Annotated in this window: 78 protein-coding genes and 3 pseudogenes; 56 read left to right on the top strand and 25 right to left on the bottom strand. The window is 55.6% G+C overall.

Translation table 11 applies throughout. From position 1 onward, the window contains the following. The first annotated feature begins 314 nt into the window (after nucleotides 1–314). A complete protein-coding gene (cybB, locus tag CKK19_RS09355; RefSeq protein WP_063853658.1) occupies nucleotides 315–845 on the top strand; it encodes a cytochrome b561 in 531 nt (176 codons plus the stop codon). Between the two features lie 42 nt (nucleotides 846–887). Here the strand turns inward: cybB and CKK19_RS09350 are convergent, their stop codons facing one another. Together CKK19_RS09350 and CKK19_RS09345 are read right to left on the bottom strand one after the other, a co-directional pair. Beyond that, the gene (locus tag CKK19_RS09350) at nucleotides 888–1,955 is read right to left on the bottom strand and encodes an oxidoreductase (protein WP_063853657.1); all 1,068 of its coding nucleotides are present in this window, start codon (nucleotides 1,953–1,955) and stop codon (nucleotides 888–890) included. Nucleotides 1,956–1,968: 13 nt separating this feature from the next. Then, the gene (locus tag CKK19_RS09345) at nucleotides 1,969–2,712 is read right to left on the bottom strand and encodes a DeoR/GlpR family DNA-binding transcription regulator (RefSeq protein WP_032624296.1); all 744 of its coding nucleotides are present in this window, start codon (nucleotides 2,710–2,712) and stop codon (nucleotides 1,969–1,971) included. Nucleotides 2,713–3,468: 756 nt separating this feature from the next. On the opposite strand from CKK19_RS09345, the gene CKK19_RS09340 reads away from it, so the two are divergent. From CKK19_RS09340 to CKK19_RS09320, 5 genes and pseudogenes are all read left to right on the top strand, one after another. Then, nucleotides 3,469–4,782, top strand: a complete 1,314-nt coding sequence (locus CKK19_RS09340; RefSeq protein WP_223861947.1) for a TolC family outer membrane protein — start codon at nucleotides 3,469–3,471, stop codon at nucleotides 4,780–4,782. A gap of 120 nt (nucleotides 4,783–4,902) precedes the next feature. After that, a pseudogene (locus CKK19_RS25370) lies at nucleotides 4,903–18,073 on the top strand (Ig-like domain-containing protein); the annotation flags it as partial. Between the two features lie 186 nt (nucleotides 18,074–18,259). After that, nucleotides 18,260–20,992: a beta strand repeat-containing protein gene (locus CKK19_RS25405; protein WP_412523763.1), complete on the top strand. Its 2,733-nt coding sequence runs from the start codon at nucleotides 18,260–18,262 to the stop codon at nucleotides 20,990–20,992. Between the two features lie 176 nt (nucleotides 20,993–21,168). Next, complete coding sequence (locus CKK19_RS09325; protein ID WP_225455103.1) at nucleotides 21,169–23,334, top strand: type I secretion system permease/ATPase; 2,166 nt, start codon at nucleotides 21,169–21,171, stop codon at nucleotides 23,332–23,334. Beyond that, nucleotides 23,331–24,506, top strand: coding sequence for an HlyD family type I secretion periplasmic adaptor subunit (locus CKK19_RS09320; RefSeq protein ID WP_022648066.1), 1,176 nt, complete (start codon nucleotides 23,331–23,333; stop codon nucleotides 24,504–24,506). The genes CKK19_RS09325 and CKK19_RS09320 overlap by 4 nt, the downstream gene beginning before the upstream one ends. Nucleotides 24,507–24,539: 33 nt before the next feature. On the opposite strand, the gene CKK19_RS09315 is transcribed toward CKK19_RS09320, so the two are convergent. Beyond that, a complete protein-coding gene (locus CKK19_RS09315) occupies nucleotides 24,540–25,424 on the bottom strand; it encodes a hypothetical protein (RefSeq protein ID WP_063853655.1) in 885 nt (294 codons plus the stop codon). A 286-nt stretch (nucleotides 25,425–25,710) separates the two neighbouring features. Here CKK19_RS09315 and CKK19_RS09310 point away from each other — a divergent pair, with 286 nt between their 5' ends. Next, the gene (locus CKK19_RS09310; protein ID WP_063853654.1) at nucleotides 25,711–27,168 is read left to right on the top strand and encodes an EAL domain-containing protein; all 1,458 of its coding nucleotides are present in this window, start codon (nucleotides 25,711–25,713) and stop codon (nucleotides 27,166–27,168) included. Between the two features lie 85 nt (nucleotides 27,169–27,253). Here CKK19_RS09310 and CKK19_RS09305 read toward each other — a convergent pair whose 3' ends face one another. The 5 genes from CKK19_RS09305 to CKK19_RS09285 all read right to left on the bottom strand — a co-directional run bounded on the left by CKK19_RS09305 (nucleotide 27,254) and on the right by CKK19_RS09285 (nucleotide 29,463). After that, nucleotides 27,254–27,532, bottom strand: coding sequence for a biofilm development regulator YmgB/AriR family protein (locus tag CKK19_RS09305; RefSeq protein ID WP_075208094.1), 279 nt, complete (start codon nucleotides 27,530–27,532; stop codon nucleotides 27,254–27,256). Between the two features lie 23 nt (nucleotides 27,533–27,555). Beyond that, on the bottom strand, nucleotides 27,556–27,855 hold the full coding sequence (locus CKK19_RS09300) for a hypothetical protein (RefSeq protein ID WP_023306164.1): 300 nt from the start codon (nucleotides 27,853–27,855) through the stop codon (nucleotides 27,556–27,558). A gap of 112 nt (nucleotides 27,856–27,967) precedes the next feature. Then, a complete protein-coding gene (gene ycgZ, locus CKK19_RS09295) occupies nucleotides 27,968–28,207 on the bottom strand; it encodes a regulatory protein YcgZ (RefSeq protein ID WP_003857265.1) in 240 nt (79 codons plus the stop codon). Between the two features lie 191 nt (nucleotides 28,208–28,398). Further along, nucleotides 28,399–28,671, bottom strand: coding sequence for a DUF883 family protein (locus CKK19_RS09290; RefSeq protein WP_003857263.1), 273 nt, complete (start codon nucleotides 28,669–28,671; stop codon nucleotides 28,399–28,401). A gap of 186 nt (nucleotides 28,672–28,857) precedes the next feature. After that, nucleotides 28,858–29,463: a hypothetical protein gene (locus CKK19_RS09285; RefSeq protein WP_022648071.1), complete on the bottom strand. Its 606-nt coding sequence runs from the start codon at nucleotides 29,461–29,463 to the stop codon at nucleotides 28,858–28,860. A 243-nt stretch (nucleotides 29,464–29,706) separates the two neighbouring features. Between CKK19_RS09285 and CKK19_RS09280 the strand changes: the two genes are divergently transcribed. From CKK19_RS09280 to CKK19_RS09270, 3 genes are all read left to right on the top strand, one after another. Then, nucleotides 29,707–29,982, top strand: coding sequence for a metal/formaldehyde-sensitive transcriptional repressor (locus CKK19_RS09280; RefSeq protein WP_003857256.1), 276 nt, complete (start codon nucleotides 29,707–29,709; stop codon nucleotides 29,980–29,982). A gap of 32 nt (nucleotides 29,983–30,014) precedes the next feature. Continuing rightward, complete coding sequence (locus tag CKK19_RS09275) at nucleotides 30,015–31,133, top strand: S-(hydroxymethyl)glutathione dehydrogenase/class III alcohol dehydrogenase (protein WP_017693450.1); 1,119 nt, start codon at nucleotides 30,015–30,017, stop codon at nucleotides 31,131–31,133. 159 nt (nucleotides 31,134–31,292) lie between these two features. After that, the gene (locus tag CKK19_RS09270; protein ID WP_023300069.1) at nucleotides 31,293–32,981 is read left to right on the top strand and encodes a methyl-accepting chemotaxis protein; all 1,689 of its coding nucleotides are present in this window, start codon (nucleotides 31,293–31,295) and stop codon (nucleotides 32,979–32,981) included. 41 nt (nucleotides 32,982–33,022) lie between these two features. Here the strand turns inward: CKK19_RS09270 and CKK19_RS09265 are convergent, their stop codons facing one another. Then, a complete protein-coding gene (locus tag CKK19_RS09265) occupies nucleotides 33,023–33,946 on the bottom strand; it encodes a LysR substrate-binding domain-containing protein (protein WP_022648073.1) in 924 nt (307 codons plus the stop codon). Nucleotides 33,947–34,173: 227 nt separating this feature from the next. On the opposite strand from CKK19_RS09265, the gene CKK19_RS09260 reads away from it, so the two are divergent. Continuing rightward, nucleotides 34,174–35,517, top strand: coding sequence for a VOC family protein (locus tag CKK19_RS09260; protein ID WP_063853653.1), 1,344 nt, complete (start codon nucleotides 34,174–34,176; stop codon nucleotides 35,515–35,517). Nucleotides 35,518–35,559: 42 nt separating this feature from the next. After that, nucleotides 35,560–37,065 carry a carboxylesterase/lipase family protein gene (locus tag CKK19_RS09255; RefSeq protein ID WP_063853652.1) on the top strand — a complete coding sequence of 502 codons (1,506 nt, stop codon included), beginning with the start codon at nucleotides 35,560–35,562 and terminating at the stop codon, nucleotides 37,063–37,065. Here CKK19_RS09255 and CKK19_RS09250 read toward each other — a convergent pair. Continuing rightward, nucleotides 37,052–37,894, bottom strand: coding sequence for a LysR family transcriptional regulator (locus tag CKK19_RS09250; RefSeq protein ID WP_063853651.1), 843 nt, complete (start codon nucleotides 37,892–37,894; stop codon nucleotides 37,052–37,054). The genes CKK19_RS09255 and CKK19_RS09250 overlap by 14 nt on opposite strands. A gap of 113 nt (nucleotides 37,895–38,007) precedes the next feature. On the opposite strand from CKK19_RS09250, the gene CKK19_RS09245 reads away from it, so the two are divergent. The 4 genes from CKK19_RS09245 (at nucleotide 38,008) to rimL (ending at nucleotide 42,491) form a co-directional block, all read left to right on the top strand. Continuing rightward, nucleotides 38,008–39,177, top strand: coding sequence for a pyridoxal phosphate-dependent aminotransferase (locus CKK19_RS09245; RefSeq protein ID WP_063853650.1), 1,170 nt, complete (start codon nucleotides 38,008–38,010; stop codon nucleotides 39,175–39,177). Nucleotides 39,178–39,187: 10 nt separating this feature from the next. Next, complete coding sequence (locus CKK19_RS09240; RefSeq protein ID WP_063853649.1) at nucleotides 39,188–39,961, top strand: ABC transporter substrate-binding protein; 774 nt, start codon at nucleotides 39,188–39,190, stop codon at nucleotides 39,959–39,961. A gap of 230 nt (nucleotides 39,962–40,191) precedes the next feature. Continuing rightward, nucleotides 40,192–41,847 (top strand): glucan biosynthesis protein D, encoded by a 1,656-nt coding sequence (locus tag CKK19_RS09235; protein ID WP_032622222.1) that lies wholly within the window; start codon nucleotides 40,192–40,194, stop codon nucleotides 41,845–41,847. Between the two features lie 104 nt (nucleotides 41,848–41,951). Continuing rightward, entirely contained in the window at nucleotides 41,952–42,491 is a 540-nt protein-coding gene (gene rimL / locus CKK19_RS09230; RefSeq protein WP_022648080.1) for a 50S ribosomal protein L7/L12-serine acetyltransferase, read from the top strand. Here the strand turns inward: rimL and ydcK are convergent. Then, nucleotides 42,486–43,466 (bottom strand): YdcK family protein, encoded by a 981-nt coding sequence (gene ydcK, locus CKK19_RS09225; RefSeq protein WP_063853646.1) that lies wholly within the window; start codon nucleotides 43,464–43,466, stop codon nucleotides 42,486–42,488. The genes rimL and ydcK overlap by 6 nt on opposite strands. Nucleotides 43,467–43,587: 121 nt before the next feature. On the opposite strand from ydcK, the gene tehA reads away from it, so the two are divergent. Together tehA and tehB are read left to right on the top strand one after the other, a co-directional pair. Next, nucleotides 43,588–44,583, top strand: coding sequence for a dicarboxylate transporter/tellurite-resistance protein TehA (gene tehA, locus CKK19_RS09220; protein ID WP_058646658.1), 996 nt, complete (start codon nucleotides 43,588–43,590; stop codon nucleotides 44,581–44,583). Next, a complete protein-coding gene (tehB, locus tag CKK19_RS09215) occupies nucleotides 44,583–45,176 on the top strand; it encodes a tellurite resistance methyltransferase TehB (protein ID WP_063163071.1) in 594 nt (197 codons plus the stop codon). Before tehA ends, tehB begins: the two co-directional genes overlap by 1 nt. Here the strand turns inward: tehB and pepT are convergent. Then, complete coding sequence (gene pepT, locus CKK19_RS09210; RefSeq protein WP_023306176.1) at nucleotides 45,173–46,402, bottom strand: peptidase T; 1,230 nt, start codon at nucleotides 46,400–46,402, stop codon at nucleotides 45,173–45,175. The two genes, tehB and pepT, sit on opposite strands and share 4 nt — an antisense overlap. Nucleotides 46,403–46,513: 111 nt before the next feature. Here pepT and CKK19_RS09205 point away from each other — a divergent pair, with 111 nt between their 5' ends. Next, nucleotides 46,514–48,109: an ABC transporter substrate-binding protein gene (locus CKK19_RS09205; protein WP_063841471.1), complete on the top strand. Its 1,596-nt coding sequence runs from the start codon at nucleotides 46,514–46,516 to the stop codon at nucleotides 48,107–48,109. Between the two features lie 135 nt (nucleotides 48,110–48,244). Next, the gene (locus tag CKK19_RS09200) at nucleotides 48,245–48,919 is read left to right on the top strand and encodes a DUF3313 domain-containing protein (protein WP_022648086.1); all 675 of its coding nucleotides are present in this window, start codon (nucleotides 48,245–48,247) and stop codon (nucleotides 48,917–48,919) included. A gap of 33 nt (nucleotides 48,920–48,952) precedes the next feature. On the opposite strand, the gene CKK19_RS09195 is transcribed toward CKK19_RS09200, so the two are convergent. After that, nucleotides 48,953–49,849 (bottom strand): DMT family transporter, encoded by an 897-nt coding sequence (locus CKK19_RS09195; protein ID WP_063853645.1) that lies wholly within the window; start codon nucleotides 49,847–49,849, stop codon nucleotides 48,953–48,955. A 174-nt stretch (nucleotides 49,850–50,023) separates the two neighbouring features. On the opposite strand from CKK19_RS09195, the gene CKK19_RS09190 reads away from it, so the two are divergent. Beyond that, entirely contained in the window at nucleotides 50,024–50,896 is an 873-nt protein-coding gene (locus tag CKK19_RS09190) for a helix-turn-helix domain-containing protein (RefSeq protein ID WP_022648088.1), read from the top strand. On the opposite strand, the gene CKK19_RS09185 is transcribed toward CKK19_RS09190, so the two are convergent. Continuing rightward, nucleotides 50,876–52,042 carry a benzoate/H(+) symporter BenE family transporter gene (locus CKK19_RS09185; RefSeq protein ID WP_063853644.1) on the bottom strand — a complete coding sequence of 389 codons (1,167 nt, stop codon included), beginning with the start codon at nucleotides 52,040–52,042 and terminating at the stop codon, nucleotides 50,876–50,878. The two genes, CKK19_RS09190 and CKK19_RS09185, sit on opposite strands and share 21 nt — an antisense overlap. A 92-nt stretch (nucleotides 52,043–52,134) precedes the next feature. Here CKK19_RS09185 and CKK19_RS09180 point away from each other — a divergent pair, with 92 nt between their 5' ends. Next, nucleotides 52,135–52,662, top strand: a complete 528-nt coding sequence (locus tag CKK19_RS09180; RefSeq protein ID WP_032624275.1) for a helix-turn-helix domain-containing protein — start codon at nucleotides 52,135–52,137, stop codon at nucleotides 52,660–52,662. Between the two features lie 80 nt (nucleotides 52,663–52,742). Further along, complete coding sequence (locus tag CKK19_RS09175; protein WP_063853643.1) at nucleotides 52,743–54,707, top strand: peptidase U32 family protein; 1,965 nt, start codon at nucleotides 52,743–52,745, stop codon at nucleotides 54,705–54,707. Here CKK19_RS09175 and CKK19_RS09170 read toward each other — a convergent pair. Further along, complete coding sequence (locus CKK19_RS09170) at nucleotides 54,704–54,937, bottom strand: DUF2554 family protein (protein ID WP_063853642.1); 234 nt, start codon at nucleotides 54,935–54,937, stop codon at nucleotides 54,704–54,706. The two genes, CKK19_RS09175 and CKK19_RS09170, sit on opposite strands and share 4 nt — an antisense overlap. Before the next feature lie 242 nt (nucleotides 54,938–55,179). On the opposite strand from CKK19_RS09170, the gene CKK19_RS09165 reads away from it, so the two are divergent. Further along, nucleotides 55,180–55,542, top strand: a complete 363-nt coding sequence (locus tag CKK19_RS09165; protein ID WP_015570547.1) for a hypothetical protein — start codon at nucleotides 55,180–55,182, stop codon at nucleotides 55,540–55,542. 148 nt (nucleotides 55,543–55,690) lie between these two features. On the opposite strand, the gene ftrA is transcribed toward CKK19_RS09165, so the two are convergent. Continuing rightward, nucleotides 55,691–56,689 carry a transcriptional regulator FtrA gene (ftrA, locus tag CKK19_RS09160; RefSeq protein WP_063853641.1) on the bottom strand — a complete coding sequence of 333 codons (999 nt, stop codon included), beginning with the start codon at nucleotides 56,687–56,689 and terminating at the stop codon, nucleotides 55,691–55,693. 73 nt (nucleotides 56,690–56,762) lie between these two features. Between ftrA and CKK19_RS09155 the strand changes: the two genes are divergently transcribed. The 8 genes from CKK19_RS09155 to zinT all read left to right on the top strand — a co-directional run bounded on the left by CKK19_RS09155 (nucleotide 56,763) and on the right by zinT (nucleotide 64,770). Continuing rightward, nucleotides 56,763–57,173, top strand: a complete 411-nt coding sequence (locus CKK19_RS09155) for a rhodanese-like domain-containing protein (RefSeq protein WP_023300088.1) — start codon at nucleotides 56,763–56,765, stop codon at nucleotides 57,171–57,173. A gap of 156 nt (nucleotides 57,174–57,329) precedes the next feature. After that, nucleotides 57,330–58,433, top strand: a complete 1,104-nt coding sequence (locus tag CKK19_RS09150; RefSeq protein WP_023300089.1) for a cobalamin-independent methionine synthase II family protein — start codon at nucleotides 57,330–57,332, stop codon at nucleotides 58,431–58,433. 199 nt (nucleotides 58,434–58,632) lie between these two features. Then, on the top strand, nucleotides 58,633–59,904 hold the full coding sequence (gene urtA / locus CKK19_RS09145) for an urea ABC transporter substrate-binding protein (RefSeq protein ID WP_022648096.1): 1,272 nt from the start codon (nucleotides 58,633–58,635) through the stop codon (nucleotides 59,902–59,904). Nucleotides 59,905–59,926: 22 nt separating this feature from the next. Next, nucleotides 59,927–61,501, top strand: coding sequence for an urea ABC transporter permease subunit UrtB (gene urtB / locus CKK19_RS09140; protein WP_048966355.1), 1,575 nt, complete (start codon nucleotides 59,927–59,929; stop codon nucleotides 61,499–61,501). Further along, nucleotides 61,501–62,574 carry an urea ABC transporter permease subunit UrtC gene (gene urtC, locus CKK19_RS09135; RefSeq protein WP_023306186.1) on the top strand — a complete coding sequence of 358 codons (1,074 nt, stop codon included), beginning with the start codon at nucleotides 61,501–61,503 and terminating at the stop codon, nucleotides 62,572–62,574. Before urtB ends, urtC begins: the two co-directional genes overlap by 1 nt. Further along, on the top strand, nucleotides 62,574–63,371 hold the full coding sequence (gene urtD, locus CKK19_RS09130) for an urea ABC transporter ATP-binding protein UrtD (RefSeq protein WP_063853640.1): 798 nt from the start codon (nucleotides 62,574–62,576) through the stop codon (nucleotides 63,369–63,371). The genes urtC and urtD overlap by 1 nt, the downstream gene beginning before the upstream one ends. A gap of 9 nt (nucleotides 63,372–63,380) precedes the next feature. After that, complete coding sequence (gene urtE / locus CKK19_RS09125) at nucleotides 63,381–64,079, top strand: urea ABC transporter ATP-binding subunit UrtE (RefSeq protein WP_023300094.1); 699 nt, start codon at nucleotides 63,381–63,383, stop codon at nucleotides 64,077–64,079. A 52-nt stretch (nucleotides 64,080–64,131) separates the two neighbouring features. After that, nucleotides 64,132–64,770: a metal-binding protein ZinT gene (gene zinT, locus CKK19_RS09120; protein WP_023306187.1), complete on the top strand. Its 639-nt coding sequence runs from the start codon at nucleotides 64,132–64,134 to the stop codon at nucleotides 64,768–64,770. A gap of 46 nt (nucleotides 64,771–64,816) precedes the next feature. On the opposite strand, the gene ydeE is transcribed toward zinT, so the two are convergent. Further along, a complete protein-coding gene (gene ydeE / locus CKK19_RS09115) occupies nucleotides 64,817–66,034 on the bottom strand; it encodes an efflux MFS transporter YdeE (RefSeq protein WP_022648102.1) in 1,218 nt (405 codons plus the stop codon). A 193-nt stretch (nucleotides 66,035–66,227) separates the two neighbouring features. Between ydeE and eamA the strand changes: the two genes are divergently transcribed. Beyond that, a complete protein-coding gene (eamA, locus tag CKK19_RS09110) occupies nucleotides 66,228–67,127 on the top strand; it encodes an O-acetylserine/cysteine exporter (RefSeq protein ID WP_063853639.1) in 900 nt (299 codons plus the stop codon). A 38-nt stretch (nucleotides 67,128–67,165) separates the two neighbouring features. Here the strand turns inward: eamA and marB are convergent, their stop codons facing one another. From marB to marR, 3 genes are read right to left on the bottom strand one after another with little or no spacing between them, the layout of a single operon-like run. Continuing rightward, entirely contained in the window at nucleotides 67,166–67,381 is a 216-nt protein-coding gene (gene marB, locus CKK19_RS09105; protein ID WP_023300098.1) for a multiple antibiotic resistance protein MarB, read from the bottom strand. Between the two features lie 32 nt (nucleotides 67,382–67,413). Then, nucleotides 67,414–67,794 (bottom strand): MDR efflux pump AcrAB transcriptional activator MarA, encoded by a 381-nt coding sequence (gene marA / locus CKK19_RS09100; protein WP_001303241.1) that lies wholly within the window; start codon nucleotides 67,792–67,794, stop codon nucleotides 67,414–67,416. A 20-nt stretch (nucleotides 67,795–67,814) separates the two neighbouring features. After that, complete coding sequence (marR, locus tag CKK19_RS09095) at nucleotides 67,815–68,249, bottom strand: multiple antibiotic resistance transcriptional regulator MarR (protein WP_020884159.1); 435 nt, start codon at nucleotides 68,247–68,249, stop codon at nucleotides 67,815–67,817. 256 nt (nucleotides 68,250–68,505) lie between these two features. On the opposite strand from marR, the gene CKK19_RS09090 reads away from it, so the two are divergent. Then, nucleotides 68,506–69,171, top strand: a complete 666-nt coding sequence (locus tag CKK19_RS09090) for a MarC family NAAT transporter (RefSeq protein ID WP_022648105.1) — start codon at nucleotides 68,506–68,508, stop codon at nucleotides 69,169–69,171. Nucleotides 69,172–69,264: 93 nt separating this feature from the next. Here CKK19_RS09090 and CKK19_RS09085 read toward each other — a convergent pair whose 3' ends face one another. Further along, on the bottom strand, nucleotides 69,265–70,461 hold the full coding sequence (locus tag CKK19_RS09085) for a sugar transporter (RefSeq protein WP_063853637.1): 1,197 nt from the start codon (nucleotides 70,459–70,461) through the stop codon (nucleotides 69,265–69,267). A 176-nt stretch (nucleotides 70,462–70,637) separates the two neighbouring features. Between CKK19_RS09085 and CKK19_RS09080 the strand changes: the two genes are divergently transcribed. From CKK19_RS09080 to CKK19_RS09070, 3 genes are all read left to right on the top strand, one after another. Beyond that, the gene (locus CKK19_RS09080; protein WP_022648107.1) at nucleotides 70,638–71,426 is read left to right on the top strand and encodes a PhzF family phenazine biosynthesis protein; all 789 of its coding nucleotides are present in this window, start codon (nucleotides 70,638–70,640) and stop codon (nucleotides 71,424–71,426) included. A 22-nt stretch (nucleotides 71,427–71,448) separates the two neighbouring features. After that, a complete protein-coding gene (locus CKK19_RS09075; protein ID WP_045308107.1) occupies nucleotides 71,449–72,261 on the top strand; it encodes a PhzF family phenazine biosynthesis protein in 813 nt (270 codons plus the stop codon). Nucleotides 72,262–72,323: 62 nt separating this feature from the next. Beyond that, entirely contained in the window at nucleotides 72,324–72,806 is a 483-nt protein-coding gene (locus tag CKK19_RS09070) for a GNAT family N-acetyltransferase (RefSeq protein ID WP_032622224.1), read from the top strand. Here the strand turns inward: CKK19_RS09070 and ptrR are convergent. Then, a complete protein-coding gene (gene ptrR / locus CKK19_RS09065; protein ID WP_045622741.1) occupies nucleotides 72,760–73,638 on the bottom strand; it encodes a putrescine utilization regulator PtrR in 879 nt (292 codons plus the stop codon). The genes CKK19_RS09070 and ptrR overlap by 47 nt on opposite strands. A 99-nt stretch (nucleotides 73,639–73,737) precedes the next feature. Between ptrR and sad the strand changes: the two genes are divergently transcribed. The 8 genes from sad to CKK19_RS09025 all read left to right on the top strand — a co-directional run bounded on the left by sad (nucleotide 73,738) and on the right by CKK19_RS09025 (nucleotide 82,506). Continuing rightward, nucleotides 73,738–75,120: a succinate-semialdehyde dehydrogenase gene (gene sad / locus CKK19_RS09060; protein WP_063853636.1), complete on the top strand. Its 1,383-nt coding sequence runs from the start codon at nucleotides 73,738–73,740 to the stop codon at nucleotides 75,118–75,120. Between the two features lie 127 nt (nucleotides 75,121–75,247). Next, nucleotides 75,248–76,837 carry a methyl-accepting chemotaxis protein gene (locus CKK19_RS09055; protein ID WP_063853635.1) on the top strand — a complete coding sequence of 530 codons (1,590 nt, stop codon included), beginning with the start codon at nucleotides 75,248–75,250 and terminating at the stop codon, nucleotides 76,835–76,837. A gap of 62 nt (nucleotides 76,838–76,899) precedes the next feature. Then, complete coding sequence (glsB, locus tag CKK19_RS09050; RefSeq protein WP_003857165.1) at nucleotides 76,900–77,826, top strand: glutaminase B; 927 nt, start codon at nucleotides 76,900–76,902, stop codon at nucleotides 77,824–77,826. Then, entirely contained in the window at nucleotides 77,826–78,188 is a 363-nt protein-coding gene (locus CKK19_RS09045) for a DUF4186 domain-containing protein (protein ID WP_022648114.1), read from the top strand. The genes glsB and CKK19_RS09045 overlap by 1 nt, the downstream gene beginning before the upstream one ends. Nucleotides 78,189–78,246: 58 nt before the next feature. Beyond that, nucleotides 78,247–79,212 (top strand): sensor domain-containing diguanylate cyclase, encoded by a 966-nt coding sequence (locus tag CKK19_RS09040; protein ID WP_022648115.1) that lies wholly within the window; start codon nucleotides 78,247–78,249, stop codon nucleotides 79,210–79,212. Between the two features lie 82 nt (nucleotides 79,213–79,294). Continuing rightward, nucleotides 79,295–79,822 (top strand): GNAT family N-acetyltransferase, encoded by a 528-nt coding sequence (locus CKK19_RS09035; protein ID WP_045622736.1) that lies wholly within the window; start codon nucleotides 79,295–79,297, stop codon nucleotides 79,820–79,822. A 116-nt stretch (nucleotides 79,823–79,938) separates the two neighbouring features. Next, on the top strand, nucleotides 79,939–81,390 hold the full coding sequence (locus CKK19_RS09030; protein WP_063853634.1) for a tagaturonate reductase: 1,452 nt from the start codon (nucleotides 79,939–79,941) through the stop codon (nucleotides 81,388–81,390). 201 nt (nucleotides 81,391–81,591) lie between these two features. Then, nucleotides 81,592–82,506, top strand: coding sequence for a bestrophin family protein (locus tag CKK19_RS09025; protein ID WP_003857155.1), 915 nt, complete (start codon nucleotides 81,592–81,594; stop codon nucleotides 82,504–82,506). Here the strand turns inward: CKK19_RS09025 and CKK19_RS09020 are convergent. Next, the gene (locus CKK19_RS09020) at nucleotides 82,494–83,042 is read right to left on the bottom strand and encodes a GNAT family N-acetyltransferase (protein WP_023300104.1); all 549 of its coding nucleotides are present in this window, start codon (nucleotides 83,040–83,042) and stop codon (nucleotides 82,494–82,496) included. The two genes, CKK19_RS09025 and CKK19_RS09020, sit on opposite strands and share 13 nt — an antisense overlap. 443 nt (nucleotides 83,043–83,485) lie before the next feature. On the opposite strand from CKK19_RS09020, the gene CKK19_RS09015 reads away from it, so the two are divergent. The 9 genes and pseudogenes from CKK19_RS09015 (at nucleotide 83,486) to CKK19_RS08975 (ending at nucleotide 92,810) form a co-directional block, all read left to right on the top strand. After that, nucleotides 83,486–83,818, top strand: a complete 333-nt coding sequence (locus CKK19_RS09015) for a hypothetical protein (RefSeq protein ID WP_023300105.1) — start codon at nucleotides 83,486–83,488, stop codon at nucleotides 83,816–83,818. A 497-nt stretch (nucleotides 83,819–84,315) separates the two neighbouring features. Beyond that, nucleotides 84,316–84,960, top strand: coding sequence for a CPBP family intramembrane glutamic endopeptidase (locus tag CKK19_RS09010; RefSeq protein ID WP_074174395.1), 645 nt, complete (start codon nucleotides 84,316–84,318; stop codon nucleotides 84,958–84,960). An 8-nt stretch (nucleotides 84,961–84,968) separates the two neighbouring features. Then, nucleotides 84,969–85,832 (top strand): annotated as a pseudogene (locus tag CKK19_RS09005) (HlyD family secretion protein); the annotation flags it as partial. Next, nucleotides 85,832–88,038: pseudogene (locus CKK19_RS09000) on the top strand (peptidase domain-containing ABC transporter). The pseudogenes CKK19_RS09005 and CKK19_RS09000, both read left to right, overlap by 1 nt. A gap of 11 nt (nucleotides 88,039–88,049) precedes the next feature. Then, nucleotides 88,050–88,277, top strand: coding sequence for a GNAT family N-acetyltransferase (locus CKK19_RS08995; RefSeq protein WP_254909581.1), 228 nt, complete (start codon nucleotides 88,050–88,052; stop codon nucleotides 88,275–88,277). 134 nt (nucleotides 88,278–88,411) lie between these two features. Then, nucleotides 88,412–89,407 carry an alpha/beta fold hydrolase gene (locus CKK19_RS08990; protein ID WP_063853633.1) on the top strand — a complete coding sequence of 332 codons (996 nt, stop codon included), beginning with the start codon at nucleotides 88,412–88,414 and terminating at the stop codon, nucleotides 89,405–89,407. 44 nt (nucleotides 89,408–89,451) lie between these two features. After that, nucleotides 89,452–90,192, top strand: a complete 741-nt coding sequence (locus tag CKK19_RS08985) for a response regulator (protein WP_063853631.1) — start codon at nucleotides 89,452–89,454, stop codon at nucleotides 90,190–90,192. After that, nucleotides 90,189–91,484, top strand: a complete 1,296-nt coding sequence (locus tag CKK19_RS08980) for an ATP-binding protein (protein WP_063853630.1) — start codon at nucleotides 90,189–90,191, stop codon at nucleotides 91,482–91,484. Before CKK19_RS08985 ends, CKK19_RS08980 begins: the two co-directional genes overlap by 4 nt. 135 nt (nucleotides 91,485–91,619) lie before the next feature. Next, a complete protein-coding gene (locus CKK19_RS08975) occupies nucleotides 91,620–92,810 on the top strand; it encodes a cytochrome c biogenesis protein/redoxin (protein WP_063853629.1) in 1,191 nt (396 codons plus the stop codon). Nucleotides 92,811–92,816: 6 nt separating this feature from the next. Here the strand turns inward: CKK19_RS08975 and tam are convergent, their stop codons facing one another. Together tam and CKK19_RS08965 are read right to left on the bottom strand one after the other, a co-directional pair. Further along, nucleotides 92,817–93,575, bottom strand: coding sequence for a trans-aconitate 2-methyltransferase (tam, locus tag CKK19_RS08970; RefSeq protein WP_063853628.1), 759 nt, complete (start codon nucleotides 93,573–93,575; stop codon nucleotides 92,817–92,819). An 84-nt stretch (nucleotides 93,576–93,659) separates the two neighbouring features. Continuing rightward, complete coding sequence (locus tag CKK19_RS08965; protein ID WP_022648128.1) at nucleotides 93,660–94,244, bottom strand: NUDIX domain-containing protein; 585 nt, start codon at nucleotides 94,242–94,244, stop codon at nucleotides 93,660–93,662. 86 nt (nucleotides 94,245–94,330) lie between these two features. Here CKK19_RS08965 and CKK19_RS08960 point away from each other — a divergent pair, with 86 nt between their 5' ends. Continuing rightward, complete coding sequence (locus CKK19_RS08960; protein WP_063853627.1) at nucleotides 94,331–95,089, top strand: DeoR/GlpR family DNA-binding transcription regulator; 759 nt, start codon at nucleotides 94,331–94,333, stop codon at nucleotides 95,087–95,089. Nucleotides 95,090–95,193: 104 nt separating this feature from the next. Continuing rightward, nucleotides 95,194–96,486, top strand: coding sequence for a glycoside hydrolase family 28 protein (locus CKK19_RS08955; protein ID WP_063853626.1), 1,293 nt, complete (start codon nucleotides 95,194–95,196; stop codon nucleotides 96,484–96,486). The last annotated feature ends 105 nt before the right edge of the window (nucleotides 96,487–96,591 follow it).

Genomic DNA, 96,591 nt, shown 5'->3' with positions numbered 1-96,591 from the left:
TCCCGGCGGTAAATCGCCGCTTCGCGGTCCCTTCGGCTTATTCCTTCCGGCTTATCGGGGACGGGCGGAGGTAACATCCCTGTAAAGCCCGCCCTCTCGGCGCATCCCTGCGCCTCGCCCCGGCCGGAAGGCAAACGCCTCAGCGATTTACAGCCGGACCTGGGCATCGCTGTAATCCCTCCGTTATTCTGAAGGCACGTTAATGCTTCTGATTTCAAATAACTGGGAATACTCGGCCCTCCGTAAAAGGGGGTTCACATTTTCAGGAAAGGTGGTTATGTTGGCGCGATAACTGTTATTTATCGGGAAACAACATGCGCACAAAATATACGGGTCTGCAAATCAGCATTCACTGGCTGGTTTTTCTGTTAGTGATTATGGCCTATTGCGCCATGGAATTCAGAGGTTCGTTCCCGCGAACCGATCGTCCGCTTATTAATATGATCCACGTTTCCTGCGGGATCAGCATCCTGGTGCTGATGGTGGCGCGCCTGCTTATCCGCCTGAAATTCCCGGCTCCGCCCATTCAACCGAAACCAAAAGCGATGATCACCGGGCTGTCCCATCTGGGGCATCTGGTTATCTACCTGCTGTTTATTGCGCTGCCGCTGATCGGCATGGTGATGATGTATAACCGGGGAAATGACTGGTTTGCGTTTGGCCTGACGATGCCGCATGCGGCGGAGGGGAATTTTGACCTGGTGGATACGCTAAAAGCGTGGCACGTAACGCTGGCGAATCTGGGGTATTTTGTGATTGGTTTGCACGCCTTTGCCGCGCTGATGCATCACTATTTCTGGAAAGACAATACGCTGCTGCGCATGATGCCGAAAAAGCGTCAGTGACCGATAATGCCCTGCCAACCCGCAGGGCATTTTTTTTGCGGCTTATTGCAGTTGCGCGCGCTCCTGCGCCGTTAAATCCAGTTCCTGAGTTGTACCCGTTTCTGAAGACTTTACCGCCGCTTCCAGCACCGCCATCACCGCCAGGGCTTCCACCGGATGGACCGGATTGTCAATCTTGCCGTTCAGGGCATCGCGCACGTTTATATAGTACTGCCGCTGGTCGCCTTTTGGCGCAGGGATAGCGCTGGCTTCACCCTGGGCATTAAACAGCACCATAGCGTCGCTGTCCTCACCCCAGCTTTCGCTACCCGGAATGACGCCTGCCAGAAGCTGGGCTTCCTGCTGATCGATGCGCGCTTTCACCACGCTGGCCTTATCGCCGTGGACGGTAAAGCGGGCAACGCCGCCTGCCACCAGCATGCTGCAATGGAGGACCACTTTGTGTTCAGGATAGTTCAGCACCACGTGCGCCCAGTCGTTAATTTCCGCACCGTCACGCAGGGTGGCGATGTTGCCCTGTACCGACAGCGGCAGACCAAAAAGCTGTAGCGTCTGGTCAATCATGTGCGGGCCTAAGTCGAACCACAGGCCACTGCCGGGAACATTTTGCTCTCTCCAGCGCACGCGAACCTCCGGGCGGAAACGATCGATATGCGATTCAAAGTGTTTTACCTTGCCGATACTGCCTTGCTCAATCACCTGCTTAATGCCGAGAAAATCGCTGTCCCAGCGGCGGTTATGGAAGACAGAGAGCAGGCGTTGTTTTTCTTGCGCAAGCGCAATCAGATCTCGCGCTTCCTGCATATCCAGCGTAAATGGCTTATCCACCACTACGTGCTTGCCGGCGTTGAGCGCCAGGGTGGCCAGCGGCGCATGGGTCGCGTTAGGGGAGGCGATAACCACCAGGTCGATATCCGGGTGCTGAATAGCCTCTTCAGGGGTGGCAACAACGTGGACGTCCGGCAGATCGCGTTTGACCTTTTCTTCATCCCTGGATGAGACCACCGCCAGCTTCAGGCCGTCGACGGACTGGATCAGCGGGGCATGAAACGTCTTACCCACAAAACCATACCCGATCAGCGCAATATTCATTGTCTTCACTTTATTCATGACCTTCTCCACGTTAATGCGCGCAAACGGTAACCTGCACGGCGCTATGGTCCCCGAGCTCTGCCCAGGGACGATCTAAAAACAGTTGATGAATCTGGGATAACCCTGAAACCAGATAAGGTTCGCACTGGTTGAGTTTAAGATGATCGGCGACTACCCAGTGCGCCTGGCTTGCGGCCAGCATGGCACGCTTCACCTCGGCATCCGCCTCCTGACTGGCGCTCAATCCGAGCTCGGCATGAATGGCGCATGCGCCAAGGATGGCGATATCCGCCCGGTAGCGAGAGAGCAGCGAAAGGGTGGCGCTTCCGGCAAACAGGCGCTGTTTCTGATCCCACTTTCCACCAAGCAGGATCAGATCGATATCTTCCCGATCGCTAACCTGCTGGGCGATATCAAGAGAAGGGGTGATGATGGTCAGCGGTCCCTGCAGGAAAGAGGCAACGGCCAGAAGTGTGCTTCCGGCGTCCAGAAAAAGCGTCGAGCCCGCAGGTACGCACTGCGCAACCTGTTTACCCAGCCGCTGCTTGATTTCAGGCAGTAAGGTATTCCTGCTAACTCGGTTCATCGTCGAGAGATTCAGCGCGATGGCGCCGCCATGGTTTTTTTGCGCCAGTCCCTTTTTTTCCAGATCGGTCAGATCGCGACGGATGGTATCCGCCGAAACCTGCAACTTTTCTGCCAGCTCAGTGATGCTGGCCTGGCCTTGTTCAGTAATAATTTCAAGTACATATTTTTGTCTGGCGGTTTTATGCATGGGTGCAGCATCCTGCAAAATGTCGCAATACTATGCAGTTTACAGCATTTTACAGGAAAGGGAATCGTAACAGGAGGGGGATGTTGTCCAAAAACAGTTTAATAAGGTGAATATTGAATTAGCATTAATCAGTCATCAAAAACATGTATGTATCGTTTAGACCTGATGTTAACGCTATGTTTTACATGGAAATTTGGTTAAAGCTACCGAATAAGGAGTTCGAATAAGAATATAAAACCAGATTATAAATATAAATTGGTGCTTATATCTATTGGATATTCTTTTTAAAGTAAAATAATTTAATATTAATCAGCGAATGACTTAAATTGACAGTTCTTTGAAAATCTTTGTGTCTGATTCGAGATGAAATAAACGCAAAAATGTACATCAAGGTGTTTCAGAATTTTCCTTAAATTACAGAGGGTTTATATGATTCAGCGTAAACGCATCTAATAGCCATTTGTCCAGAAACCCCATCTTTTTTCTTATTTGTAACACCACATTAACATTACGGATGTGGTCGCTCATATCACATTTTGTTATGCTGCGAATCAATAAATATTTAAGTAAATTCTTAAAAGAAAAAAAGAGATTGTACGGCTCTCATCTCAATTGAAATGGGTGTGGGCGACTATTGGCGGAATTTATCAAACAGGAGTGGGGCAAATAGGGTGAATTATTTGTACCTCTTCCTGGTAATTATTTAGCCATCACCTGAAGTCCGGGGGTATTATAAAGATGAAATGCAATAACAGGATGCTCAGATTATCTGCTTCCCTGACCTTAATTTCACTGGTGGTGACTGCGGCTCATGCAACTAACGGTCTGGTAGGGATATCTCCCGTTGCGGCAATGACGATGAAAGAAAGTATTCTTTTCGCTCTTGACCGCGACCCGTCGGTGAGTCAGCAGGCTGCACAGCTGGGGATTGGCCAGGCACAAATAGACGAAGCGCGTAGTGGCTGGATGCCACAAATAGCCCTGAACGGGAGTACGGGTCACAGCCAGACCACCGATTCGAGCGGCTCGTTGCGAAATTCCGCAGCCTGGGGGCTGAGCCTGACGCAGCTTGTGTACGATTTTGGCAAGACCAATAACAGCATCAGCCAGTCTTCAGCTCAGCGTGACAGCTATCGCTACCAGCTGATGAGCACGATGTCTGCCGTCGCGGAAAAAACGGCCCTCAGCTATGTGGAAGTGAAACGCTACAGCGATCTGTTACAGGCGGCAACAGAGAACGTGCAGGCGCTTAAAAACGTTGAGCAGCTGGCAAAACTCCGCGCCGATGCAGGGGTAAGCTCCACCTCTGATGAGCTTCAGACCCGCACCCGTATTGCCGGAATGCAGGCGACGGTAGAGCAGTACAATGCGTCCCTGAACAGCGCCCGCGCGCGGCTGGCGGTATTAACTGGCATACAGGCTGAACGCTATTCACCGGTTCCGGGAGGTCTGGCCGTGGAGTCGGATTCTCTCAATCGAATTGATTATTCACTGATCCCAACGGTGATGGCCGCGCAGAACATGGAGCGTTCAGCCCAGTACGGCGTAGAAACCGCGAAGTCACAGCACTGGCCAACCTTAAGCCTGAAAGGGGGCCGCACCCGGTACGAGTCTGATAATCGCGCGTACTGGGATGATCAGATCCAGCTCAATATTGATGCACCGCTTTATCAGGGCGGCGCGGTCTCGGCGCGCGTCCGTCAGGCCGAGGGCGCAAGGGCAATGGCATCGTCTCAGGTCGATCAGGCCCGTTTTGATGTCCTGCAAAAAGCCTCCGTCGCACAGGCCGACTGGACCGGGGCGCAAGGACGTATGGAGGCCGGAAAACGTCAGCTGGAAAATGCGTTGCGCGCCCGCGACGTCTACAAAAATGAATATACCCTGAGCAAGCGCAGCATTAACGATCTGCTCAGCGTGGAGCAGGATGTCTGGTCTGCCACCTCAGCGAAAATAATGGCTGAATACGATGGCTGGAGCGCGGCGATTAATTACGCCTCCGCGGTGGATAATCTCATGCCGCTTATCGGAATAGAGAAAAACGCTGCCGCGAAATTACCTGATTTGAGTTAAAAAAGGCGCGCCTTTCTGCGCGAAATAAGTCAGACAATAATGGGTGGTTTTTCCCAGGGATAGTTACATCCCTCTGGTGGACATAACCACAGGAATACGCGCACCTGCAAGGAGAAGAATATGAGTAACGCAAAAGTTGTTGATGTTATCATTCGAAAAACGGCAGAAAAAACGAAATTAACCGGTGAAGGGAATCTCTCGGTCTCTATTTCATCGCCGAGCGTGATTGAAATTCAGGGTTCTGCTCAGGACGTGGTGCGTTATGTCCGCCAGGGGAATGACCTCCTCATTTATATGAAAGATGGCAGCGTGATCCGCTGCAATAATTATTTTGTCGAAGACACGGAAACCCATAATCATTCCGAACTGGTATTTAACGATAACCAGGCGTTGACGCATATTTCATTTGCCGATGCCGGGGAAGCATCAGGCGTTGCCGCCACCGAATTAACCGCCCAGGCTGCACCCATTAGCAGCATTGAACCTTTTCTGGAGCAGGGAAGCGTCTTAAGCGATGCGCCGTGGGGCTGGATTGCCGGAGCGGCGTTGGGAGGCGGTGCGATTGGCGCACTGCTGGCTCACGGCGGTGACGGCGAAACCAAAACAAAAGTTATTGATAATACGAAAGAAGTCGAAAGCGCCACGCCAACATTTTTGCTGACGGATAACGCGGGTGACAAGCAGGGGGTGCTGAGTGCAAAAGAGGTCACGGATGATAACACCCCAACCTTCAGCGGTACCGGGCAGCCGGGCGCGACCATTCAGGTTAAAGACAGCAGCGGCAGCACCATCGCCAGCACCATGGTCGCAAAGGACGGCACCTGGACGGTAACACTTCCGACCCAGGCGGAGGGGGAACATACCTGGTCCGTCGTCCAGATCGACGGCAGTAAAACGACCTCTGCGGGCAGTATTACCGTAACCGTTTCTACAGCGGATACCAGCGTGACGCTCGCCACCACGGCGGGCGATAACGTGATCAACGCCAGCGAGCAGGCCGCTGGCTTTACGCTGTCCGGCACCAGCAAAAATCTGGCGCAGGGAACGGCGCTTACCGTCACGCTGAACGGTAAAACCTATTCCGCAGAAGTAGGGGCAAACGGCGCATGGAGCGTGAAGGTGCCTGCTGCTGACGCGCAGGCGCTGGGCGATGGTACCTGGACGGTCAACGTCAGCGGCAAAGACGCGGCGGGCAACACCGTGACCGGCAGCCAGACGATTGGCGTCGATACCGCTGCGCCAGCAATTTCTGTCGACACGATCGCCCAGGACAACATCATCAACGCGGCTGAACATAATCAGCCGCTGACGCTGACCGGAAAAACCGATGCGGAAGCGGGCCAGATTGTGACGGTCACGCTGAACGGCAAAAATCACACGGCGACCGTGGGCAGCGACGGCACCTGGTCCGTTACGCTTTCGGCCAGTGAAGTACAGGCGATGGCTAACGGCGAGCACACCCTGACGGCAAACGTCAGCGACAAAGCGGGTAACGGGGCCTCCACCACCGCCGATTTCACGGTCGATACCGTAGCGCCAGTGGTCACTATCAACACTGTCGCGGGCGACGACATTCTGAACACCAGCGAGCAGGGGCAGGCTCAGATTATTTCCGGCCAGGCGAACGGCGCGGCGGCGGGCGACGTTGTCACCGTGACCGTTGGCGGCAAGACCTTTACCGGTGTCGTCCAGGCGGACGGCAGCTGGAGCGTCGGCGTGCCAGCCTCTGTCATTGGCGCGCTGGGTGAAGGTAGCCACAGCATTTCGGTCTCCGTTACCGATGCGGCGGGCAACACCAGCAGCGCGACGCACGGCATTACGCTCAGCGGCAACCCGCCGGAATTTACCCTTGACCCCATCAGCCAGGATAACGTCCTGAATGCGCAGGAGGCCATGCAGCCCCTGAGCCTGAGCGGGACCAGTAATCTGCCGAACGGCAGCGCTGTCACCGTGACGCTGAACAACGTTAACTATCAGGCCACCGTTGAGAACGGTAGCTGGTCCGTTCAGGTGCCGGTTTCCGACGTGCTGGATCTGGCGAATACCCTTTACACCGTGAGCGTCAGCGGCACCGACAGCGTGGGTAACAGCGGCTCCGCCGAGGCGAATCTGCTGGTCGATACCGCGCTGCCGCAGGTGATCCTCAACACCTTTGCCGCGGATAACCTGGTCAATAACGCCGAAGCGGCGGTTGACCAAACCCTCAGCGGACGCGTCACCGGCGCGGCGGCGGGCGATACCGTCTCTGTCACCGTGGGCGGCAAGAGCTACACCGCGACGGTTGGCAGCGACCTGAAATGGAGCGTGACCATCCCATCGGCCGACCTTCAGGCGTTTGGCGACGGCGAGTTAACCTTCAGCGCCTCTGTCACGAATGCGCACGGCAACACCGGCACCGGCGAACGTGATATCAACATCAACGCCGAACTGCCGGGCCTGCGCGTGAACACGATCTCTGGCGATGACGTGATTAACGCCATTGAACAGCAGCAGGATCTGGCCGTGACCGGCTCCAGCACTCATCTGGCCGAAGGCACACAGATCACCGTCACCATCAATAATGTTGAATACGTCACCACGGTTAACGCCAGCGGCAGCTGGCAGATTGGCGTGCCGTCAGCGGACCTGCAGGCATGGACGGCGGGAGGCATGACCGTCAGCGTCAGTGCGGAAGATGCCTGGGGCAACACCGTGGCGGCTGAACACCCGATCGAGCTTGACCTGAACGCGGTGGCCGTCACCATCGATACCGTAACCACTGACGATAGGCTCAACGCGGCGGAAAAAGGCGCGGATGTCACGCTTTCCGGTCAGACGCAGGGCGTAGAGGCCGGGCAAACCGTGGTGGTGAAATTCGCGGATCAAACCTTTACCGCACAGGTGCAGCAGGACGGCTCCTGGCGCCTGACCGTTCCGGCGAGCGCGATGGAAACGCTGATCGACGGGCGGGCGCAGGTGAGCGTCAGCGTGACTAACGTCAACGGCAACAGCGCGGACGCCTCACGCGTGGTGACCGTCGATACGCAGCCGCCAGCCATTACGCTTGATAACCTGACCGACGACAACATCATTAATGCGGCAGAAGCGCAGCAGGATCTGGTGCTCAGCGGCAGCACAACCGCTGAAGCGGGCCAGACGGTCACCGTGACGCTGAACGGTAAATCTTACCAGACCACGGTCCAGGCGGACGGTCGCTGGCAGTTGAACGTGCCTGCCGCCGACGTTGGCGCGCTGACCGATGGCAATGTCACCGTCACGGCCACCGTCAGTGACGTGGCGGGCAACAGCAGCAGCGCGGACCGCGTTGGGCTGGTGGATGCCACCGTGCCGCAGGTGACCATCAACGATTTCGTCACCGACACCAACACCGTTAACCAGTTGGCCCATTCACAGGCGCAGATCCTGAGCGGCTCCGTCACCGGCGCGGCGGCGGGTGATTTGGTCATTATCACCATCAATAACGTGGACTACACCACCGTGGTGGATGCGGCGGGCAACTGGAGCCTCGGCCTGCCTGCGTCCGTCGTTCAGGGGCTGACGGACGGCACCTGGACCATTAACGTCTCCGTGACCGATCGGTCCGGCAACACCGGCAGCAGTTCAGTGGATGTGGTGGTCAATACAGTCACGCCTGTAATCGGTATTAATACGCTGGCAGCGGATGACGTGATCAATGCGGCAGAGAAGGGCGAAGATCTGCTGCTTTCCGGTACCAGCAACCAGCCGGAAGGAACCACCATCACCGTTAATCTGAACGGTATCAACTATGCAGCCACCACCGACGCCAGCGGCAACTGGAGCGTTACCGTACCCGCCTCTGCGGTGAACGCGCTGGGTGAAGCCAATTACACCGTGACGGCGAGCGTCACCGATAATGTGGGCAACAGCGCCTCTGCCACGCACGATGTGCTGGTGGACAGCTCGCTGCCGGTTGTTACTCTCAACAACGTCGCGGGCGACAATATCGTTAACGCGGCGGAAGTGGCCGCAGGGCAAACCCTGACCGGGAAAGTATCGAACGCGGCATCGGGCGATACCGTCACCATTATCATCGGCGGGCAGACATACACGGCTACCGTACAGGACGATCTCACCTGGAGCCTGCCGTTAACCCAGAGTCAGTTAACCGCGCTCGGCAACGGCGACCTGACCGTATCGGCCAGCGTGACGAACGCGCACGGTAATACCGGATCGTCTTCCCTGGATGTCACCATTGACGCCCAGTTGCCCGGCCTGCGCATTGATACCGTCGCCGGTGACGACGTCATTAACGTTATTGAACACGCGCAGAACCTGGTTATCTCCGGCACCAGCACCGACCTGGCGGCGGGTAGCACCGTCACCGTGAGCATCAACGGCAAGAGTTATTCCGCCTCGGTACTGGCGGACGGCACCTGGCAGGCTGCGGTTCCGGCCGCGGACGTCTCCCGGTGGGCGGATGGAGCGCTCACCATCAGCGCCAGCGCGCAGGATACCTCCGGCAACCCGGTGAACATCGGTACCGTGGTGGATGTCGATCTCGCCCCGGTGGCGATAAGCATCAACAGCGTGACGGACGACAACGTGCTGAACGCGGCAGAAAAAGGCCAGGATCTGGTGCTGTCCGGCTCCTCCTCGAACGTTGAAGCGGGCCAGACCGTTACCATTATCTTTGCGGGTAAAACCTGGACCGCGATGGTCGATGCCAACGGCGACTGGACCTGCACCGTACCGGCTGCCGATCTGAGCGGCCTGAAGGACGGCGACGCCAGCGTACAGGTCAGCGTAACCAACGTGAACGGCAACGCGGCCTCTTCCTCGCAGGCATTCAGCGTTGATACCGCCGCGCCAGCGGTCACCATCAACACCATCAGCGGCGACAACATGCTAAATGCGGCAGAGGCGGCGCAGGACCTGACCCTGAGCGGGACGTCTACTGCCGAAGCAGGTCAGACGGTCACCGTGACCTTCAACGGCAATCAGTACACCGCCCAGGTGCAGGCAAACGGTAGCTGGACGCTGGATGTACCGGCGGCGGATCTGGCGGGGATCGCAGACGGTAGCGCGGCGGTCACGGCGACCGTGTCCGATAAAGCGGGCAACCCGGCCAGCGCGGGGGCGTCCGTGCTGGTCGACACTACCGTGCCGCAGATTACCTTCAACATTGTGGCGGGCGACGACATTGTTAATATTGCCGAGCACGGCCAGGCGCTGATTGTCACCGGCAAGGTGACGGGCGCGCAGGCGGGCGATGTGATTACCCTGACCCTGAACGGCAAAGACTACACCGCCATGCTGGACGGTGCCGGTAACTGGAGCGTGGGCGTTCCGGCGGCGGACGTGGGCGCGCTGGCTAACGGCGATCAAACGATCTCCGCCACGCTCACCGATAAAGCGGGCAACAGCACCAGCGCGACGCACGCGTTTGACGTCTCCCTGACCGCGCCGGTGATTGCCATCACTACCCTGGCGGTTGACGACGTGATCAACGCGACCGAGAAAGGTCAGGATCTGCTGGTCTCCGGCACCAGCAACCAGCCGGACGGGACCCGCATCACCGTAACCCTGAACGGTATCAGTTACGCCGCCACCACCGATGCCAGCGGTAACTGGAGCGTCACCGTTCCGGCGGCAAACGTCTCGGCACTGGGCGAAGCGAGCTACAGCGTGACGGCCAGCGTGACCGATACCGCGGGTAATAGCACGAACACCAGCCATAGCGTGCTGGTCGACAGCGCGCTGCCGCAGGTCACCATTAATGCAGTTGCCACCGACGACGTGATTAACGCAGCGGAAGTGGCTTCCGGACAAACCCTGAGCGGGAAAGTGAGCGGCGCGGCGAGCGGTGACACTGTCACGATCGGCATCGGGGGCAACACCTATACCGCGACGGTTCAGGACGATCTGAGCTGGTCGGTTAACGTGGCATCTGACGTCTTAACCGCTATCGGTAACGGCGATCTCACCGTAACAGCGAGCGTGACCAACGGCCACGGCAACACCGGCACCGGCGAGCGCGACATTACGATTGATGCCAGCCTGCCGGGCCTGCGCGTGGATACCGTGGCAGGCGACGATGTGATCAACAGCATCGAGCATACTCAAAACCTGATTATCACCGGCTCCAGCGACGGGCTGGCGAGCGGATCGGCGCTGACGGTCACCGTCAACGGCAAAACCTACGCAGCAACCGTGCTGGCGGACGGCACCTGGACGGCGGCTATTCCGGCGGCTGACGTCGGCGCGCTGAGCGCAGGTACAGTCACCGTGACCGTTGACGGCCAGAGCGCGGCGGGTAATCCGGTTTCCATCAGCCATGACGTGAAGGTGGATCTGGCGCCGGTCGCCATCAGCATCGACGCCATCGCTACCGACGACGTGATTAACGCAGCCGAGAAGGGTGCGGATCTGGTGCTGTCCGGCTCGACCACCAACGTGGAAGAAAACCAGACCGTTACCATCAGTTTCGGCGGTAAGACCTATAGCGCGACGGTGGATGCCAGCGGCCACTGGACGGCGACCGTACCGTCTGCCGATTTGGGCGGTCTGAAAGACGGCGACACCAGCGTGCAGGTCAGCGTCACCAACGTAAACGGCAACAGCGCCTCTGCGGGCCGCGAGTACAGCGTGGATGCCACCGCGCCGACGGTGTCGATTGAAATCGTCAGCGACAACAACATCATCAATGCTGCCGAAGCGCAGCAGGATCTGGTCATCAACGGCGTCTCTGACGCGGAAGCGGGCCAGACCGTGACCGTGACCCTGAACGGCGAGAATTACACCACCACCGTGCAGACGAATGGCAGCTGGAGCGTCACCGTACCGTCTGCGGATGTCGGCGCGATTTCCGACGGCGATTACACCATCACGGCAGCCGTCCTGGATAAAGCGGGTAACCCGGCCTCGGCGGATCGCGATGTGCTGGTGGATACCACGGTGCCACAGCTGACCATTAACACCGTTTCCGACGACGACGTGATCAACAGCGCCGAGCATGCGCAGGCGCTGATTGTCACCGGTTCCGTGACCGGTGCGGCGGCGGGTGACGTGGTGACCGTCACCATCAATAGCAAAGATTACACGGCGACCCTGGACGCTTCCGGCAAGTGGAACGTAGGCGTGCCTGCGGCGGACGTGAGTGCTCTGACCGCAGGGGATCACACCATCACCGCGGCGCTGACCGATAAAGCCGGAAACAGCAACAGCACAACGCACGAGGTTGAAGTCAACCTCACCGCGCCGGTGCTGACCATTGACACCGTGTCCGGTGACGATGTGATCAACAACACCGAGAAAACCCAGGATCTGACGATCTCCGGTACGGCTTCCGGCCTGGCGGCGGGCGCGGTGGTGACCGTGATGCTCAACGGCAAAGCGTACAGCGCCACGGTAGCTACCAATGGCCAATGGACTACAACCGTTCCGGCGAGCGAGGTGGGGCAACTGGGTGAAGCGCTTTACACCGTGTCGGCCTCCGCGACGGACAGCGTCGGCAACAGCACCAGCACCTCGCACACCGTGAACGTGGAATCCGTTCTGCCTGGCGTCATCATCAACACCGTGGCGGGCGACGACGTGATCAACACTGCGGAGCTGGCAACCGGCCAGACCATCAGCGGTAAGGTGGTGAATGCCGAAGCGGGTAACACCGTGACCGTGACCATTGGCGGCAACAGCTACACCGCAACGGTGCAGAGCGATCTCACCTGGTCCGTTAGCGTGCCGGAGTCTGTGCTGACCGCGCTGGGCAACGGCGATTTAACCGTGTCAGCCAGCGTCACCAACGGCGTGGGCAATAGTGGAACGGGCGAGCGCGAAATCGTGATAGACGCGAATCTGCCGGGCCTGCGCGTGGACACCGTGGCGGGCGATGACGTGATTAACAGCATCGAACACGGGCAGAATCTGATTATCACGGGTTCAAGCGACGGCCTGACAGCGGGTACGGCGCTGACCGTCACTGTAAACGGTAAAACCTATGCGGCTACCGTGCTGGCAGACGGCACCTGGAGTGCGGCGATCCCTTCTGCGGACGTGAGTGCCCTTGCCGCAGGCACGGTCACCGTGACCGTTGAAGGGCAGAGCAGCGCGGGCAATCCGGTGACTATCAACCATGATGTGACGGTGGATCTGGCAAACGTCGCCATCAGCATTGACGCCATCGCTTCCGATGACGTGATCAACGCCGCCGAGAAGGGCGCGGTTCTGGTGCTCTCCGGCACCACTGCGAACGTGGAGGAAAATCAAACCGTCACCATCGCCTTCGGCGGCAAGAACTACACCGCCACGGTGGACGCTGAGGGTAAATGGACCGCCACTGTGCCATCTTCGGATCTGACCGGTCTGAAAGAGGGTGATGCCAGCGTGCAGGTAAGCGTCACCAACGTGAACGGCAACAGCGCCTCGGCGGGCCACGAGTACAGCGTGGATGCTACCGCGCCGTCCGTGACCATCAACACGATTGCCACAGACGATATCCTCAACGCCACGGAAGTGCAGTCAGACCTGGCAATCTCCGGCACCAGCACCGCCGAAGCGGGCCAGACGCTGACCGTGTCGCTGAACGGCAAAGATTACACCACAACCGTGAGCGCGGACGGCAGCTGGACGCTGAACGTTCCGGCGGCGGATCTGGCAGGATTAACCGACGGCAGCGTGACGGTCACTGCCTCAGTCAGCGACAAGGCGGGTAACCCGGCATCGGTTGATCACACTCTGACGGTGGATGTGACCGTTCCTGGGGTGACCATCCACACCGTTGCAGGTGACGATGTGATTAACGTGGCTGAACACAATCAGGCGCAGATCGTCAGCGGCTCCGCCACCGGCGCGGCGGCGGGCGATAAGGTCACCGTCACGATCGGCGGCCAACACCGGCAGCGGCACGCATAATGTGACCGTCGATACCGGTCTGCCGTCGGTCAGCTTTAACGCCATCAGCGATGACAACGTACTGAACGCGGTAGAAAAAGGGCAGGACCTGAGCGTCAGCGGCACCAGCGCCAACCTGGCGGAAGGCACCGTGGTGACCGTCATTCTGAACGGTAAAAACTACACGGCGACAACTGCGGCAGACGGCACCTGGAGCCTGACCGTTCCGGCGGCGGATCTGGCGAGCCTGGGCGAAGCCAACTACACCCTGAGCGCGACCGCCACCAACGGCGTGGGCAACAGCGTGAGCAACACCGCGAACCTGCTTGTCGACACCGCGCTGCCAACCGTCACCATCAACACCGTGGCGGGCGACAACGTGATTAACGCGGCGGAAGTGGCTGCGGGGCAGACCCTCAGCGGCAAGGTAACGAACGCTGAGGCGGGCAACACCGTGACGGTGACCATCGGCGGCAACAGCTACACCGCGACGGTGCAGAGCGATCTGACCTGGTCCGTGAACGTGCCGGAATCCGTCCTGACGGCGCTGGGCAACGGCGATTTAACGGTGTCAGCGACCGTCACTAATGACCATGGCAATTCGGGAACGGGCGAGCGCGATATCACTATCGACGCCAGCCTGCCGGGGCTGCGCGTGGATACCGTGGCGGGCGATGACGTGATCAACAGCATTGAGCATGGTCAGAATCTTATCGTCACTGGCTCAAGCGATGGGCTGGCGGCGGGCACTACGCTCACCGTGACCCTGAATGGCAAGACCTATGCCGCGTCGGTACTGGCAGACGGCTCCTGGACCGCGGCGATCCCGGCGGCAGACGTGGGCGCTCTGGCCGCAGGCACGATGACCGTCACCGTAGCGGGCCAGAGCGCGGCGGGCAATCCGGTCTCCATCAGCCACGACGTCACCGTCGATCTGGCAGCCGTGGCAATCAGCATCGATGCCATCGCCACCGACGACGTGATTAATGCGGCGGAGAAAGGCGCGGATCTGGTGCTTTCCGGCAGCACATCCAATGTGGAAGAGAACCAGACCGTGACCATCACCTTTGGCGGCAAGTCTTACACCGCCAAAGTCGATGCCGACGGCAACTGGACGGCGAGCGTGCCTTCCTCGGATCTGGCGGGTCTGAAAGACGGCGACGCCAGCGTGCAGGTGAGCATCACCAACGCGCACGGCAACAGCGCTTCGGCGGGCCGCGAATACAGTGTAGATGCCACCGCGCCAACCGTGACGATTGACACGGTCGCAGGCGACAACGTGATCAACGGCAGCGAAGCGGCTGCGGGCGTGGCCATTTCCGGCACCACCACGGCGGAAGTCGGTCAGACGGTAACCGTAACCTTCGGCGGGAACAGCTACACCGCGCAGGTTCAGCAGGGCGGCGTCTGGAGCGTTAACGTGCCGGGCACAGACCTGTCCGCCCTGGCGGATAACGGCTACACCGTGCAGGTGAGCGTGAGTGACGCCGCGGGTAACCCGGGCAGCGCGGGTAAAGCGATTACGCTTGATACTAGACCGCCGACCGTCAGCTTTAACGTTGTGGCGGGCGATGACGTCATCAACAGCGTGGAGCACGGGCAGGCGCAGATCGTCAGCGGCACCGCAACCGGCGCCAGCGTCGGCGATAAGCTGATTATCACCATCGGTTCGAATCAGTACACCACCACCGTTGACGCCAGCGGTTACTGGATCGTGGGCGTTCCGGCCAGCGTGATTTCCGCACTGGCCGACGGCACCGTAACCCTCAGCGCGACTATCACCGACAGCGCAGGCAACAGCAGCACTCAGACCCATGACGTGGTGGTAAATACCGCATCGGTCGCGCTGACCGTCAACACCCTCAGTGGTGATGACGTGATCAATGCGGCAGAAGCGGGCGCGTCGCTGGTTATCAACGGTTCCAGTGCGCAGTTCGCCAGCGGTACGCAGGTCACTATCACCCTGAATGGTAAGAGCTATACGGCCACCATTCAGAGCGACGGCGCCTGGCAGACCACCGTTCCGGCCGCCGACGTGGGCGCTCTGGCCGACGGCGCGAGCTACCAGGTTTCTGCTTCGGCGCAGGACAGCGCCGGGAACAGCGCCTCGGCGACGCATACCATCAGCGTGGACACCACCGCGCCGGTGATTAGCGTGAACACGTTGTCGGGCGACGACGTGCTGAATGCGGCGGAAGCTCAGCAGCCGCTCACCGTACACGGCTCTTCCAGCGCGGAAGCAGGCCAGACGGTGACCGTCACGCTGGGCGGAAAAACCTACACTGCGCTTGTCGGCAGCGATGGCACCTGGACGCTGGACGTTCCGGCGGCAGACCTGGTCGCACTGAGCCAGGGTGCGCTGACGGTGACCGCCGTGGTCAACGATAAAGCCGGTAACAGCGGCCAGACGACCCATACCTTAACGGTCGATACCGTCGCACCAGCCGTCACCATCAGCACCGTGGCCGATGACGATATCGTCAACAACGCCGAGCAGCTGGCGGGGCAGACTATTAGCGGGACCACCACCGCGGAGCAGGGCCAGACGGTGACCGTCTCCTTCAACGGGCACAGCTATCAGGCGACCGTTGGATCAGACGGTTCGTGGTCGGTCTTCGTGCCGGGCCGCGACTTCCTCGGCCTGAGCGATGGGGATTACACCATTACGGCTACGGTGAGCGATAAGGCGGGTAACCCGGGCAGCGCAACACACGACGTGACGCTGAACGGCGACGTGCCGACCATCGTCATTAACACCTTTGCCCAGGACGATATCGTCAACGCCGCCGAGCACGGCACGCCGCTAATTGTCAGCGGCACCACCGACGCGCCTGCGGGCCAGACGGTGACCATTACGCTTAACGGTAAAACCTACACGGCTACCGTTCAAAATGACGGCACCTGGAGCTATACGGTCGGCAGCGCAGACGTGACCGCGCTGGCGGACGGCGGTTCGTACGTGATCAATGCGCAGGTGAGCAACGCCATCGGCAACAGCGCCAGCGATAACCACAGCGTCACCGTGGATCTCACCGCACCGTCAATGGGGATCAGCATTGATTCCCTGCAAAACGATACCGGCCTGAGCGCGAGTGACTTCATCACCAACGATAAGCAGGTGGTGGTGAACGGTTCGCTATCGGCGCAGCTCGGCAATAACGAGAAGGCGCAGATCAGCCTCGACGGTGGTTCAACCTGGATTGACCTGACCGTGACCGGCACCACCTGGCGCTACACCGATGGGCGTACCCTGACGGACGGGACGTACCCGTACCAGGTGCGCGTCATTGATAATGCGGGGAACGTTGGGGCAACGGACAGCCAGGACGTGGTAATCGATCTGACGAAGCCTGCGGCGACGAGCATTACCGTGGATTCCGTCTCGCAGGATACCGGCCTGTCCGACAGCGACTTCATTACCAGCGACAACCAGATTAGCCTGAAAGGGACGCTCGGCGCGGCCCTGGGCAGCGGCGACCACGCGCAGATCAGCCTGGACGGTGGCGCGACCTGGACTGACGTGAGCGTCAGCGGACTGAGCTGGACCTACGTTGATGGCCGCACGGTGGCCGACGGAGACTACAACTACCAGCTGCGGGTGATTGACGACGCGGGGAATATCAGCGCCACCACCAGCCAGGTGGTGACCATTGATACCGTCGCGCCGGACGCCAGCAAAACGATCGCTATCGACAGCATCAGCGACGATACCGGCCTGAGCAGCAGCGACTTTATCACCAATGATACCTCCCTGACGCTGCACGGCTCGCTCGGCGCAACGCTGGCCGACGGCGAATATGCCCAGATTAGCATCGACGGCGGAGTCAGCTGGCAGAACGTGATCGTCACCGGCAACAGCTGGTACTACGTGGACGGCCGCACGCTGATTAACGGCACCTATGACTACTATGTGCGGGTAATAGACATCGCGGGTAACATTGGTGGGTCGGCATATCAGAAGGTGACCGTGGACCTGGTGGCGCCTGATAGTGCGATTACCGTCAGCATTGACAGTATTTCAACCGATACGGGCTATAGCGACAGCGACTTCCTGACTAATGATACGTCACTGACTATCAATGGTTCGATTGGTGCGCCGCTTTCCAGCGGTGAATATGTGCAGATCAGCGTCGATAACGGTTTGACCTGGCAGTATGTCACGATGAATGGCAACCGCTGGAGCTTCATCGATATCCGCGATTTGCCTGAAGGGGAACATACCTATCAAGTTCGGGTTGTAGATTTAGCGGGGAATACAGGCGCAACGGCTGAGCAGGTGGTTACCGTCGATCTGACGCCGTCTAACACCGCAGCGACAATTATTAGCTATACGGATGAGGTAGGCTCATCACGCGGTGAGTTTAGTGCTGGCACGACAACAGACGATCGTTTGCCTGTGCTAAACGGCACGTTGTCTTCCTCGCTTTTGACCGGCGAGCTGGTGCGTGTGTATCGCGCCGACGGCACCTTGCTTGGCGAGGCTGACGTAAACGGTACTTCCTGGTCCTTCGCCTTGACGGATCCGCTGGTAGATGGAGAAAAAGGGGAATTTTATGCGGTCGTTGTCGATGCCGCTGGAAATGAAACCACACCTTCACCTGTGTTTGATTTCACCGTTGATTTGCAAATGTATGTAGAGGTGCAGGATACCCTGGATACCACGCCGATTATCACCGGCCGCGTTGACTTCGAGATCCTCGATGGTGAATACGTTGAAGTGACGGTCAACAATGTGGTTTACAGTTCTCGCAATGGCGTTGTCGTTGTTGATCCTAAGAACAGTACCTGGTACGTGCAGATCCCTGACGCAGACGCCCTGGCGCTAGGCACATATGATGTCAAGGCTGCACTTTACAAAGCTGACGGCACGCAGATCACGGCGGATGACTCCGCGAACGAGCTGACGGTATCACCGACGCCGGAAATAAGTTTTACCTCGACCGCAGCCTCTTCGCAGGATACGGGCACGGCACTGACCCTGGCTGAAGATGGCTCATGGAGGATCCTCAGCAATTCTACGGTCTTTACCCAGAACGCAACCAGTTCGACGACGTTAGGTTCATTCAGCTCCGTCGCAATCAGTGGTCCGGACAGACAGCAGCAATCAACATTTGTCGACTTTGACCGTGATGGCCTGATGGATATCCTCGGTGCAGATACCAGTTATGCAAATGGCCAGCAGTCTTTCAAATACAATGCGGACGGCACCTACACCACCTTCCAGGTGGGTTCTAATGGCGTTGCGGGACAGACAAATGATGTCAATGGCAACACATGGAGTTGGTACGGCGGCGTAATGGGCATTGATATTGATGGGGATGGATTTGTCGACATGGTATACGGCGATGGATCTCCAAACGATTCCAACGCACCGGGTGGCTATGATACGCAAATCGTAATGAACACGGACGGCACTATTATCGGCTTTGACAAAAGTGGTGCTTATGTTGAAACCGCTACAACCCAGGATGGGGTGGCATCGACCAACAATAACAATGCGCAAATGAGCCGCGATCTCTCTGGCGTGGATCTCAACAATGATGGCTATGTCGACATTGTGTATCACGGGACGGTAGGCACCAACTATACCTCAGGCGGAGGCTCCAGCAGTGCGAATACCCGACTGGTGGTCGCGACCAATGGCGTGGATGCAAACGGTAATTATACGCTGACTAATACCCAGATTGTGACGGGGGTTTTCTATGGAAATCAGGGGACGACGAGTAATTATTACACCACTATGACCTGGGCCGACCTTAACGGCGATGGCTATATGGATCTCTTTGTGGGGGGGCTAACCGGTCAGGGTAACGCCACCAGTGCCGTTTTCTACAACGATGGTGCCGGGAATTTAACCGCGGCGGCTAACGGTGTGGGAACCGGGTCGAATGTTCAGACCTTCGGCGACAGCGTAAACAGCATGACCTCGCTGGCGGTGGACTGGAACGGTGATGGCAAGATGGATCTGATCGAGATTGCGGGAGCAGCGGGCAGCACAGTTGCCACTAACGCCAACAATATCGGCATGCTCTGGCTCAACAATGGTGTGAACGCCGGTACAGGGCAGGTTAACTGGTCATCGCAAACGCTGTTAACGGGCGCAAATCAGGGCAGCACTAACGTCACCACGGGAGCACTAGCGCTCGACCTTGATTATGATGGCGATCGCGATTTAGTCGTGTTCCGCGCGGCGGGTGGCAAGACGGAGTACATCGAAAATACCAGTACCATCAACGATGGATCCAGCATCATTCTGCGTATTTCTGACGCCAACGGTATTAACGCCTTCTATGGTAATACGGTACTGCTGGTAGACGAGAGTACCGGTAAAGTTGTTAGTTCACAGGTCATTAACCCGCAGGGCGGCGTGAACATGAACGATTCGACAGGGCTGGTGTATTTCTACGGTCTTGATGCGAGCAAGTCTTACAGCGCTGTACTGCTTTCTAATGCTAATGACTTTGGCGGTGTTTCGTCCGTCAGTTTCGACTCTTCCGGGACAACGAATACCATCGAGAACGTCAACGCTTCCTGGGCGGGACTCAAAGCGGTAGAGAAGAACCATGCCTATGTATTGACCGCAGAAAATGGGGATGCAGTCGTTGATAGCGCCCAGGCCGCAACGGATGGAAGCAATTCAGCAGGTATTGTAGGAACAGGTTACAACGACACGCTATACGCAACGGCCGGTACGCATATTTATAACGGTGGCGGCGGTAGCCGCGTGGTATCCGATGTGAACGTCTGGACCGCCGAAGGGGGAATGGATATTGTCGATTACAAGCTCGCTGGTTCGACAGCGCTGAATATCGATCTCAGTAAGACCGGTATGCAAGAAACAGGTTTTGGTTCTGCACGGTTTGTCAACATTGAAGGGCTGGCTGGTGGAAATGGTGACGATGTCTTTACAGGCAATACCGCGGATAACTTCTTTGAAGGCCGCGGCGGTAACGACACCTTCAACATCGGCAGCGGCGGTCAGGACACGCTGCTCTATAAGCTGATCAACGCGTCTGACGCGACGGGCGGCAACGGTAGCGATGTGGTGAACGGCTTTACCGTCGGTACCTGGGAAGGGACGGCAGACACGGACCGCATCGATCTGCGCGACCTGCTTTCCGACAGCGGCTATACCGGCACCGGCTCGGCGAGCTACGTGAACGGCGTGGCGACGCTGGACAGTAGCGCGGGCAACATTGCTGACTACATCCGCGTGGTGCAGAACGGCAGCAACACCGAGATCCAGGTTGACCTCGACGGGACGGGCGGCCAGTTCTCGCCAACCACCCTGGTGACGCTGAACGGCGTGCAGACGGATCTGGCGACGCTGCTGGCAAATCATCAACTGTTAATTGCGTAAAACAACGCCGCGGGGAGCGATCCTCGCGGCTTTTTGCGTTTCTTTACATTAATAGCCATAACCCTCTATTTCACAAGATTATTTTGCGGGCTCGTTTAGGTAACGTTCGATTTCTAATCATCTCGCAAAGGTATCATTTCAGTGCGAAATCATCGCCCTGAACAGGACGTAGCATTATGAAGACACATCCACAGTACGAACCCTGGTTGCAGGGCATGCTCATCATCGCTAAGCACTATCGGCTGGATTTTTCGGCGGAGCATGTTCGGGTCACGATTAACCATGAAAGCCAGTCTTCGCGCCAGCTGGTGCTGGAGGAGATGGCGCGCCAGCTTGGGCTGGGGATGCGTTGGGTAGCGGCGGAAGCCGTATCGCTCGACCCGTGGCGCTTACCGCTGCTGGCGGAGTTCACCGGCGGGCAAATCGCGGTCATCAACCGTATGGACAACGAAGGGAACATCAGCGTGCAGTTCAGCGGCGACGGCGGCCTGGAGACGACGCTGACGCGTGACGAACTCGGTTCGCGGTTTAAAGGGCTGATGGTGCTGCGTCCCCTGGAGTCCACGCCGGATGCGCGCGTGGATGATTACATCAAACCCTATGAGAAAAACTGGTTCTGGCAGCTGGCGCTGAAAGACTGGCGTCGTTACAGCGATATTATGCTGGTGGCGCTGGTCGCCAACGTGCTGGCGCTCTCCGGCATGGTCTTTTCCATGCAGGTGTATGACAGGGTGGTGCCGTCCCAGTCGGAGGCCACGCTGTGGGTGCTGTTTGGGGGCGTGATGATCGCTATCGTGTTTGAATTCATCATGCGCATGCTGCGGGTGCATATTTCGGATGTGGTAGGGAAACGCGCCGACCTGCGTATTTCCGAGCGCGTGTTTGCCCACGCCCTGCGGATTAAAAACGGCGCACGGTCGAAATCGACCGGGTCGTTTATCGCCCAGATCCGCGAGCTGGAGTCGGTGCGGGAGCTGATCACCTCCACCACCATTGCAGCCATCTCCGATCTGCCGTTCTTCCTGCTGTTCGTCTTCATTCTGTGGATGATTGGCGGCCCGCTGGTGCTGGTGGTGCTGCTGGCCGTGCCGCTGCTGCTCATTCCCGGCCTGCTGGTGCAGCGCCCGCTGGGAAAACTCTCCAGCGAAGGGATGCGTGAATCGGCGATTCGTAACGCCACGCTGGTGGAAGCGGTGCAGGGGCTTGAGGACATCAAGCTGATGCGCGCCGAGCAGCGGTTCCAGAACCAGTGGAATAACACCAATGACGTTGCCGCCAGCGTCGGCATGAAACAGCGCTGGCTGACGGGGCTGCTGCTGACCTGGACCCAGGAGGTGCAATCTATCGTCTACGCCGTGGTGCTGCTGGTGGGCTGTTACCTGGTCATCAGCGGCGACATGACCACCGGTGCGCTGGTGGGCACCTCGATTCTGGCGTCCCGCACCATTGCGCCGCTGTCGCAGATTTCCGGCGTGCTCTCCCGCTGGCAGTCAGCAAAGGTGGCCCGCAAGGGACTGGATGACCTGATGCAGCGTCCGATTGACGATCCCCAGCACGGCAAAAAAGTGCATAAAGCCCACCTGCGCGGTGATTATCAGCTGGACGACGTCGGGTTTTATTACGACGAAGAAGAGAAGCTCACCGTGCTGAACGTCAGCAAACTGCGCATTCGCGCCGGGGAGCGCGTGGCGGTGCTCGGGCGGAATGGTTCGGGGAAAAGCACTTTGCTGCACCTGCTGGCGGGAATGCAGGAGCCACAGCAGGGCAGCATTTTGCTGGACGATATTGCTCTCAATCATCTTGACCCGGCTGACGTACGCCGCGATATGCAGCTGCTCAGTCAGCAGGCGAGGCTGTTCTTCGGCTCCGTACGCGACAACATCCTGATGGGTAATCCGCTGGCGACAGACGAGGAAATTCATCAGGCGCAGGTCAACAGCGGCGCGCTGGAGTTTGTGCGCAAGCAGAAAATGGGGCTGAACACCATCATCAACGAGGGCGGAATGGGGCTTTCCGGCGGGCAACGTCAGGCGCTGTTGCTGGCCCGCGCGCTGATCACCTCGCCGAATATTCTGCTGCTGGATGAACCCACTGCCTGGCTGGATGAGGTCAGCGAGAAGCAATTTATCCAGCATCTGCACCAGTGGCTCGGTAAGCGCCGGACGCTGGTGGTGGCGACGCATCGTCTGCCGATTCTGGACCTGGTTGACCGCATTATCGTGCTGGAAAACGGCAAAGTGGTGATGGATGGCCCTCGTGATGCCATTTTACGCCAGCACGGAATGGCCCCGCAGCAGGCGCCGCAGCGCACGGTTAAACTGAAAACGGAGGGCGTGGCATGAATGATTTCTCCCGCTTTAATAGCCGACTGAAGGAGCCCCGCCTGCCGCGATCGTCGCTGGTGGCATGGTCGCTGTTTGCCCTGCTGGTGGTGTTTATTACCTGGGCCAGCCTGTTCCAGCTGGATGAGGTCACTACGGGCAGTGGCAAGGTGATCCCGTCCTCCCACGAGCAGGTGATCCAGTCCCTGGAAGGGGGGATTATCCACAGTCTGATGGTGCGCGAAGGCGATATCGTCGAGCGTGGTCAACAGCTTGCCCAACTGGACCGGACGAAAACCGAGTCCAGCGTGCTTGAGAGCGAGTCTCGATTAAATGCTGCGATGGCGACAGCCGCGCGTCTGAATGCTGAAGTGAACGACACCGGGCTGACATTCCCGGCAGAGCTGGATGACGACGTTGAGCTGGTTAAACAGGAAACGGCGCTTTACCAGTCTCGTCGCGAAAGCCTTGAAAAAGGGCTGGCGGGTTTACGCCAGGGAGCGGATCTCGTGCAGCGTGAACTGGCATTAACGCGCCCGCTGGTGACGCAGGGGGCGGCCAGTAAGGTCGAAGTCTTACGCCTTGAACGCCAAAAAAATGAGCTGGAGAGCAAAATCACCGAGATGAAAAACCAGTACTATGTTCGCGCCCGCGAAGAACTGGCGAAAGCGAACGCGGAAATCGAAGCGCAGCGTTCGGTGATGAAAGGGCGCGAAGACTCACTCACCCGCTTAACGTTTAATGCGCCGGTGCGTGGCATCGTGAAAGACATTGACGTGACGACGGTTGGCGGGGTGATCCCGCCGAACGGCAAACTGATGAGCCTGGTACCGCTTGATGACCAGATGGTGATAGAAGCAAAAATCTCGCCGCGCGATGTCGCGTTTATCCATCCCGGGCAAAAAGCGCTGGTGAAAATCACCGCTTATGACTATTCCATTTACGGCGGGCTGGAGGGGGAGGTGACGATGATTTCACCGGATACCCTTCAGGACGAGGTGAAACGGGATGTTTATTATTATCGCGTTTATATCCGTACAGACAGTAACCATCTGACTAACAGGCAGGGCAAGGAATTCCCGGTGTTTCCGGGCATGATAGCTACGGTTGATATCAAAACCGGCAGTAAATCCGTCATTGATTATCTGCTGAAACCGTTAAATAAGGCAAAAGAGGCACTGCGCGAGCGATAAAAAAGGCGTTCAGCAAGCCGAACGCCCGTCAGTTCAGAGTATAGACGTCATGTTGACAGCATGGCGTCGTTCTTTTGGCACCACATTGATGTAATGTGTGACATAGGCAAAATATAAACCGGCATAATTTTCGACAAGTTCGATAAATGCCGGGTAAATGGACATCCGGCCATCGCCGCGATCTTTAAGATAACCTGCCTCCTGTGCCGATTTGATAATGCGGTTGACGTGAATACGCGAGACGAAAAATTCTTTTGCAAGTGTGCTGGCTGAATACGCTATTATGGCACCGTATGCTGTTTTGTTTTTAATAGCCTGCAAATAGAGATAGAGCATAATCATTCGGCCACCATCCTTATCAATAAATAAACCCACCTCCGGAAGTACTTTACTGAATGTTAATCCGCGGAAAAGGTATTCTGCGGCGCGCCGGAAAAAGTTGTGCCTGAGAGTGTCATTGTCCAGAAGATTAACATTAATGTTGAATGTCGGATAAAGAATGCTAACAGGCGTGAACGCCCCGGACATATAGCGTTTAAGCTCATCCAGTCCTTTTTCCGTAGGCGCGATTTTTGTTTTTCGCCGATCTTCGGTACAGCGCCAAGTCTTAATTCGCCCGGTGGTTTTAAGTATGGTGATGATCGCAATAACGCTGTTAGGGCTGGCGATATTATAGCGTGAGCACAGTGCCTTAATCTCCGAGACCGACTCAGCCTGATTGCCAAAAACAAAACAACATATTGAGAGTATTATATTGAACCGTGATTCCTGAAGCATCGTTTTGTAGAATAGGGGTTGTTTTTTATAAATGGCGTCATTGATTCTGTAATGTTCTGTTATAGCTTCACTAAATCGCGGGTTGTTTTTAATGACATCCCGTCGATGTAGCAAAGCTCTGGATGAGATGTGATTATCCATAGCATTTTCTCTTTTTTGTCTGAGCCGATGAGAAGAAGTGTCCGGACTTCTTTTTCGGAATTTTCATTATACCTTGAGAAAGTCCTGGTTACTGTTGTTATATGAAAAGAAAATGATATTTATGCTGCATATGGATGAGTCGGTTGATTAACGCAAAGATGTTCATGTGCATAACATTGATAACGGTTTATTAACCAAATGGGGTGCGGTAAAATTATTCAATGCGACAAGGAATATTGGCTTTAATTACATATGGGAATGATGTTTGTATTCTCAGGAGCAGGTTATGTCTCAAAATTTACCTTCTGTGCAAGGTACTTGCTACAAGCAACGGTTTGTTATTTCAGCCTGCGGTTTCACCTTTGAAGGGTATAGCCTGCTTCTGAAATCTCGAGGCGTACACGCCACGCGACTCCATTTTGAAGAGGATGAAATATGTTCCGTTGACGTTGAAAAAATGATGGAAAATCAATCGCCCGAGGTTTCGGTTTTCCTTGGTCGTGACGTTGCTACTTTTCTTGAAAGCCTGAAGCGCTTGGTATCCGTTCTGAATGCACTGCCAGTGATTTGCAGGGTCACCCTGTATGGTGCACTACCTGAGCGATGGCTTAATGCAACGTTGAGAAGTCTCGTTAATAATACAAAAAAGCTTTCCACGATCAGGGTAGAGAATATTACAGAAATAATGGGCTTTGTAAAAAATGAGACAGATGAGCGTGCTGGCCCTTCACGCTTGTTGCGTAACGTACCGGACAAGGAGGGTAAAGAAAATTTGCATGGGTTAACACATCGCGAGTTAACCGTGCTACTGAATTTCTATCAGGGTATTTCCATAAAAGAGCAGAGTAAGAGGTTAGGGCTGTCAGATAAAACTATTTATACCCATCGTAAGGTGGGTTTGGGTAAATTATATATTATCAGAGTATGGTTTAGCGACTCTCGCGTTTTCAGAGATGAGGTTTGTGCAGGAAAAAATAAAACAAAAGTGTTTTCGGAAACGGAAATTGATATATTACAAGCGTTACATAAACGGGAAATCTTTGCGGCTTATCAAATTATCACTGATAGTGATAAAAAAGGAGTTGGATTTGAAATCCTGCTGCGCTGGCATAAAAAAGGTGAGATCCTGAAGCCAGCCTATTTTCTGGGAGGGATAAAAAATAGTGAAATATGGCTCAAGCTAACGGCGTTAGTCATCCATGCGGCCGTATCAGGTATCAATAAATACAATGGAAAATATTATTTTTCAGTTAACATTCCTCCTCAACTTGCTTCGGGAAACGCGCTGCCGGGGATGGCCAAAAAGGCCGTCGAAATGTTACTCAAACCGCAGTGGGCCGGGAAACTGGTCTTTGAACTAGCTGAAACGATTGACGTAACAAAGGATAAAAATATTCCCGAAACACTCCAGCGTTTACGCGCCGAGGGATGTCGGCTTTTTCTGGATGACTGTTTTTCAAAATATCATGCTATGCTGCCCATCAGACTGATTAATGTTGATGGACTAAAGCTTGATCGCGATATTGTTGAGCACTTTGTGGCTAACGACAAAGACTATAGCATTATTAAAGCGATACAGGTTTACAGCGACATGACGGGGACCGAATGCGTTGCGGAAGGCGTCGATAGCGAAGAAAAATTTGAAAAACTTGTCGCGTTAGGGGTTAAGCGATTCCAGGGTTATTATCTTTCCCACGCGGTTAAAGAAGAAGAGTTGGATCGAATGGTACGGCTATTTAGTTAACGGCTTCACTATGCTGGTGGTACGACAGACTACAGTATTCGACCACCAGTAAAAAACACTCAATCACCGTCGCAATAGTGTATTCTCAGATATCATCACGCGTAAAGCCGACAACAATTTCAAGTGTGTTGCGAATGACATCGCAGGCTTCAGGCTCCTCGGTAATTTCAAGGGCGTGAATCAGTTGCAGGATGATCTCTTTATTCGAAAGGTTGTCACCGGTCAGCATAATACAGCGTATTGCCGAGCCTAACACTTCAACTTCACCACTGAGATGCTTTCCAGCATTAAGAAAGTGTTCCGCCAGTCCTTTATCGTGCAGGGCTTCAAAATTATACGTCTGGTGCATAGTCGCTTTACTCATGGTGGTCACCGTCTCGGTTAAAATTAGTGTTTCTTATTTGGGCTCAGAAGCGTGTTGTGAGTAAAGAGAGAGCGCATGCGGCCAATTTCATAATCGCCCATCACTCTTCCCCGGTCGTGCGATACGCCGGTTACACGCTGGCGCACTTCATCTTCAGCGGCAATCAATGCATTTTTACGCTCATCATTTGATTCAACGTTAGCCATCGCCAGCAGGCGATTAGCAAGAGACGCAAAGGTAATAGGCCCGTTCTCTTTCAGTATGGATAATACGGCCTCACCGATAAGGTCATCCTTAAGTCGTTCAAATTTAGTTCTATGCATAGCTTAATCTCACTCTGCTACACGCGGCTGTAGCATGGGGTTAGTCATCGCATCCAGATGCTCTATTCTCACTCAGCATGACTAACTTAGTAAGTTAAAAACAGTGTTCAGGTTAACGCTCGAAGAAGAGGGCTATCAAACCGTTATAGTGCGCTTTCTCAACGTCAGACGTTGATTCTTCAATTCTGCGCAACAGCTTTGTACAAATTGTCATTCTGCTCAGTTGTACATTTTCTTTGATGATCTCACTGACGATGGCACCAAGGGTTTCCTGCTGTGTTGGGACGTTATCCTTGTTAAAATACAAGGTTATAGCGCTTTCTGCTGTAGAGGGAGCATGGTTGCGACGCATAATTTTCCACCGTTGACAAACAATTTTGTAACATCACTGGCATCGAATTTATACTATCCGGTCAAATCTGTACATCTAAATTGTACAAGTTTTTCGTGCGGTTCGGTGATTTGTCATAAGAACTATCAAAATTAGGGGGGAAGAGAGGGAGAAAAACGTGGGGCATAGAAAAGGCCCCGGAGGGCCTGAAATTATTTCCGTCCCAGCAGAAGTCCCAGAACGATGCCTACCGCACCCGCAGCGATTAAGCCCGTTAACGGGTTATTTCTGACGGCTTCAGTAACATCCGAGACGGCATCACTGGCCTGGGCTGCATATTTTTTCGCTGCACCTTTCACCTGATGTTTAGGGGAATCAACGAATTCACCAAACTGCTGCTGCGCAGAGCCGGATAATTCATCAAGTTTGTTTTTGGCTTTATCGCCAGCGTATTGTGCATTTTTATCAGTGTCGAAATCAGACATTCCAGCCTCCTTTTGTTGATAGTCTAAGGATAGACGCTGATGGCAAGAGTGAGAGAGAATTCGCTAAAATCGACGCCTGATTACCTCTTTTTAGGATATGTCTTTCTTACATGTCCACCATAACGCCCTAAGGATGGAGTGGATAAATATTTCCCTCGCCGTCTCTGTCTACGTAGCGGGAAGAGACTATTTCTCTCGTGCGTTAGCGCGAAAGGTAATGTAATAGCCAAGGGATGCGGCCAGGCACAGCATATAGCCGAACGATTCCGAACCTTCCTCCACGGCGTTTTTCACGACACGCATATAGCCATGCTCCAGGATGGCGTGCCACAGCACCTGCATTCCAAAGAGGCGGGAGAAGACCAGTACAGCCAGCAGGCCGCTCAACAGAATACCGTACCAGGGGGATTGGGTATATTTTGCCAGCTGTTCCAGGGTAGCGCGAAAATGCATAACGGGGCGAATTAACGCCAGCAGAGCGGTAATCAGCGCGAACCACACCCAACTCCCATGAGAAATGAGATCAAAAAGCGCGTCCAGCTCACGAATTAGCATTGTCAGGAAAAATCCACCCACCAGAATATTGCAGTAACGCATGGATTCGTTCATTTTCGCCAGACGAAAATGGAGAAAAACGATAGTCGCTAATACCGTTTCCTGCATAATTTCGGTCAGTGATAATTCCGGAATATCATGGCCGACAAACCGCATATCAACCCAAAGACAAAGTATAATAAGCGCGCATGCGACCGCCGCGCCAACAAAGAATAAAAAGCTCTTTAGTACAATCATTAACACCACCATTTTGTTTGTAGCAGTATGTTAGGTGACGAGAATGTTATTTCTGTTCACATCGTGCCATATAAGTGCTGAATTTTAACATTACGAGCTAAATAGGATTCGTAGCGGCCAGAATAAACCCTAAATATCTTTTGTTCCTTGCCGGCGATGTGCTCATTGCAGCGTCTCTATCTTGTGGTTTACAGGGCAATAACATACGAGGTACCATACCCTCCTATAGTATCAGGAGGGCGTATGCCGCATTCACCCGAAGATAAAAAACGTATTCTGACCCGCGTCCGCCGCATTCGAGGCCAGGTTGATGCCCTTGAACGCGCCCTGGAGTCGGGCGATCCCTGTCTCGCCATTCTGCAGCAAATTGCCGCCGTGCGCGGTGCTGCCAATGGCCTGATGGGTGAAATGGTTGAAATTCACCTCAAAGATGAGCTGGTGACGGGGGAGACCACCCCGGATCAGCGGGCAGTGCGGATGGCGGAAGTCGGCCATTTGCTGCGCTCTTATCTAAAATAAACCCACACACCTCACAACAAGGGAAAGACATCATGAAATCTCGCGCAGCTGTCGCGTTCGGCCCAGGCCAGCCGCTGAAAATCGTTGAAATTGATGTTGCTCCGCCGAAGAAAGGCGAAGTGCTGATCAAAATTACTCACACCGGCGTCTGCCATACCGATGCGTTTACCCTGTCCGGTGACGATCCGGAAGGCGTATTCCCGGCGGTGCTCGGCCACGAAGGGGGCGGTGTGGTGGTGGAAGTGGGTGAAGGCGTTACCAGCCTGAAGCCCGGCGACCATGTGATCCCGCTCTACACCGCAGAGTGCGGCGAGTGTAAGTTCTGCAAATCCGGCAAAACTAACCTCTGTCAGGCAGTGCGCGCCACGCAGGGCAAAGGTCTTATGCCGGACGGTACCACCCGTTTCTCCTATAACGGCGAGCCAATCTATCACTACATGGGGACCAGCACCTTCAGCGAATACACGGTGTGCGCCGAGATCTCACTGGCGAAAGTGAATCCGCAGGCCCCGCTGGATAAAGTCTGTCTGCTCGGCTGCGGTGTCACCACCGGTATCGGCGCGGTGCATAACACGGCGAAAGTGAAAGAGGGTGACACCGTGGCGGTGTTCGGCCTGGGCGGGATCGGTCTGGCGGTCATCCAGGGCGCGGTACAGGCGAAAGCTGGGCGTATCATTGCTGTGGATACCAACCCGGAGAAATTTAAGCTCGCAGGTGAGATGGGTGCGACCGACTTCATCAACCCGAAAGACTACGACAAACCGGTTCAGGACGTGATCGTTGAGCTGACCGACGGCGGCGTGGATTTCAGCTTCGAATGTATCGGCAACGTCAACGTGATGCGCTCAGCGCTGGAGTGCTGCCACAAAGGCTGGGGTGAGAGCATCATTATCGGTGTGGCCGGCGCGGGTCAGGAGATTAAAACCCGTCCCTTCCAGCTGGTGACAGGGCGCGTATGGCGCGGGTCGGCATTTGGCGGCGTGAAAGGCCGTACACAGCTGCCGGGCATGGTTGAAGATGCGATGGTCGGCAAAATTCAGCTCGACCCGTTCATTACGCACCGCCTGCCGCTGGAGCAGATCAACGAAGCTTTCGATCTGATGCACGAAGGAAAATCCATTCGTACCGTCATCCATTTCGGCGACAACTGATTATTCTGCCAGCGGTTTTTCCCGCTGGCATTTCTTCCCTGATCTTCTCTAAAGTGTGACCTGTCTGGCGCTTTTAGGCGTAATCTAGTTCCCCGCTGTGCCGATGACTCTTTTACAGGCGTGTTTTTACGCATCTTACCTATAAGAGAGTCGACGGTCATGGACAACACAACATCGATGCAGGCGCAGCACAAGCTGAGTTTCTTGCATCACATCCGGCTGGTTCCGCTGTTTTCCTCCATTCTCGGTGGCATTATTCTTTTGTTTGCCTTGAGCTCGGGTCTGGCAGGCTATTTCCTGCTCCAGGCCGATAACGATCAGCAGGATGTCACAGCAGAAATCCAGGTGCGCACCGGTCTGTCAAACAGTTCCAACCATTTACGCACCGCCCGTATCAACATGATCCACGCGGGGGCGGCGAGCCGCATCGCGGAGATGGAGGCGATGAAGCAAAACATCGCTGAGGCTGAGACCCGCATCAGGCAGTCGCAGGATGGATTTGCCGCCTATATGAAGCGCACCGTTCGCACTCAGGCTGATGAAGCGCTGGATGGCGATCTGAAAGCCCGCTATGACGCCTACATCGCCGGTATGCAGCCGATGCTGAAATATGCCAAAAACGGCATGTTTGAAGCCATTATCAACCATGAAAATGAGACCGCGCGTCCGCTGGACGATGCCTATAACGCGGTGCTGCTGAAGGCGATAAAAATCCGCACCGAACGCGCCAACGCACTGACGGCGCAGGCTCACACCCGCACCCGGCTGGGGCTGATGTTTATGTTCGGCGCGTTTGGCCTGGCGCTGGCGCTGGCGGTGATCACCTTTGTGGTGCTGCGCCGTACGGTGATAAACCCGCTTCAGCGAGCCGCTACGCGTATCGAAAATATCGCGAAAGGCGATTTAACCATGCCGGACGAACCGACCGGGCGCAGCGAAATTGGCCGCCTGACGCGCGATCTGCAAACAATGCAGCACGCGCTGGTGACAACCGTGGGCACAGTGCGGCAGGGGGCGGAGGAGATCTACCGGGGAACCAGTGAGATCTCCGCGGGTAATACCGATCTCTCATCCCGAACCGAACAGCAGGCGGCGGCCATCGAACAGACGGCGGCCAGCATGGAGCAGCTCACCGCGACGGTGAAGCAAAACGCCGATAACGCGCATCATGCGAGTAAACTTGCAGAAGATGCCTCCGGTAAGGCCAGCCGCGGGGGGCAGATGGTCTCCGGCGTGGTGAAAACCATGGGTAATATTTCCACCAGCTCGAAGAAGATCTCTGAAATTACCGCCGTGATTAACAGCATCGCGTTCCAGACCAATATTCTCGCGCTCAATGCGGCGGTCGAGGCGGCGCGTGCGGGTGAACAAGGACGCGGCTTTGCGGTCGTGGCGAGTGAAGTCCGCACCCTGGCAAGCCGCAGCGCGAACGCGGCGAAAGAGATTGAAAGCCTGATTAATGAATCGGTGTCGCTTATCGATCAGGGTTCCGGGGAGGTGGTTGCGGCAGGCAATACCATGAATGAGATCGTCGAGGCGGTTAAACGCGTCACCGATATTATGCTGGAGATTGCGGCCGCGTCTGATGAGCAGAGCCGCGGCATTGTTCAGGTGAGCCAGGCGATTTCCGAGATGGATAAGGTGACGCAGCAGAATGCCTCGCTGGTGGAAGAAGCCTCTGCGGCGGCGGCCTCGCTGGAAGAGCAGGGCGCGCGTCTGACGGAAGCCGTTGGCGCGTTTCGTCTCAATGGGGCACGAGCAGGAAGGACTGCTGCCGCAACCGCAGCAAAACCCGCGCCTTTAACCCCGGCGGCGGCTGTCTCAGGTGATAACTGGGAAACGTTCTGAGTAAGACAGACCCGCCCTCGCGGCGGGTTCTGCGTTTAGGGTCAGAGAGGCATTGACTTACGAATGGCGCTTAACAGCGTTTGGGCGCCTTCAGAGAGCGGGGCATCTACCCGCGTCAGGATCCCAATGGGTTCTCCTGCGCCGGGTGAGGTTACCGGCAGCGCGGTGAGCACGCCGCGTCGCAGATCGTCCTTCACCGCGCCGGACGGCACAAACCACACGTAGTCATAATCCACCGTCAGCTGGCGCGAAAGAGACGCCGAGAGCGTTTCAATACACCCTGAAGGCAGCGTGCAGCCCTGCATTTGCAGCAACGCTTCCGCATTCTGACGCGGAACCGTTCCTTTCGGGGAGACTACCACCGGCCACTCCATTACGCGGCTTAAGGTGACGGTATCCTGCAGCAGGGGATGATTCGGACGCACGACCAGCTTCAGTGATTCCAGGAACAGCAGCTCGTAATTCAGGCCGCTCATCAGTTCCGGATCGGACATCCGGCCAATGCCCAGATCGAGCTCCCCTGACTTCAGGCCCGCCAGCAGCATGGTGTTATTCATGGTCGCGACCTGAAGCGTGGCGTGCTTTTGCTGGCGGTGGAACTGGCCGATCGCCGCAGGCAATATGCCCAGCGCCGCCGTTGGCAGTGCCCCCACGCGCACGATGTCGCTGGCCTGCTCTTCTTTACGGTTTAAGGCCTGACCGGCGGTATTGAGGGCATCAAGAACTTTAACGGCATGCGTCAGGAACTGTTCGCCTACGAGCGTAAGCTGAGCGCCCAGACGGCCGCGGTCGAACAGACGGGTTCCGGTAAGCTGTTCCAGTTCGTTCAGCGTTTTGGATAGTGCAGGCTGACTAAGGTTAAGGGTTTCAGCCGCTCGCCCCAGCGTTCCCTGTTGAGCGACGGCCACAAATGTATGCAAATGGCGCAAGCGTATGCGCTGACTGAACAGACCATTTTTTTCCATAGGCGATGTTAAAAACAGAGCGACGCGGGTGACAAGTTAAGTTGTTTGAATTTGATAACCTGATAGCAAAATATTTTTAACATTCGATCTGTTTGAGTTACAACTGTTTTTCGAAAACGCCCATGCTTTGACCACTCGTCTGCCTGGATCACAATTTGTAAATTCTTCCCAACGAAAAGAACGGGCTTCTCTACACTCCAGGTAGTATTCACTGGAGGCATGACATCATGGCGAACACCATCACGGCTGATGATATTCGGGAACACTTTTCGCAGGCTATGTCGGCGATGTACCAGCAGGAAGTTCCGCAGTACGGCACCTTGCTGGAACTGGTGGCGGACGTTAACCTGGCGGTTCTGGAAAATAACCCACTTTTACATGAACAACTGGCAAATGCAGACGAACTGGCGCGCCTGAATGTTGAACGTCACGGTGCGATCCGCGTTGGCACCGCGCAGGAGCTTTCCACCCTGCGCCGGATCTTCGCCATTATGGGCATGTACCCGGTCAGCTACTACGATCTCTCCCAGGCGGGCGTGCCCGTCCACTCGACGGCGTTTCGTCCGACTGACGATGCGGCGCTCTGCCGTAATCCGTTTCGCATTTTTACCTCGCTGCTGCGCCTGGAGCTGATTGAAAACGTTGCGCTGCGCGAAAGGGCGGCAGAGATCCTCTCCCGGCGCAACATCTTTACGCCGCGCTGCCTGGACCTGATCGACCTGCATGATGCGCAGGGACACTTTACCGAGGCACAGGCGCGCGAATTTGTGCAGGAAGCCTTAGAAACCTTCCGCTGGCATCGCCATGCGACGGTCGATCAGGAAACCTATCTGGCGCTTAGCAACGAACATCGCCTGATAGCCGACGTGGTCTGTTTCCCGGGGTGCCATATCAACCATCTCACGCCGCGCACGCTGGATATCGACCGGGTACAGGAACTGATGCCGAAGTACGGCATTGAGCCGAAAATCCTGATTGAAGGCCCGCCGCGCCGCGAGGTGCCGATCCTCCTGCGCCAGACCAGCTTTAAGGCGCTGGAAGAGCCGGTGCTTTTCGCGGGAGAACACAAGGGTACGCATACCGCGCGTTTCGGTGAGATTGAGCAGCGGGGCGTGGCCCTTACGCCGAAAGGGCGCGAGCTGTACGACTGTCTGTTAAATCAGGCCGGGACCGGCAAAGACAACCTGACCCATCAGCTTCACCTGCGCGAGATCTTCAGCACCTTCCCGGACAGCGAAATGTTCCTGCGCCGTCAGGGGCTGGCTTATTTCCGCTACCGTCTGACTCCGACAGGTGAGGCGCATCGCCACGCGTTTCGTCCCGGCGACGATCCGCAGCCGCTGATCGAACGCGGCTGGGTTGTGGCGCAGCCGATCACCTATGAGGATTTTCTGCCCGTCAGCGCGGCGGGGATTTTCCAGTCGAATCTTGGCAATGAAACGCAGGCGCGCAGCCACGGCAATGCCAGCCGCAATGCCTTCGAAGCCGCGCTCGGCTGTGCGGTGTACGACGAGTTTACGCTTTACGAGGAGGCGGAAGCGCGCAGCAAACAGCGTTGCGGTTTGCTCTGAAACCGTTACTCTGCAGGGGTGTGATGGAAAAAGAAGGTTGGTATGGAAAATCCCTCCGCCCCTGTGGTTGAAACGCGCCAGGGCGCACTAATTGGTTCTACTGAAGGCGATACCCATGTGTGGTGTGGCATTCCTTATGCGGCACCGCCGGTTGGCCCGTGGCGCTGGCGCTCCCCACGCCCCCCTGCACGCTGGGATGGCGTGCGTCCGGCGACGGCGTTCTCCGCCTCCAGCTGGCAGAGCAGCGAAAGCTGTCAGGAGTTGGGCGGCGGCGATCCTGGCCAGTTCTCTGAAGACTGCCTGTACCTTAACGTCTGGTCGCCAGTCGTACGCGCCGATCCGCTTCCGGTGATGGTCTGGCTGCACGGCGGAGGATTTACACTCGGCGCTGGCGGTCTGCCTCCGTATAACGGCAGGGCGCTGGCGAAGCGCGGCACGGTGGTGGTGACAATTAATTACCGTCTCGGCCACCTCGGCTTTTTTGCCCATCCGGCGCTGGAGGGGGAAGAAGAACGCGTGGTGCATAACTTTGCGCTGCTCGATCAGATCCAGGCCCTGGAATGGGTGCGCGATAACATTGCCGCGTTCGGCGGCGATCCTGAGAACATCACCGTATTTGGCGAGTCGGCCGGTGCGCGCAGCGTGCTGTCGCTGATGGCTTCTCCGCTTGCGGGAGGACTGTTCCATAAAGCCATTGTGCAAAGCGGGTACACGCTGCCCGACACCCCGCGCGAGCAGGCCATGCATAAAGGCGAAGTGATTGCTGCCCATTTTGGCCTGCAAAATGCCACCGCGGAACAGCTTCGCGCGATCCCGCCTGAGGCGTTCTGGCCGTTGATCTCGCCGCTGAATATCGCCCCTGCGCCCATCGTGGGTGACTGCGTTTTGCCTGAGGCCATGCTCGATGTCTTTTTCGCTGCCCGTCAGCATTCAGTACCGGTGATGATTGGGTCAAACAGCGACGAAGCCAGCGTGATGTCGGTGTTCGGGGTCGATCTTGCCGGGCAGATCCAGAAGCTCCGTCGCGAGCGGCGCTTTGGCCTGGGGCTGATCAAGCTGCTTTATCCGGGCGTGAAGGGCGATGAGGAACTCGGCAGGCAGGTTTGCCGCGACATGGCCTTTACCACCATGGGATACGTGGTGATGCAGGCGCAGCAGCGGGCAGGCGGCCTGTGCTGGCGATACTGGTTTGATTATGTGGCCGAAGCGGAGCACGCGACGTATACCAACGGCGCCTGGCACGGTAACGAAGTGCCCTACGTGTTCGATACCCTTGGGCAGGTGGAACCCTCGCGGCAGTATGTAAATGAACGCGATCTGGCCTTCGCCGCTCAGGTGGCGGACTACTGGGTGAGCTTCGACCGGGATGCGGGAGCACGCGATAGCCTGGTGGGGCCCACGCGCTGGCCCGCCTGCCGGAAAGGGCGGGACGTGTTGTTGCGCATCGGTGTGAATAAACATGCAGGTTTTCGGCTTGAAAACCGTTTTATGCGTGCCCGTATGAGCCTCTTCAAACGGGTAATGAAACACCACGTCAGCCTCGACTGAGCAGACAGGCACGAAACGCATCCAGCACGTTCTCCGGGTCGGGTGCGTCGCGTAACACCAGCCGGTAGCTCGCCCCCGTCTTTATGCTCGTATCATAAGGCCGCATCAGCCGTCCGGCGTGCACGTCCTCCTCCACCAGCGTTTCATCCGCAATGGCGATGCCCAGCCCCTGAATGGCGGCGGTAATGGCCAGATCCATGGTTTCAAAGTGTTGATTTTTGAGCATAGCTGGCGCCGGACGCGGCTGTTTCGCCAGCCACAGCGTCCAGTCCGTTTTGTCCCGCGTGGGGTGCAGGAAGGTGAGTGTTTCCAGCGCAGAACCGGCCCGCAGCGGGCTCATCACCGGGGTTAAGGCCTCTTCGAACAGCAGATCGCCGGCGCTCATGTGCGTTCCAAACACAATCGCCGCGTCATAGGATTCGGTTTTGAAATTGACGTTATGATCGGTGGTAGTGGTCAGCGCAATCTGGAGTTCCGGCTGTTCGCGCTCGACCTGTAACAGACGCGGTACCAGCCAGCGCATCGCGCAGGTAGGCGCTTTCAGACGAATTACGGTCTGGTGCGTCCGCGCCTGTTCAGCAACGTTAAGCAGGTGCTCAAACGCAGATTGCAGTTCCGGCAGCAGGGCGCTTCCCTGTGAAGAAAGACGCAGGCCGCGAGCATGGCGTTCGAACAGCGGGAAGCCGAACCAGCTTTCCAGCGAGGCAATTTTGCGGCTTACCGCCCCCTGCGTCAGACAAAGCTCCTTCGCGGCATGGGTAAGATTCAGGTGACGCGCGGTCACGATAAACGTCTCTACGGCATTAAGCGGAAATGAACGACGCGACATATCTCACCTTAGCTATGCGTTTTTGTCATGGCTATTATGACAACAATTCGATTGTCCCGGCAATCAAGTTATTGTTTGAATAGTTATGCATTCACCACGAGAAGGGACAGAGGATGACTTTGAAAACGCCGGTGCAGACCCGCTCTAAATTGCCCGATGTAGGAACCACCATTTTTACCGTTATCGGCCAGCTTTCAGCCCGGCATAACGCCATCAACCTTTCTCAGGGTGCGCCGAATTTTTCCTGCGACCCAAAACTTATCTCCGGCGTCACTCGCGCCATGGAGTCAGGGCATAACCAGTATGCCTCCATGACCGGGCTGCAACCGCTCAGAGAGCGCATCGCGGACAAAATTGCCACGCTCTATGGCACCCGCTATGACCCGGTGAGTGAGGTACTGGTGACTGCCAGCGCCAGCGAAGGGCTTTACTCAGCCATCAGCGGGCTGGTTCATCCTGGCGATGAGGTGATCTATTTCGAGCCCTCCTTTGACAGCTATGCGCCGATTGTCCGTCTGCAGGGGGCGACGCCGATCGCTATTAAGCTGACGGTACCGGATTTTGCCGTGAACTGGGATGAAGTACGCGCGGCTATTACCCCGCGCACGCGGATGATCATCGTCAATACGCCGCACAACCCGAGCGGACAGGTGTTTTCAGCCGCCGATCTGCACCAGCTGGCAGCGCTGACGCGCCACACCGACATCATCATTTTGTCTGACGAAGTGTACGAGCACGTCGTTTTTGATGGCGAACCGCACCATGGGATGGCAACGCACCCGCAACTGGCGGAGCGCAGCGTGATTATTTCTTCTTTCGGAAAAACCTATCACGTCACCGGCTGGCGCGTGGGTTATTGTGTGGCGCCCGCGGAGCTGATGGATGAAATATGTAAGGTCCATCAATTTTTAATGTTCTCGGCCGATACGCCGATGCAGTACGCGTTTGCCGAACACATGACCGATCCGCAAACCTGGCTGTCGCTGGCGGCGTTTTATCAGCGCAAGCGCGATCTGCTGCAAAGTTTGCTCGCCGACTCACCGTTCAGGCTGCTTCCGAGTGCCGGTTCGTTCTTCCTGCTTGCGGATTACAGCGGCTTTAGCGACGAGCGCGACAGCGAGATGGTGAAAAGGCTGATTGTTGAGTACGGGGTTGCCACCATTCCGCTGTCAGCGTTTTATGCCGATGGCACGGACAATAAACTGATCCGTCTCTCTTTTGCGAAAGATGAGGCGACGTTACGGGCAGGTGCCCAGGCCCTTTGTCGGGTTACACCACGTTAAGGAATTTGAGATGAAATTACGCGCGTTAGTTGTCGGCATAGGACTGCTGTGTTCATTCTCGACGTTTGCTGCTACCGAGTTGCGATACGGGCTGGAAGCGGAATATCCGCCGTTTGAAAGCCGCAATGCCTCAGGGGAGCTGGAAGGATTTGACGTAGAACTGGGAAATGCCATCTGTAAAGCCGCCGCGCTGAAGTGCAGCTGGGTAGAAACCTCGTTTGATGCGTTGATTCCCGGTCTGGTGGCGAAAAAGTTCGACGCCATAAACTCGGCGATGAACATCACCGAACAGCGTCGTAAGAGCATTGATTTTACCCAGCCCATCTACCGTATTCCCTCCCAGCTGGTGGGCAAAGCCGGTTCTGCGGTAGAGGCCACGCCGGAAGGGCTGAAGGGCAAAACCATCGGCGTTCTCCAGGGTTCCATTCAGGAAACTTACGCCAAAGAGCACTGGGAAAAGCACGGTGTCACCGTGGTGTCTTATAAAGATCAGAATATGGCCTGGGGGGATTTGCTGAATGGCCGCATCGATGCCTCGCTGGTGATGTCAGCGGCCGGGCAGGCAGGTTTCCTCAGTAAGCCGCAGGGTAAAGGGTTTGGCTTTATCGGCAAACCGGTGTCGGACGACACCATCCTCGGCAGTGGGATCGGCTTTGGGCTGCGTAAGGGGGATGAGGCCACCAAAAAGCAGCTTGATGCCGCAATTGATAAAGTACGTGCCGACGGCACGATCGCTAAACTGGCTGATAAGTACTTCCCGGGTATCGATGTCAGCGTAAAATAACCGCCTCGTTGGTCCCGGCTGACGATGTCCAGCCGGGACATTTTTATACATAACTTTACCCCTTTTTCAGGCCGTTCTGGTCGACAGAAAATATTTCTCGGTTTGTTCAGATAATCATCCGCCAACAATTGGATTCTTAACCGTTTTTGTTTAGGCTGTGCGTTCTTTCTTGCCGTCATTTCGCTGCGCGCGAAACTCATTCACACGACCATAAGGACGTTTTCTCAGGCATGAATCGCAGACGTTTTCTCAAAGGTTCCCTGGCAATGGCTGCCCTGAGCGGCACTTCTGGCCTTGCTTCTCTGTTTTCCCAGGCGGCGTATGCTGCTGACTCCGACATTGCCGACGGTCAGAGCCGTCGCTTTGACTTCTCTGTTCTGCAATCCATGGCGCACGATCTGGCGAAAACCCCGTGGGGTGGTGCGCCGCGTCCGCTGCCGGAAACGCTGGCCACCATGACGCCGCAGGCGTACAACGCCATCCGTTACGATGAGAAACAGTCGCTGTGGAATAACATTGAAGGTCGCCAGCTGGACGCCCAGTTCTTCCATATGGGGATGGGATTCCGCCGCCGCGTGCGCATGTTCTCGCTGGATCAAAGCACCTCTCAGGCGCGTGAGATCCACTTCCGTCCAGAGCTGTTCAGCTACGGCGATACGGGCGTGGATACCAAACAGCTTGAAGGTCAGAGTGACCTCGGCTTCGCCGGATTCCGCGTCTTTAAAGCGCCGGAGCTGGCGCGACGCGATATCGTTTCGTTCCTGGGCGCGAGTTACTTCCGCGCAGTGGATGATACCTACCAGTACGGCCTTTCCGCACGCGGGCTGGCGGTGGATACCTTTACTGACACCCCGGAAGAGTTCCCGGATTTCACCTCCTTCTGGTTTGAAACCGTTAAGCCGGGCGATACCACCTTTACCGTCTATGCGCTGCTGGACAGCCCGAGCATTACCGGTGCCTATAAGTTTGTGATCCACTGTGAGAAGAGCCAGGTGATCATGGACGTCGAAAACCATCTCTATGCGCGCAAAGACATCAAGCAGCTCGGCATCGCGCCGATGACCAGCATGTTCAGCTGCGGCAACAACGAACGCCGCATGTGCGACACCATTCATCCGCAGATCCACGATTCAGACCGCCTGGCAATGTGGCGCGGTAACGGAGAGTGGATCTGCCGACCGCTGAACAACCCGCAAAAGCTGCAATTTAACGCTTATCTGGATAAAAACCCGAAAGGCTTTGGTTTGTTGCAGCTTGACCGTGATTTCTCCCATTACCAGGACGTCATGGGCTGGTATAACAAGCGACCAAGCCTGTGGGTCGAGCCGCGCAACAACTGGGGTAAAGGATCCATCGCCCTGATGGAGATCCCGACAACCGGCGAGACGCTCGATAACGTGGTCTGCTTCTGGCAGCCGGAAAAACCGGTGCAGGCGGGTGATGAACTGGACTTCAAATACCGTCTCTACTGGAGCGCGCAGCCGCCGGTGCGTTCACCGCTGGCAAACGTCTACGCTACCCGTACCGGTATGGGCGGCTTCCCGGAGGGCTGGGCGCCGGGTGAAAATTACCCGAAAGTGTGGGCCCGTCGCTTTGCCATCGACTTCGTCGGGGGCGATTTGAAGGCCGCCGCACCGAAGGGCATTGAGCCGGTGATCACCCTGTCCAGCGGTGAAGCGAAGCAGGTGGAGATCCTCTACGTCGAGCCGTTCGACGGGTATCGCATTCTGTTTGACTGGTACCCAACCTCTGACTCCACCGAGCCGGTCGATATGCGTCTGTTCCTGCGCTGTCAGGGCGACGCCATCAGCGAGACCTGGCTGTACCAGTATTTCCCGCCCGCGCCGGACAAACGTAACTACGTTGACGACCGGATCATGCGTTAGTCCTTATGGGATTGTGCCGGGTGGCGGCTTCGCCTTACCCGGCCTGATCCGGACGCATTTGTAGGCCGGGTAAGCGTTAGCGCACCCGGCAATTAAGAGGCACTATGTCTTCAGAAATTATCCCCGTAACCCAGGAAATCGAGCTTCGCGCCGTCGAAGAGCGCTATACCACCGATCTGCACAACCTCGTTATTAAAAACAAAACCTGGCTGCAAACCGCCTTCGACTGGGCGCAGCATGTCGGCACTGAAGAGGACACGCGCCGTAACGTGCAGAGCAACCAGATGCTGCACCAGCGCGGCTACGCCAAAATGTTCCTGATTTTCATGAAGGACGAGCTGGTGGGCGTGCTTTCTTTTAACGCGATAGAGCCTGCGAATAAGGCCGGGTACATCGGCTACTGGCTTGACAAAGCGCATCAGGGACAGGGCATTCTCTCTCAGGCGCTACAGGCGTTTATGCGCTATTACGTTGAGCGCGGCGAGATCCGCCGCTTTGTGATCAAATGTCGCGTGGCTAACCATAACAGTAACCGCGTGGCGCAGCGCAACGGTTTTGCGCTGGAAGGTTGTTTGCGGGAAGCGGAAATGCTCAACGGCCGCTTCGATGACGTAAACCTGTACGCCAGGTTATTCCCGCTATAGCGCCCCCAGCAGCGGCGTCCGGGAGATCCGCGTGTCACCGTTGATCACTTTGGCTCCCCGGACGTGAATGCTTGCACCCTCCAGCGCCTCGATCGCCGCATCGTCTGTCATCTCCACCTGATGCTCAATCAGGACATCACCGCTGATACGCGCGCGCCCCTGAATAACGACCTTGTCATCAATCAGGATCGGCCCGCCGCGTAACCACGCCTCGCCACCAATCAATACGTGGTGTTTAATCACGCAGTTACCTTCGACGAGGGCGTTTTCCGCGACCTGTGAACTGTACCGCACGGTCGGGATCGCATCATCCTCTAAACCGGCCAGCAGGCGGGCGTTGCCGTACACTTTGGCGCAGTCGCACACCCAGACGTTATTAAGCGCGTTGCCCTCAAGAATGGCGCGGTCGAACACCTCCGAGCGGTGCTCAACAAAGGCCCAGGTCACCATGGCATCGCCGTAGATTTGCGCCTGATGCACAATACGCGACTGGCTGACCGTGGCTCTGTCGTAAATCTGCAGGATCTGCTCACGGTCGGGTGTCAGCCCTTTGGCTGCAATCACCATGCTGTTATGCAGCACCCGCGCGTCACCCGCGATACGGCATTCCCCGCGTACGGTGGAGTGCTGGATAGTGACGTTGTCACTTATTGCCGCGCCATGACTCACCTCTGCCGCGTCAAGCCAGCTGTTGCCGCCTACGAGTGCGCGGTGGCTTACGATGCAAGGTTGGGTGAGGCGGGCGTTGCCGGATATCCTGGCCCCGGCAAACACCACGCTGTTTTCATCATAAACCCAGCAATCCCCGTCCTGGGCGAGCGCGTGTTCATCCTCAACCCAACCACCTTTTGTCCCGCTGGTCACATCGTTAAAATTCTTTGCGGCAATAATCTGTCTGAGTAGGGTTGTGCACGGCGTTGATCCGTCCTGCCAGCGCCAGAGACGCGTTTCATTGCTAAGCCTGTATTTTGTCATCGTGTTTTCCCTGAAAAGCCATTCACTAAACGTAGCAAACTTTTGGCGTTTCGAAGTGCTGGCGTCTGCACGGTAAACCCCTTAAAATGGCATTTAAAATACATTTTAAAGTTTAAAAAAAATGCATAACCAAGACCAACGCGTTCTTAACTTGCCCGCCGGTTATTTCGGTATGGTTCTGGGTACCATAGGTATGGGGTTCGCCTGGCGTTATGCCGGTACTATCTGGCCGGTGACGCGCTGGCCGGGCGAGATCCTGGTGGCGCTGGCGGTGGCGATCTGGTTCCTGCTGAGCGTGGCGTTTCTTACCCGTGCGGTACGGTTTCCACATAGCGTGCTGGCCGAGATGCGGCATCCGGTAATGAGCAGTTTTGTCAGCCTGTTTCCTGCCACAACGCTACTGGTGGCCATTGGCTTTGTGCCGTGGTGCCGACCAGTGTCGCTGGTGCTGTTTAGCGTAGGCGTGGTGATCCAGCTTGCGTATGCCGCCTGGCAAAGCGCCGGGCTGTGGCGCGGTAAGCATCCGGAAGAGGCCACGACGCCGGGACTGTATCTGCCGACGGTGGCGAACAATTTTATCAGCGCCATGGCCTGCGGTGCGCTGGGTTTCCACGATGCGGGGCTGGTGTTCCTTGGTGCCGGGGTCTTTTCCTGGCTGAGCCTCGAGCCGGTCATTCTGCAACGCCTGCGCAGCGCGGGCGAACTGCCCGCGGCGCTTCGTACTTCGCTCGGGATCCAGCTTGCGCCTGCCCTGGTGGCCTGTAGCGCCTGGTTTAGCGTCAACGGCGGCGAAGCGGACACCTTCGCCAAAATGCTTTTCGGCTATGGTCTGTTGCAACTCCTGTTTATGCTGCGTCTGATGCCGTGGTATCTGTCGCAGCCGTTCAACGTGTCGTTCTGGAGCTTCTCGTTCGGGGTGTCGGCGCTGGCGACCACCGGTTTACATCTGGGGCAGAGCAGTCCGTCAGGGTTCTTTCATGCCCTCGCGGTTCCCCTGTTTATTTTCACCAACATCATCATCGCGATGCTGCTGGTCCGTACTTTTATCTTGCTGATGCAGGGCAAACTTCTGGTGCGCGCTGATAAGGCACTGCTAATGCAATCTGAGGAAAAATAATGACTGTCGATGAAAACTACTTTACTGAGAAATATGGGCTGACCCGCACGCACTCAGAGGTCCTGCTCAGCGCGGACATTGTTAAGCCGGGAAAAACGCTCGATCTCGGTTGCGGAAATGGCCGTAACAGCCTCTACCTCGCTGCCAACGGCTATGACGTGACGGCGTGGGATAAAAACCCGATGAGCATCGATAACATCGAACGCATTAAGGCGGCGGAAGGGATCGCGAATCTGCAAACGGCGATAAAGGATCTGAACAACCTGACCTTTGACGGCGAATACGACTTTATTCTTTCCACCGTCGTGTTGATGTTTCTCGAAGCGAAAACCATCCCTGGTCTTATCGCCAATATGCAGCGTTGCACTAAACCAGGCGGCTATAACCTGATCGTTGCCGCCATGGATACGGAGGACTATCCGTGTACCGTCGGTTTCCCGTTTGCCTTCAAGACCGGTGAACTGAGCCACTACTACGAAGGCTGGGAGCTGATCAAGTACAACGAAGAGGTGGGGGAACTCCACCGTACCGATGCCAACGGCAACCGTATCAAGCTGCGCTTCGCCACCATGATCGCACGCAAGCCCGCTTAACGCGCGGCCAGCAGACAGAGTTGCAGGGCCGTGCGACAGGAGGCCTCGAACGACGACAGCGGTAAAAACTCAAACTTCGAGTGGAAGTTATGGGCGCCGGTGAAGAAGTTCGGGGTGAGCAAGCCTTTGGCTGACAGGGCCGCCCCGTCCGTGCCACCGCGCATGGGGATCGGTTTTGGGGTGATACCGAGCGATTCCATCGCCTCGAACATCAGGTCGATCGCGCGGCGGTCTTCGCCAATCGCATTGCTGATATTGCTGTAGGTATCTTCAATGCGATACTCCACGTTTGCCGTGGGATGCTGCGCAGCAATCCGCGCTGCCACATCGGCAATTTGCTGCTTGCGGGCGGCAAAACCCTCTTTGTCAAAATCACGAATGTTGGCTTTCAGCACCGCTTCGTTTTGCCCGGCCTGGATGCCGTTAAACCAGATATAACCTTCGCGCCCCTCGGTGCATTCCGGGGTTTGCTGGCGATCGAAATGGCTGATGAAATCCGTTGCCATCAGCAGCGGGTTGACCAGCACCCCTTTGGCGGACATCGGGTGCGCCGTGACGCCGGTAAAGCGAATTTCAGCCGCCGCCGCGTTAAAGTTCTCGTAAACAATTTCCCCCAGCTCGCAGCAGTCGATGGTCCAGGCAAAATCGACGTCGAAGCGCTTCAAATCCAGCGCTTTCGCGCCACAGAGACCAATCTCTTCATCGGGCACAAACGCCACCACAATATCGCCATGCTTATGTTCAGCGGTGAGGTTTTCCAGCACCGTCATGACCACGGTGACGGCCGCTTTATTATCTGCGCCTAATACGCTGGTTCCGTCGCTGAAAATAATCTCCTCATCAGGATAAGCCAGAATTTCCGGGTGCTCATTTACGCGCAACCAAATATCTTTTTCTTTATTCAGGCAGAGATCATCTCCCGTAAAGGTTAATATTTGTGGATGAATATCCGGGGATAAACCGACGTCAACGGTATCGATATGGGTAATAAAACCAATCCGCGGCGCGCCGGGAATATTGCCTTTTTTCACGGCGGTAACGGTGGCGAACTCATCAATCACAATATCGTCTAACCCCAGCGTTTCCAGCTCCTTCGCCAGCTCCCGCGCCATGTCGTGCTGGCCCGGGGTGGAGGGCAGGGTTTTGACTTTCGGGTCGCTCTGGCTGGTGATGGCGAGATAGCGGAAAAAGCGTTGGGTTAATTGTCTGGAGAGTTCTGAGCCCATAGTGTTTCCTTCTGTATTTATTTTTCATGTGTTTGCGCCATCACTTTAATGTTATTTATGAAATGGCAAAAGAAGTAATTAGCCGTCGAATTAAAAAGACAGGAATAAATGATGAAAAGCACATTCACAATGATAACGCTGGCGCTTGCTGCGCTGACGGTCAGTTCCACCGTCGCGGCAAAAACGCTGGTGTATTGCTCCGAAGGATCGCCGGAAAATTTCAATCCTCAGCTCTACACGTCGGGAACCAGCGTGGACGCCAGCGCCGTACCGGTTTATAACCGTCTGGTCGATTTCAAACCGGGTACTACCGAACTGGTGCCGAGCCTGGCGGAAAGCTGGGAGGTGAGCGAGGATGGTAAGGTCTACACCTTCCACCTGCGCAAAGGGGTGAAATTCCACAGTAATAAACTGTTCACGCCGACGCGCGACTTCAACGCGGATGACGTGATTTTCTCGTTTATGCGCCAGAAGGATGTGAATCATCCCTACCATAACGTATCCAACGGCAGTTATTCCAACTTCGAAAGTCTGGAGTTCGGCAGCCTGATTACCGCCATTGATAAGGTTGACGATCGCACCGTGCGCTTCACCCTGGCGCACCCGGAAGCGCCGTTTGTTGCCGATCTGGCGTGGTATTTTGCCTCCATCCTGTCGGCGGAGTATGCCGATGCCATGCTGAAAGCGGGCACGCCTGAAAAGGTTGATATGCAGCCGATTGGCACCGGGCCGTTTAAACTGGCGCAATATCAGAAGGATTCCCGCATCCTCTTTACCGCCTTCCCGGACTACTGGCAGGGAAAATCGAAGCTGGATCGACTGGTGTTCACCATCACGCCGGACGCCTCGGTGCGTTTTGCCAAAGTCGAGAAGAATGAGTGCCAGGTGATGCCGTTCCCAAACCCGGCGGATCTGCCGCGTATGAAGGCTAACAAAGACATCAACCTGATGAGCAAGGACGGTCTGAATACCGGTTTCCTGGCATTTAACACGCAAAAGCCGCCGCTGGATAACGTAAAAGTGCGCCAGGCGCTGGCGATGGCGATTAACAAACCGGCCATCATTGAGGCGGTCTTCCACGGCACCGGCACGGCGGCGAAAAACCTGCTGCCGCCTGGCGTCTGGAGTGCCGACAGCGAGCTGAAAGACTACGATTACGATCCAGAAAAAGCGAAAACGCTGTTAAAGGAGGCGGGATTTGCCAACGGCGTAAGCATCGATCTGTGGGCTATGCCCGTGCAGCGGCCGTATAACCCGAACGCGAAGCGTATGGCTGAAATGATCCAGGCGGACTGGGCGAAAGTAGGCGTGCAGACCAAAATCGTGACCTACGAATGGGGCGAATATCTGAAGCGCGTGAAGGGCGGGGAGCATCAGGCTGCGCTGATGGGCTGGACAACGGCGACGGGCGATCCGGATAACTTCTTCGGACCACTGTTTACCTGTACGTCCGCCAACGGCGGGTCGAACTCGGCCAAATGGTGCTATAAGCCGTTTGATAACCTGATTGCCGAAGCAAAATCGATAACCGATCGCGAAAAACGCGTGGCGCTGTACAAGCAGGCGCAGCAGATGATGCACGATCAAATGCCGGCGGTTATGATTGCCCACTCGACCATTTTTGAGCCAGTCAGAAAAGAGGTCACGGGCTATGAAATCGATCCCTTCGGCAAACATCTGTTCTGGCAGGTAGATATAAAACAGTAATATTTTTCTGCCCGGATCCCGTCCGGGCACTATTTTTACAATTTGTGCCTTCCCCGTCATTTTTTGCCACAACATTTCCCTCTGTTTTTTGTTATAACTTCAAGTGCATACTTGCAGATAACTCGGAACTCCATCATGCGTACTTCCACTTTTTTTAAAGTTGCAGTGCTTTCTGGCCTGTTGGCCCTTTCTGGCTGTGCGTCAAAAGTCGCAGCCCCCGATCAATATTCAGGCTTTTTAAAAGATTACTCTGACTTGCAGGAGATGACATCAGCAACCGGGAAACCAACCTTGCGTTGGGTCGATCCTTCCTATGATCCGGCGAACTACGACAGTATTATCTGGACCCCGATAACCTATTATCCGACACCAAAGCCAACCACACAGCTTGGGCAAAAAACGCTTGATGAATTGTTGAGTTACACCAATAACACATTAAAAAACGCGATAGGCCAGCGTAAGCCAATTGTGACGACGCCGGGCAAACATAGCCTGATCTTCCGCGGCGCCATCACGGGTGTGAGCTCAGAGAAAGAAGGTTTGCAGTTCTATGAAGTGGTGCCCGTCGCGCTGCTGGTTGCGGGTACGCAGATGGCAACTGGCCATCGCACCATGGATACGCATCTTTTCTTTGAAGGTGAGCTGATTGATGCCGCCACGAACAAACCGGTAGTTAAAGTTGTTCGTAAAGGTGAAGGTAAAGAGCTTGCCAACGAGAACACGCCGTTGGGATTCGCCACACTGAAACAGGTTGTGGATGATATGGCGACCGATGCCACCATGTTTGATGTCCATCAGACAGCAAAATAATAAAAACGGCCTGCATCTACGCAGGCCGTTATTTTATGCCGTCAGCAGGCGGCGGAACCAGGTTTCCGGTTTCGTAAACATCACCATATTTCCCCCTAAAATCAACAGCAGGCCGACGATCCCGTTGATATGCCACACGTAACCCTCGTACACCGTTGAAATCGACAGCGCCACCAGCGGGAACAGCAGGGTGCTGTACGCGGCCTTACCGGGACCAATGCGGCCTACCAGCGTAAAGTAGGCGCCGAAGGCAATCACCGAGCCAAACAGAGCAAGATAGAGCAGCGCCCCCATATAGCTCACCGTCCATTCCGGCATAAAGCTATCGCCCCTGAAGAGAGCGATAAGGCCCATCACGACGGTGCCATACAGCATCGCCCAGGCGTTGGTGGTCATGGTTTCCAGCCCGTTTCGCTGATGACGCATGCTGATCATATTCCCCAGCGAGAAGCCGTAGGTGCCAAGGGCGGAAAGCCCGATGCCCGTCAGCAATGACGCGCTCCAGCCGCTGGCGAGCAGATCGTGCCAGAACAGGGTAATGATCCCGATAAGCCCCAGCGCTGCCGCCGTCCAGAAGCGTGCGGGGGGACGCTGGCCGAAGAAGATAAAGCTGTTGATGGCGTTATACAGCACGGCCATCGAGAAAATCACCGACTCAAGGCCGGTATTGATATGGGCGGCGGCGGTGTAAAAGCACCAGAAGTTGAAACAGAAAACGCAGCAACCCTGAAGCATGCAATAGAGATGATCCCGCAGCGCCAGCCTGCGCAGGCGACGAAGGGCGACCAGGACGATCATCATCGTGGCGCTGGCCACGGCGAAGCGCCAGAAAATGGAGACCGGCGCTGCAACCGGCCCCTGTTGTAAAAAAATGGCGATCCAGGTCGTGCCCCAGATAACAACAACCAGCCCATAGAGTAATGCGTTCATGGTATCTCTCTTCTCATACCGCGGAAAACAACAGTGTGGCGAAAGAAGGGGGCCCCGGCTTTCATCGCCTTGCGCCGGACTTGCAAATTCTTGCGCTTTTTTCTCGCACAATGGCTGGTAACAGGCTGCAACACTTCTTAGACTGACAGTCTGATTAATCACCTGTTTACGGCCATGTCTCTCGTTTACGACACCTTTGAAACGTTACGCCAAAAAAATGCAGTGCTGCGGGAAACCGTCGCGCTCAATACTGGCATTCAACTGGCGGCGTGGTACAACAAGCACGACACGATCACCGTGAAAAGCAACCATCACACCCTTAGCCTGTACGTGGCGGATGGCTATGAAAGCTATCAAAAAACGCCGGGTGGCTGGAAAAATGGCGGTGGGCCGGACCGTTTTTGTCTGATGCCGGAAGAGAGCGAATCCACATGGGATATTCGTGATGACCTGTCGTTCGTGCACCTCTACTGCACCGATGAACACCTGCGGGACGTGGGGGAGAAAATCTGGGATAAACGACCGCTATCGCTGACGCTGGAGGAAAAAATCTTCGGCAGCGATCCGAAAATCACCGCCCTTTATCGCCAGTTTTTGCTCGGCTGCGACTGGCAGCAAAACGCCAATCAGCTCACCCTGAGCACTGCGTCGACCTTATTACTGACGCATTTGGTCCAGCACTATTCCAGCGTCCAGTGGAAGTTACCGGTGGTCACCGGCGGGCTATCGCCGTTTGTGCTGCGCAACGTGCTGGCCTTTATCGAGGAAAATCTGGCGCAACCCTTAACGCTGGCGGAACTGGCGGGCCAGGCCGCACTCAGTGAGTATCACTTTGCGCGGATGTTCCGCCAGTCGATGGGGCTGGCGCCGCATCAGTACGTCATGCAGCGCCGCATGGAGAAGGCCAAAGCGCTGATTCAGCACACGACCACGCCGCTCACCGACATCGCGCTGGCCTGCGGATTTAACTCCGCCAGCCATTTCAGTAACCGTTTTCGCAGCATGACCGGCATCACGCCGTCACAGCTACGCGCGGCGAAGGCGTGAGAAGACAGCGTAACAGATCCCACCCAGCACCAGCCCCCAGAAAGCGGAGCCAATTCCCAGGAGCGTGACGCCGCTGGCGGTCATCAGGAAGGTGACGATCGCCGCGTCGCGCTCTGCTTCATGATTCAGTGCCTGATACAAACTCCCGCTGATAGTGCCGAGCAGGGCCAGCCCGGCCAGCGTCTGGATGCCGCTCAGCGGCAGGGCGGCCATCAGCCCCGAAATCGACCCGCCGAACACCCCCGCCAGCAGATAAAACCCACCTGCGGCCGCCGCTGCCAGCCAGCGTTTAGTGGCATCCGGGTGGGCGTCCGGACTCTGGCAGATGGCGGCGGTGATGGCGGCGATGCAGATGGAATAGACGCCGAAGGGGGACAACAGCAGCGCCAGCCCGCCGGTGGCAACGATCAGCGGTGAGACCGCCAGGGGATAGCCCGATGCCTGCATGGTGGCGAAGCCGGGCGCATTCTGCGACGCCATGGTCACCAGGAAGAAGGGTAAGCCGATGCTGATCAGGCTGGTGAAGGTGAACGCAGGGGCAATGAATTCCGGCATGATCACCGATAACGTCATTTTATTCGTGACAACGTCACCTCCAGCCCAGGCCACGAACACCCCCACCAGCAGCGTGGCGACAATGGCATACCGGGGCGCCACGGCTTTAGCCACCAGCCAGGCGGCCAGCATACTGCCGCAAAGAAGCACGTGTCCCTCAAGATTGCTGAATGCCTTCAGGCCAAACTGTAACAGCACGCCTGCCAGCATAGCGGCGGCAAGCGAGTGCGGGATCAGTTTCATCAACTGGGCAAACAGGCCAGTGACGCCGCACAGCAGAATCAGCGCATTCGCAAATATAAATACCCCTATGGTTTCCGCCAGCGTCACGCCTTGCAGGCTGGTGGCGAGCAGCGCCGCGCCAGGAGTCGACCAGGCGGTCAGCACCGGGGCTTTATACCACCACGACAATGCAAGCGTGCTGATCCCCATCCCGAGCCCCAGCGCGGTCATCCATCCGGCGATTTGCTGTGTACTGGCGCCCGCCGCCGCAGCCGCCTGCCAGATAATGGCGGCAGAGCTGGCGTAGCCCACCAGAACGGCAACAAAACCAGCCAGCACGGCAGGAAAGAGAGAGGCAGTCGATCGCATGTGAACTCCGTTGTGCGTTATAACGTCCGGGATAAGGTATCACTGTGCGCTATAGCGTACAAGTGGTATGCTTTGCTGCAACGGGAGGAACCATGGATATCACTCAACATCTGGCAACCACACTGAAAGCGCTGCGTCAGGCGCGGGGCTGGAGCCTGTCGAAACTGGCGGAAGAGACGGGCGTGTCGAAAGCGATGCTTGGGCAAATCGAACGCAATGAGTCCAGCCCGACGGTCTCAACCTTGTGGAAAATTGCCACCGGGCTGAACGTACCTTTTTCGGCGTTTATCACTCCAGAGAGCGAACCGCAGGCGGTGTTCGATCCGCAGCAGCAGGCGATGGTGGTGAAACCGCTTTTCCCCTGGGATGAACAGCTTAAGTTCGACCATTTCTCCATCACCCTGTCGCCCGGCGCGCTGAGTGAGTCCACGCCGCACGAAGCCGGGGTGATTGAACACGTGGTGGTGATAAGCGGTGAGCTGGATATGCATATCGACGGTGTCTGGCGCACTCTATACGCTGATTCAGGCGTGCGTTTTGCCGGCGATAAACCGCACGCGTACCGCAACAGCAGCACCCGGACGGTGCATTTTCACTCTCTGATCCATTATCCCCGCTAAAGCGTCGCAAAACGGTTTCACTGGCACAGACTTCTGACTACAATAGCCGCCATTTTGACCATAACGGATAACGACGAAGTATGCGCCTGCACCCCCATCATCTTGAACTGCTAAGCCCGGCCCGCGACGCCGCCATTGCCCGTGAAGCCATTCTTCACGGTGCGGATGCCGTCTACATTGGCGGCCCAGGCTTTGGTGCCCGTCATAACGCCAGCAATAGCCTGCGCGACATTGCCGAACTGGTACCGTTCGCCCACCGTTTCGGGGCGAAGGTGTTCGTGACCCTGAACACCATTCTTCATGATGATGAGCTGGAGCCCGCGCAGCGTCTTATTACCGATCTCTACCAGACCGGCGTTGACGCTCTGATCGTTCAGGATATGGGTGTTCTGGAACTGGATATCCCGCCAATTGAGCTGCACGCCAGCACCCAGTGCGATATCCGCACCGTTGAGAAGGCGAAGTTTCTTTCAGACGTCGGGTTTACGCAGATTGTTCTGGCGCGCGAGCTGAACCTGAACCAGATCCGCGATATCCACCAGGCCACCGACGCGACCATTGAATTCTTTATCCACGGTGCGCTTTGCGTGGCCTATTCCGGGCAGTGTAATATCTCTCACGCCCAGACGGGGCGCAGCGCTAACCGCGGCGACTGCTCTCAGGCCTGCCGTCTGCCGTATACCCTGAAAGACGATCAGGGCCGCGTGGTGGCATTCGAGAAACACCTGCTGTCGATGAAAGATAACGATCAGACGGCAAACCTCGGCGCGCTGATCGATGCCGGCGTACGCTCCTTCAAAATTGAAGGCCGCTACAAGGACATGAGCTACGTGAAAAATATCACCGCCCATTATCGTCAGATGCTGGATGCCATCATCGACGATCGCGGTGACCTGGCGCGCGCGTCCGCCGGTCGTACAGAGCATTTCTTTATTCCATCGACGGACAAAACGTTCCACCGCGGCAGTACGGATTATTTCGTTAATGCGCGCAAAGGGGATATTGGCGCGTTCGATTCACCGAAGTTTATTGGTCTGCCGGTGGGTGAAGTGCTGAAAGTGGCGAAGGATCATCTTGACGTTCAGGTTACAGAGCCGCTGGCGAACGGCGATGGTCTCAACGTGATGATCAAACGTGAAGTGGTTGGTTTTCGCGCCAATACGGTGGAGAAAACCGGCGAAAATCGTTATCGCGTCTGGCCGAACGAAATGCCTGCCGACCTTTACAAAGCCCGCCCGAATGCGGCGCTGAACCGTAACCTGGATCACAACTGGCAGCAGGCCTTGCTCAAGACCTCCAGCGAGCGTCGCATTGCGGTGGATATCGCGCTGGGTGGCTGGGAAGAGCAGCTGATCCTGACCATGACCTGCGAAGACGGCATCAGCGTAACGCATACGCTCGATGGCCTGTTCGAGGTGGCGAACAATGCGGAGAAAGCGCTTAGCAACCTCAAGGATGGCGTAGCGAAGCTCGGGCAGACCATTTATTATGCGCGCAATATTGAGGTGAATCTGCCGGACGCGCTGTTCGTGCAGAACAGCCTGCTGAACCAGTTCCGCCGTGAAACGGCTGAGATGCTGGATGAAGCACGCCTGGCAAACTATCCGCGCGGCAGTCGTAAGGCCGAAGCGGTGCCTGCGCCGGTCTACCCGGACACGCATCTCTCCTTCCTTGCGAACGTTTACAACCACAAAGCGCGTGCGTTTTACCATCGTCACGGCGTGCAACTGATTGACGCCGCGTATGAAGCGCATGAAGAGAAGGGCGATGTGCCGGTGATGATCACCAAACACTGCCTGCGGTTTGCCTTTAACCTTTGTCCGAAACAGGCGAAAGGGAATATTAAAAGCTGGAAAGCGACGCCGATGCAGCTGGTGAATGGCGATGAAGTACTGACGCTGAAGTTTGACTGCCGTCCGTGTGAAATGCACGTTATCGGCAAGATGAAGAATCACATCTTCAAAATGCCGTCTCCGGGCAGCATTGTGGCCTCCGTCAGCCCTGACGATTTGATGAAGACCCTGCCGAAGCGTAAAGGCAGCTAACCCGCAGAGTGGGTATCCGGTTTGCGCGATTTCTGCCAGGCAAGGTGCTCGCGCAACCCCTCCGCAGACTCCTCTGCCGCGCTACGTAACTCGTCGCTGTCAGCTTCATGACGAAGCTGATGGTCGGCGTTTTTCACATACACAAATTCATGCCCTTTGTGCTCCGCCATAATCTGCCCCGAGAACAGTGCACTAATCAGCAGCAGTAGCGAAAAGCCTTTTCTGAACATCTTTTACCCCCGAAAATACGCTACGGTCATCGTAGGGATAATTTCATAGAGTAATTATTCGACTCTTTAAATTTGAGAAAATAGACTGTCAAAAATTGTGGTCGCCATAAAACTCACTTAAGACTATTCTTAAAAGCAATATCGCCGTTGTAAACTCCCATTTCTGGTATGCAAAGAGAAGCTAGATTTATTGGGAAATCATTTACAATAAGATTTTTCTGGCTAAGGATTGGATCGAATAAATGAAAAAAATAATCGTGCTATCACTTCTGGGCGTAGTGGTTGCGGTGGGTGCTGCGGCCAGCATCTATTCAAATGAAGAACCAGAATATATTCAGTCAGCAAAAAGCCGTGTCGGATCGTATTTAACCAGCGATTACGGACGTGTCGAATGTAATAGCACCCAGGTAAGTGAAGATCGCTGGGAGCTGGGCTGTACCAATAAGGCGAGGGGCAAAACCTTCCAGTTCGCTGTTTACCCATCCGAGCAGGCGCCGTATGGGGTCTCTCGTGCGTTTTATCTCGAAGCGATTAATGATGATGCCCGCCAGAGTGCAGAGCAGGGGCTGATGCGTTATCTGCAAATTAATACCAAAGCGGGTTAATCGATTCGTTTATGCTTCGTTGAGGCTCACAGTGGTAGATTGCAGGTGATCCACATCCCGGTATGGAATACCGGAGCGTAGATACCAAAATACAAATCTATCCATGCAAGCATTTACCGCCAGATTATGGCGGTTTTTTTTTGCCCGTTTATCGTACCGGCTGTAAAAATTGTTTGCGATATTGCGCGGGTGAAAGCGCAAATTGCTGCCGGAAATGGTGGCGCAGCGTGGCGCTTTGTCCAAATCCGGTTTGTTCCGCAATATTGTCGATGCTGAGCCGACTGTTTTCGAGATAATCTTTTGCCCGCTGCAATCGCGCAGTCAATAACCAGCGCGCGGGCGTTGTTCCGGTCGCGTCCTGGAAACGGCGCAGAAAGGTGCGCTGACTCATACCCACCCGCAGGGCCAGCGATTCGACGGTATGGGAAACGGCCAGATGCTGGTGAAGATAATCAAACAGCTGGCCCAGGCGCTGGCTCTCCCGCAACTGAGCCACCGGTCGGCTAAACTGCTGGGTTTGCGAGCCGTCCCGATGGGGCGGGATCACCAGCCGACGCGCCACGCGGTTTGCCACTTCCATACCGTAATTCCGGCGCACCACGTGCAGGCACAGATCAATCCCCGCGGCGCTTCCGGCGGAAGTGAGAATATCGCCTTCGTCCTGGTAGAGCACATCTTCGACCACGGTAATGGCGGGATAGCGTGTTTTCAGCGCTTGCGTATAGCGCCAGTGGGTGGTCGCCTTCCGCCCGTCAAGCAGGCCTGAGGCTGCCAGAACGAAAACGCCAGAACAGATCGAGAGTAGCTGGCAGCCGCGGGCATGCGCCGCGCGGAGCGCCTGGCAGAGCGCTTCCGGTACGGGTTCGTCCAGCCCTCGCCAGCCGGGAACGACAACCAGATCCGCCGTCTCCAGCAGACCCAGATCGCCATCGGCCAGAATACGGATCCCGCCCGTTGCCCGGAGTTCGCCATCATCCACGCTCGCCACGGCAAACTGATACCAGTCATCGCCCATCTCCGGGCGCGGCAAGCCAAAGATTTCTACCGCCACGCCAAACTCAAAGGTACATAAACCGTCATATGCCAGCACGACCGCGCGCGGCGAGGGATGTCTTAAGTTTGTCATCTTTTTGCTGTTTTCTGGCATAGGCGGACGCATTCATGGGCTGAGTTAAGGGATAGAGTAGTGTTAACACAAACACCACAAATGAGGAAGATTCATGAGCTATGTTACTGAATTTCCGGCTGCTGAGCCGCAGGAAGCTGTGGGACATTTTCTGCGTCGTCTGAGTGTCGAGACGGACTGCGCCGATGTCCATCATGCGGTATCCAGCGGTGAGCAGGACTTTGTTCTGCTGCACGTTGTCGGAAAGCCTGAACATTTTGCCCGGCGGCATCTGCCCGGCGCGCTGCATTTACCCTGGAGCCAGATCACCGCAGAGCGGATGAAAGCGTGGCCGGAGGGCACGCTGTTTGTCGTCTATTGTGCAGGCCCGCACTGCAACGGGGCGGACAGGGCGGCGCTGAAGCTGGCGCGTCTGGGTCTGCCGGTTAAGATTATGCTCGGGGGCATGACCGGCTGGGAAGATGAGCGGTTCGCGTTTGCAGGATCTTCATCACCCGCTCTGTGAACATGAATTTATTTCAACACAGATGAAATTTTCTCGTTTGTCGGCGGCGAGCCGGTATGACATCTTTTCAGGACGTTTAGACATCCAGAAGTCTAAAGATTCAAGAGATGAATTATCACTGTGGGCAATTAACGCCGACAGACAGAGGAGATTTCCATGCAGCGACACCATGCCCCGTACCGCGCCGATGTAGTCGGCAGTTTTTTACGCCCGGATGCCATTAAACAGGCCCGTCTGCAATTTGCCAGCGGTGAAATCGATGCCGGGCAGCTTCGCGCGGTTGAGGACGAGGCCATTCGTCATGTTGTCGAGCAGCAGTGCGCCTGCGGTCTGCATGTGGTAACGGACGGTGAATTCCGCCGCGCCTGGTGGCACTTTGACTTCTTTGACGGGCTACAGGGCGTGGAGCGTTATGATTCCCAGCAGGGCATTCAGTTCAACGGGGTGCAGACTAAAGCCCATGGCGTGCGCGTAACGGGCAAACTGGGCTTCGGCGATCATCCTATGCTGGAAGATTTCCGCTACCTCAAAAGCATTAGCGGTAATGCACAGCCGAAGATGACCATTCCGAGCCCGAGCGTGCTGCACTTCCGCGGTGGCCGCAAGGATATTGATGCTACGGTCTACCCGGATCTGAAGGATTACTTTGACGATCTGGCGACCACCTGGCGCGATGCCATTCGGGCCTTTTACGATGCAGGCTGCCGCTATCTGCAGCTGGATGACACCGTCTGGGCCTATCTTTGTTCGGAGGACCAGCGCCGCCAGATCCGCGAGCGCGGTGACGATGCAGACGAACTTGCCCGGACCTATGCCCGGGTGCTGAATAAGGCGCTGGAGGGCAAACCGGACGATCTGACCGTCGGGCTGCACGTCTGCCGCGGCAACTTCCGCTCAACCTGGATTTCCGAGGGCGGCTATGAGCCGGTGGCGGAGGTGCTGTTCGGCACGGTGAACGTCGACGCGTTCTTCCTGGAGTACGACAACGACCGTAGCGGGGACTTCGCGCCACTGCGTTTTGTGCGCCCGGGTAAACAGCAGGTGGTTCTGGGGCTGATCACCACCAAACACGGTGAACTGGAGAACCCGGAAGGGGTGAAAGCGCGTCTGGAAGAGGCTGCGCGCTACGTGGCGAAAGAGCAGATTTGCCTCAGCCCGCAGTGCGGATTTGCTTCTACGGAAGAGGGTAACAGCCTGAGCGAAGCCCAGCAGTGGGATAAAGTTCGCCTGGTGACGCAAATCGCCAGCGACGTCTGGTAACGCCGTTTACAGCGCTGCATTATTACAGTGCAGCGCTGTACCATTCTGAGTCGTTTCCCGTCACTCCTCTCTTCGATCCCTTTAAAATCCTGTCTCTGCAACCTGGCACTGTTTTTGCTCTCCTGAAACTGGCGTTACTTTTTTCTGCGTCCGGCGGTAACGGACGTCTTCGCACAGCTTTCTTTTCAGGAGTGAAAATATGCACCGTCGTACCTTTATTAAAGCGTTCACCTTGTCCGCCTCCGTCATCGCCATGGGAATGAGCTTTGGCGTCCAGGCCGCAGAGACCATTAAAGTCGGGATTATGCACTCTCTCTCCGGCACGATGGCCATTTCAGAAACGCCCCTGAAAGATGTCGCCCTGATGACCATCGATGAAATCAACGCTAAAGGCGGCGTGCTCGGGAAAAAGCTGGAGCCGGTGGTGGTTGACCCGGCATCCAACTGGCCGCTGTTTGCCGAAAAGGCCCGCCAGCTTCTGAGCCAGGATAAGGTCGCCGTGGTGTTTGGCTGCTGGACCTCCGTATCGCGTAAATCGGTTCTGCCGGTTTTTGAGGAGCTGAACGGTTTGCTGTTCTATCCGGTGCAGTATGAAGGTGAAGAGATGTCACCTAATGTCTTCTATACCGGCGCGGCGCCTAACCAGCAGGCGATCCCGGCGGTGGAGTACCTGATGAGCGAGGACGGCGGCAGCGCGAAGCGATTCTTCCTGCTGGGTACGGACTACGTTTACCCGCGCACTACTAACAAGATCCTGCGCGCCTTCCTGCACTCGAAAGGCGTTGAAGATAAAGATATTGAAGAGGTCTACACCCCATTTGGTCATAGCGATTACCAGACCATTGTCGCCAGTATCAAAAAGTTCTCCACGGGCGGCAAAGCGGCGGTGGTCTCCACTATCAACGGTGATTCCAACGTGCCTTTCTATAAAGAACTGGCGAACCAGGGGCTGAAAGCCACGGACGTGCCGGTGGTGGCGTTCTCGGTGGGCGAGGAAGAACTTCGCGGCATTGATACCAAACCGCTGGTGGGTAACCTGGCGGCGTGGAACTACTTTGAATCCGTCGACAACCCGACCAACCAGACCTTTGTCGCGGCTTACAAAGCCTACGCGAAAGCCCATAAGCTGCCGAATGCCGATACCGTGGTCACCAACGATCCGATGGAAGCGACTTACGTTGGCCTGCATATGTGGGCGCAGGCGGTTGAAAAAGCGGGAACAACCGACGTGGACAAAGTGCGCGCGGCAATGGCGGGCCAGTCGTTCAACGCGCCGTCCGGCTTTACGCTGACCATGGACGCCACCAACCACCACCTGCATAAGCCCGTCATGATTGGTGAAATTGAAGGCAACGGCCAGTTCAACGTCGTCTGGCAAACCGAACAGCCGGTACGCGCTCAGCCGTGGAGCCCGTTTATCGCCGGGAATGACAAAAAGCCTGACCAGCCGATGAAAACCGCCAGCAACTAAGCCACCACCAGGGAGAGACGTCATGAACGCCATACGCATGATGATTGCGATTGTGTGGCTTACCGGACTGCTGCCAGGGATGGCGCAGGCATCGGATGCCGATGATTTCGTTGCCGCTAGCCGCAGCCAGCAAACCGCCATGCTGACCCGCTGGGCAGCCACGCCGGAACCTGCACGTTTGCCGCTGCTTAAGGCGCTGCAACAGGAGAACCTTTATACCGACAGCCAGAAGAAGGCATTTACCCGCATCGACGGCGAAATGGTTGCCCTGGGCGCGGCAAAAAGCGCTGAAGGCACGACCAAAGCCGTGCGGCTGACCAACCGACTGCGCGTGTTAACCGTCACGGCGCTGGCGACGCATCAGCTTGTCAGTGACAGTGTCACCGAAAGGCGTCATGCCGCGCGGCAACTTCAGCGTGACGCCCAGCCGGATATGCTCGGCTTTCTGCAACAGCGGGCCAGTAGCGAAACGGACGACGTCGCCCGACAGTCGCTGATGCTGGCGCTGGCAAACCTCCAGCTGACGAGCCCACAGGCTGAAGTACGGCTCAAGGCTGTTGAGCTGTTGGGACAGTCTGACGATCCGGACGTGCAGGCCACGCTGACGCCGTTCACCCGGACGCAAACCGAGCCGGACGCACGGGTACGTGCCGCCGCCGCTGAGAGCCTGGAGCGTATTCAGCACCGGCTGATGTGGGGCGAACTGCTGGGGCAGGCCTTCATGGGCCTGTCGTTGGGGTCGGTACTCTTGCTGGCCGCGCTCGGGCTGGCTATCACCTATGGTCTGCTGGGGGTGATTAACATGGCTCACGGTGAAATGCTGATGCTCGGGGCGTATGCCACCTGGATGGTGCAGCAGGTAATGGCGCAGTGGATGCCTCAGTGGCTGGCGCTCTATCCGGTGGTGGCGCTGCCGGTGGCGTTTTGCCTGACCGCAGGCATCGGAATGGTGCTGGAGCGCACGGTGATACGCCATCTTTATGGCCGCCCGCTGGAAACCCTGCTCGCCACCTGGGGGATCAGCCTGATGCTTATCCAACTGGTCCGCATGACCTTTGGCGCCCAGAACCTTGAGGTCGCTAACCCGGCCTGGCTGTCCGGCGGGGTGCAGGTTTTCGCCAACCTGACGCTGCCCTGGAACCGTATTGTGGTGCTCGGCTTTGTACTGCTGGTGCTGTTCTTCACCTGGCTCATTCTGAACAAAACGCGTCTGGGTCTCAACGTGCGGGCGGTGACGCAAAACCGCAGCATGGCGGCCTGCTGCGGCGTTCCCACCGGACGGGTAGATATGCTGGCGTTTGGCCTCGGGTCCGGCATTGCCGGGTTGGGCGGCGTGGCGTTGTCCCAGCTGGGGAACGTGGGGCCGGAGCTGGGCCAGGGATACATCATCGATTCGTTCCTGGTGGTGGTGCTCGGCGGCGTCGGCCAGCTGGCCGGTAGCGTCGCGGCGGCCTTTGGTCTGGGGATCTTCAATAAAATTCTTGAACCGCAGATGGGCGCCGTGCTGGGCAAGATCCTGATTCTGGTGGCGATCATTCTGTTTATCCAGAAACGTCCGCAGGGGTTATTCGCACTTAAAGGGAGGGTGACAGACTGATGAGCCAGCCATTGACCTTAACACTGGCGCGCAGGGCACCGCGCACCGCGCAAATCTTCGGCAGTCTGCTGGTTGCGGCGCTGCTGGTACTGCCTTTTCTCGCGCTGTTACCCGCCACCCATCCGCTGGCCGTTTCGACGTGGATGTTGACGCTTATCGGCAAGATCCTCTGCTACGCGGTTGTCGCCGTGGCCCTCGATCTGGTCTGGGGCTATGCCGGTATGCTCTCGCTGGGGCACGGCATATTCTTCGCCCTGGGCGGCTATGCGATGGGCATGTACCTGATGCGCCAGGCGGCCGGGGACGGGCTGCCCGCGTTTATGTCGTTTCTCTCGTGGAGCGAACTGCCCTGGTTCTGGTGGGGAACGCAGCATTTTGCCTGGGCGTTGGTGTTAATCGTGACGATCCCCGGGCTGCTGGCGCTGGTCTTCGGCTGGTTTGCTTTCCGCTCGAAGATCAAAGGGGTCTATTTCTCCATCATGACCCAGGCGCTGACCTATGCGGGCATGCTGCTGTTCTTTCGCAACGAAACCGGCTTTGGCGGCAATAACGGCTTTACCGGCTTTACCACGCTGCTCGGGTTTTCCGTCACGGCGACCACCACGCGGATCGCGCTGTTTCTCGCAACGGTCATGCTGCTGCTTCTGGCCCTGGGCACAGGCTACGCGCTGGCGAAGAGTAAATTTGGCCGCATTTTAACGGCGGTGCGCGATGCGGAAAACCGTCTGACGTTCTGCGGCTACGATCCGCGCGGCTTCAAGCTGCTGGTCTGGACGCTTTCCGCCGTACTGTGTGGTCTGGCGGGGGCGCTGTACGTTCCGCAGGTGGGTATTATCAACCCGGGTGAAATGTCGCCGACCAACTCGATTGAAGCGGCCATCTGGGTGGCGCTGGGCGGGCGCGGCACCCTGGTAGGCCCGGTGATTGGTGCGGCGCTGGTCAATGGTGCGAAGAGCTTTTTCACCGTGGCGATGCCGGAGTACTGGCAACTGTTTCTTGGGCTGATTTTCATCGCCGTGACGCTCTTTTTACCGCGCGGCGTGTTCGGTCTGTTTCGTAAGGGAGAGAATTAATGCAGCCCTCTGAAGGACTCTTTACCCGCCAGCTACCGGGCGATCGTTACCGTGAGCAGACCGATCCGGTGTTACAGCTCGAGGCCATTAACGTCAGTTTCGATGGTTTTCAGGCGTTGACCGATCTCTCACTTAATATCGGCGTTGGAGAATTGCGCTGCATCATTGGCCCTAACGGCGCCGGTAAAACTACGCTGATGGACGTGATCACCGGCAAAACCCGGCCAAGAAGCGGGAAGGCTATTTACGATCAGTCCATCGATCTGACAGCCCTTGAACCGGCGGCCATTGCCCGTCAGGGCATTGGCCGTAAGTTCCAGAAGCCGACCGTGTTTGAAGCGCTGACCGTAGGGGAAAACCTCGAAATCGCCATGAAAGCCGATAGGTCCGTCTGGGCGAGCCTGCGGGCAACGCTCAGCGGCGAGCAGCGCGACCGCATTGACGAGATGTTGGTTTTGCTGCGGCTTGGCAGCGATCGCGATCGCCGCGCCGGGCTGCTTTCCCACGGGCAGAAGCAGTTTCTGGAGATCGGCATGCTGCTGGTGCAGGATCCGCATCTGTTGCTGCTGGACGAACCCGCCGCCGGTATGACCGACGCAGAGACGGAATACACAGCCGAGCTGTTCCGAACTCTGGCAGGCAAGCATTCGCTGATGGTGGTTGAGCACGATATGGGCTTCGTCGAGACCATCGCCGACCACGTCACGGTGCTGCATCAGGGGCGCGTACTGGCAGAAGGCTCGCTTCGCGAGGTACAGGCCAATGAGCAGGTGATCGACGTCTATCTGGGACGCTAAGGAGAGGTAATGTTACAGGTTAACGAGCTGAATCAGTACTACGGCGGAAGTCATATTCTGCGCGGGGTGAGCTTTGAGGCGGTGGTCGGGGAAGTTACCTGCCTGCTGGGGCGCAACGGGGTGGGGAAAACCACACTGCTGAGGTGCCTGATGGGGCTGATCCCGGTGAAAGCCGGGGAGGTGGTCTGGCAGGGAAAGACCATCACTCACAGTAAACCGCACCAGCGGGTGCAGTCCGGCGTGGCGTATGTTCCGCAGGGGCGGGAGATTTTTCCGCGTCTGACCGTAGAAGAAAACCTGCTGATGGGACTGTCGCGCTTCTCCGCGGGAAACGCAAGGAGCGTGCCGGAGGAGATTTGGCAGCTTTTCCCGGTGCTGAAGGAGATGAAACACCGTCGCGGAGGCGATCTTTCCGGTGGTCAGCAGCAGCAGCTGGCGATTGGTCGCGCGCTGGCGAGCCGTCCACGGTTACTGATCCTGGATGAACCCACGGAAGGTATACAGCCGTCGGTGATTAAAGAGATTGGGCAGGTGATCCGCAGCCTGGCGAACCGGGGGGATATGGCGATCCTGCTGGTGGAGCAGTTTTATGATTTTGCGGCGGAGCTGGCCGACAGCTATCTGGTGATGTCGCGCGGCAGCATCGTCCAGCAGGGGCGCGGTGAGAACATGGAGCAGGAGGGGGTTCGCGGACTGGTTGCGATCTGAGATGTTATACTATAACATCCTCATTCTTATAACACGGAATGAGGGTTTTGCTGTGGCTGCACAACTTGGAAAAATTGCGCTGACTCTGGGAACGCTGCTGGTAAGCGGCTCGCTTTTTGCCCATTCGCACGGTCATCAGATGACGGAGGCGGAACAGAAGGCGGCAAACGGCGTCTTTGAGGATAAAGACGTCAGGGACAGGACGCTGTCTGACTGGGACGGGACCTGGCAGTCTGTTTACCCGTTCCTGCTTGATGGTTCGCTGGATCCGGTTTTCGAAAAGAAAGCGCAGAAGGGGGAAAAATCCGCTGCCGAGGTGAAAGCCTACTACCGTAAGGGCTACGCGACGGACGTGGACGCCATCGGCATTGAAAACAACGTGATGGAATTCCACAGAGGCAAAACGGTGAGCAGCTGCCGCTACGACTACAGCGGTTATAAAATTCTGACCTATGCGTCGGGGAAAAAAGGCGTGCGCTACCTGTTTGAATGTAAGGATAAGGCAAGCCAGGCGCCTAAGTTTGTGCAGTTCAGCGATCATACCATCGGGCCGAAAGCCTCTTCACACTTCCATATCTTTATGGGCAACACCTCCCACGAGGCGCTGCTGAAAGAGATGGATAACTGGCCGACCTACTACCCGAACGAGATGTACAAAGAGCAGGTGGTGGAGGAGATGTTGCACCACTAGGCTGTTGGATTTGCCGGGTGGGGGCTTAGCCTTACCCGGCGTGGGATTAGGGTTTTCCCGGTCGGGTAAGCGCAGCGCCACCCGACACGCTATCTTCACTTTTCACGCGCATCCCGCGCAAAACCATCAGCCACGCCGCAATAATGGCGGCCATCATAATAATAAATAACGACCAGTGCGGCAGATGGGTCAGGATGAGCCCGGTGATCATCGGGTTCGCCGCTGCGCCCAGCCAGCCCAGCGCCTGGGCGGAGAAGTAGCTCGCCTTCATGCCCGGCGGGGCGATATTGTCGATCAGCATGTATTCACCCGGGGCATAAATAATTTCACCCAGGGTGAAAATCGCCGCCGCAATCCCCCAGTAAAGCAGGTTCTCGCCGGAAAGCATAAACCCGCCCAGCCCGAGGATGAAAAAGAGCGTTGCGGCTGTCATTAGCGGGCGGATGTTGCTGGCGGAGATCTTGCGGCCAAGCGCGTATTGCAGGGTGACCACCACCACCGCGTTGACGGGCAACACAACGGCCACCACCTTTTCTGCGAAATCGCTGTCCGCATACGCGGCGAGGACGTACTGGGAAATGCAGCTGGCGAACGATCCGCCCACGTAGGACGCCAGCAGGCCGGAGAGCGTGTACCAGAATAGCGCCCGGTCCTTCAGCAGCACCGAGGGCTGCCACGGCGCTTTTTCCTCCACGCTGTCAGACGCTACGCTTTTCTGCACAAAGAAATGGATAAACCCGAGCGGCAGTGCGGCGCAGAAGGCCGCCAGCCAGAACGGCAGTTGCAGGCTGTACATCACCAGTAGAGTGCCAACCGGCGGCCCAATCGTCCAGCCGATGTTCAGGAAACTGTAGTTGAGTGAGAAAACGCGCGCCTTTTCGCTGGAGGTCAGCACGTCGGCAAACCACGCTTTCAGCACCGTTGAGAAGACGGAATAGGCGCAGTTAATCAGGGCAAAGAACAACACCACCAGCGTCACGTTATTCACCAGCGGAATGGCCACAAACCCGGCGATAAAGGCCACGATGGCGACCAGCATATAGCGTTTTTTGTCGAACTTGTCCGCCAGGATGCCAAACCCCAGGCTAAACACCACGCCAATGGTCAACGCCACGGTAAGGGCATAGCCAATATTCTCCACGCTCATATCGTACACGCGTGTGAGATATATGGTCATAAAGGGCAGCGTTGCCCCGCGGCCAATTGTTAATAACAATGACGATGCCAGTAGCGCTGCGGTTGAGCGCCTGATTGATGGTTTCATTTTCCTGCCCGACAAATGCTTATGCTTTTTTTGTTGTGTTATTACAGGATTATCATGGCATCGGCAGCTTGTATAGCACCCAATTTATCCGCAAGTGCTTCTCCTCAGTACCAGAATTAATGATCTTCTCGCGGGGGTATTTTTTCTGTTACCTTGAAGTGTTTACAAAAATTTAATAATTCAGGGGCGGAAAATGACGCGGAAAGACGGGCTGTTAGCGTTACTGGTTGTCGTGGTGTGGGGACTCAATTTTGTGGTCATCAAAATGGGGTTGCACAACATGCCTCCACTCATGCTGGCGGGTCTGCGCTTCCTGCTGGTGGCCTTCCCGGCGCTGCTGTTCGTTGCCCGCCCAAAGATTCCCCTGAAGCTTCTGCTGGGCTACGGCCTCACCATCAGCTTTGGTCAGTTTGCGTTTCTTTTTTGCGCCATCAAATTCGGTATGCCTGCGGGTCTGGCTTCGCTGGTGCTTCAGGTGCAGGCTTTCTTTACCATTATTCTCGGCGCGTTTGTCTTTGGCGAACGTTTGCAGGGCAAACAGCTGGCGGGTATTAGCCTTGCGGTCTTTGGCGTGCTGGTGATGATAGAAGGCAGCCTCAACGGTCAGCATGTCGCGCTGCTGGGCTTTATGCTCACCCTGGCGGCAGGGCTGAGCTGGGCGTGCGGCAACATCTTTAACAAGCTGATAATGCAGCATGAGTCGCGTCCTGGGATCATGTCGCTGGTGGTCTGGAGCGCGTTGATCCCCATTGTGCCGTTTATGGTCGCGTCGTTTATTCTGGATGGACCGCAGGTGATGCTGAAAAGCCTGGTGGAGATCGACCTGACGACCATTTTGTCGCTGATCTACCTGGCATTAGTCGCCTCAATCATTGGCTACGGCATCTGGGGATCGCTGCTCGGACGCTATGAAACCTGGCGCGTGGCGCCGTTATCGCTGCTGGTACCGGTAGTCGGGCTTGCCAGCGCCGCACTGTTGCTGGATGAAACGCTCAGCGCGCTGCAACTGTGTGGCGCAGGGCTGATTATGGCCGGGCTGTATATCAACGTCTTTGGCTTGCGGGTGCGTCGGGCGACGCGGGTGCGGAGTTAAGGCAGAAAAAAGCCCCGCATTAGCGGGGCAAAAACGAATTACAGGTCGTGATTATAATACGGCACGCCTAATTCGTCGGATTTGTCGCTGCCAGCGCCCATGTGATTGAAGTCCCAGGGCGACTGGTTTTGCGTGGACGGCATAATCATGGTGTCACGATTATTTTGCTGCCCCGCACTGGGGGTTTGCTCCGCGAAGCTCTGGCCGGAAACCAGCACCAGCAAGGTGAGGGCGGCGGAGACGATAAATTTCATGATTTCCTCGGTTACGTCTTAACAGGCGATGATTAACTGCAATGTTTTAGCGGATACAGATAACGGGATTCACCCGGCATACTGGTAATACGGTACTTATGAGGCGGCACGTCAAAGTAGTTCTTGAACGTACGCGTCAGGGTTTGTTGCGATTCAAATCCGTAGCGTTCCGCCAGATAGAGGATCGGCTCATTGCTTTCTTTCAGTTTTTGGGCAATCTCCGTCAGCTTACGGCTGCGAATATATTGTCCTAATGAATGGCCAGTCTCTTTTTTAAACATCCGTTGCAGGTGCCATTTTGAGTAACCTGAACGCTCAGACACTTTCTCAAGGGAAAGTGGAGATTCCAGGTTATCTTCGATCCAGTCCAAAATGCTATGAATGGTGATAGCGTCAGTATTGCGTCTGGACATCGTCATACCTCTTTTTCTGTTTACGGCAGGATTTTCTTGAGTAAAAGCTCAAGCGTTGCCACTTCATCTGCCGTTAAGTTTTTTGTCAGTTCCTGGTGCAGTGTTTGTCCTACTAATTGATGACATTGCTCACACATGGCCGCGCCATCGCTGGTCAGTTTCACCAGTACGCCACGTTTGTCATTCGGGTTAGGGCTTCGTTCTATCCATCCTTTGCAGACGAGACGATCCAGCATGCGGGTTAACGCACCCAGATCGACAGAGAGCACCTTTTTCAGCTCAACCGGCGTGATACACACTTCGCAGCGAATGGAACACAGCACTTTGAACTGTGTTGCGGTGATATCCAGCGGTGACAGGTAGTCATTGAGCAGGCGATCTTTTTTCTGGTTAACCATATGAATAAGACGACCCAGTGGAATTATGTCGTTAAAGAGGTCACTGGTGCTTTTCACAATGGTTGCCCTGGCAAGTAGTTTAGTCACGGCAGATATTATTGCTCAGGCAAGTATAAGTCAACTGAATGGATCAGCTGATGCCACGAATTGCTAAAACGCTTCAGGAACTTTTTCTGTACGCTTTTAAATCATATAGATAATCTGGGGTTATTAGTTACGCGGGACAATTATGGTTACGTTGCGCGGATAGCTCAGGACGAGACTTTCCCCCTATAATTGCGGTATTGAATAAGGATAAGGACTGCGGTGCATTATGTTGGATTTGATTAAAGCAGTGGGGCTTGGGCTGGTGGTGTTGCTTCCGCTGGCGAACCCGTTAACGACCGTGGCGCTCTTTCTGGGGCTGGCGGGTAACATGAACAGCGCGGAGCGCAACCAGCAGTCGAGGATGGCCTCCGTCTACGTCTTCGCGATTATGATGGTGGCTTATTATGCCGGACAACTGGTGATGAATACTTTTGGTATTTCGATTCCCGGTCTGCGTATCGCCGGTGGGCTGATTGTGGCGTTTATTGGTTTCCGGATGCTGTTCCCGGCGCATAAAGCGCATGAATCTCCGGAAGCCAAAAGCAAATCGGAGGAGCTTGAAAGCGAACCGAGCGCCAATATCGCGTTTGTGCCGTTAGCCATGCCGAGCACGGCGGGGCCGGGAACGATTGCGATGATCATCAGTTCCGCCTCAACGGTGCGTGATGGTGTTACTTTTCCGCACTGGGTTATTACCGTTGCGCCGCCGATCATTTTTGCGCTTATCGCCATTATCGTCTGGGGGTCATTGCGCAGCTCCGGGGCGATTATGCGCTGGGTGGGCAAGGGGGGGATTGAAGCTATCTCCCGTCTGATGGGCTTCCTGCTAGTCTGTATGGGCGTGCAGTTTATTATTAACGGCGTGCTGGAGATCATTAAGACGTATCACTGAGGACATTGCCGGGTGGCGCTGCGCTTACCCGGCCTACAAGTCCGTAATAACCTGGGCCGGGTAGGCCGAAGCCGCCACCCGGCACAACTAACGTCAACCGTGGCTGGTCTGTTCTTCCATCGCGACCGGCCATTTACGGAAGATAAGCACCGACCAGATCAGCGCAATCAGCGCGGGAATCGCCCCGAGATAGCCAATGGCCGACATCGATACATGCAGGCTGATCTGATTTCCCACCAGCGCACCGGCCCCAATTCCCAGATTAAAAATTCCCGAGAACAGCGACATTGCCACGTCCGTGGCGTCCGGGGCCAGGGCCAGCACTTTGACCTGCATTCCCAGACCAATAATCATGATCGCCACGCCCCAGAACAGACTGAGGATCGCCAGATGACTCTCGCTGCCTGCCGCAGGCATCAGTAACAGCAGGCACGCCAGCAGCAGGCCAATCGCACTGCTTACAAGCGCAGACGCGTGCTTATTGCCCAGCTTCCCGAACAGGATACTGCCGATAATCCCCGCGCCGCCCAGGATCAGCAGCAGAACGGTGGCGAAGTTAGCGCTAAAGCCCGCCACAACCTGAACAAACGGCTCAATATAGCTGTAGGCCGTGTAATGGGCGGTCACCACAATCACGGTCAGCAGATAGATGCTCATCAGCGCTGGTCGACGCATCAGCAGCGGCAGACTTTTCAGCGAGCCGGAGTGTTCGCTGGGCAGTTTTGGCAGCAGTTTGATCAGACACACCAGGGTGATCAGCGCCCCCATGCCGATGGCAAAGAAGGTGGTGCGCCAGCCGAAGTATTGACCCACAATGCGCCCGATCGGCAGGCCTAACACCATCGCCAGCGCCGTTCCGGTGGCAATCAGGCTCAACGCCTGGGCGCGTTTCCCCGCCGGGGCGAGACGAATGGCGAGCGATGCGGTGATCGACCAGAAAACGGCATGGGCAAACGCGATGCCGACGCGGCTGATCACCAGCACCGTAAAGTTCCATGCCATAAATGACAGCACATGGCTGGCAATGAACATCACAAACAGCCCAATCAGCAGCTTACGACGTTCCATCTGGCTGGTCAGCAGCATAAACGGTAGCGACATCAGCGCTACCACCCATGCATAGATGGTCAGCATAATGCCAACCTGTGCCGTTTCCATATGGAAGCTGGCTGCAATGTCGGACAGCAGCCCAACCGGAACAAATTCCGTGGTGTTGAAAATAAACGCTGCGATGGCGAGCGTGACCACGCGTAGCCACGCGACCCTGCGGGAAACCGTGTGTGTTGTCATAGGGATATCTGGGATTCGTTGCCTGAAAGATGAGGAGACGATCTTAAAGCCTTAAACGGCGAAAACTCAACCGTTATGTGATGTGAATCACAAAATATACCTTCATGCAGCGGTAGCGAACGCGGTTGTTTTCATTGAAGATAAAGAACTACACAACAAAAACAGGCGGTAACACGATGCAGGAGATTGATTTTTATCTGGTAGATGCGTTCAGCGAGTCCTCCTTTGGCGGCAACCCGGCGGCGGTGTGCCCGCTCGACGCGTGGCTACCGGATGAGACGTTACTGCGGATGGCACAACAGCATAACCAGTCGGAAACCGCGTTTTTTGTGTGCACCAAAGGGGGGATTGAGCTGCGCTGGTTCACCACGCTCACCGAGGTTAATCTGTGTGGTCACGCGACGCTTGCCGCGGCGTATGTTCTGTTTAACGAACTGGATTATCCGGACTCACGCCTTCATTTTGACACCGCTTCTGGTCGCCTGACCGTCAGCCGTGAAGGTGACTGGATGACGCTGGACTTCCCGGCCTGCCCGACGCAGGCACAGACGCCGCCACCGGAGATGCTCACCGCACTCGGTATCAGCCACTACGTCGAGGCGCGAAAAGGCCGCGCCTGGGTGCTGGTACTGGAGAGCCGCGAGCAAGTGGAAGCCATTAATCCGGATTTCTCCGCCATGACGCCGGGGGAGCATAAAGTGGCCGTCACCGCCCGGGACGAAGGGGAATACGACTTTGTCAGTCGTTTCTTCTCGCCGGGCGTGGCCGTGCCGGAAGATCCTGTCACCGGCTCCGCGCACACCATGCTGATCCCTTACTGGAGTGAACAGCTTGGCAAAACACAGATGTTTGCCCGTCAGGTTTCTGCCCGTGGTGGCGACGTACGCTGCGAACTGAAAGGCGACCGCGTGCGGATGGGCGGGCAGGCGGCGCTGTATCTGAAGGGCACAGTATTTCTGCGCTGAATAAATCTAAGAGGAACCAACGATGCAGGAAATTGATTTTTATCTGGTGGATGCCTTCAGCGACAGGGCGTTCGGCGGCAATGCGGCGGCGGTGTGTCCGCTGGAAGCGTGGCTGCCGGATGAGACGTTGCTGAAGATGGCGAAGCAGCATAATCAGTCAGAGACGGCGTTCTTTGTCCGAACGGATAACGGGTTTGAACTGCGCTGGTTTACCACGCAGGATGAAATTAACCTCTGCGGCCACGCAACCCTCGCGGCTTCTCACGTTATTTTCGAATACCTGGATTATCCGCATACGGAAATCACCTTCACCACGCGCTTTGTCGGCGAACTGACGGTACAACGCAGCGGCGACTGGCTGACGCTGAATTTCCCGGCGTGGTCAACCGAGGTTGTCGATACTCCACCCGCAGTGCTATTCAGCGCACTGGGCATTAACGCGGCAAAAGAGGTGCGTGCAGGGCGCGATTACATGGTGGTGCTCGACAGCCAGCGGCAGGTAGAGGCGCTGACGCCTAATATCACAGCCATGCTCCCGCTGGGGAAAATGGTCTGCGTTACGGCGCCGGGGGATGAGTATGATTTCGTCAGCCGCTTCTTCTGCCCGGGGGAAGGGGTACCGGAGGATCCGGTGACGGGATCAGCGCACAGCATGCTGATCCCGTACTGGAGCGAAAAGCTTGGAAAAACGCAGATGTCGGCCCGCCAGGTCTCCTTGCGCGGCGGGGATCTGCGCTGCGAGCTGAAAGGCGACCGCGTGCTGATTGGCGGCCAGGCCACGCTGTATATGAAGGGGAAAATTTTCCTTCGTCTCCAGGATTACGGTCATCATTAAAAACTATGACGCCGGTATACAGGGCGGGCGGTATGTTGAACGAAAACGACAAGGAGCCTGCCATGTATTCTATTACCGCTGAATCCGCCCATCATCCAGATATTCTCGCCCTGATTACGGCGCTGGACCGTTATCAAAGCGTTCTCTATCCCGCGGAAAGTAATCATCTGCTGGATTTAACCGAACTGCCGGACGACTCGCTGATCCTGATGATTATTCGTGACACTCAGCTTAACGCCGTCGGGTGTGGCGCTGTTGTTTTGAACGGGGACGGGACCGGGGAAATGAAACGGGTCTATATTGATCCAACCCATCGCGGGCAACGGCTGGGTGATAAATTACTGGCGGCGCTGGAAGATGAAGCCCTCAGCCGCTGCTGCCACACCGTCCGGCTGGAGACGGGGATCAAACAACACGCCGCTATTCGTCTGTATCAACAGTGTGGATACGAACGGCGCCCCGCGTTTGCCCCCTACAACGAGGATCCGCTGAGCCTGTTTATGGAGAAGACACTGGTGGCTGACGTTCGTTTAGCAGCCCTATAAACGCCTCAAGCTGGCGGGTCATCGCCCCGCGTCGCCACACCAGCCAGGTGGTGAGCCAGCGCCAGTTTTCCGCCAGCGGCCACGCCGCCACCTGATGATGCCCCGGCATACTCTCCAGCATGGAGCGGGGCATCAGCGCAATGCCTGCCCCGGCAATCACGCAGGCGAGCATCCCGTGGTAGGACTCCATCTCGTGGATCCTTCCCGGCGTTACGCGGTCAGCATGAAACCAGCTCTCCAGATGACGCCGGTAGGAACAGTTGGCGCGAAAGGCATACACGTCGCTACCGCTCACCTGCGTGGCTTTTGACACTTCCGCATGGCCCGCAGGGGTGACCAGCATCATCTCTTCCCGGTAAACCGGCATTCCTTCCAGTTCGGGGTGTGAGAGCGGCCCGTCGACAAAGGCGGCGCTGAGCGTCCCCTCAAGCACACCGTCAATCATCGTACCGGAAGGCCCGGTGGACAACGCAAACTGAATGCGCGGATAGCGCTGATTAAACCGCGCCAGACTTTCCGGAATGCGTACGGCGGCGGTACTTTCCAGCGCGCCGAGCGAGAATAATCCCTGCGGTTCATCCCCGGCGACGACCATTCGCGCTTCGTCGACCAGCGCCAGGATCTGTTTGCTGTAGCGCAAAAAATTGTGCCCGGCGGGGGAAAGCCGCAGGCGCTGATTCTCGCGAATAAACAGCTCCACGCCGAGATCCGCTTCAAGCTGTCGGATGCGGGTGGTGAGGTTTGACGGCACCCGGTGTACCTTCTGCGCCGCCTGGGTAATGCTGCCGGTCAGTGCGACGGCGTTAAACATCTCAAGCTGTGTTAAGTCCATACCATTCTCGATTCGTGAACAAGGTGGTGAGTATTATTCATTTTTAAGAAATAGCAGAGTGGGCCACAATCAATCAACTGTTATTACATGGAGAACTTCATGACGTATTCATCTGCTACCCATGCCTACTCTGTCAACCCGGCTACCGGCGAAACGCTGGCTGCTTACCCGTGGGCAACGTCCGGTGACGTTGAACGTGCCATTGCGCAGGCGGATACCGGTTTTCGTCAGTGGCGACGCGAAAGCGTAGCGCACCGGGCGCAAAAACTTCGCGATCTGGGTGCGGCGCTGCGTAGCCGTGCGGAAGAGATGGCGCAGACTATCTCCCGGGAGATGGGCAAGCCCATTGGGCAGGCGCGTGCGGAGGTGGCTAAGTCCGCCAGCCTTTGCGACTGGTACGCTGAATACGGCCCGGCAATGCTGCGCCCGGAATCTACCCAGGTCGACAATGCGGTGATTGAGTACCGTCCGCTGGGGCCTATTCTGGCGGTGATGCCGTGGAACTTCCCGCTCTGGCAGGTGCTGCGCGGTGCGGTGCCGATCCTGCTGGCAGGGAACAGCTATCTGCTTAAACATGCGCCAAATGTGCTCGGCTCGGCGGCGCTTATCGGGAAGGTGTTCGCGGATGCCGGTTTCCCGGAGGGGATCTTTGGCTGGGTGAACGCGACAAATGACGGCGTCAGCCAGGCGATTAACGATCGGCGTATCGCGGCGGTGACTGTAACCGGCAGCGTTCGGGCTGGTGCGGCAATTGGCGCGCAGGCGGGCGCGGCGCTGAAGAAATGCGTGCTGGAGCTGGGCGGCTCCGATCCGTTTATCGTTCTGAATGATGCCGATCTGGATCTGGCTGTCAACGCGGCCGTGGCCGGACGTTATCAGAATACCGGACAAGTTTGCGCGGCGGCGAAACGCTTTATTGTGGAAGCGGGCGTGGCGGACACCTTTACCCAACGCTTTGTTGACGCGGTCAAGGCGCTGAAAATGGGCGCACCGGATGAGGAAGATAACTATATTGGCCCGATGGCGCGATTTGATCTTCGCGATGAACTGCATCAGCAGGTACAGGCAACGCTGGCGGAAGGGGCGACCCTGCTGCTCGGCGGCGAGAAGCTTGCCGGGACCGGTAACTTTTATGCGCCAACCGTACTCGGCGACGTCACCCCACAGATGACGGCCTTCCGTCAGGAGCTGTTTGGCCCGGTGGCTGCGATTACCGTCGCCAATGATGCGTCGCACGCGTTGCAGCTGGCTAACGACAGCGACTTTGGCTTATCAGCGACGGTCTTTACCGCGAACGATGCGCTGGCTGAAACCTTCTCTCGCGAGCTGGAGTGCGGCGGAGTCTTTATCAATGGCTACAGCGCAAGCGATGCGCGCGTTGCGTTTGGCGGAGTGAAGAAGAGCGGCTTCGGGCGAGAGCTTTCACATTTCGGTCTGCATGAGTTCTGTAACGTTCAGACGGTCTGGAAGGATCGCGTGTAATGTTGATGCCGGGTAGGGCAAGGCCGCTACCCGGCAATTCACGTTTCCTGTCATTATTTTGCAATGGTTCTGTCATTTTCGTTTCGTAGACTCGCTCGCGTCTAACGTATTGTTACAGAAGAAAATTATGAACCTAACGCAAATTTTTCGTCGTCTTGCGCAGCGCTTTTTTCCTCGTCAGTTTGGCCTGCTGACCGGCATCTTTTGTATTATCGGCCTTTTCTCCGCCCTGCAACTTTCATCCTCCTTCCTGCTTACCGCTTCCCTGAATCAAGCCCAGCGTAACGAACAGCGCAATCAGCTGGCCTGGCAGCAACAGAGCAGACTGGATCAGGCGCGTATTTCGCTGCTTGCGGCGAGCGATCTGCTCAACCGCTCCGGGGTGTACTTTATGCAGGATAAAGAGACCGGTTCGGAAGGGAGCTGGCATAGCCTGATGGACGAGGCGCAAAAATCCCTGGCGGCGTCTCAGCAGGCATGGCAAGCCTGGCTCGCGCTTAATCCTCCGCAGGACGAGGGGCTTGTTAATAGCTATCAGCTGTTCTTCGGTGCCATTAGCGAGCAGGCGGAAGGGCTGGTGAAAACCAACAGCATCGACCTCTTTTTCGCCGTACCCGCCCAGGCGTTTCAGACCGATTTTAATGACAACTTTGCACGTTATCAGCAACGGAGTGAGAAGCAGGCGATACAGGGGCGTCAGTCGCTCATGGAACAACTCTCAGGCCTGCAACGGCTGTTCCTGTTTGCGCCGCTGGTGCTGCTGGCTATTGCCATTGCCGTCTGGTTTGCAATGGCGAAATGGGTGATATCCCCGCTACGCCGTCTGATTGTCCATATTAACCAGCTTGCGGCAGGGGATTTGTCGGGAATACCCCCTGACGTTGTGCGTTTTAACCGTGAAATCAGCCAGCTCAGCGGCAGTATTACCGCCATGCAGCGCGGGCTCCAGCAACTGGTGACTCAGGTCAGCGAGGCCACGACCTCTATGGTCGAAAATATCGGGTCACTTGCGCAGGGGAACCAGAAGCTTTATCAGCAGTCCACGCGACAGGCCAAAGAGCTGGAGGAAGTGACCGCGCATATCGCTGATCTCGAAACCCACGTTGAGGGGAACACGGGTTATGCAAAACTCGCCCGCTCGCGCGCGGATGAAGCCCGACAGGCTGCCGTCAGCGGGGAGCAAATGATGACAGCGGTGAATGGCTCGATGCAGACGATCGTCGACCGATCCTCAGAGATGCGTGGGATCGTCGCCATGATCGACAGCGTGGCGTTTCAGACCAATATTCTGGCCCTCAACGCTGCCATTGAAGCCGCCCATGCGGGAGAACAGGGGCGCGGGTTCGCGGTGGTCGCCCGTGAAGTGGGGCTGCTGGCCAGAAAAAGCAGTCACTCTACGCAAACCATTCAGTCGCTAATTAACCACTCGCTACAGGGCATTGAAGAAGGTTCTCAGGTGGTAAACCGTCTGGAAGAAAATCTCCAGCAGGTCACCGGGCTGGTGGCCAATCTGAGTAGCCTGCTCAATGATATTTCGCTGGCCACTCTAAATCAGGGGGAAAGCATTCATCAGATGACGCGCCAACTTCAGGCGCTGAATCAGGTATCGCGTCAGACAGATGTGCTGGTTAGCGAAGCGTCGAATGCCTCTGAGCGCCTGCATCGGGAGTCAGATCTTTTGTTGCAGGCCGTCTCGCGTTTTCGTCTCCCTGCCTGACGTGACGTATAAGCCTCTGTTATACTCGCAGCCCGTTTTAGCCTGAGGGCAAGGAGCAAAGTGTGGCTGCGGTCATCCATAATGAGATGCTGGACGAGATTCTGGCGCAGGTTCGTCCGTTACTGGGGCAGGGTAAGGTTGCCGATTACATTCCCGCGCTGGCCTCGATCAGCGGTAATAAGCTCGGCATCGCCATTTGTACTGTCGACGGGCAGCGTTTTCAGGCGGGAGATGCACTGGAGCGCTTTTCAATTCAGTCGATCTCAAAAGTGCTTAGCCTCGTTGCCGCCATGCGCCAGTATGACGAGCAGGAGATCTGGCAGCGGGTGGGCAAAGATCCCTCCGGTCAGCCCTTCAACTCCCTTCTCCAGCTTGAAATCGAACAGGGTAAGCCGCGCAACCCGTTTATCAACGCCGGGGCGCTGGTGGTGTGCGATATGCTGCAAAGCCGTCTGAGCGCGCCGCGCCAGCGTATGCTCCAGATTGTGCGGCAGCTTTCCGGCGTGCAGGACATCGCCTACGATCCGGTGGTAGCGCGCTCTGAGTTTGAACACTCTGCACGTAACGCCGCCATCGCCTGGCTGATGAAGTCCTTCGGCAACTTTCATAATGATGTCGCCACGGTGCTGCAAAACTATTTTCATTACTGCGCGCTGAAGATGAACTGCGTTGAACTGGCGCAGACTTTTCTGTTTCTGGCGCATCAGGGCCATGCCCCGCATCTGGGCGAGGACGTTGTCTCCCCGATGCAGGCCCGGCAGATCAACGCCTTAATGGCAACCAGCGGAATGTATCAAAACGCCGGGGAGTTTGCCTGGCGCGTGGGGCTGCCGGCTAAATCCGGCGTTGGCGGCGGCGTTGTGGCCATTGTTCCGCACGAGATGGCGATTGCCGTCTGGAGCCCGGAACTGGACGAGACCGGCAACTCACTGGCGGGCGTCGCGGCGCTGGAACAGCTGACCAAACGCCTTGGACGGTCCGTATACTGATGTCCACGTTAGATCCTCTGTTCACGCGCCTGGCTCGCTCCACGTTTCGTTCACGATTTCATTTAGGGATGAAAGAGCGGCAATACTGCTGGGATAAGGGCGCGGACACTATCGATAAGCATGCCGCTGATTTTGTCGCCGCGCGGCTGGCGCCTGCACACCCGGTGAATGACGGTAAGCAGACGCCGATGCGCGGCCATCCGGTTTTTATTGCCCAGCATGCCACGGCAACCTGCTGCCGGGGCTGTCTGGCTAAGTGGCATGCTATCCCGCAGGGCGTGCCGCTGAGTGCGCAGCAGCAACAGTATATCGTCAACGTGATCCATCATTGGCTGGTCATTGAGGTAAATCGTGCCTCCTGAACTGACAATGTCTCTGTTTAAGCTACGCTTTTACTAATGCTCAGCGTCAGGAGACGTCATGAAAGCACCTCTAATTCCCGTGAATGAAACGGAGCGCATGAATGCGCTGCGCGAGTCCGGTCTGCTTGAGATCGACAATTATCCCGCGTTTGATCGTCTCACGCGGCTGGCAACACGCTTTTTCAGGGTGCCGCTGGCGATGATTACGCTGGTGGATGACCACGCTGCGATCGTGAAATCTGCCGACGGCCGGGCACTCGCCAGCCAGCCTCGCGATCTCTCGTTTTGTGGTCATACGATCCTGGGTGACGCGCCGCTGGTGGTGGCTGACACGCTGCTGGACGAACGCTTTGCGGATAATCCGCAGGTGGCGGGAGATCCGGGCGTGCGCTTTTATGCCGGTTTCCCGCTGCGTTTACGTGACGGGGCGTGCGTAGGATCGTTGTGTCTCATTGATTACGCACCGCGTGAGTTTACCGCGGCGGATTCCGCCGTACTGGCCGATCTCAGCGCGCTGGCAGAAGATGAATTTGCAGCCGTTAGCGCCGCCACGACCGATGAACTCACGGGCCTGTTTAACCGACGCGGGTTTAACCAGTTTGCGCAGTTTGCACTGTCGGTTTCGCAGCGTAGGGCAGAACCGTTAACGCTTGGCTGGCTGGATCTGGACCATTTCAAAACCATTAACGATCGCTTCGGGCATCAGGAGGGCGACAAGGCCCTGAAAGCGATGGCCGCCCTGATGCGCTCCTCATTCCGCGAGGCCGATATGCTGGTGCGTTTCGGGGGAGATGAGTTCGCGGTGCTGTTTGCGGATACCGATGAGCCTGGCGCCTGGATCGCCATGCAGTATCTTGTCGAACAAACGGAGAAGTATAACGCGCGTCAGCTGCATCCCTGGTCGTTACAGTTCTCCTGGGGGCTGAGCGAGTTCGATCATCACCGCAACGATATGCAGGCATGGTTAAAACACGCGGATGCGCAAATGTACGCCATGAAGCGGCAACATCACGGCGAAAAATGACATAACGAAATCCTATGTCATCGCTTATTGCGTAACAAAAATGTTAATAGCAAAGTGGAGAGATTCAACCTAAGGACGCGCAATGAACTCTCCCATGCTGATTAAACCTCTCTCCCGACAGGACATCCTCACCCACATTGATGCCCTGAGCGATATCCTCGTCAACTGTGTAAACGGCGGCGCCTCCGTCAGCTTTATGCTGCCTTTTTCTCCCGAGAAAGCCCAAACCTTCTGGCTCGGCGTCGCAGACAGCGTCGGGCGCGACGAGCGTACCGTCCTGGGCTGTTTTGACGCGGAGCAGGGGCTGGTTGGCACGGTCCAGCTGATCACCGACCAGCCGGAAAACCAGCCGCACCGCGCAGATGTCGCGAAACTTCTGGTACATGAGAAGGCGCGCCGTAAAGGTGCGGCAATGGCGCTGATGGAAGCCCTGGAGGCGGTTGCGCGTGAAAAAGCGCTTACGGTGCTGGTGCTTGATACCTCGACCGGCAGCGGCGCGGAGACGTTTTATCAGAGAGCGGGCTGGCAAAAGGCGGGGGAGATCCCACGCTACGCCCTGATGCCGAACGGGGACATGACGGCGACCTCGGTGTTCTATAAATTTATTTGATATTTTTCACCATCGCGTCCTGAGTTGATCCAGACAGGGGTTCTGGTCCTGAAGTTTTGATAAGTTATCACACCAATCTTATCAGGCTGTATGACTAATCATAAAGGACCTCCATTGTGAACACACTCAACCGTCGTGATTTCCCCGGTGCGCGCTACCCTGAACGTATCATCCAGTTTGGCGAAGGTAACTTCCTCCGTGCTTTCGTTGACTGGCAAATCGACCTCTTAAACGAGCATACCGATCTCAATGCAGGTGTGGTGATTGTGCGGCCGATCCAGAGTGATTTTCCGCCGTCGCTGAGCACCCAGGATGGTCTGTATACCACGATTATTCGTGGTCTGAATGAGGAGGGGGAAGCGGTAAGCGATGCGCGTCTTATTCGTTCCGTGAATCGTGAAATCAGCGTCTACAGCCAGTACGATGAATTCCTGAAACTCGCCCATAACCCAGAGATGCGGTTTGTCTTCTCCAATACCACGGAGGCGGGGATCGGCTATCACGCGGGCGATAAGTTTGACGATGCGCCAGCTGTCAGCTATCCGGCCAAACTGACGCGTCTGCTGTTCGAACGCTTTACCCACTTTAACGGGGCTGCGGATAAAGGCTGGATCATCATTCCTTGTGAGCTTATCGACTACAACGGCGATACCCTGCGTGAACTGGTGCTGCGCTATGCACAGGAGTGGGCGCTGCCAGCGGCATTCATTGCGTGGCTGAATAACGCTAACACCTTCTGCTCGACGCTGGTTGACCGCATTGTTACCGGCTATCCGCGTGATGAGGTGGCAGAGCTGGAAGCCGGGCTGGGCTATCACGACAGCTTCCTCGACACGGCAGAACATTTCTACCTGTTTGTTATTCAGGGGCCAAAATCACTTTCAGCTGAATTGCGCCTGGATAAATACCCGCTCAACGTCCTGATTGTTGACGATATCAAGCCTTATAAAGAGCGTAAGGTGGCGATCCTCAACGGCGCACACACGGCGCTGGTTCCGGTCGCTTTTCAGGCCGGGCTGGATACGGTAGGGGAAGCCATGAACGACGGGGAGATTTGCGCGTTCGTAGAGAAGGCTATTTATGAAGAGATTATTCCGGTCCTGGATCTGCCGCGCGATGAGCTGCACTCCTTCGCCAGTGCCGTAACGGGGCGTTTTCGTAATCCGTACATTAAGCATCAGCTGCTGTCGATTGCACTGAACGGGATGACCAAGTACCGCACCCGCATTCTGCCGCAACTGCTGGCAGGGCAGAAGGCGACCGGTGAACTGCCAGCACGTCTGACCTTTGCCCTGGCGGCGCTGATTGCATTTTACCGTGCCGAGCGCAACGGTGAGCGCTATCCGGTGCAGGACGATGCGCACTGGCTTGAACGTTACCAGCAGCTGTGGACGCAACATCACGACAAACAAGTCACTACCCGTGAACTGGTATCGTCGGTGTTAAGCGTGAGCGAGCACTGGGAACAGGATCTCACTCTGGTGAACGGACTGGTAGACCAGGTTGCGCAGGATCTGGATGCAATTTTAAGCAAAGGCATGCGCGAGGCGGTGAAACCGCTCTGCTAATCATAATGCCCGGCGTTTGCCGGGTTTTTTACAGATCAGTGTTAGTTACAACATACTATACATCTTTTTTTTAAAAAGCACAGGCAGCACCGTGCGGTGAGGGCTTAACAGGTCAGAAATTGCAATGAACTATTAACATGCTTGCAACCGTGATGAGGATCACGTTTAATAGCCGCGCTCTTTACTTTTCTGAAGCTGATTATGATTGTTCGTCCTCAACAGCACTGGCTGCAACTGATTTTTGTCTGGCATGGTTCGGTACTTCCCAAAATTTATACCCGACTGCTGCTTAACTTCCTGCTTTCCATCGCCGTGATTGTCATGCTGCCGTGGTACACCTCGCTGGGTATCCGCTTTACCGTCGCGCCGTTCAGCATTCTGGGCGTGGCTATCGCCATCTTCCTGGGATTTCGCAATAACGCCTGTTATTCGCGCTACGTTGAGGCGCGTCTGCTTTGGGGGCAGTTGATGATAGCGGCGCGCTCGCTGTTTCGCGAGGTAAAAAACACCTTGCCGGATGATAAACATCTTGGAGAGTTTGTACGCCTGCAAATCGCGTTTGCTAACTGTCTGCGTATGACACTGCGCAGAGAAACCAATGCCGATCAGCTGTCCCGCTATCTGGCTCCAGACGATTTACGCAAAGTGATGGATGCCAACTCGCCGGCGAACCGTATCCTGCTGATCATGGGGGAGTGGCTGGCCGTACGGCGGCGCAGCGGGCACCTTTCAGACATCCTGTTTCACAGCCTCAACAACCGCCTGAACGATATGTCCATCGTGCTGGCAGGCTGTGAGCGTATCGCCAATACGCCAGTCCCGTTTGCCTATACGCTGATCCTGCACCGGACGGTGTATTTGTTCTGCATCATGCTGCCGTTTGCGCTGGTTGTTGATCTGCATTACATGACGCCCTTTGTCTCTGCGCTGATTTCCTACACTTTTATCTCGCTTGATACGCTGGCGGAAGAGCTGGAAGATCCGTTTGGGACGGAAGATAACGATCTGCCTCTGGACGCCATCTGCAACATGATGGAGCGCGATCTGTTGCAGATGAACGATGAAGAGAACATCCCTGAAAGGCTAATGCCGGATAAGCATTATCAGCTGACCTGACGGGCATTCCACTCGTCGCGGGTGATTTCCCACAGCTCCGAATCCAGCAGACCGCTGACATAGGCTTTCTTCTCTGTCCTGATGAGTCGCATGCCGCTGCTGTCTGAAATACGTCGGGAGCGGCTGTTGGCCGCCGCTTTCGGCGCGCGTAACACCGCTTTGTTAAGCGTATTGAACCAGTAATCCGTTGCCGCGATACTCGCCTCACGCATATATCCCTGGCCCTGAAATTCCGGCGCGAGCCAGAACCCCCTGTTGTTGTCCTCCACGTCATACAGGCAAATCAACCCCATCAGTTCGTCAGGCGCTTCGCGACGGCGAATCGTCCAGAACCACGCAATCCCTTTGGCCATGTCGGGCAGTGCAACGTTGTTAACATAATTTTCTGCACCGTTTTCCGGGTAGGGCCAGGGGACTGAAGCCACCATATAGCGGACAATTTCCCAGCGCGGATAGCGTTGCTGGATCTGGACGGCATCGGCGGCAACAAGGGGTTTAAGTAATAAGCGTTCTGTCGTAAGCGTGGGTATCGTCATCCGGTGATCTCCATATTTGAGCGTTATCATTTGTTTGGGTTCTGAAATTCATCAATATCACATTCCAGTTGGTCGTGCTTTTGTTATTCAGATTTATCCATAAAGGAGTATGTAATGCCAAGAAAAGCCAGGCCCGAAGAAGCCGAAACACTCTGGCACGTCCGTAACGAAGCGATGCGCCATGGCTGTAAAATCTGTTACGACGCAGAAGTGATTGCGCGCTGGACGTCAGAAAAGATGCCTGAACATTACCGTACCTCCAGGTCGATTTCGTGTTATAGGCCTGCCCATGCAGGAGCTGAACTGCTCCCAAATGGAGCTACGGTTTACGAAGTTCAATAGCTTATTTACATTTGCTTACATAAATACACTTTCTTTACATTAAGTAATGTAAGATATTTTTTTAGCACAAAATGCAAAACTAAATTAAATGGAGATGATTTATGTCGAATATAAGAGCATTAAGCCTTAATGAGATAGCATTAGTAAGTGGCGGCAATGGAAGCGGTAATTATGAAGGTGCCGGTAGTCGTAACACCAGCTCTAAATCTGGTAATTCAAAAGGAAACAATGGCTCTATTTACAAGGGCGTTGACTCATGCGGCGCAGGAATCATCGGTGGTCTAATCGCCGGCTCTCCTGGGGGGCCAGTGGGTATGACCGCTGGGGTAATTGGTGGAGCTATAGCTGGCCAGTGCACAAAAGATAGTTTTTCAGATCGTGGTAGTAAAGATAAAAGTAATAATTACAACGGCCCCGGACAATGCCGTTGGTAAGTAATTTGAGTTGTGTGTGATAATAATTTAAAAGCTCATTATAACTGAATGTTATTCTAGGTGTTTCGATATTTAATGATTATTCGAAGTAGTCATGATGAACTATTATTTTTGATAAAGTTAATGTAATCACAAGTATCGGGTTAAGCATGAAACAATTTTTAAATTTCCTAATTTACTTATTTTTTTTCATTATCGCATTTACCCTTTTGAAATACGCTGAAGTTCTTGAGTTTGACGAAGTATCACGGCCAGGGATTATATCAAGGTTTCTTATTGCGTTGATTGTATTAATAGCAGTAACTCGATGGGGCGTTAACTTGATGAATAGGTTTAAAAGTAAATAAAGTACACTCCGATAAAAATTGTTGTGTTGCAGAATGGAATCATTACAAATGTTCACTGAAGTTAAAGTGCATGATATCAAAAAATGATTACGATATCATAACCATATTTGTTGATTCTTATATAAAATATGAATTAATAATAGGTTGAACATGATAATCTTTAGGCATGTCTATCCATTCATTTATAGTAAGAAAAACGTAATTGTTCTTTTTATTGCGTCTGTTATCTCAATAATAATTACGTTATCGCCATCCATAACCCTCCGCTATCTTACTCTCGATGTGTCATTTTTCTTATTGTTTATTGCGGAATTTTCAATTGCATTTTTCTTGTATATTTTTTACTTTAGGAAGTTGGATGGTTTTAAATTACGCCCAAGTAGAGATTTAACTTCAATAAAATTTTCTATTGTTGTGTTGTTTGTCATTTTGCTGGTTCAGTATAATGTTTATCTTTACAGGGATAATTTATATCATTATGGACCTTCCCATATTAGTTTTATAGCATTTATAATAGCCACCTTCGTAGTCCCATATTATGAGGAGATTATATACAGGGGCTGTATCTTCGGTGTTTTCCACTCAATTTTTAATAAAAAGTATATTATCCCATGCATATTGACTTCATTGTCTTTTTGTCTGATGCATGGACAATATTATAACATTTTAGATCAATCCATTCTTTTTTTGGTGTCAATATTGCTATTAATAGTTAGAATAAGAAGCAGAGGGTTTTTTTATCCTATTATAATTCATTCGTGCATGAATGCTTTTGTTTTGTCGTTAAATTTTTGAAGGGTATTTGGGAATTGCGTGACAACAGTCAGCAGCAGCATGCCATACAACAGCGAATAGTTTCCCTGAAACCTCAGGTTAAAAGTGCAGAAAAGCGTCTGTCACTTGCCGTGCATCAGGCTGCGCTGGCCGTGTCTGTTATGGAGCGCTATAAGAAACTTGCTGATACGCATTACGTATCAGATATCGAATACCAGCAGAAGCAGATTGACGTTTCAACGTCACAGCAAAACGTTGAGGATCAGCGTCAGGGGCTTCTGCAACTGCACACCGCGATGGAGGCTGCTAAAGACGACCTTGACCATCTCATCGTTCAGGGTGAAAGCCGGAAGGCTGAAATGGACAGGCAGTTGCAGGTTATCAGGCAACAGCAGGACGAACTGGCAGGTAAGGAAAATTTCACGCTGACTTCACCGGTATCCGGAACCGTTGCTGCCGTGCTGGTCAGACAGGGACAGTCTGTCAGGGCATCTGAACCTGTCATGACCCTCATTCCCGACAATGCCCGTTTGCAGATAGAACTCTATGCTACCAGTCAGAATGCTGGCTTTATTCAGGCGGGGCAGCGTGTTGCCCTGCGGTTCTCTGCCTTCCCCTATCAGAAGTTTGGTGTGCAGTACGGGACTATCCGTGAAATAAGCCATACAACGCTGACATCTTCTGATTTACTCTCCGTATCTCCTGTGACCTGGAAGGAGAATGAAGGTCATTACCGCGTCATCGTTGAACCTGAAAATACTTTTATTCTGGCTTATGGGAAACAGGAAGCCCTGCGCCCCGGCATGGTTCTTGAGGGGGATGTCAGCCTGGATACCCGCAATTTGTGGGAGTGGCTGACTGAGCCGCTCTGGAGCCTGAAAGGAAAGCTGTGATGGATACACTCAAATGGACCGGGAGAAAACAGCTTCCTCTCACCCGACAGACAGAGTCAGCGGAATGTGGTCTGGCATGCCTGGTCATGATGGCCTGCTGGCATGGTCTGCAAACAGACTTACCCACACTGCGCGAACGTTTCAGTATCAGCTCACAAGGGATGACCCTGCAGAGACTGACTGAATGTGCGGCCGGTATCGGATTATCCAGCCGGGCAGTTCGGCTGGAGCTTGAGGACCTAAGATCCCTTTCTCTCCCGTGTATTCTCCACTGGAACATGAATCATTTTGTTGTGCTACATAAAGTTCGCGGAAGCAGGCTGGTTATTCATGATCCGGAAAAGGGAAAAGTAACGCTCTCCCTACAGGATGCTGGAAAACATTTCACCGGCGTCGCGCTGGAGCTGATGCCAGCCAGTGATTTTACCGCTCGGGATGAAAGGAAAAAAATCCATCTGCGCCAACTGACAGGTAAAACACCGGGTCTGTTGTCGGCAATGTCGCGAATTATCGTTTTTGCCGTGGCACTCGAAATCCTGACACTGGGAAGCCCGCTTCTCAACCAGCTGGTGATTGATGAAGTCCTGGTGGCTGCCGACCAGAGTTTGTTGACCGTCATTATTATTGCGCTTCTGCTGATGTCACTGACCCAGATGCTGCTGTCACTGGCCCGCCAGTGGGCGAGTATTACACTGTCCGTCAATTTTAACATGCAGTGGACAGCACGGGTTTTCCATCATCTGGTCCATCTTCCTCTGGCCTGGTTTGATGCACGCAGTAAGGGGAGTATTAATGCTCGTTTTGAGGCGGTAGATACCATCCAGCAGGCGCTGACTACGCAAGTGCTGGAAGGTATTCTGGATGTGTTGCTCGTGGTGACTGCGCTTTGCATGATGCTGCTGTACAGTCCTGAAATGACATTGATCGCCGTAATTGCAGCCATTTTCTATGGTGTGTTGAGGGCACTGTGGTATCCGTCCCTTCGACAGTCGGCAGAAGATGCCTGGGATGCAGGTGCCAAGGAGTCCGGGCATTTTCTTGAAACACTCAACGGGATCCTCAGCCTGAGAATTAACGGTGTGACGGCACATCGTGAGGCCGCCTGGCTGAATCTCAACGTTGCCCGCAGAAATACGCAGTTGCGTCAGAGCCGTCTGCTGATGTGCTATGACATTGCTCACACTCTTACCGGCAGCGTGGTATCAGCAATCATTTTGTGGAAAGGCGCCGGGGAGGTATTGAATGGTACCTTCACCGTCGGCATGCTGGTTGCTTATTTATCCTATCAGACGCGTTTTTCTTCCAGTATCAGTAGCCTGACTGATAAGTTTTTTTCCTGGCGTATGCTCGATGTTTACAACGAACGACTGGCTGATATTGTACTGACCCCGACAGAAGGCCTTCAGCAACAGCCTTTTCGTGAGCATAACAACGCTTCGCACATTCCTTCTGTATCCCGCAGGGAGATGGATGAATATGCTCATGCTCCTCTAGTACTTGAGCACATCATCTTCAGCCACAAGGGAGGGGAACATCCGATAATCGGCGGGGTGTCGCTGACACTCAATCCCGGAGAAGTCGTTGCCATTACAGGTAAATCCGGATGCGGGAAAACGACACTGGTGAAGCTTATCCTTGGGATCCACATCCCTGATGAGGGCAGGATCAGGGCATTTGGCATATTGCATACGCATCCGGATTATTTTCAGGTTCGTCAGCGTATCGGTACCGTACTGCAGGATGACCATCTTTTCAAAGGTTCTGTAGCAGATAACATTGTTTTTTCAGTGATGACCGAAATTATGAACGAATGATCCAGTGCGCAAGACTGGCACTTATCGACAGCGATGTTATGGCAATGCCGATGGGGTATCAGACGCTGATTGGTGAAACCGGCGGAGGGCTTTCCGGAGGACAAAAACAACGCATTCTGCTGGCAAGGGCGTTGTACAAGAAACCGGGATTCCTGTTACTGGATGAAGCGACCAGCCACCTTGATGTTGAGAGTGAAATCCGGATAAGCCAGACCTTACGTCAACTGGGGCTTCCTGTTCTGCTGATAGCCCATCGCCCGGAAACCATAGCCTCTGCAGACCGGGTTTTGTATCTGGCAGACGGCTACTTAACGGAGCTGAATCTCCAGCATACAGTCAATAATGGCGAGTCTGTTTGTGAATATACTAATGACGTGATGGCAAAAAATTAACCTTAACGTACATAATTTTCGATATCCAAACTTACCCCTATCTGGAAGATCTATTTGTTGACGCTGCCGAACGTGGCGCAGGGGCGGGTAAAGCGCTTATCGACGCCCTGATCGATGAGGGTAAGCGGGAAGGGTGGTCAAAACTCTACTGGGTAACCCGCATGCACAATCCGGCGCGTAAGCTGTATGACCACTATGGTGAAGCCGACGATTACGTCCGGTACCGAATCACCCCTTAACCGGGTTTGTATCACACTGTATCTGCGTCTGTGATACATACACAGGTATGCAATAAAACCGCATCCGCACACATCCTTTATACAAACGCATGGTGTTATATCTCCGTCAACTGAACTTACCCGGAGATAACATCATGTTTAATAAACTAGCATACTCAGCCGTCGCCCTGACCGTATCACTTGGCACTGTGATGTCCTGCCAGGCAGAAGCGACGGGTAAGGATTACTCGTCGGCTTTTAACCAGGTAAAACAAATTAACGCCGGCGATCTGAACGTCGGTTATGTCGATATCGGGCCGAAAGACGGGCAACCAGTGATCCTGCTGCATGGCTGGCCGTACGATATTCACAGCTACGCGGAAGTTGCCCCCGCGCTGGCCGCGAAGGGGTATCGTGTCATTGTGCCATCCCTGCGCGGGTACGGCACCACGCGCTTTATTTCTGATAAAACGCCGCGAAACGGCCAGCCTTCGGCAATGGCGAAAGACATCGTCTACCTGATGGACGCCCTGAATATCAAACAGGCGGTGTTTGCCGGTTATGACTGGGGGGCGCGTACGGCGGATATCGTTGCGGCGCTCTGGCCGGAACGGGTGAAATCGCTGGTCTCGGTAAGTGGCTACCTGATCAGCAGCCAGGCGATTGGCAAACAGCCTTTACCGCCGAAGGCAGAGGTTCAGTGGTGGTATCAGTTCTATTTCGCCACGCCGCGCGGTGCGGAAGGCTATGCTAAAAATACGCACGATTTTGCCCGGTTGATTTGGTCCCAGGCTTCGCCTGACTGGAAATTCAGCGATGCCACCTTCAATGCGAGCGCCAGGTCCCTCGATAATCCGGACCACGTTGCCGTCACGCTCAGTAATTACCGCTGGCGTCTGGGGCTGGAGAAGGGTGAGCAGAAATATGACGCCTACGAACAAAAGCTGGCTACGCTGCCGAACATTACGGTGCCGACCATCACCATCGAGGGCGGTAACAACGGGGCACCACATCCTGCACCCGCCGCCTATGCGGGGAAATTCACCGGAAAATATGAGCACCGTACTTTCGGCGCAACGGTTGGCCACAACCCGCCGCAGGAAGATCCGCAGGACTTTGTTAACGCCGTTGTCGACGCGGATAAGCTCTGATATGTGCTATTTTCAATCCGTTACCTCTTAATCAGGAGCCTGCGGTGGAGCATATTGATCACATCCTTGTCGTCGATGACGACAGGGATATTCGTGAACTGATTGTCGATTACCTCGTGAAATCCGGCTACCACGCCTCTGGCGCGGCGAACGGAAAAGAGATGCGCGCAGTGCTCGACAAACAGCATATCGACCTGGTGGTGCTGGACGTGATGATGCCCGGCGATGATGGCCTGACGCTGTGTCGGCAGCTGCGCAGCAGCAGGCATAAGGATCTGCCGATCCTGATGCTCACCGCGCGCAACGAGGACACGGACCGGATCCTGGGGCTGGAGATGGGCGCCGACGATTACGTGGTGAAACCGTTTGTGGCCCGCGAACTGCTGGCGCGTATCAAAGCTATCCTGCGTCGTTTTCGTACTATGCCGCCTAATCTTCAGGTGACCGAGGCAGGGCGCCTGGTGGTGTTCGGGGAATGGCAGCTGGATACCGTGGCGCGTCATCTGATTGATAACGAGGGGATGGTTGTGGCGCTCAGCGGGGCGGAATATCGCCTTTTGCGCGTATTTCTCGATCATCCTCAACGGGTGCTGACCCGCGATCAACTGCTGAACCTGACGCAGGGACGTGATGCCGAGCTGTTTGAGCGTTCGATTGATCTCCTGGTGAGCCGCGTGCGACAGCGCCTGAATGAAGATGCCCGCTCGCCAGCCTACATTAAAACCGTTCGCAGCGAAGGCTACGTTTTTACTATGCCGGTGACCATCATCGAGGCCAATGAATGACGCTGTGGCCCCGCACCTTACTGGCCCGGCTGCTGATCATTGTGCTGCTTGGACTCTTGCTGGCTAACGCGCTCAGCCTGACGCTGGTCATGGTTGAGCGAATGCACAGCGCGCGCACGGTTATGCTGGGCAATCTTGAGAATGACGTGGCGACCAGCGTGGCCATTCTCGACCGGCTTCCGGCCAAAGAGCGGCCAGAGTGGCTGGAACGGCTCGGTCGCGGTAATTATCGTTATATCCTTGGTCCCGGCGAGGCAGGCGCTGCGCCAACGGACAAGCGCTCGCGGGATGCGATTCGCACCCTGAAAGAGACGCTTTCAGTTCAATATCCGCTCCAGTTTACGGCAGTGCCGGGGCCTGTTTCCCACATTCAGGCCCATCTGACGCTCCGCGACGGCGCACCGCTCACTATCGATCTGATCCCGCGCATGCCGCCAGTCGCCAGCTGGTTACCCGTGGTGCTGGTTCTTCAGTTGTTACTTGTCGCGCTCTGCTCCTGGATTGCCGTGCGCCAGGTTGTCCGGCCTTTCCTGCAATTCACGCGCGCGGTTGATTCCCTCGATCCTGCGGCCCATTCTCCTATGACTGAAAAAGGTCCGGTTGAGGTGCGACAGGCGGCGCAGGCTTTTAATGAGATGCAGTCGCGGATACAAACTTATCTGCGTGAACGCGCGCAGATTCTGGCGTCCATTTCTCACGATCTTCAGACGCCCATCACGCGTATGAAGCTGCGGGTCGAAATGGCGGATCAGCCCGAACTCCATGATAAGTTGTTGAGCGACCTGGATAATATGTCGCTCCTGGTACGAGAAGGTATTGCCTATGCCCGGTCATCAGAATCACTGAAAGAGACCACGCTTAAGCTGGAGCTAAACGCGTGGGTTAACAGCATCGCCAGTGATTATCAGGACATTGGTAAAAACGTGCAGTTTCATGCACGCAGTACACGTCTGCCGATCGTCACCCGCCCCCAGGCATTGCGCCGGGTAATGACCAATCTGCTGGATAATGCGCTCAAGTTTGGCCATAGCGCGGTAATAGAGATTGATGAAGATGAAAGGCAGGTAGCGATCCGCATTATGGATAACGGCCCCGGCATCCCGGAGGCAGAACTGGGGGCGGTGTTACAGCCGTTCTACCGGGTTGAAACGTCGCGCAACCGCGAAACGGGCGGCACCGGGTTAGGCCTCGCCATTGCCGCGCAGCTCACCGCCCAGCTTGACGGGAAATTGCATCTTGCAAACCGGGCAGAGGGCGGGCTGGCCGTAAGCGTGACTCTTCCGCGCGTTTAATTGTACGCCTGTGTATCTGCGCGCCGTGCGGATACGAAGGCAGACAAAATTCAGTTTTTTGCACACGGCCTGAACACATTCGCAGGGTGAAATGACCTCACTGCACCTTCGCAGCAACTGTATCGTGAGGTCGTTATGTTTCTGATAATCGCTTTTTTAGGCGGCATGATTAGCCTGCTCAGTCCGTGCACGCTTCCCGTTATTCCTCTGCTGTTCGCCGGCTTTCAGGGGCAGCGCAAACACATTCTGGCGCTTCTGGCGGGAATGATAGTGATGTTCACGTTTGTGGCGATGGTAGTAACGGTTGCCAGTGACTGGATCGCTGACGCCACCGTTATCGGTCGCTGGATTGCGCTGCTGGTACTGAGCATTGCCGCCCTGGCCCTGATCTTCCCGCAGTTCGCTCAGCGCATTGCCAGCCCGGCGGTCAGTGCGGGGAACGTTCTTAACACCCACAGCGTTCAGCGACACGGCATGTTTTCGGCTTTTCTGACAGGGCTGGCCGTTGGACTTCTGTGGTCCCCCTGTGCAGGACCGATTCTCGGGGCGATCTTCGGCATTAACATTACTGGCCACTCGGCCATCGCAACCGGAGCGCTGTTAGCCGCTTACGGCAGTGGGTGCGCGTTGATGCTGGGGCTGCTTGTCGCGGGGGGCCGTAAGCTGATAACCCCTCTGAGAGCCAAATCCGCATTGATGGAGCGTCTGCGTCAGGGCGCAGGGGTGATGATGTTAGCCGCCGTGGCTTTCAACGCCTCAGGAATGACGTCGGTCCTGAAAGGCGCCAGCGGTATTACCGACCAGCTGGAAAACGCTCTCTTGAGCCTTGCGCAACCAACCTCCACGCAGGTGAAACTGCGACCGATCGCTGACGCAATGCCGAGCAGCCAGCTACCGACATTAAGCGGCGGTACGGGCTGGGTAAACGGTGACCCTGTCACGTCTAAGGCCTTGCGGGGGAAAGTTGTGCTTATCGATTTCTGGACCTGGGACTGTATCAACTGCCAGCATACCCTTCCGCATGTTCGAGACTGGGCGAAGAAATATGAGTCACAAGGTCTGGTGGTGATTGGCGTCCACACCCCTGAATACCCCTGGGAAAAGCCGTTATCATCGGTGAAAAACGCGATCAACGAATGGCAGTTGCCGTACCGCGTAGTGACGGATAATAACTACAAAATCTGGAGCGCGTTCGGTAATCAGTACTGGCCAGCACATTACTATTTCGATGCGAAAGGGCAACTGCGTTACACCTCGTTTGGCGAAGGCAACTACGACAAGCAGGAGGCTGTAATTCAGCATTTGCTCAAGGAAGCGCGTTCCTGATTCGGCTTACGGAACCCGCTGAGCAACCATAAACAGGCGCGGAAAAGCCAGCAGTATCTGCCCGTTCTCCTGGAGCGGATACTGCTCTTCCAGCAGCTCGAGGTAGCGTTTCAGAAAGTTTTGCTGCTCGCTCTCGTTGAGATCCTGTAGCCACGGCCGTAACCCCGTCGCGCTGACCCAGTCAATAATCGCCTGATGAGAGCTCATCTGATGAAAGTAGGTGGTGCGCCAGATATCCACGTCGCATCCCGCGTCCGTCAGAATATCATAGTAGGCATGAATACCCGGCAGCTGCTCGCGGCCACGATCGGGGTAGCCCTGTTCCCAGGCAACTTCACGCATCAGGGCGTGCGTCGGCTCAAGCCAGTTGTCAGGCATTTGTATCGCCAGCACGCCGTTTAACTGGAGCAGTGAAACCAGATGCGGCAGAAGGTGGTAATGGTCCGGGATCCATTGCAGGGAAGCATTGGCGTAGATCAGGCTGAGAGGCTGGTCAGGTTTGTAGTGACGGATATCCGATTCAACAAAGTGGCAGTCTGGCAGGGCCTGTCGGGCTTCCTCCAGCATCGCCGGGGAGTTATCCACACCGGCTATCTGCGCTGAAGGCCAGCGTTGTTTCAGCAGCGCGGTGCTGTTGCCTGGCCCGCAGCCCAAATCCACGCCAGAGGTTATGTCAGCAAGCGGCACCCGGGCCAGTAACTCAGCGGCGGGACGTGTGCGTTCTTCGCTGTATTGTAGATATAGAGAAGGATCCCAGTCGGCCATTTTCGCATCTCCATGTTGAGGTGTTCAGCAAGAATAGCACAGGCAAATACCTGCGCAGGGGCAGGTATCCGGATAAACGTGAGATTATAAAATGCCTTTCAGGGCCACGTGATAAAGCAGCATGATGGTTTTACCGTCGACGATCTGGCCATTCTCGATGCCACGAAGCGCGTCGTCCAGCGTCATTTCCAGCACGTCGATATCTTCCCCCTCTGCTTTAACGCCGCCGCCCGCGCTGGTCCGATCCTGCGGGTGATATTCCGCCAGATAGAAGTAGAGTTTTTCGGTAACGGAGCCCGGGCTCATATAGGCCTCAAAAATTTTCTCTACGCGCGTCACCTTATACCCGGTTTCCTCTTCCGCTTCGGCCTTAATCCGGCTTTCCGGGTCAAGGTTATCGAGCAACCCGGCAGCCGCCTCAATGAGATCCTCTTCGTGACCATTGATAAACACAGGGAAACGAAACTGACGTGTAAGAATGACTGTTTTGCTGTCGCGATTATAGAGCAGGATCGTCGCGCCATTCCCGCGGTCATACACTTCACGCTCTTGCCGCTGCCAGTCACCATCGCTGCGCTGGAGGTCAAAAGTGTATTTTTTCAGGTTATACCAGTTGTCGGACAACGTTTCGCTGTTGATGATGCGTATATCTGCACGTTTTGATTGCACGTTTGGCTCTCCTCTCGTAGAGTATGCATCATAAACAGCATTTTCGTGTAATTACAATAATTATCGTGCAACATCAGGAATAATTCATGCTCACAAGTCAGCGTAAACAGTTGATTCTGGAAAAGCTGGAGGCGGAAGGCCAGGTCCAGTCAACTGCGCTCAGCCTCTTTTTCTCGGTGTCTGAGGACACTATCCGCCGGGATCTACGTGAACTGGCGGCAGAAGGGCGTTTGCAGCGTGTCCACGGCGGCGCGCTTCCGGCATCTTCAGCGATTGCGCCTTTTGCCGAGCGTCAGTCCGTTAAAATGGATGCAAAAAAACGCGTGGCACGTCGGGGCGCGCAGCTCATTTCACCGGGGCAGGTGGTGATCATTGATGGCGGGACGACCACCTCAGAACTTATTACCTTCTTGCCGCCAGATTTGCAGGTAACCGTGGTGACGCACAGCCCGGGTATTGCATTGGGGCTGGTCAACCATCCGTGCATAGAGGTGATCCTGATTGGCGGTCGTTTGTATAAACACTCCATCGTCACGGTCGGCGCGGCCGCTATTGAAGGCATCAACAATATTCATGCGGATCTGTTTTTCATGGGTGTCACCGGCGTGCATTCTGAGGCCGGGCTGACCACCGGAGATTATGAAGAAGCATGCATCAAACGTGCATTTTCCGGCAGAGCGGCGGAAACGGTGGTATTGGCTTCACCGGAAAAGATCAACACGGCCTCGGCGTTTGTGATTGGCGATTTGTCGCTGGTGAATACGCTCGTTGTTGAAAACACAACGGATGAACGCTGGGTCAACGCTATGAAAGAAAAGGGCGTTGCGGTGATCGCCAGCCAGTAAATATCCGCTTTTTTGCCAGCCTGACTGCGTGGCTGTCAAACAGACAAAGGTTATCCATCACGCGGATTCCTAGACTAAGGCTTTCATCTGTTTAAGGAAAAGCCATGAAAGCGATCTCCATTCTGGCGTATGGCGCTGACCCAACCGCGCAACGCCTGGCAACATCCGCCATTCAGCAGGCCATAAATAGTGCTCAACAGAACGATGTCATCGTTATTCCGCAAGGCCGTTTTCTGACCGGAGCGTTGTTTCTGAAAAGCGGTGTTTCACTTCGCCTGGACGCTGGCGCACAGCTCGTTGGAAGCCAGGATCTGGCTGATTATCCCCTGATAAATACCCGGGTGGCCGGCATTGATATGCGCTGGCCGGCAGGCATTATTAATATCATCGATTGTGAAAACGTCAGCATTACCGGTACAGGCACGATAGACGGGCAGGGTGCAATTTGGTGGCAACGCTACTGGGGCGATGACGAGCGCAGCGGCATGGTCGGCGATTACAGCGCAAGAGGATTGCGCTGGGTTGTTGATTATGACTTTCAGCGCCCGCGCAATATCCTGGTCTTTGAAAGCCAGAGCATTCTGCTGCGTGATTTTACCAGTCGGGAGTCCGGATTCTGGAACATGCACCTCTGTTATTCGCGCCATATCGCGATTGAGGGCGTGCAAATCAGCAATTCTGCGGGGCCGAGCACCGACGGGATTGACGTCGACTCCTGCGAACAGGTGCGGATTGAACGCTGCATTGTGTCCTGCAATGACGACAATATCTGCATCAAATCAGGACGAGGACGCGAAGCGGCGCAAAAAACTCGTGCCGCGCGGGATATAGTGATTCGAGGATGTACGCTGAATAAGGGATCCGGGATCACACTGGGGAGTGAAACTTCAGGTGGCATTGAACGCGTCCTGATAGAAGATAACGCGTTTAACGGAACGGGTGTCGGGTTTCGCATTAAATCTGCTCGCAACCGGGGCGGATTTATCCGTGATATCACCGTACAAAATCTACGGCTTACGGACGTGCGTTTTCCGGTGCTGATCCAGCTGAACTGGTTTCCGCAGTATAGCTATGGCGACCAGAGCAATTTATCTGATAAACCAGAACACTGGCGCAAACTGGCTGAAGGTGTTGAGGGCGAAGCCGGTCTTACTGCGGTCAGCGGACTGACGATTAAAAATATGACGGCGCGTCGATCAGACAGCAAATGCTTTTCGCGGGCATTTTTCATCGAGGGATATCCGGAGCGTCCTGTGGTCGGGTTAACGCTGGAGGGGATTTTGATTGACGCGTCAGAGTTCGGGAAAATTTCTGGTGTGGATGAGCTGCGCTTTAAGGATGTACAGGTGACTGCCGTGGAGATCACGCAAGACCGTAACGACAGTTATGAACGTTGATGGCACAGAACAGAGGTACATGATGCGCGGAATGAGCAGAACAAGGATGGGTCTGAACTGGCTGGATTTACTCGTATTCAATCTATGTCAAAGCAAGTTTAAAAT

The organism is Enterobacter sp. CCUG 70166, from assembly GCF_020224095.1.
Lineage (GTDB): Bacteria > Pseudomonadota > Gammaproteobacteria > Enterobacterales > Enterobacteriaceae > Enterobacter > Enterobacter intestinihominis.
The sequence above is the reverse complement of the archived record's forward strand: the minus strand, read 5'-3'. Positions and strand labels throughout refer to the sequence as shown.

Coding starts and splice junctions, on each gene's coding strand:
- cybB (WP_063853658.1), top strand. CDS start 315: ATGCGCACAAAATATACGGGTCTGCAAATCAGCATTCACTGGCTGGTT.
- CKK19_RS09350 (WP_063853657.1), bottom strand. CDS start 1,955: ATGAATAAAGTGAAGACAATGAATATTGCGCTGATCGGGTATGGTTTT.
- CKK19_RS09345 (WP_032624296.1), bottom strand. CDS start 2,712: ATGCATAAAACCGCCAGACAAAAATATGTACTTGAAATTATTACTGAA.
- CKK19_RS09340 (WP_223861947.1), top strand. CDS start 3,469: ATGCTCAGATTATCTGCTTCCCTGACCTTAATTTCACTGGTGGTGACT.
- CKK19_RS25405 (WP_412523763.1), top strand. CDS start 18,260: ATGTATGTAGAGGTGCAGGATACCCTGGATACCACGCCGATTATCACC.
- CKK19_RS09325 (WP_225455103.1), top strand. CDS start 21,169: ATGAAGACACATCCACAGTACGAACCCTGGTTGCAGGGCATGCTCATC.
- CKK19_RS09320 (WP_022648066.1), top strand. CDS start 23,331: ATGAATGATTTCTCCCGCTTTAATAGCCGACTGAAGGAGCCCCGCCTG.
- CKK19_RS09315 (WP_063853655.1), bottom strand. CDS start 25,424: ATGGATAATCACATCTCATCCAGAGCTTTGCTACATCGACGGGATGTC.
- CKK19_RS09310 (WP_063853654.1), top strand. CDS start 25,711: ATGTCTCAAAATTTACCTTCTGTGCAAGGTACTTGCTACAAGCAACGG.
- CKK19_RS09305 (WP_075208094.1), bottom strand. CDS start 27,532: ATGAGTAAAGCGACTATGCACCAGACGTATAATTTTGAAGCCCTGCAC.
- CKK19_RS09300 (WP_023306164.1), bottom strand. CDS start 27,855: ATGCATAGAACTAAATTTGAACGACTTAAGGATGACCTTATCGGTGAG.
- ycgZ (WP_003857265.1), bottom strand. CDS start 28,207: ATGCGTCGCAACCATGCTCCCTCTACAGCAGAAAGCGCTATAACCTTG.
- CKK19_RS09290 (WP_003857263.1), bottom strand. CDS start 28,671: ATGTCTGATTTCGACACTGATAAAAATGCACAATACGCTGGCGATAAA.
- CKK19_RS09285 (WP_022648071.1), bottom strand. CDS start 29,463: ATGATTGTACTAAAGAGCTTTTTATTCTTTGTTGGCGCGGCGGTCGCA.
- CKK19_RS09280 (WP_003857256.1), top strand. CDS start 29,707: ATGCCGCATTCACCCGAAGATAAAAAACGTATTCTGACCCGCGTCCGC.
- CKK19_RS09275 (WP_017693450.1), top strand. CDS start 30,015: ATGAAATCTCGCGCAGCTGTCGCGTTCGGCCCAGGCCAGCCGCTGAAA.
- CKK19_RS09270 (WP_023300069.1), top strand. CDS start 31,293: ATGGACAACACAACATCGATGCAGGCGCAGCACAAGCTGAGTTTCTTG.
- CKK19_RS09265 (WP_022648073.1), bottom strand. CDS start 33,946: ATGGAAAAAAATGGTCTGTTCAGTCAGCGCATACGCTTGCGCCATTTG.
- CKK19_RS09260 (WP_063853653.1), top strand. CDS start 34,174: ATGGCGAACACCATCACGGCTGATGATATTCGGGAACACTTTTCGCAG.
- CKK19_RS09255 (WP_063853652.1), top strand. CDS start 35,560: ATGGAAAATCCCTCCGCCCCTGTGGTTGAAACGCGCCAGGGCGCACTA.
- CKK19_RS09250 (WP_063853651.1), bottom strand. CDS start 37,894: ATGTCGCGTCGTTCATTTCCGCTTAATGCCGTAGAGACGTTTATCGTG.
- CKK19_RS09245 (WP_063853650.1), top strand. CDS start 38,008: ATGACTTTGAAAACGCCGGTGCAGACCCGCTCTAAATTGCCCGATGTA.
- CKK19_RS09240 (WP_063853649.1), top strand. CDS start 39,188: ATGAAATTACGCGCGTTAGTTGTCGGCATAGGACTGCTGTGTTCATTC.
- CKK19_RS09235 (WP_032622222.1), top strand. CDS start 40,192: ATGAATCGCAGACGTTTTCTCAAAGGTTCCCTGGCAATGGCTGCCCTG.
- rimL (WP_022648080.1), top strand. CDS start 41,952: ATGTCTTCAGAAATTATCCCCGTAACCCAGGAAATCGAGCTTCGCGCC.
- ydcK (WP_063853646.1), bottom strand. CDS start 43,466: ATGACAAAATACAGGCTTAGCAATGAAACGCGTCTCTGGCGCTGGCAG.
- tehA (WP_058646658.1), top strand. CDS start 43,588: ATGCATAACCAAGACCAACGCGTTCTTAACTTGCCCGCCGGTTATTTC.
- tehB (WP_063163071.1), top strand. CDS start 44,583: ATGACTGTCGATGAAAACTACTTTACTGAGAAATATGGGCTGACCCGC.
- pepT (WP_023306176.1), bottom strand. CDS start 46,402: ATGGGCTCAGAACTCTCCAGACAATTAACCCAACGCTTTTTCCGCTAT.
- CKK19_RS09205 (WP_063841471.1), top strand. CDS start 46,514: ATGAAAAGCACATTCACAATGATAACGCTGGCGCTTGCTGCGCTGACG.
- CKK19_RS09200 (WP_022648086.1), top strand. CDS start 48,245: ATGCGTACTTCCACTTTTTTTAAAGTTGCAGTGCTTTCTGGCCTGTTG.
- CKK19_RS09195 (WP_063853645.1), bottom strand. CDS start 49,849: ATGAACGCATTACTCTATGGGCTGGTTGTTGTTATCTGGGGCACGACC.
- CKK19_RS09190 (WP_022648088.1), top strand. CDS start 50,024: ATGTCTCTCGTTTACGACACCTTTGAAACGTTACGCCAAAAAAATGCA.
- CKK19_RS09185 (WP_063853644.1), bottom strand. CDS start 52,042: ATGCGATCGACTGCCTCTCTCTTTCCTGCCGTGCTGGCTGGTTTTGTT.
- CKK19_RS09180 (WP_032624275.1), top strand. CDS start 52,135: ATGGATATCACTCAACATCTGGCAACCACACTGAAAGCGCTGCGTCAG.
- CKK19_RS09175 (WP_063853643.1), top strand. CDS start 52,743: ATGCGCCTGCACCCCCATCATCTTGAACTGCTAAGCCCGGCCCGCGAC.
- CKK19_RS09170 (WP_063853642.1), bottom strand. CDS start 54,937: ATGTTCAGAAAAGGCTTTTCGCTACTGCTGCTGATTAGTGCACTGTTC.
- CKK19_RS09165 (WP_015570547.1), top strand. CDS start 55,180: ATGAAAAAAATAATCGTGCTATCACTTCTGGGCGTAGTGGTTGCGGTG.
- ftrA (WP_063853641.1), bottom strand. CDS start 56,689: ATGCCAGAAAACAGCAAAAAGATGACAAACTTAAGACATCCCTCGCCG.
- CKK19_RS09155 (WP_023300088.1), top strand. CDS start 56,763: ATGAGCTATGTTACTGAATTTCCGGCTGCTGAGCCGCAGGAAGCTGTG.
- CKK19_RS09150 (WP_023300089.1), top strand. CDS start 57,330: ATGCAGCGACACCATGCCCCGTACCGCGCCGATGTAGTCGGCAGTTTT.
- urtA (WP_022648096.1), top strand. CDS start 58,633: ATGCACCGTCGTACCTTTATTAAAGCGTTCACCTTGTCCGCCTCCGTC.
- urtB (WP_048966355.1), top strand. CDS start 59,927: ATGAACGCCATACGCATGATGATTGCGATTGTGTGGCTTACCGGACTG.
- urtC (WP_023306186.1), top strand. CDS start 61,501: ATGAGCCAGCCATTGACCTTAACACTGGCGCGCAGGGCACCGCGCACC.
- urtD (WP_063853640.1), top strand. CDS start 62,574: ATGCAGCCCTCTGAAGGACTCTTTACCCGCCAGCTACCGGGCGATCGT.
- urtE (WP_023300094.1), top strand. CDS start 63,381: ATGTTACAGGTTAACGAGCTGAATCAGTACTACGGCGGAAGTCATATT.
- ydeE (WP_022648102.1), bottom strand. CDS start 66,034: ATGAAACCATCAATCAGGCGCTCAACCGCAGCGCTACTGGCATCGTCA.
- eamA (WP_063853639.1), top strand. CDS start 66,228: ATGACGCGGAAAGACGGGCTGTTAGCGTTACTGGTTGTCGTGGTGTGG.
- marB (WP_023300098.1), bottom strand. CDS start 67,381: ATGAAATTTATCGTCTCCGCCGCCCTCACCTTGCTGGTGCTGGTTTCC.
- marA (WP_001303241.1), bottom strand. CDS start 67,794: ATGTCCAGACGCAATACTGACGCTATCACCATTCATAGCATTTTGGAC.
- CKK19_RS09090 (WP_022648105.1), top strand. CDS start 68,506: ATGTTGGATTTGATTAAAGCAGTGGGGCTTGGGCTGGTGGTGTTGCTT.
- CKK19_RS09085 (WP_063853637.1), bottom strand. CDS start 70,461: ATGACAACACACACGGTTTCCCGCAGGGTCGCGTGGCTACGCGTGGTC.
- CKK19_RS09080 (WP_022648107.1), top strand. CDS start 70,638: ATGCAGGAGATTGATTTTTATCTGGTAGATGCGTTCAGCGAGTCCTCC.
- CKK19_RS09075 (WP_045308107.1), top strand. CDS start 71,449: ATGCAGGAAATTGATTTTTATCTGGTGGATGCCTTCAGCGACAGGGCG.
- CKK19_RS09070 (WP_032622224.1), top strand. CDS start 72,324: ATGTATTCTATTACCGCTGAATCCGCCCATCATCCAGATATTCTCGCC.
- ptrR (WP_045622741.1), bottom strand. CDS start 73,638: ATGGACTTAACACAGCTTGAGATGTTTAACGCCGTCGCACTGACCGGC.
- sad (WP_063853636.1), top strand. CDS start 73,738: ATGACGTATTCATCTGCTACCCATGCCTACTCTGTCAACCCGGCTACC.
- CKK19_RS09055 (WP_063853635.1), top strand. CDS start 75,248: ATGAACCTAACGCAAATTTTTCGTCGTCTTGCGCAGCGCTTTTTTCCT.
- CKK19_RS09045 (WP_022648114.1), top strand. CDS start 77,826: ATGTCCACGTTAGATCCTCTGTTCACGCGCCTGGCTCGCTCCACGTTT.
- CKK19_RS09040 (WP_022648115.1), top strand. CDS start 78,247: ATGAAAGCACCTCTAATTCCCGTGAATGAAACGGAGCGCATGAATGCG.
- CKK19_RS09035 (WP_045622736.1), top strand. CDS start 79,295: ATGAACTCTCCCATGCTGATTAAACCTCTCTCCCGACAGGACATCCTC.
- CKK19_RS09025 (WP_003857155.1), top strand. CDS start 81,592: ATGATTGTTCGTCCTCAACAGCACTGGCTGCAACTGATTTTTGTCTGG.
- CKK19_RS09020 (WP_023300104.1), bottom strand. CDS start 83,042: ATGACGATACCCACGCTTACGACAGAACGCTTATTACTTAAACCCCTT.
- CKK19_RS09015 (WP_023300105.1), top strand. CDS start 83,486: ATGTCGAATATAAGAGCATTAAGCCTTAATGAGATAGCATTAGTAAGT.
- CKK19_RS09010 (WP_074174395.1), top strand. CDS start 84,316: ATGATAATCTTTAGGCATGTCTATCCATTCATTTATAGTAAGAAAAAC.
- CKK19_RS08990 (WP_063853633.1), top strand. CDS start 88,412: ATGTTTAATAAACTAGCATACTCAGCCGTCGCCCTGACCGTATCACTT.
- CKK19_RS08980 (WP_063853630.1), top strand. CDS start 90,189: ATGACGCTGTGGCCCCGCACCTTACTGGCCCGGCTGCTGATCATTGTG.
- CKK19_RS08975 (WP_063853629.1), top strand. CDS start 91,620: ATGTTTCTGATAATCGCTTTTTTAGGCGGCATGATTAGCCTGCTCAGT.
- tam (WP_063853628.1), bottom strand. CDS start 93,575: ATGGCCGACTGGGATCCTTCTCTATATCTACAATACAGCGAAGAACGC.
- CKK19_RS08960 (WP_063853627.1), top strand. CDS start 94,331: ATGCTCACAAGTCAGCGTAAACAGTTGATTCTGGAAAAGCTGGAGGCG.
- CKK19_RS08955 (WP_063853626.1), top strand. CDS start 95,194: ATGAAAGCGATCTCCATTCTGGCGTATGGCGCTGACCCAACCGCGCAA.